This is a genomic window from Pseudomonas sp. MYb193 (genome assembly GCF_002966775.1).
GTDB classification, from domain to species: Bacteria; Pseudomonadota; Gammaproteobacteria; order Pseudomonadales; family Pseudomonadaceae; genus Aquipseudomonas; species Aquipseudomonas paracarnis.
This window is the reverse complement of sequence record NZ_CP023269.1, coordinates 1,778,746-1,893,335: the sequence shown is the minus strand read 5'-3', so window position 1 is coordinate 1,893,335 and position 114,590 is coordinate 1,778,746. Positions and strand designations below refer to the sequence as shown.

Annotated in this window: 102 protein-coding genes and 1 pseudogene (2 of these 103 only partly in view); 45 read left to right on the top strand and 58 right to left on the bottom strand. The window is 59.8% G+C overall.

Annotated features, from left to right (window positions below; all coding sequences use genetic code 11):
• From hisC to mtnA, 5 genes are all read right to left on the bottom strand, one after another.
• Positions 1–612: the 5' portion of a histidinol-phosphate transaminase gene (hisC, locus tag CLM72_RS08900; protein ID WP_105226207.1), read on the bottom strand. Its footprint begins 501 nt before the window's first position; the window shows 612 of its 1,113 coding nt (coding positions 1–612); the start codon lies at positions 610–612; its stop codon lies beyond the left edge, outside the window.
• 9 nt (positions 613–621) lie between these two features.
• Positions 622–1,716, bottom strand: a complete 1,095-nt coding sequence (pheA, locus tag CLM72_RS08895) for a prephenate dehydratase (RefSeq protein WP_032902668.1) — start codon at positions 1,714–1,716, stop codon at positions 622–624.
• Positions 1,716–2,801, bottom strand: a complete 1,086-nt coding sequence (gene serC / locus CLM72_RS08890; RefSeq protein ID WP_105226206.1) for a 3-phosphoserine/phosphohydroxythreonine transaminase — start codon at positions 2,799–2,801, stop codon at positions 1,716–1,718. Before serC ends, pheA begins: the two co-directional genes overlap by 1 nt.
• Positions 2,802–3,043: 242 nt before the next feature.
• Complete coding sequence (gene gyrA / locus CLM72_RS08885; protein ID WP_010211963.1) at positions 3,044–5,698, bottom strand: DNA gyrase subunit A; 2,655 nt, start codon at positions 5,696–5,698, stop codon at positions 3,044–3,046.
• A gap of 423 nt (positions 5,699–6,121) precedes the next feature.
• A complete protein-coding gene (gene mtnA, locus CLM72_RS08880; RefSeq protein ID WP_105226205.1) occupies positions 6,122–7,192 on the bottom strand; it encodes an S-methyl-5-thioribose-1-phosphate isomerase in 1,071 nt (356 codons plus the stop codon).
• Between the two features lie 109 nt (positions 7,193–7,301).
• Here mtnA and CLM72_RS08875 point away from each other — a divergent pair, with 109 nt between their 5' ends.
• From CLM72_RS08875 to CLM72_RS08860, 4 genes are all read left to right on the top strand, one after another.
• The gene (locus tag CLM72_RS08875) at positions 7,302–8,633 is read left to right on the top strand and encodes a TRZ/ATZ family hydrolase (RefSeq protein WP_105226204.1); all 1,332 of its coding nucleotides are present in this window, start codon (positions 7,302–7,304) and stop codon (positions 8,631–8,633) included.
• A 64-nt stretch (positions 8,634–8,697) separates the two neighbouring features.
• Positions 8,698–9,396: a bifunctional 2-polyprenyl-6-hydroxyphenol methylase/3-demethylubiquinol 3-O-methyltransferase UbiG gene (gene ubiG, locus CLM72_RS08870; RefSeq protein ID WP_003189760.1), complete on the top strand. Its 699-nt coding sequence runs from the start codon at positions 8,698–8,700 to the stop codon at positions 9,394–9,396.
• 4 nt (positions 9,397–9,400) lie between these two features.
• A complete protein-coding gene (gene mupP, locus CLM72_RS08865; protein ID WP_105226203.1) occupies positions 9,401–10,072 on the top strand; it encodes an N-acetylmuramic acid 6-phosphate phosphatase MupP in 672 nt (223 codons plus the stop codon).
• 177 nt (positions 10,073–10,249) lie between these two features.
• Positions 10,250–10,990, top strand: coding sequence for a YciK family oxidoreductase (locus CLM72_RS08860; RefSeq protein ID WP_014717613.1), 741 nt, complete (start codon positions 10,250–10,252; stop codon positions 10,988–10,990).
• Positions 10,991–11,124: 134 nt separating this feature from the next.
• On the opposite strand, the gene CLM72_RS08855 is transcribed toward CLM72_RS08860, so the two are convergent.
• Genes CLM72_RS08855 through CLM72_RS08830 form a run of 6 tightly spaced genes read right to left on the bottom strand, consistent with a single transcriptional unit; the run spans position 11,125 to position 17,285 of the window.
• Positions 11,125–12,639: an ABC transporter substrate-binding protein gene (locus CLM72_RS08855; protein ID WP_014717612.1), complete on the bottom strand. Its 1,515-nt coding sequence runs from the start codon at positions 12,637–12,639 to the stop codon at positions 11,125–11,127.
• A 32-nt stretch (positions 12,640–12,671) separates the two neighbouring features.
• Positions 12,672–13,643, bottom strand: coding sequence for an ABC transporter ATP-binding protein (locus tag CLM72_RS08850; RefSeq protein WP_105226202.1), 972 nt, complete (start codon positions 13,641–13,643; stop codon positions 12,672–12,674).
• Complete coding sequence (locus CLM72_RS08845) at positions 13,640–14,596, bottom strand: ABC transporter ATP-binding protein (RefSeq protein WP_105226201.1); 957 nt, start codon at positions 14,594–14,596, stop codon at positions 13,640–13,642. Before CLM72_RS08845 ends, CLM72_RS08850 begins: the two co-directional genes overlap by 4 nt.
• Complete coding sequence (locus tag CLM72_RS08840) at positions 14,593–15,450, bottom strand: ABC transporter permease (RefSeq protein WP_032902665.1); 858 nt, start codon at positions 15,448–15,450, stop codon at positions 14,593–14,595. The genes CLM72_RS08845 and CLM72_RS08840 overlap by 4 nt, the downstream gene beginning before the upstream one ends.
• On the bottom strand, positions 15,447–16,394 hold the full coding sequence (locus CLM72_RS08835) for an ABC transporter permease (RefSeq protein WP_105226200.1): 948 nt from the start codon (positions 16,392–16,394) through the stop codon (positions 15,447–15,449). Before CLM72_RS08835 ends, CLM72_RS08840 begins: the two co-directional genes overlap by 4 nt.
• Before the next feature lie 3 nt (positions 16,395–16,397).
• Entirely contained in the window at positions 16,398–17,285 is an 888-nt protein-coding gene (locus tag CLM72_RS08830; protein ID WP_073523353.1) for a proline iminopeptidase-family hydrolase, read from the bottom strand.
• A 183-nt stretch (positions 17,286–17,468) separates the two neighbouring features.
• On the opposite strand from CLM72_RS08830, the gene CLM72_RS08825 reads away from it, so the two are divergent.
• Positions 17,469–18,233 carry a LuxR family transcriptional regulator gene (locus CLM72_RS08825; protein WP_105226199.1) on the top strand — a complete coding sequence of 255 codons (765 nt, stop codon included), beginning with the start codon at positions 17,469–17,471 and terminating at the stop codon, positions 18,231–18,233.
• A 94-nt stretch (positions 18,234–18,327) separates the two neighbouring features.
• Complete coding sequence (locus CLM72_RS08820) at positions 18,328–19,260, top strand: proline iminopeptidase-family hydrolase (protein ID WP_105226198.1); 933 nt, start codon at positions 18,328–18,330, stop codon at positions 19,258–19,260.
• Between the two features lie 96 nt (positions 19,261–19,356).
• On the opposite strand, the gene CLM72_RS08815 is transcribed toward CLM72_RS08820, so the two are convergent.
• On the bottom strand, positions 19,357–20,859 hold the full coding sequence (locus CLM72_RS08815) for a nucleobase:cation symporter-2 family protein (protein WP_105226197.1): 1,503 nt from the start codon (positions 20,857–20,859) through the stop codon (positions 19,357–19,359).
• 157 nt (positions 20,860–21,016) lie between these two features.
• Between CLM72_RS08815 and CLM72_RS08810 the strand changes: the two genes are divergently transcribed.
• A complete protein-coding gene (locus CLM72_RS08810) occupies positions 21,017–21,850 on the top strand; it encodes a hypothetical protein (RefSeq protein WP_034126675.1) in 834 nt (277 codons plus the stop codon).
• 128 nt (positions 21,851–21,978) lie between these two features.
• Here the strand turns inward: CLM72_RS08810 and punC are convergent, their stop codons facing one another.
• Positions 21,979–23,163 carry a purine nucleoside transporter PunC gene (gene punC, locus CLM72_RS08805; protein WP_105226196.1) on the bottom strand — a complete coding sequence of 395 codons (1,185 nt, stop codon included), beginning with the start codon at positions 23,161–23,163 and terminating at the stop codon, positions 21,979–21,981.
• Positions 23,164–23,285: 122 nt separating this feature from the next.
• Here punC and punR point away from each other — a divergent pair, with 122 nt between their 5' ends.
• The gene (punR, locus tag CLM72_RS08800; protein WP_073523344.1) at positions 23,286–24,200 is read left to right on the top strand and encodes a DNA-binding transcriptional activator PunR; all 915 of its coding nucleotides are present in this window, start codon (positions 23,286–23,288) and stop codon (positions 24,198–24,200) included.
• Between the two features lie 34 nt (positions 24,201–24,234).
• Here the strand turns inward: punR and CLM72_RS08795 are convergent, their stop codons facing one another.
• On the bottom strand, positions 24,235–25,404 hold the full coding sequence (locus CLM72_RS08795) for an aspartate aminotransferase family protein (protein WP_105226195.1): 1,170 nt from the start codon (positions 25,402–25,404) through the stop codon (positions 24,235–24,237).
• A 102-nt stretch (positions 25,405–25,506) separates the two neighbouring features.
• Here CLM72_RS08795 and CLM72_RS08790 point away from each other — a divergent pair, with 102 nt between their 5' ends.
• Entirely contained in the window at positions 25,507–26,412 is a 906-nt protein-coding gene (locus CLM72_RS08790; RefSeq protein WP_105226194.1) for a LysR family transcriptional regulator, read from the top strand.
• Here the strand turns inward: CLM72_RS08790 and CLM72_RS08785 are convergent.
• Both CLM72_RS08785 and fabV read right to left on the bottom strand, forming a co-directional pair.
• Positions 26,409–27,032 (bottom strand): HAD family phosphatase, encoded by a 624-nt coding sequence (locus CLM72_RS08785; RefSeq protein ID WP_105226193.1) that lies wholly within the window; start codon positions 27,030–27,032, stop codon positions 26,409–26,411. The two genes, CLM72_RS08790 and CLM72_RS08785, sit on opposite strands and share 4 nt — an antisense overlap.
• A 305-nt stretch (positions 27,033–27,337) precedes the next feature.
• A complete protein-coding gene (gene fabV, locus CLM72_RS08780; RefSeq protein WP_032902674.1) occupies positions 27,338–28,531 on the bottom strand; it encodes an enoyl-ACP reductase FabV in 1,194 nt (397 codons plus the stop codon).
• Between the two features lie 276 nt (positions 28,532–28,807).
• Between fabV and CLM72_RS08775 the strand changes: the two genes are divergently transcribed.
• From CLM72_RS08775 to CLM72_RS08760, 4 genes are all read left to right on the top strand, one after another.
• Positions 28,808–29,632, top strand: coding sequence for an aspartyl/asparaginyl beta-hydroxylase domain-containing protein (locus CLM72_RS08775; protein ID WP_105226192.1), 825 nt, complete (start codon positions 28,808–28,810; stop codon positions 29,630–29,632).
• A 148-nt stretch (positions 29,633–29,780) separates the two neighbouring features.
• On the top strand, positions 29,781–31,154 hold the full coding sequence (gene ppnN, locus CLM72_RS08770) for a nucleotide 5'-monophosphate nucleosidase PpnN (RefSeq protein ID WP_032892811.1): 1,374 nt from the start codon (positions 29,781–29,783) through the stop codon (positions 31,152–31,154).
• Between the two features lie 173 nt (positions 31,155–31,327).
• Positions 31,328–31,585: an AbrB/MazE/SpoVT family DNA-binding domain-containing protein gene (locus tag CLM72_RS08765; RefSeq protein WP_014717595.1), complete on the top strand. Its 258-nt coding sequence runs from the start codon at positions 31,328–31,330 to the stop codon at positions 31,583–31,585.
• Complete coding sequence (locus CLM72_RS08760; protein ID WP_060764553.1) at positions 31,582–31,977, top strand: PIN domain-containing protein; 396 nt, start codon at positions 31,582–31,584, stop codon at positions 31,975–31,977. Before CLM72_RS08765 ends, CLM72_RS08760 begins: the two co-directional genes overlap by 4 nt.
• 54 nt (positions 31,978–32,031) lie before the next feature.
• Here the strand turns inward: CLM72_RS08760 and CLM72_RS08755 are convergent, their stop codons facing one another.
• Both CLM72_RS08755 and mqo read right to left on the bottom strand, forming a co-directional pair.
• Positions 32,032–32,361 carry a YXWGXW repeat-containing protein gene (locus CLM72_RS08755; RefSeq protein WP_069557155.1) on the bottom strand — a complete coding sequence of 110 codons (330 nt, stop codon included), beginning with the start codon at positions 32,359–32,361 and terminating at the stop codon, positions 32,032–32,034.
• Positions 32,362–32,550: 189 nt separating this feature from the next.
• Positions 32,551–34,197: a malate dehydrogenase (quinone) gene (mqo, locus tag CLM72_RS08750; protein WP_034135222.1), complete on the bottom strand. Its 1,647-nt coding sequence runs from the start codon at positions 34,195–34,197 to the stop codon at positions 32,551–32,553.
• 482 nt (positions 34,198–34,679) lie between these two features.
• On the opposite strand from mqo, the gene CLM72_RS08745 reads away from it, so the two are divergent.
• Positions 34,680–35,867 carry an MFS transporter gene (locus tag CLM72_RS08745; protein WP_105226191.1) on the top strand — a complete coding sequence of 396 codons (1,188 nt, stop codon included), beginning with the start codon at positions 34,680–34,682 and terminating at the stop codon, positions 35,865–35,867.
• 537 nt (positions 35,868–36,404) lie between these two features.
• Here the strand turns inward: CLM72_RS08745 and CLM72_RS29215 are convergent.
• Both CLM72_RS29215 and CLM72_RS08735 read right to left on the bottom strand, forming a co-directional pair.
• Positions 36,405–36,623 (bottom strand): hypothetical protein, encoded by a 219-nt coding sequence (locus CLM72_RS29215; protein WP_105226190.1) that lies wholly within the window; start codon positions 36,621–36,623, stop codon positions 36,405–36,407.
• Between the two features lie 146 nt (positions 36,624–36,769).
• Positions 36,770–37,135 (bottom strand): DUF6124 family protein, encoded by a 366-nt coding sequence (locus CLM72_RS08735; RefSeq protein ID WP_105226189.1) that lies wholly within the window; start codon positions 37,133–37,135, stop codon positions 36,770–36,772.
• 603 nt (positions 37,136–37,738) lie between these two features.
• Here CLM72_RS08735 and CLM72_RS08730 point away from each other — a divergent pair.
• The 5 genes and pseudogenes from CLM72_RS08730 to CLM72_RS08710 all read left to right on the top strand — a co-directional run bounded on the left by CLM72_RS08730 (position 37,739) and on the right by CLM72_RS08710 (position 41,694).
• Positions 37,739–38,275 carry an N-acetyltransferase gene (locus CLM72_RS08730; protein ID WP_105226188.1) on the top strand — a complete coding sequence of 179 codons (537 nt, stop codon included), beginning with the start codon at positions 37,739–37,741 and terminating at the stop codon, positions 38,273–38,275.
• Position 38,276: 1 nt separating this feature from the next.
• Positions 38,277–38,474 (top strand): hypothetical protein, encoded by a 198-nt coding sequence (locus CLM72_RS08725; RefSeq protein ID WP_083263049.1) that lies wholly within the window; start codon positions 38,277–38,279, stop codon positions 38,472–38,474.
• A gap of 108 nt (positions 38,475–38,582) precedes the next feature.
• Positions 38,583–39,425 (top strand): hypothetical protein, encoded by an 843-nt coding sequence (locus CLM72_RS08720; protein WP_105226187.1) that lies wholly within the window; start codon positions 38,583–38,585, stop codon positions 39,423–39,425.
• 611 nt (positions 39,426–40,036) lie between these two features.
• Positions 40,037–40,590: pseudogene (locus CLM72_RS08715) on the top strand (transposase); the annotation flags it as partial.
• Between the two features lie 126 nt (positions 40,591–40,716).
• On the top strand, positions 40,717–41,694 hold the full coding sequence (locus CLM72_RS08710) for a hypothetical protein (protein WP_105226186.1): 978 nt from the start codon (positions 40,717–40,719) through the stop codon (positions 41,692–41,694).
• 531 nt (positions 41,695–42,225) lie between these two features.
• Here the strand turns inward: CLM72_RS08710 and CLM72_RS08705 are convergent.
• Together CLM72_RS08705 and CLM72_RS08700 are read right to left on the bottom strand one after the other, a co-directional pair.
• Entirely contained in the window at positions 42,226–42,534 is a 309-nt protein-coding gene (locus tag CLM72_RS08705) for a BrnA antitoxin family protein (protein ID WP_105226185.1), read from the bottom strand.
• The gene (locus CLM72_RS08700; protein ID WP_105226184.1) at positions 42,512–42,787 is read right to left on the bottom strand and encodes a BrnT family toxin; all 276 of its coding nucleotides are present in this window, start codon (positions 42,785–42,787) and stop codon (positions 42,512–42,514) included. The genes CLM72_RS08705 and CLM72_RS08700 overlap by 23 nt, the downstream gene beginning before the upstream one ends.
• Before the next feature lie 174 nt (positions 42,788–42,961).
• On the opposite strand from CLM72_RS08700, the gene dusA reads away from it, so the two are divergent.
• A complete protein-coding gene (gene dusA / locus CLM72_RS08695) occupies positions 42,962–43,948 on the top strand; it encodes a tRNA dihydrouridine(20/20a) synthase DusA (protein WP_105226183.1) in 987 nt (328 codons plus the stop codon).
• A gap of 561 nt (positions 43,949–44,509) precedes the next feature.
• Here the strand turns inward: dusA and CLM72_RS08690 are convergent.
• Complete coding sequence (locus CLM72_RS08690; protein ID WP_105226182.1) at positions 44,510–45,256, bottom strand: hypothetical protein; 747 nt, start codon at positions 45,254–45,256, stop codon at positions 44,510–44,512.
• Between the two features lie 414 nt (positions 45,257–45,670).
• On the opposite strand from CLM72_RS08690, the gene tal reads away from it, so the two are divergent.
• Complete coding sequence (gene tal, locus CLM72_RS08685; RefSeq protein ID WP_003189693.1) at positions 45,671–46,597, top strand: transaldolase; 927 nt, start codon at positions 45,671–45,673, stop codon at positions 46,595–46,597.
• Positions 46,598–46,796: 199 nt separating this feature from the next.
• Here tal and rssC read toward each other — a convergent pair whose 3' ends face one another.
• Both rssC and rssB read right to left on the bottom strand, forming a co-directional pair.
• A complete protein-coding gene (gene rssC, locus CLM72_RS08680) occupies positions 46,797–47,279 on the bottom strand; it encodes an anti-sigma factor antagonist RssC (RefSeq protein ID WP_003172602.1) in 483 nt (160 codons plus the stop codon).
• Positions 47,279–48,460: a two-component system response regulator RssB gene (gene rssB / locus CLM72_RS08675; RefSeq protein ID WP_054899086.1), complete on the bottom strand. Its 1,182-nt coding sequence runs from the start codon at positions 48,458–48,460 to the stop codon at positions 47,279–47,281. The genes rssC and rssB overlap by 1 nt, the downstream gene beginning before the upstream one ends.
• 276 nt (positions 48,461–48,736) lie before the next feature.
• Here rssB and CLM72_RS08665 point away from each other — a divergent pair, with 276 nt between their 5' ends.
• On the top strand, positions 48,737–49,033 hold the full coding sequence (locus CLM72_RS08665) for a PilZ domain-containing protein (RefSeq protein ID WP_105226181.1): 297 nt from the start codon (positions 48,737–48,739) through the stop codon (positions 49,031–49,033).
• A gap of 62 nt (positions 49,034–49,095) precedes the next feature.
• Here CLM72_RS08665 and CLM72_RS08660 read toward each other — a convergent pair whose 3' ends face one another.
• Positions 49,096–49,785, bottom strand: coding sequence for a VacJ family lipoprotein (locus CLM72_RS08660; RefSeq protein WP_003189688.1), 690 nt, complete (start codon positions 49,783–49,785; stop codon positions 49,096–49,098).
• 195 nt (positions 49,786–49,980) lie between these two features.
• Between CLM72_RS08660 and CLM72_RS08655 the strand changes: the two genes are divergently transcribed.
• Both CLM72_RS08655 and CLM72_RS08650 read left to right on the top strand, forming a co-directional pair.
• Complete coding sequence (locus CLM72_RS08655; protein WP_105226180.1) at positions 49,981–50,589, top strand: phosphatase; 609 nt, start codon at positions 49,981–49,983, stop codon at positions 50,587–50,589.
• Between the two features lie 111 nt (positions 50,590–50,700).
• Positions 50,701–50,967 carry a DUF4404 family protein gene (locus CLM72_RS08650; RefSeq protein ID WP_057975699.1) on the top strand — a complete coding sequence of 89 codons (267 nt, stop codon included), beginning with the start codon at positions 50,701–50,703 and terminating at the stop codon, positions 50,965–50,967.
• Between the two features lie 135 nt (positions 50,968–51,102).
• On the opposite strand, the gene queF is transcribed toward CLM72_RS08650, so the two are convergent.
• Positions 51,103–51,933: an NADPH-dependent 7-cyano-7-deazaguanine reductase QueF gene (gene queF / locus CLM72_RS08645; RefSeq protein WP_105226179.1), complete on the bottom strand. Its 831-nt coding sequence runs from the start codon at positions 51,931–51,933 to the stop codon at positions 51,103–51,105.
• A gap of 66 nt (positions 51,934–51,999) precedes the next feature.
• Entirely contained in the window at positions 52,000–52,521 is a 522-nt protein-coding gene (locus CLM72_RS08640; protein WP_105226178.1) for a plastocyanin/azurin family copper-binding protein, read from the bottom strand.
• Between the two features lie 156 nt (positions 52,522–52,677).
• Here CLM72_RS08640 and CLM72_RS08635 point away from each other — a divergent pair, with 156 nt between their 5' ends.
• Positions 52,678–53,358 carry a heavy metal response regulator transcription factor gene (locus CLM72_RS08635; RefSeq protein ID WP_020302902.1) on the top strand — a complete coding sequence of 227 codons (681 nt, stop codon included), beginning with the start codon at positions 52,678–52,680 and terminating at the stop codon, positions 53,356–53,358.
• Positions 53,355–54,701: a heavy metal sensor histidine kinase gene (locus CLM72_RS08630; protein WP_105226177.1), complete on the top strand. Its 1,347-nt coding sequence runs from the start codon at positions 53,355–53,357 to the stop codon at positions 54,699–54,701. Before CLM72_RS08635 ends, CLM72_RS08630 begins: the two co-directional genes overlap by 4 nt.
• A gap of 106 nt (positions 54,702–54,807) precedes the next feature.
• On the opposite strand, the gene CLM72_RS08625 is transcribed toward CLM72_RS08630, so the two are convergent.
• Genes CLM72_RS08625 through CLM72_RS08615 form a run of 3 tightly spaced genes read right to left on the bottom strand, consistent with a single transcriptional unit; the run spans position 54,808 to position 58,054 of the window.
• Positions 54,808–56,052 carry a lipoprotein-releasing ABC transporter permease subunit gene (locus CLM72_RS08625; protein WP_014717521.1) on the bottom strand — a complete coding sequence of 415 codons (1,245 nt, stop codon included), beginning with the start codon at positions 56,050–56,052 and terminating at the stop codon, positions 54,808–54,810.
• 60 nt (positions 56,053–56,112) lie between these two features.
• Positions 56,113–56,796, bottom strand: coding sequence for a lipoprotein-releasing ABC transporter ATP-binding protein LolD (gene lolD / locus CLM72_RS08620; protein WP_019818240.1), 684 nt, complete (start codon positions 56,794–56,796; stop codon positions 56,113–56,115).
• Between the two features lie 7 nt (positions 56,797–56,803).
• Positions 56,804–58,054, bottom strand: coding sequence for a lipoprotein-releasing ABC transporter permease subunit (locus CLM72_RS08615; RefSeq protein ID WP_034126653.1), 1,251 nt, complete (start codon positions 58,052–58,054; stop codon positions 56,804–56,806).
• A 94-nt stretch (positions 58,055–58,148) separates the two neighbouring features.
• On the opposite strand from CLM72_RS08615, the gene CLM72_RS08610 reads away from it, so the two are divergent.
• Positions 58,149–58,727, top strand: coding sequence for a PilZ domain-containing protein (locus tag CLM72_RS08610; protein ID WP_054899069.1), 579 nt, complete (start codon positions 58,149–58,151; stop codon positions 58,725–58,727).
• 44 nt (positions 58,728–58,771) lie between these two features.
• Positions 58,772–59,494: a glycerophosphodiester phosphodiesterase family protein gene (locus CLM72_RS08605; RefSeq protein WP_003189671.1), complete on the top strand. Its 723-nt coding sequence runs from the start codon at positions 58,772–58,774 to the stop codon at positions 59,492–59,494.
• 42 nt (positions 59,495–59,536) lie between these two features.
• On the opposite strand, the gene sthA is transcribed toward CLM72_RS08605, so the two are convergent.
• Positions 59,537–60,931, bottom strand: a complete 1,395-nt coding sequence (gene sthA, locus CLM72_RS08600) for a Si-specific NAD(P)(+) transhydrogenase (protein ID WP_003189670.1) — start codon at positions 60,929–60,931, stop codon at positions 59,537–59,539.
• 214 nt (positions 60,932–61,145) lie between these two features.
• Here sthA and CLM72_RS08595 point away from each other — a divergent pair, with 214 nt between their 5' ends.
• On the top strand, positions 61,146–61,679 hold the full coding sequence (locus tag CLM72_RS08595; RefSeq protein ID WP_105226176.1) for a chalcone isomerase family protein: 534 nt from the start codon (positions 61,146–61,148) through the stop codon (positions 61,677–61,679).
• A 171-nt stretch (positions 61,680–61,850) separates the two neighbouring features.
• On the opposite strand, the gene CLM72_RS08590 is transcribed toward CLM72_RS08595, so the two are convergent.
• Positions 61,851–63,314, bottom strand: a complete 1,464-nt coding sequence (locus CLM72_RS08590) for a glyceraldehyde-3-phosphate dehydrogenase (protein ID WP_032873405.1) — start codon at positions 63,312–63,314, stop codon at positions 61,851–61,853.
• A gap of 340 nt (positions 63,315–63,654) precedes the next feature.
• Between CLM72_RS08590 and mfd the strand changes: the two genes are divergently transcribed.
• The 3 genes from mfd to CLM72_RS08575 are packed head-to-tail and all read left to right on the top strand — an operon-like array spanning position 63,655 to position 70,381.
• Entirely contained in the window at positions 63,655–67,104 is a 3,450-nt protein-coding gene (mfd, locus tag CLM72_RS08585) for a transcription-repair coupling factor (protein ID WP_105226175.1), read from the top strand.
• A 10-nt stretch (positions 67,105–67,114) separates the two neighbouring features.
• Positions 67,115–67,681, top strand: a complete 567-nt coding sequence (locus CLM72_RS08580) for a CsiV family protein (protein ID WP_034126649.1) — start codon at positions 67,115–67,117, stop codon at positions 67,679–67,681.
• A 9-nt stretch (positions 67,682–67,690) separates the two neighbouring features.
• Positions 67,691–70,381: a DEAD/DEAH box helicase gene (locus CLM72_RS08575; protein ID WP_105226174.1), complete on the top strand. Its 2,691-nt coding sequence runs from the start codon at positions 67,691–67,693 to the stop codon at positions 70,379–70,381.
• 94 nt (positions 70,382–70,475) lie between these two features.
• Here the strand turns inward: CLM72_RS08575 and CLM72_RS08570 are convergent, their stop codons facing one another.
• From CLM72_RS08570 to CLM72_RS08560, 3 genes are all read right to left on the bottom strand, one after another.
• Positions 70,476–73,781 carry a DEAD/DEAH box helicase gene (locus CLM72_RS08570; protein WP_105226173.1) on the bottom strand — a complete coding sequence of 1,102 codons (3,306 nt, stop codon included), beginning with the start codon at positions 73,779–73,781 and terminating at the stop codon, positions 70,476–70,478.
• A 127-nt stretch (positions 73,782–73,908) separates the two neighbouring features.
• A complete protein-coding gene (gene nagZ, locus CLM72_RS08565; protein ID WP_105226172.1) occupies positions 73,909–74,919 on the bottom strand; it encodes a beta-N-acetylhexosaminidase in 1,011 nt (336 codons plus the stop codon).
• Between the two features lie 135 nt (positions 74,920–75,054).
• Positions 75,055–75,762, bottom strand: a complete 708-nt coding sequence (locus CLM72_RS08560; protein ID WP_034126647.1) for a TetR/AcrR family transcriptional regulator — start codon at positions 75,760–75,762, stop codon at positions 75,055–75,057.
• 263 nt (positions 75,763–76,025) lie between these two features.
• On the opposite strand from CLM72_RS08560, the gene lexA reads away from it, so the two are divergent.
• Positions 76,026–76,634 (top strand): transcriptional repressor LexA, encoded by a 609-nt coding sequence (gene lexA / locus CLM72_RS08555; protein ID WP_003172575.1) that lies wholly within the window; start codon positions 76,026–76,028, stop codon positions 76,632–76,634.
• A 10-nt stretch (positions 76,635–76,644) separates the two neighbouring features.
• A complete protein-coding gene (gene sulA / locus CLM72_RS08550; protein WP_005786162.1) occupies positions 76,645–77,118 on the top strand; it encodes an SOS-induced cell division inhibitor SulA in 474 nt (157 codons plus the stop codon).
• Positions 77,119–77,155: 37 nt separating this feature from the next.
• Here sulA and CLM72_RS08545 read toward each other — a convergent pair whose 3' ends face one another.
• The gene (locus tag CLM72_RS08545) at positions 77,156–77,389 is read right to left on the bottom strand and encodes a hypothetical protein (RefSeq protein WP_003189656.1); all 234 of its coding nucleotides are present in this window, start codon (positions 77,387–77,389) and stop codon (positions 77,156–77,158) included.
• 717 nt (positions 77,390–78,106) lie between these two features.
• On the opposite strand from CLM72_RS08545, the gene CLM72_RS08530 reads away from it, so the two are divergent.
• A protein-coding gene (locus CLM72_RS08530) for an IS3 family transposase (RefSeq protein WP_233475429.1) occupies positions 78,107–79,479 on the top strand; the annotation gives its coding sequence in 2 pieces (ribosomal slippage) (positions 78,107–78,607 and positions 78,610–79,479; 1,371 coding nt in all).
• Positions 79,480–79,727: 248 nt separating this feature from the next.
• Here CLM72_RS08530 and CLM72_RS08525 read toward each other — a convergent pair.
• From CLM72_RS08525 to CLM72_RS08500, 7 genes are all read right to left on the bottom strand, one after another.
• Positions 79,728–80,249, bottom strand: a complete 522-nt coding sequence (locus CLM72_RS08525) for a DUF6586 family protein (protein ID WP_054898792.1) — start codon at positions 80,247–80,249, stop codon at positions 79,728–79,730.
• Positions 80,250–80,468: 219 nt separating this feature from the next.
• Positions 80,469–83,090 (bottom strand): type I DNA topoisomerase, encoded by a 2,622-nt coding sequence (topA, locus tag CLM72_RS08520; RefSeq protein ID WP_003189652.1) that lies wholly within the window; start codon positions 83,088–83,090, stop codon positions 80,469–80,471.
• 114 nt (positions 83,091–83,204) lie between these two features.
• Complete coding sequence (locus CLM72_RS08515; RefSeq protein WP_003189651.1) at positions 83,205–83,441, bottom strand: DUF1653 domain-containing protein; 237 nt, start codon at positions 83,439–83,441, stop codon at positions 83,205–83,207.
• Between the two features lie 98 nt (positions 83,442–83,539).
• Positions 83,540–84,715, bottom strand: a complete 1,176-nt coding sequence (gene fadA / locus CLM72_RS08510) for an acetyl-CoA C-acyltransferase FadA (protein WP_003189650.1) — start codon at positions 84,713–84,715, stop codon at positions 83,540–83,542.
• Between the two features lie 29 nt (positions 84,716–84,744).
• Positions 84,745–86,892, bottom strand: a complete 2,148-nt coding sequence (fadB, locus tag CLM72_RS08505; protein WP_105226171.1) for a fatty acid oxidation complex subunit alpha FadB — start codon at positions 86,890–86,892, stop codon at positions 84,745–84,747.
• A 365-nt stretch (positions 86,893–87,257) separates the two neighbouring features.
• Entirely contained in the window at positions 87,258–87,428 is a 171-nt protein-coding gene (locus tag CLM72_RS29210) for a hypothetical protein (protein WP_256595330.1), read from the bottom strand.
• Positions 87,429–87,449: 21 nt separating this feature from the next.
• A complete protein-coding gene (locus CLM72_RS08500; protein WP_072446782.1) occupies positions 87,450–87,887 on the bottom strand; it encodes a hypothetical protein in 438 nt (145 codons plus the stop codon).
• A gap of 105 nt (positions 87,888–87,992) precedes the next feature.
• Here CLM72_RS08500 and CLM72_RS08495 point away from each other — a divergent pair, with 105 nt between their 5' ends.
• The gene (locus CLM72_RS08495; RefSeq protein WP_034126643.1) at positions 87,993–88,433 is read left to right on the top strand and encodes a universal stress protein; all 441 of its coding nucleotides are present in this window, start codon (positions 87,993–87,995) and stop codon (positions 88,431–88,433) included.
• A gap of 119 nt (positions 88,434–88,552) precedes the next feature.
• Here the strand turns inward: CLM72_RS08495 and CLM72_RS08490 are convergent, their stop codons facing one another.
• Entirely contained in the window at positions 88,553–90,475 is a 1,923-nt protein-coding gene (locus CLM72_RS08490) for an ATP-binding cassette domain-containing protein (protein WP_034126642.1), read from the bottom strand.
• Between the two features lie 213 nt (positions 90,476–90,688).
• Here CLM72_RS08490 and CLM72_RS08485 point away from each other — a divergent pair, with 213 nt between their 5' ends.
• The gene (locus CLM72_RS08485) at positions 90,689–92,617 is read left to right on the top strand and encodes a transglycosylase SLT domain-containing protein (protein WP_105226170.1); all 1,929 of its coding nucleotides are present in this window, start codon (positions 90,689–90,691) and stop codon (positions 92,615–92,617) included.
• A 68-nt stretch (positions 92,618–92,685) separates the two neighbouring features.
• Here the strand turns inward: CLM72_RS08485 and CLM72_RS08480 are convergent, their stop codons facing one another.
• Positions 92,686–94,512 (bottom strand): ABC transporter ATP-binding protein/permease, encoded by a 1,827-nt coding sequence (locus tag CLM72_RS08480; protein ID WP_168220190.1) that lies wholly within the window; start codon positions 94,510–94,512, stop codon positions 92,686–92,688.
• 214 nt (positions 94,513–94,726) lie between these two features.
• Between CLM72_RS08480 and CLM72_RS28920 the strand changes: the two genes are divergently transcribed.
• Positions 94,727–94,900 carry a PA1571 family protein gene (locus CLM72_RS28920; RefSeq protein ID WP_168220169.1) on the top strand — a complete coding sequence of 58 codons (174 nt, stop codon included), beginning with the start codon at positions 94,727–94,729 and terminating at the stop codon, positions 94,898–94,900.
• Between the two features lie 101 nt (positions 94,901–95,001).
• Here CLM72_RS28920 and pdxB read toward each other — a convergent pair whose 3' ends face one another.
• Positions 95,002–96,144, bottom strand: a complete 1,143-nt coding sequence (gene pdxB / locus CLM72_RS08475; protein ID WP_105226168.1) for a 4-phosphoerythronate dehydrogenase PdxB — start codon at positions 96,142–96,144, stop codon at positions 95,002–95,004.
• A gap of 250 nt (positions 96,145–96,394) precedes the next feature.
• On the opposite strand from pdxB, the gene CLM72_RS08470 reads away from it, so the two are divergent.
• On the top strand, positions 96,395–97,789 hold the full coding sequence (locus tag CLM72_RS08470; RefSeq protein ID WP_105226167.1) for an MATE family efflux transporter: 1,395 nt from the start codon (positions 96,395–96,397) through the stop codon (positions 97,787–97,789).
• On the opposite strand, the gene tusA is transcribed toward CLM72_RS08470, so the two are convergent.
• Together tusA and rlmM are read right to left on the bottom strand one after the other, a co-directional pair.
• Positions 97,786–98,031: a sulfurtransferase TusA gene (tusA, locus tag CLM72_RS08465; protein WP_054919964.1), complete on the bottom strand. Its 246-nt coding sequence runs from the start codon at positions 98,029–98,031 to the stop codon at positions 97,786–97,788. The genes CLM72_RS08470 and tusA overlap by 4 nt on opposite strands.
• A gap of 131 nt (positions 98,032–98,162) precedes the next feature.
• Entirely contained in the window at positions 98,163–99,239 is a 1,077-nt protein-coding gene (rlmM, locus tag CLM72_RS08460; RefSeq protein WP_105226166.1) for a 23S rRNA (cytidine(2498)-2'-O)-methyltransferase RlmM, read from the bottom strand.
• A 196-nt stretch (positions 99,240–99,435) separates the two neighbouring features.
• Here rlmM and acnA point away from each other — a divergent pair, with 196 nt between their 5' ends.
• Positions 99,436–102,177, top strand: coding sequence for an aconitate hydratase AcnA (acnA, locus tag CLM72_RS08455; protein ID WP_105226165.1), 2,742 nt, complete (start codon positions 99,436–99,438; stop codon positions 102,175–102,177).
• 178 nt (positions 102,178–102,355) lie between these two features.
• Here acnA and CLM72_RS08450 read toward each other — a convergent pair whose 3' ends face one another.
• Positions 102,356–103,294, bottom strand: a complete 939-nt coding sequence (locus tag CLM72_RS08450; protein ID WP_005786126.1) for an aspartyl/asparaginyl beta-hydroxylase domain-containing protein — start codon at positions 103,292–103,294, stop codon at positions 102,356–102,358.
• A 243-nt stretch (positions 103,295–103,537) separates the two neighbouring features.
• On the bottom strand, positions 103,538–104,512 hold the full coding sequence (gene cysK, locus CLM72_RS08445) for a cysteine synthase A (RefSeq protein ID WP_105226164.1): 975 nt from the start codon (positions 104,510–104,512) through the stop codon (positions 103,538–103,540).
• A 127-nt stretch (positions 104,513–104,639) separates the two neighbouring features.
• Here cysK and CLM72_RS08440 point away from each other — a divergent pair, with 127 nt between their 5' ends.
• The 3 genes from CLM72_RS08440 (at position 104,640) to CLM72_RS08430 (ending at position 107,883) form a co-directional block, all read left to right on the top strand.
• Positions 104,640–105,716, top strand: a complete 1,077-nt coding sequence (locus tag CLM72_RS08440; protein ID WP_105226163.1) for a DUF748 domain-containing protein — start codon at positions 104,640–104,642, stop codon at positions 105,714–105,716.
• A 143-nt stretch (positions 105,717–105,859) separates the two neighbouring features.
• Positions 105,860–106,705, top strand: coding sequence for a MoxR family ATPase (locus CLM72_RS08435; protein WP_003189627.1), 846 nt, complete (start codon positions 105,860–105,862; stop codon positions 106,703–106,705).
• Positions 106,705–107,883, top strand: a complete 1,179-nt coding sequence (locus CLM72_RS08430) for a VWA domain-containing protein (protein ID WP_003189625.1) — start codon at positions 106,705–106,707, stop codon at positions 107,881–107,883. Before CLM72_RS08435 ends, CLM72_RS08430 begins: the two co-directional genes overlap by 1 nt.
• 42 nt (positions 107,884–107,925) lie before the next feature.
• On the opposite strand, the gene CLM72_RS08425 is transcribed toward CLM72_RS08430, so the two are convergent.
• From CLM72_RS08425 to CLM72_RS08410, 4 genes are all read right to left on the bottom strand, one after another.
• On the bottom strand, positions 107,926–108,468 hold the full coding sequence (locus tag CLM72_RS08425; RefSeq protein WP_054898993.1) for a hypothetical protein: 543 nt from the start codon (positions 108,466–108,468) through the stop codon (positions 107,926–107,928).
• A gap of 105 nt (positions 108,469–108,573) precedes the next feature.
• Positions 108,574–109,485 (bottom strand): biotin-dependent carboxyltransferase family protein, encoded by a 912-nt coding sequence (locus CLM72_RS08420; RefSeq protein ID WP_105226162.1) that lies wholly within the window; start codon positions 109,483–109,485, stop codon positions 108,574–108,576.
• Entirely contained in the window at positions 109,482–110,186 is a 705-nt protein-coding gene (locus CLM72_RS08415; protein ID WP_105226161.1) for an allophanate hydrolase subunit 1, read from the bottom strand. The genes CLM72_RS08420 and CLM72_RS08415 overlap by 4 nt, the downstream gene beginning before the upstream one ends.
• Positions 110,183–110,923 (bottom strand): 5-oxoprolinase subunit PxpA, encoded by a 741-nt coding sequence (locus tag CLM72_RS08410; protein ID WP_057975686.1) that lies wholly within the window; start codon positions 110,921–110,923, stop codon positions 110,183–110,185. Before CLM72_RS08410 ends, CLM72_RS08415 begins: the two co-directional genes overlap by 4 nt.
• A 175-nt stretch (positions 110,924–111,098) precedes the next feature.
• Between CLM72_RS08410 and CLM72_RS08405 the strand changes: the two genes are divergently transcribed.
• On the top strand, positions 111,099–112,019 hold the full coding sequence (locus tag CLM72_RS08405; protein WP_034126629.1) for a LysR family transcriptional regulator: 921 nt from the start codon (positions 111,099–111,101) through the stop codon (positions 112,017–112,019).
• Between the two features lie 123 nt (positions 112,020–112,142).
• Here the strand turns inward: CLM72_RS08405 and CLM72_RS08400 are convergent, their stop codons facing one another.
• Genes CLM72_RS08400 through CLM72_RS08390 form a run of 3 tightly spaced genes read right to left on the bottom strand, consistent with a single transcriptional unit; the run spans position 112,143 to position 114,030 of the window.
• A complete protein-coding gene (locus CLM72_RS08400) occupies positions 112,143–112,685 on the bottom strand; it encodes a DUF2937 family protein (RefSeq protein WP_034134972.1) in 543 nt (180 codons plus the stop codon).
• Between the two features lie 10 nt (positions 112,686–112,695).
• On the bottom strand, positions 112,696–113,472 hold the full coding sequence (locus tag CLM72_RS08395; RefSeq protein WP_003189615.1) for a class II glutamine amidotransferase: 777 nt from the start codon (positions 113,470–113,472) through the stop codon (positions 112,696–112,698).
• Positions 113,473–113,502: 30 nt separating this feature from the next.
• Complete coding sequence (locus CLM72_RS08390; protein ID WP_034126627.1) at positions 113,503–114,030, bottom strand: hypothetical protein; 528 nt, start codon at positions 114,028–114,030, stop codon at positions 113,503–113,505.
• 24 nt (positions 114,031–114,054) lie between these two features.
• Here CLM72_RS08390 and CLM72_RS08385 point away from each other — a divergent pair, with 24 nt between their 5' ends.
• A protein-coding gene (locus tag CLM72_RS08385) for a S9 family peptidase (protein ID WP_105226160.1) crosses the window boundary here: on the top strand, positions 114,055–114,590 show its 5' end (the start). 1,507 nt of this gene lie beyond the right edge of the window; the window shows 536 of its 2,043 coding nt (coding positions 1–536); it begins with the start codon at positions 114,055–114,057; the stop codon falls past the right edge of the window.

Sequence of the window (114,590 nt, the reverse complement as noted above, 5' to 3'; positions counted from 1 at the left end):
GGCGTACTCGATGTAGGCTTCGTCCAGCACGACCAGCACATGCCCCGGCACGTCCTGCAGGAATTCGTTCAGTGCCTGCTCGTCAAACCAGGTGCCGGTCGGGTTGTTCGGGTTGGCGATAAACACCACGCGAGTCTGGGCATCGATGGCTGCCAGCATCGCCGGCAGGTCATGGCCCCAGTCCTTGGCAGGAATCACGCGAGCATCCGCCCCCACCGCCTGGGTCACGATCGGGTAGACCGCAAACGCGTGCTCGCTGAACACCGCATTCAAGCCTGGCGCCAGGTAAGCACGGCCGACCAGTTCAAGGATGTCGTTGGAGCCATTGCCCAGGGTCACCTGGTTCAGCTCGACCCGGCACTTGTCCGCCAGCAAAGACTTGAGCGCAAAACCGTTGCCATCGGGATAACGGGTCAGTTCGGCCAGCTCTTCACGGATCGCCGCCAACACTTTGGGGCTCGGGCCCAGCGGGTTTTCGTTACTCGCCAGCTTGACGATTTTAGACGGGTCCAGATTCAACTCGCGGGCCAGTTCGTCCACAGGCTTGCCTGGAACGTAAGGCGAGAGTTGTTGCACGCCCGGCTGCGCCAGGGCGAGGAAGTTGCCACTCATGTCAAAGCCTCACAAAACCGCTTTCGGGTAAGAGCCCAGCACCTTGAGTGCCACGGCTTCCTGACTGATTTTCTCCAGCACGCCCTTGACCAGAGGGTCGCGGTGATGGCCCATGAAGTCGATAAAGAATACGTAGGTCCACTTACCGCTGCGCGAAGGACGAGTCTCGATGCGCGTCAGGTCAATCCCGTTGTCGTGGAATGGCACCAGCAGCTCATGCAGCGCGCCGGGCTTGTTGCTCATGGAGACGATGATCGAGGTCTTGTCGTCGCCGGTGGGCGGCACTTCCTGGCTGCCGATCATCAAAAAGCGCGTGGAGTTATCCGGGCGATCTTCGATCTTCTCGGCCAGGCGCGTCAGGCCGTACAGGCCCGCGGCCATATCGCCAGCAATCGCCGCCGAGTTCCACTCACCCTTGACCCGCTTTGCCGCCTCGGCGTTGCTGGACACCGCCACGCGCTCGACATTCGGGTAATGGGCGTCCAGCCACTTGCGGCACTGGGCCAGGGACTGGGCGTGGGAATAGATACGGCTGATGCTGTCGGTCTTGGTGTTTTCACCCACCAGCAGGTGGTGATGGATACGCAACTCCACCTCACCACAGATCACCATGTCGTGTTCGAGGAAGCTGTCCAGCGTGTGGTTGACCGCGCCTTCGGTGGAGTTTTCCACCGGCACCACGCCAAAATTCACCGCACCGGCCGCGACTTCACGGAAGACTTCGTCGATAGCCGCCATCGGCTTGCTGATCACCGCATGGCCGAAGTGCTTCATGGCTGCCGCCTGGGTGAAGGTGCCTTCAGGGCCGAGGTAAGCCACTTTCAGCGGCTGCTCCAGCGCCAGGCACGAAGACATGATTTCACGGAACAACCGCGCCATCTCTTCGTTGCCCAACGGGCCCTTGTTGCGTTCCATCACACGCTTGAGCACCTGGGCTTCACGCTCGGGCCGGTAGAACACCGGCACTTCGCCTTCCGCCAGGGACGCCATTTTCACCCGGGCCACTTCCTGGGCACAGCGCGCACGCTCACTGATCAGTTCCAGGACCTTCTCGTCCAGGCTGTCAATGCGTACGCGCAGGGCCTTGAGTTCTTGCTCAGACATTAGCCGTGTTCCTTCTCGAACTCTGCCATGTAGGCAACCAGCGCATTGATGGCGTGGATGTCGACGGCGTTATAAATGGAGGCGCGCATGCCACCCACCGAGCGGTGGCCCTTGAGGTTCAGCAGGCCGCGCGCGTCGGCGCCGGCCAGGAACGGCTTGTCCAGACGATCATCAGCCAGGCGGAACGGCACGTTCATCCACGAGCGGTCGCTGAGGTTGATCGGGTTGCTGTACAGGCCGCTGGCGTCGATGAAGTCGTACAGGACGCGCTTCTTCTCTTCGTTGAGCTTGCCCATCGCAGCCACACCGCCCTGCTCCTTGAGCCACTCGAAGACCAGGCCGGAGAGGTACCAGGCAAACGCCGGCGGGGTGTTGTACATCGAGCCGTTATCGGCCGCGACCTTGTAGTTGAGCATGGTCGGGCACAGCGAGCGGGCGCGACCCAGCAGGTCTTCGCGGATGATATTGACCAGGATGCCGCTCGGGCCGATGTTCTTCTGCGCGCCGGCGTAGATCATGCCGTAGCGGGACACGTCGATCGGGCGCGAGAGGATGTCCGAGGACATGTCGCACACCAGTGGCACGTCACCTACTTGTGGCACCCAATCAAATTCCAGGCCACCGATGGTTTCGTTGGCGACGTAGTGAACGTAGGCCGCGTCCTTGGTCAGCTTCCACTCGTTCTGACCGGGAATGGCGAAGTAGTCGTAGGGCTTGGCGGTGCCCGCCACGTTGACATGGCCGTAGCGCGAGGCCTCTTCAATGGCCTTCTGCCCCCAGATACCGGTGTCGATATAGTCGGCAGTGCCGCCTTCGGGCAGCAGGTTCAGCGGTAACTGGGCGAACTGCTGGCTCGCACCACCTTGCAGGAACAGCACCTTGTAATTGGATGGGATGTCCAGCAAGTCGCGCAGGTCCTGCTCGGCCTTGTTGGCGATGGACACGAACTCATCGCTGCGATGGCTCATTTCCATCACGGAGAGGCCTTTTCCATGCCAGTCGAGGAGTTCACCCTGCGCACGCTGCAGGACTGCTTCAGGAAGCGCCGCGGGACCGGCACAGAAGTTATAGGCTCTCTTGCTCACATCCAATCTCACTCTGATCTGGTGGGGCTGCAATCATGTCAGCAACGCCCTCGTTCTGGAGCGGACATCTGTGGGAGCTGGCTTGCCTGCGATAGCAGCGCCGCGGTATCACTGAATGACCGAGGCGCCTGTATCGCAGGCAAGCCAGCTCCCACATGGACCGCGTCCAGGCAAAGGGCGCTGTATTTCATACGGGACAAACAACAAGGGGGCGAATCTTCATCCGCCCCCTGTGTGTCCGCTTATTCCTGCGGTTCTTCTTCGTCTGCGGCAGCGTCGAGGGTTGGCTCGTCAACGTTGTCATCGCCAGCTGCGATCACCTCGCCTTCAAATTCCTCACCTTCGAGCTCTTCACCTTCGACTTCCGAAGGCTCCTGCACACGCTCCAGGCCGACCAGTTTTTCGTCCTTGGCCAGCTTGATCAGGGTCACGCCCTGGGTGTTACGGCCCAGGCTCGACACTTCCGCCACACGGGTACGCACCAGGGTGCCCTGGTCGGAAATCAGCATGATCTCCTCGCCATCGAGCACCTGCACCGCGCCGACCAGACGGCCGTTGCGGTCGTTGCTGACCATGGCGATCACGCCCTGGCCGCCACGCTTGTACTCCGGGAACTCACTGATGGCGGTACGCTTGCCATAACCACGCTCGGACGCGGTGAGGATCTGGCTGCCTTCTTCCGGGATCAGCATCGAAATCAGCTTCTGCCCTTCTGGCAGGCGCATGCCGCGCACACCGCGGGCAGTACGGCCCATGGCACGCACGTCGGATTCCTTGAAGCGTGTGACCTTGCCGCCATCGGAGAACAGCATGACTTCGCGCTCGCCATCAGTGATGGCTGCGGAAATCAGCACGTCGCCTTCATCCAGCTCCAGGGCGATCAGGCCCACGCTGCGTTGACGGCTGAAGGATTCCAGCGGGGTCTTCTTCACGGTGCCTTTGGCGGTAGCCATGAAGATGAAGTGGCCTTCGGTGTATTCCTCGACCGGCAGCATGGTGGTGATGTATTCATCACTGTCCAGCGGCAGCAGGTTGACCAACGGACGGCCACGGGCAGCGCGGGAGGCTTCCGGGATTTCGTAAGTCTTGAGCCAGTACACCTTGCCCTTGCTGGAGAACAGCAGCAGCGTGGTGTGGCTGTTGGCGACCAGCAGGTGAGCGATGTAGTCCTCATCCTTCACGCCGGTAGCCGATTTACCCTTACCACCACGACGCTGGGCCTGGTAGGCCGCCAGCGGCTGGGTCTTGGCATAGCCGCCGTGGGAGATGGTCACCACGCGCTCTTCTTCCGGGATCATGTCACCCAGGGTCAGGTCCAGGCGCGCATCAAGGATTTCGGTGCGGCGCACGTCGCCGTATTCGGCGCGGATCACTTCCAGTTCTTCGCGGATCACTTCCATCAGGCGCACGGCGCTGCTGAGGATGCGGATCAACTCGCCGATCTGGTTGAGGATCTCCTGGTACTCGGCCAGCAGCTTCTCGTGCTCAAGGCCAGTCAGGCGGTGCAGGCGCAGTTCCAGGATGGCCTGGGCCTGCTCTGGCGACAGGAAGTACTTGCCTTCACGCAGACCGTATTGCGGGTCCAGGGTCTCGGGGCGGCACGAGTCGGCGCCAGCGCGCTCAACCATTGCGACCACGGCGCTGGATTCCCAAGGCGTGCTGATCAGCGCTTCCTTGGCTTCCGACGGGGTTGGCGAGGCCTTGATGAGGGCGATCACCGGGTCGATGTTCGACAACGCAACCGCCTGGCCTTCCAGGATATGGCCGCGCTCGCGGGCCTTGCGCAGTTCGAACACGGTACGGCGGGTGACCACTTCGCGACGGTGACGCACGAAGGCTTCCAGCAGGTCCTTGAGGTTCAGGATGCGCGGGCGGCCGTCAATCAGGGCAACCACGTTGATACCAAACACGCTTTGCAGCTGGGTCTGGGCGTAGAGGTTGTTGAGGATCACCTCGGGCACTTCGCCGCGGCGCAGCTCGATGACCACGCGCATACCGTCCTTGTCGGACTCGTCGCGCAGCTCGGTGATGCCTTCCAGCTTCTTCTCTTTAACCAGCTCGGCGATCTTCTCGATCAGGCGTGCCTTGTTCAGTTGGTAAGGGAGTTCGGTGATGACGATCTGCTGGCGGCCACCGACCTTGTCGATGTCTTCGATGATCGAGCGGGCACGCATGTAAATGCGCCCGCGGCCAGTGCGGTAGGCTTCGATGATGCCGGCGCGACCGTTGATGATCGCGGCGGTCGGGAAGTCCGGGCCCGGGATGTATTGCATCAGCTCATCGACGGTCAGCTCAGGGTTGTCGATAAGGGCCAGGCAACCGTCGATGACTTCACCGAGGTTGTGCGGCGGGATGTTGGTGGCCATGCCCACGGCGATACCGCTGGAACCGTTGACCAGCAGGTTGGGAATCTTGGTGGGCATGACAGCCGGGATCATTTCGGTGCCGTCGTAGTTCGGCACCCAGTCCACGGTTTCTTTATGCAGGTCGGCCAGCAGCTCGTGCGCCAGCTTGGTCATGCGCACTTCGGTGTATCGCATGGCCGCGGCGTTGTCGCCGTCCACCGAACCGAAGTTGCCCTGGCCGTCTACCAGCAGGTAGCGCAGGGAAAACGGCTGCGCCATCCGAACGATGGTGTCGTACACCGCAGTGTCGCCGTGAGGGTGATACTTACCGATCACGTCACCGACAACACGGGCAGATTTCTTGTACGGCTTGTTCCAGTCGTTACCCAGCTCGCTCATCGCGAACAGCACACGCCGGTGCACGGGCTTCAAGCCATCGCGCGCATCAGGCAGTGCCCGACCGACAATTACGCTCATCGCGTAGTCGAGGTAGGACTGTTTCAGCTCGTCTTCGATATTGACCGGGAGGATTTCTTTGGCCAGTTCGCCCATGAGAAGCCTGATTCCTTTTTCGGGTGAAACCTCGTCACATCCATTCGGGACGAACGAAGCTCGCCGCTGCCGGCACGGTGCCTGACAACGACTTACGACAAATCAACGAGTTATGACACGGATCTGCACGTTATAGGCAACCCCTCGGGGCAGCCCTGGAAACCGCCGGATGGTATCACAATCGCCGCCACGCACCTATCCCCCTGATGCGCATGGAGGCTAGTAATTTGACGGATGACAGGCTTGAAGGGGACGAGAGGGGCTCAGAGGCGCGGTGGTGGTATTTTTTGAGGATGGATCCAGCAGTTTTATTGACCTTAACGGCCAATCGCAGGCAAGCCAGCTCCCACCTTTGATTTGTGAATACAGTTAAAGGTGGGAGCTGGCTTGCCTGCGATGGCGCCCCCACAGGCACCCACACACTCAATGCAGCCGCTTACGACACATCAACTTGGCCAGTTTGGCAGTGTCTGGCCGCTCGACAATGCCTTTTTCGGTGACGATCACGTCAATCAGGTCCGCAGGCGTCACATCAAACACAGGGTTAAACGCCGCAATATCCAACCGCTGCCCATCAACCTCAAGCAACTCGCCACTATCGCGCTGCTCCAGCGCAACATCATCGCCAGTAGCCATCATCAAATCCAGGGTCGAACTCGACGCCACCACCATAAAACGCACGCCATGGTGCATGGCACAGACGGCCAGTTGATAAGTGCCGATCTTGCTGATCACATCGCCATTGGCGGCAATACAGTCAGCACCCACCACCACCCAGGTCACGCCTTTGGTCTTGAGGATATGCGCCCCGGCGGAGTCGGCATTCACCGCCACCGGGATGCCCTGGCCCGCCAACTCCCACGCCGTCAGACGCGAGCCTTGCAGCCATGGGCGGGTTTCATTGACATAGACCTGCTCGACCAACCCCTCCAGATACGCCGCGTGAATCACCCCGAGGGCTGTGCCAACGCCACCGCAAGCCAGCGCGCCGGCATTGCCATGGGTAAGGATCGCTTGGGCATTGCCCTGATGCTTGCGAATCCGCTCCATACCCAGCTGGGCCATGACCACATTGGCTTCCCGATCACTCTCATGGATCGCGACGGCTTCGGCCTCCAGCACCACCAGCGGGTCGGCGTGCTGCTTGAGGCGATCCAGACGGTCGCGCATGCGCTGCAAGGCCCAGAACAAAGTCGATGCGGTCGGTCGGGTATGGGCCAGCAAGGCGTAGTCTTCTTCCCACGCGGCCTGCCAGTCACCGCCCTCGGCGATGCGCTCGCGGGCGGCGAGCACCAAGCCATAGGCGGCGCAGATGCCGATGGCCGGTGCGCCCCGCACCACCATGGTGCGAATGGCGTCGGCCACCGCTTCAACGGTACCGCAGGCCACCCAGCGCTCCCGGGACGGCAAAACACGCTGGTCGAGCAGGTGCAGCGCGCCATCACGCCATTGGATGGCCTTCACTTTCTCTGCAGCCAACAGTCGGTCGCGCATCCCTTACCCCGCACTCATGAACAAAAGCCGCCGATTATAGCGATCCGCCAGCCGGGACGCTCGGGTATACTTCGCCCTTCTTTTATAGCTGCCTGGGAAGAAGCCTGCGATGACCTCCACTGCCGCCCCGCTTGACTTGTTGCTGCTGCCGACCTGGCTGGTACCCGTCGAGCCCGCTGGGGTGGTGCTCAAGGAGCACGGCCTGGGTATCCGCGATGGCTGCATTGCCTTTATCGGGCCACGGGACGCGGCGTTGAAGCTCGCGGCGCAAGAGGTGCGTGAACTGCCCGGCATGTTGCTCAGCCCCGGCCTGGTCAATGCCCACGGCCATGCAGCCATGACCCTGTTCCGCGGCCTGGCCGACGATTTGCCGCTGATGACCTGGCTGGAAAAGCACATCTGGCCCGCCGAAGCCAAGTGGGTCGATGAAGCGTTCGTGCGCGACGGTACCAACCTGGCCATTGCCGAGCAGATCAAGGGCGGCATCACCTGCTTCTCAGACATGTATTTCTACCCCAAGGTCGCCAGTGACTGCGTGCACAACAGCGGTATGCGTGCGCAGATCGCGCTGCCGATCCTCGACTTTCCGATTCCCGGCGCCAGCAGTGCCGACGAGGCGATTCGCCAGGGTATCGAGCTGTTCGGCGACCTCAAGCACCACCCGCGCATCAAAATCACCTTCGGCCCCCACGCGCCCTACACCGTGTGCGATGCCAACCTGGAAAAGATCCGGGTGATCGCCGAAGAGCTGGACGCCGCGATCCATATGCACGTTCACGAAACCGCCTTTGAAGTGCAGCAAGCCGTCGAGCAGACCGGCGAGCGGCCATTGGCGCGCCTGGCTCGCCTTGGCCTGCTGGGCCCGCGCTTTCAGGCCGTGCACATGACCCAAATCAGCGAAGACGACCTGGCTTTACTGGTAGAAAGCAACACCAGCGTCATTCACTGCCCGGAATCGAACCTGAAACTGGCCAGCGGCTTTTGCCCGGTGGAGCGCTTGTGGCAGGCTGGCGTCAACGTGGCCATCGGCACCGACGGCGCTGCCAGCAACAATGACCTGGATTTGCTCGGCGAAACCCGCACGGCGGCGATGCTGGCCAAGGCCGTGGCCGGCTCGGCTACTGCGCTGGATGCCCACCGCGCCTTGCGCATGGCCACACTCAACGGCGCCAGGGCGATGGGCCTGGACAGCCAGATTGGCTCCCTGGAAGTCGGCAAGGCGGCAGACATCGTCGCTTTTGATCTTTCCGGGCTGGCGCAACAACCGATCTACGATCCGGTCTCACAGCTTATATATGCCACCGGGCGTGATTGCGTGAAACACCTTTGGGTTGCCGGCAAGCCATTGCTCGACGACCGGCAATTGACCCGCATGGATGAACAACAGTTGACCGCCACGGCCATTGCCTGGGGCCAACGCATCAGCGGGCACAGCGAATAACGACGCGGCTGAAGCCTCGGGTTCAGCCACGACACACCGACTTATCAGATTCAGAGGATTCACCATGAGCAACGTCGATCACGCCGAAATCGCCAAGTTTGAAGCCCTGGCTCACCGCTGGTGGGACCGCGAGAGCGAATTCAAACCCCTGCACGATATCAACCCACTGCGGGTCAACTGGATTGACGAGCGCGTCAACCTGGCCGGCAAAAAGGTGCTGGACGTCGGTTGCGGCGGCGGCATCCTCAGCGAAGCCATGGCCCAGCGCGGCGCCACCGTCATGGGCATCGACATGGGTGAAGCGCCGCTGGCCGTAGCGCAGTTGCACCAGCTCGAATCCGGCGTGAGCGTGGAGTACCGCCAGATCACCGCCGAAGCCCTGGCCGAAGAAATGCCCGAGCAGTTCGACGTGGTCACCTGCCTGGAAATGCTCGAACACGTGCCAGACCCGTCCTCGGTGATCCGTGCGTGCTTCCGTATGGTCAAGCCTGGCGGCCAGGTGTTCTTCTCCACTATCAACCGAAACCCCAAGGCTTACCTGTTCGCGATCATCGGCGCCGAATACATCATGAAGCTGCTGCCGCGCGGCACCCATGATTTCAAGAAATTCATCCGCCCTTCCGAGCTGGGTGCATGGAGCCGCCAGGCCGGGCTGACCGTCAAGGACATCATCGGCCTGACCTACAACCCGCTGACCAAGCACTACAAGCTGGCCAACGACGTTGACGTCAACTACATGATCCAGACCCTGCGCGAGGAGTAAGCCTGTGAAGTTGCGAGCGGTTCTCTTCGACATGGACGGTACCCTGCTGGACACCGCGCCGGACTTTATCGCCATCTGCCAGGCCATGCGCGCCGACCGTGGCCTGGCGCCGATCAACCCGCAGCACATCCGTGATGAAATCTCCGGCGGTGCGCGGGCGATGGTTGCGGTGACCTTCTCGATGGATCCTGAATCCCCAGGCTTTGAAGAGCTGCGCCAGGAATTCCTGGAGCGCTACCTCAAGGACTGCGCGGTGCACAGCAAACTGTTCGACGGCATGGCCGAACTGCTGGAAGACATCGAGAAAGCCAAGCTGATCTGGGGCGTGGTCACCAACAAGCCGGTGCGCTTTGCCGAACCGATCATGCAGCGCCTGGGCCTGGCCGAACGCTCGGCCGTGCTGATCTGCCCGGACCATGTGAAAAACAGCAAGCCGGACCCGGAGCCGATGATACTGGCGTGTAAGGTGCTCGACCTGGACCCGGCCAGCGTGCTGTTCGTGGGCGATGACCTGCGCGACATCGAATCCGGCCGCGACGCCGGTACGCGCACGGCGGCGGTAACTTATGGCTATATCCACCCGGATGACAACCCACGCCACTGGGGCGCGGATGTGGTGGTGGATCACCCGCTGGAATTGCGCAAGGTGCTGGATAACGCGCTGTGCAGTTGCTGATTGTTCGAAGATCTCAACAACACTGAGATCAATGTGGGAGCTGGCTTGCCTGCGATGGCGGTCTGCCAGCCAGCACATCTGCCGACAGGTACACCGCCATCGCAGGCAAGCCACCTCCCACAGGAAATGGATTCCACTTCAAGTGGTGTATCACCTTGAATTTTGTCGAGGCTATTTATGTTTGATTACTCTGCACCGCCAGAACTGCTCAAAGGCCGAATCATCCTGGTAACCGGCGCCGGTCGCGGGATTGGAGCGGCAGCGGCGAAGACCTATGCCGCCCATGGCGCCACCGTGCTGTTGCTGGGCAAGACCGAAGCCAACCTGGCCCAGGTGTATGACGAGATCGAAGCCGCCGGCCACCCACAGCCGGTGGTAATCCCGTTCAACCTGGAGACCGCCCTGCCCCATCAATACGATGAGCTGGCAGCGATGATCGAAAAGGCATTCGGCCACCTCGACGGCCTGTTGCACAACGCCTCGATCATCGGCCCACGCACGCCCATCGAGCAGTTGTCCGGCGAGAATTTCATGCGGGTGATGCACGTGAACGTCAACGCGATGTTCATGCTGACCAGCACTTTGCTGCCGCTGCTCAAGCTGTCCCAGGATGCGTCGGTGGTGTTCACCTCCAGCAGCGTCGGGCGCAAGGGCCGTGCTTATTGGGGTGCCTATGGCGTGTCCAAGTTCGCCACCGAGGGGCTGATGCAAACCCTGGCCGATGAGCTGGAAGATGTGGCCGCAGTGCGCGCCAACAGCATCAACCCGGGCGGCACCCGCACCAGCATGCGCGCCCAGGCGTACCCAGGGGAAAACCCGATGGAAAGGCCGGCGCCGGAAGAGATCATGCCGGTGTACCTGTACCTGATGGGGCCCGACAGTGCCGGCATCAATGGCCAGGCCTTCGATGCGCAGTAAACCCTGACACACCGCAAAACAAAGGTGGGAGCTGGCTTGCCTGCGATGCAGACACCTCGGTGATTCAGTTACACCGCAGTGATGCTATCGCAGGCAAGCCAGCTCCCACATTGCTTTGTGGTGTACTCAAATACTCAGTTTTTGACCACTTCCTCCAAGGTGAAACGTCCCAACGGGTTCTGCAGGAAGTTGCTTACGTTCTTGCGTGAGATGTTGATGTACGGGCTGTAGTACAGGTCAATCCAGTTCACATCCTGTTTGGCCAGCTTCTGCAACTCCACATACATTTGCTCACGCTTGGCCGGGTCTGCCTCGATCCGCGCGGCCGCCACCAATGCCTTGACCTGGTCGTTCTTGTAGCGGGTCATGTAGTTCTGGTTGGTGTCGTGGCCCAGCACGAAGGTGGTTTTCTGGTCGGGGTCGAGGATGTCGTTGGTCCAGTACATCACCGAAATATCGTATTCACCGTCCACCAGCATCTGCCAGCTTTGGGTGGGGTCGACTTTCTGCAGGTTGGCGGTCACGCCGACCTTGGCTAGCTGGTCCTTGATGATCACCGCGATCTGCTCGTCGGCCTCGTTGCCGGCGTTGACCACGTAGTTGAGCTTCAAGTCCTGGGCACCCGCAGCGGCCAGCAGCTTCTTGGCTTCGGCCGGGTCGTACGGGCGTTGCAGGTTGTTGGCGTAGTGGTACAGCGAGCCCTTTGGAATGTAGGAATAAGCCACGGTGCCTTGACCGTAAGTGACGGCTTTGACCAACGATTGCTTGTCGATGGCCATGTCCAGGGCCTGGCGCACTTGCGGCTTGGCCAACAGGCCGTGCTCGTGGTTGATCAACAGGTGATCTTCACGGGTGGACGGGTCGGCGTGGATCACCACGTTCTGGTCTTTTTTCAGCTCTTCCACGCGGGAGAACGGCACAAATATCGCCGTGTCGAGTTCGTTGTTCTGCACCATGCGCATGCGCGTGTTGTCATCGGTCACCGACACCCATTCCACGCCGTCCAGGCTCACGCTGCCGGCCTGCCAGAAATTCGGGTTTTTCTTCAGGATCACGCGGTCGCCCTTGCGCCACTCGTCCACGGTAAACGCGCCGGACGTCACCGGGTTTTCCGAGTAGGCGTCTTCGCCCATCTTGGTCATGGCTTTTTCCGACAGGATCGACACCGTTGGTGACGCCAGTTGCGAGAGGAAGGCCACCGCCGGGGTTTTCAAGGTGACCACCAGGGTCTTGGCATCGCTGGCCGTGGCGGTGTTGATCAGGCTGAACGGGTCGCTCCACAACGAGGCCTTGTTGTCGCGGATTCGCAGCAGGCTGAACGCGGCGTCGGCGGCAGTGATCGGCGAGCCGTCAGAGAACTTCGCCTCGCGCAGCTTGAAGGTATAGGTCAGGCCATCCTTGGAAATGTCCCAGCTTTCGGCCAGGCCCGGTTCCATCTTGGTGCCCAGGTTATCCACGCGCACCAGGGTGTCGTAGACGTTGGCAAATACCCAGGTGTCGCGGTTTTGCGCGCTTTTGATCGGGTCGAAAGTGGTGCTGTCTTCACGGCAGCCGATGGTGAGCACACCGGCGGCCTGGGCCAGGCCGGCGGTCAGCGACCAGGCCGTGAGGGTAGCGGCGGCGAGCAATTTCAAGTGGCGCGAGTGCATATCACAACTCCTTGTTAATGAATGGCAGAGGGTCAAAGCAAAGGGTCTTCAAGCACGCAACTGTACCGATGCTCGTGCAGGAAATGGGTGGGAGGCAATACCGAGGAACACTTGGCTTGCGCATACCGGCAACGCGGGTGAAAGGCACAACCAGTCGGCAGATTCAGCGGGCTCGGCGGCTCGCCGGGCAATGGCTGCGCAGGCAATGGCCGGTGCGGATCGATCTCCGGGATGGCCTGGATCAGCGCCGCCGTATACGGGTGACGCGGCGTGGTAAACACCGCTTCCACCGGGCCTTCCTCGACGATCTTGCCCAGGTACATCACCGCCACGCGGTCGCACAGGCGCCTTACGATGGCTAGGTCATGGGCGATAAACAGGATCGCCAGGTTCATACGCTGTTGCAGTTCCAGCAGCAGGTTGATGATCTGGCCCTGGATCGACACATCCAGCGCCGCCACGCATTCATCGGCAATGATCAGGCGCGGCTCCACTGCCAGCGCCCGGGCGATACCCACGCGCTGGCACTGGCCGCCACTGAGCGAGCCGGGCTTGCGTGAAGCCAGCTCAGGACGCAAGCCGACCAGTTCGAGCAACTCATTCACACGATCAGGAATCTGCTGCGCCGCCACCTTACGCTGCACACGCAGTACCTCGGCGAGGGTTTCGCCGATGCTGTGCCGTGGATTGAGCGCGGCGTAGGGGTCCTGGAAAATCATCGCGGTTTCATGCCGCAGTCGGGCAATGTCGATGGCGCTGCCATGGGCCATGTCGATACCGTCGAATAGCACCTGCCCTGCGCTGATCGGGTTGAGGTGCAGAATGGCCCGGCCCAGGGTGCTCTTGCCACTGCCGGACTCGCCCACCAAACCCAGGGTTTCACCGGCGGCGAGGTTCAGCGACACCCCGTTCACCGCCCTCACCCACTGGCGGTTGAGGCCAAACAGGCCGCTGCCGGACGCCGTAAAGCGCACTTCCAGATCCTTGACCTGTAACAGGCTCATGGGCGCGCTCCCAACGGGTAGTGACAGGCCACCCGTGCGCCCTGGGGCAGCAACTCGGTGCACAAGGCGCCCGCCTTCGGGCAGCGCGGGTGGAAGCGGCAGCCGTCGGGCAGTGCGTCGAGTAACGGCGGCTGGCCAGCAATGGTGCGCAACAACGCATGCCCACTGCTGTGGGCTGGCTGGCAGTCGATCAGGCCTGCGGTATACGGATGTTGCGGTTGGGCCAGCAGTTCGTATTTGCTGCCGTGCTCGCACAGGCGCCCGGCATACATCACGGCGATGGCATCGCAGGTTTGCGCCACCACGCCCAGGTCATGGGTGATCATGATGATCGACAGGCCACGCTGGTCGCGCAGGTCGAGCAACAGCCGCAGGATTTGCGCCTGCACCGTCACATCCAGGGCGGTGGTCGGTTCGTCGGCGATCAACACCTTCGGGTTGCAGCCCAGGGCCACAGCGATCATTGCGCGCTGGCGCATGCCACCGGAAAACTCATGGGGGTAATTGTCGACCCGCGTCTGCGGGTCGGGAATCCCGACCTGACGCAATACCTCGATCGCCTGCAAGCGCGCGTCTTTTTTCGACGCGCCTTGGTGCAGGCGGATGCCCTCGGCGATCTGCTCACCGATGCGCATCAACGGGTCCAGGTGGCTGCTAGGGTTCTGGAAGACCATGCCCAACTGCCCGCCGCGCACGGCGCGCATACCGGCATCATCCAGTGCCAACAGGTCCTGGCCGGCCAACTGCACAGCGCCGCCCTGTACGCGCAGATTGGGCGATGGCAACAGACGCATCAGGCCGCGACAGGCCATGGTCTTGCCGGAACCGCTCTCGCCCACCAGGCCAAGGATTTCACCTTCGGCCAGGTCGAAGGACACCCGATCCACCAAGGTAACCTCACGCCCGGCGTTGTTGGCGATCACACTGAGGTCGCGCACCTTCAGCAGGCTCATGAGCGCTCCCCCAATACCTGCGCAACACCATCGGCCAACAGGCTGAAGCCCATGGCCAAGGTCACGATGGCCAGGCCCGGAAAGGTGCAGATCCACCAGGCGGTGGTGATAAAGGCTTGCCCCTCGGCCACCATCGTCCCCCATTCGGCGGTCGGTGGTTGCACCCCCAGGCCCAGGTAACTGACGGCGGCGCCGTTGAGCAGCACCAGCACCGCGTCAGACATGGAAAACACAATGGAGCCAAACAGCGCATTAGGCAGCAAATGCCGGAACAGAATGCGCCCATGGCCAAAGCCCAGGCTCTTGGCGGCCAGGGCGAACTCGCTTTCCTTGAGCACCAGGATCTGCGAGCGAATCAGGCGCGCGTACGACACCCAGCCCACCAGCGCCATGGCGATGTAAAAACTCTGCAAGCCCGGCCCGAGGATGGCCATGATCGCCAACATCAGCACCAGGAACGGAAACGCCAGCACCACGTCGATCACACGCATGCAGACACTGTCGAAACGCCCGCCGATATAACCCGAGACCGCACCGATAAAGGTGCCAATGATGAACGGGAAGATCACCCCGATAACCGCCAACTGCAGGTCGATGCGCGCCCCCCAGATCACCCTCGACAGGATGTCCCTGCCGTAATTGTCCGTACCCAACGGATGGGCAAGGCTGGGGGCCAGCAAACTCATGCCGGTGTCCTGCGCGATGGGGTCGTAGGGCGCGACCCACGGCGCAAACAGCGCCAGGGCCAACCACGCGAACAGGATCAACAACCCCCATGCGGCGGTCAGCCGGCCATTGCGAAAACCAAAGCGCAGGCGCAAGCGCCACGGGGCAATCAATGGGCGGCTGCTCATTGCATCTTTACCCGTGGGTCGAGGGCCACTGTCACCAGGTCGGCCAGGAAGTTGACCACCACCGTGGCACAGGCCAGCACCATCGCCACGCCCTGCACCACCATGTAGTCACGGGTGAAAATACCGCGCACCAGCAACTGGCCGATGCCTGGAATCGCGAACAGGCTTTCGATGACCACCGTGCCGCTGATCAGCCAACCGATGTTGACCGCCAGCAGGTTGACCGCCGGCACCAGAGCGTTGGGCAGTACATGCCGGCGAAACACCGCGCCTTCCGACAGCCCGCGTGCACGTGCGGCGGTGACGTGGTCCGCCTGCAACTCCATCAACATGCTCGCCCGCAGGTTGCGCACCAGCACCGCCGACAGCGCCAGGGCGATGGTCAGGCATGGCAAAAGCATGTGGTGCGCCTTATCCAGCCAGGTGCGCCCGTAACCGGATACCGGGAACAGGCCCCATTTCACGCTGAGCAGCAGGATCAGCATCAACCCCAGCCAGAACGCCGGCATGCCCAGGCCGACCGTGGTGAACACGCGGATCAGCTTGTCTGCCCAACGGCCTTGCTGGCGCGCCGCAATCGTTGCCAGTGGCACCGCTATCAACAAAGCAAGCACCACGCTGCCCAGCACCAGCACCAGCGTCGGCTCGATCCGGGTGACGATCAGTTTCAGGGCGTCGACCTTGTACAGCAGCGATTGGCCGAGGTCGCCCTTGAGCAGGTTTTTCAGGAAGTAAAAGTATTGCAGCCACAAGGGCTGGTCGAGGCCGAACTGGGCGCGGATCTTCAGCAGCGCATCCGGCGTGCTGCGCGAACCCAGCAAGGCACGCGCCGGGTCGCCAGGAATCGAGCGCACCAACACGAAGGTGATCAGGCTGATGCCCAGCAGCACCGGCAACAATTGCAAGGGCCGGGACAACACAAAACGGTAGCGCGCCAGGTTCATGCGTCAGCCTCGGTGGCGAGCGAGAAAGTCCAGCAGCACCGGGAAGTACGCCTGCGGCTCCTCGTAAAAAGGCATATGACTGCTGTTGGGGAACACATGCAATTCGGCGTGGGGGGCCGCAAGTTTCATGCGCATCGCACAGGCGGGGGTGAGTTCATCATGCTGGCCGGTGGTGATCAGGATCGGCATCTTGAACTCGGCCATTTCCTTGAGGCGGTTCCAGTCCTTGAGGTTACCGATATAGAGGAACTCGTTGGGGCCTTGCATGGTTTCGTAAGGCCCCATGTTCCAGTCGCCCAGGGACCGCTTGACCGGCTCTGGCCATTCGTCGAGCCGGCACACGTGGCGGTAGTTGAGCAAGGTGATGGCGGCCTGGTACTGCGGGTGGTCGAGGGTGCCCATGGCTTCGTGGCGTTGCATCATTGCCACGGTTTCGCTGCCTAGGGCGCCGCGCAGACGCTCCAGTTCCTGGGACAGGTGGGGAATGTCGCCGACGGTGTTTTCCAGGATCAGGCTTTTGAGCGCACCGGGATAATGCACGGCATATTCGATCCCTAGCCAACCGCCCCAGGAATGCCCGAGCAGATGCACGCGGCCCAGGCCCAGCGCCTGGCGCACGGTCTCGACTTCTTCGACATAACGGCGGATTTCCCACAGTGAGGCATCGGTTGGTCTGGCTGATGCGCCCGTGCCAAGCTGGTCGAATGCAACCACTCGCAGGTTATGTGCTTTGAGCCAGCCATGGGCGTCGCGCAGATAGTCACACGGCAGGCCCGGCCCGCCGTTGAGACACAGCAGCACCTCATCGCCTTCGCCAAAGCTGTAGACCACGAGGTTATGGCCGTCGACTTGCACGTTGTACTGCTGGTCGGGGGCAATTTCACGCCACATGCATACATTCCTTGTGTTGTATCGGCCTGGCGGGTAGCGGCCGTTTATCAGGTCAACACTACCGAGGATGCCGTGCGTCCATAACCTAGTATTTCTTATAGGTTTGGCCTGGCAGTCCTTCGCCGGGGCGTGGCATTCTACTTGCAGCAAGTCGAGATTCAAATGAATTCGGGAGCAGAACGGATGCTGGCCAAGCTGACCGCCTTCAATAATCGCCTCATACCGGGCAGGAGCCTGGATGAACAGATGGACAATACGTTTATCCTTGCCCAACAACTGGGCTTCGATGCCCTGGTGTATGACTACACCCCGGTGCCCATCGACCTCAACGGCGCACTGATCACGCCCTCGCTGTTGCAACTGCGCAACACACCGGCCGATTGGCACGCCTTATGGTGCAGCGAAGGGTTTTACCAGATCGACCCGGTACAACACCTGGCGTTGAGCACAGTGTCGCCGTTTGTCTGGTCCTATGAGGCCAAGACTGAGACGGCCCTGCAAAAGATCATCGACCCCTGCCACGCCCCCGTTTCTTCTTATCTGCATGAGCGTCAGCTGACCTGCGGTGTCAGCGTGCCGATTCATCTGCCCCGGGGCGGCTTCGCCTCGCTGACCGGGTTGCGCACCGGCAAGGCGCGCACGGTATTAAAGGACGCCCAACATACGCTGGCCGATTTCAGCCTGATTACCCATGCCCTCCAGGAAGCGGCGTACCCGCTGTTCAGCAAGGAGGTGCGGGCTTATCCGCACATACGCCTGACCAAGCGCGAGCGCGAATGCCTGAAATGGGCGGCTGAAGGCCTGACCGCCGCCGAAATCGCCACGCAATTGAGCCGCTCCCTGGCGGTGGTCACCCTGCACCTGGCCTCGGCCATGCACAAACTGGGCGCCAAAAACCGTGTTCAGGCAGTGGTTCGCGCCACCCATTACCGCTTGCTGGAAGGTTGAGCTTTCGGCAAAAACCTATCTGTTTTGCTAGTTACCTAAACTTTTTGTTCAGACTATCGTAACCCTGATCCTTTTTTTCAGAGCAGGGTACGAAATGGAATTCATCGAAAAAGTTCGCGAAGGCTACGCGCCCTTTGGCGCCTATCAGACCTGGTATCGCGTCACGGGCGACCTGACCACAGGCCGCACGCCCTTGGTGATCATCCATGGCGGCCCGGGCTGCACCCACGATTACGTCGACGCCTTCAAGGACGTCGCCGCCAGCGGCCACGCGGTCATCCACTACGACCAATTGGGCAACGGCCGCTCCACGCACTTGCCGGAGAAAGCCCCGTCGTTCTGGACCATCGGCCTGTTCCTCGACGAGTTGAACAACCTGCTGGACCACCTGCAAATCAGTGAGAACTACGCGATCCTCGGTCAGTCCTGGGGCGGCATGCTGGGCAGCGAACACGCGATCTTGCAACCCAAGGGCCTGCGCGCATTTATCCCTGCCAACTCCCCCACCTGCATGCGCACCTGGGTCAGCGAAGCCAACCGCCTGCGCAAGCTGTTGCCTGAAGGCGTGCATGAAACCCTGCTCAAGCACGAGCAGGCCGGCACCTACCAAGACCCACAATACCTGGCGGCCTCACGGATTTTCTATGACCAGCATGTGTGCCGGGTCAACCCGTGGCCCGAAGAAGTGGCACGCACCTTCGCCCAGGTGGATGCCGACCCGACGGTGTACCACGCCATGAGCGGCCCGACCGAATTTCACGTGATTGGCAGCTTGAAGGACTGGAATGTGATCGGCCGCCTGTCAGCCATCAAGGTGCCCACCCTGGTGATTTCCGGTCGACATGACGAAGCCACACCGTTGGTGGTCAAGCCGTTCCTGGATGAGATAGCGGATGTGCGCTGGGCACTGTTTGAAGACTCCAGCCACATGCCCCATGTGGAAGAACGCCAGGCGTGCATGGGGACGGTGGTGAAGTTTCTGGATGAGGCGTGTTCGTTGCCGCACAAAGCCCTCAAGGCCGGCTGAATCCCTGTGGGAGCTGGCTTGCCTGCGATAGCGCCGGTGAAATCACCATCGCTATCGCAGGCAAGCCAGCTCCCACAGGGTACACGGGGTCGCTCGTTAAACCTCGCTGGTCTCAGGCTTGGATGTTTTCCTCAGGGCATCGGCCACCAACGGAATCTCCTTACCTTCGGCATCAAACAACTTCCCACCCCGGTAGTAATCCCCATCGCGCAACGCGGCCACGTCGCGAAAGCACAAGCTGCGCTCAGTCCCCGCCACAAACACTGACTGCTGGTCCGAGTTGCCGGCGGTGAAGTGGTTGAACGCCAGGTTCAGCAATATTGCCATGATTGCCGACGAGCTGATGCCCGAGTGGAAGATGGTCGCGAACCAGCTTGGAAACTGATCGTAGAAGCTCGGCGCGGCGATGGGGATCATGCCGAAGCCGATAGACGTGGCAACGATGATCAGGTTCATGTTGTTGCGGTAATCCACCTTGGACAGCGTGCGAATCCCACTGGCCGCCACTGTGCCGAACAACACAATCCCGGCGCCGCCCAACACGGAGGTGGGCACGGCCGCGATCACCCGCCCCATGAATGGCAGCAGGCCGAGCACCACCAGGAACACCCCGCCAGTGGCCACCACAAACCGACTCTTGACCCCTGTCACCGCCACCAGGCCGACGTTCTGGGCGAACGCGCTCTGGGTAAACGAACCGAAGATCGGCGCGAACATGCTCGACAACATGTCGGCACGCAAGCCGTTGCCCAGGCGCTTGGAGTCCACCTTGGTGTCGATGATCTCGCCCACCGCCAGGATATCCGCCGACGTTTCCACCAGCGTCACCATTACCACGATGCACATGGAAATGATCGCCGCCACATGGAAGGTGGGCATGCCGAAGTGAAAGGGTGTGGGGAAACCGAACATCGGCCCCTGCATCACACCGGAGAAGTCCGCCATGCCGAGCAGCACCGCGATCACCGTGCCGATCACCATGGCCAGCAGGATCGACAAGCGAGAGATGGTTGCGCTGCCGATCTTGCTCAGCAGCAGCACCAGCACCAGGGTCAGCGCGGCCAGGCCGATGTTGGACATGCTGCCAAAATCTGCCGCCCGGCTGTTGCCACCCATGGCCCAGCGCGCCGCTACGGGCATCAGGGTCAGGCCGATGGTGGTAATCACAATGCCCGTCACCAGCGGTGGAAAAAACTTGGTGATCCTTGAGAACACCGGGGTAATCAATAAACCGATAAAGGACGCGGCCATCACCGCGCCGAGAATCGCTGGCACACCACCAGCACCGTCGCTGCCGACAATCGCCACCATGGTCGCCACACCCGCGAACGACACGCCCTGCACCAGCGGCAACTGACAGCCGAAGAACGGCAGGCCCAGGGTTTGCAACAGCGTGGCCAGGCCACCGGCAAACAGCGACGCAGCAATCAGCAAGCCGATATCCGCCGGCGACAACCCGGCGGCCTGGCCGACGATCAACGGCACGGCGACGATGCCGCCATACATGGTGAGCACATGCTGCAGGCCGTAAGCCATGTTGGCGGCGACGCCCAGATTTTCATCTTCGGGCCGCTGCGGTGACGCCTTCGGGATAGTCATGGTGAGGGGTTCTCTGTTTTTGTTGTGCGCTCACTGTATGCAATGTCCAGACTGTATGTCCATAGAGTTGTATACAATCAATCGAACAAGATACCCTCCAACGGCGTTACAAAAACAATCCGGCCGTCACGAGCCAGAACGCCAAAGGACAAAAATAATGAAAAAGGCACTACAGGGCGCCACCGTCGCATTGACCCTTCTCGGCGGCGGGGAGGCTGTTGCGGTGGAGTGGATGAACAACAGCGTCGGGTTTCGCTACGGACAGCACTTCACCAACCCGAACAACCCCGACGACTTCAGCAAGCGCATCTACAGTTTTACCCACGCCAGCGGCTATCGTTACGGCAGCAATTTCCTCAACCTCGACGTATTCCTGTCCGACAGCAGCGACCCGCGCAAGGGCACCGACCACGGTGGCAGCGAGGTGTACGCCGTGTACCGGCATCAGCTATATGCCTCACGCGTGTTCGACTTGCCGCCGGGCACGGGGCTGATCAAGGATTACGCGCTGACCCTGGGCTTCGACGCCAACCGTAACAACAACTTCGCCTCCGCCAAGAAGCGCGCCCTGGTGATTGGCCCCACGTTGAAGTTCAACACTGTCGGCGTGCTGGACCTGAGCCTGATGTACTACAAGGAAAAGAACCACACCGGCATTCCCGGCGCGCAAGAGTCGAACCACACCTTCGACGCTACCTACATGCTCAACCTGACCTGGATGCGACCGTTCGAGGTGGGCAACCATGCGGCGAAATTCCAGGGGTTTATCAATTACGTCGGGGAGAAAGGCGAGGACTACCATGGCCGCGATACGGCAGCGGAGGCCTTGATGCGTACAGCGCTGATGGTGGCGGTGCGACCGGGTAAAAGCGTGAAGCCGAACCTGTACCTGGGGGTGGGGTATGAGTACTGGCATAACAAGTTTGGGGTGGACGGCGGCCGTGGTAGCCGCACATCAACGCCTACGCTGAACATGGAAGTAACGTTCTGACTGAAGAACCTCACTTCAAATGTGGGAGCTGGCTTGCCTGCGATAGCGGCCTGTCTGTTGGCCCATCTGGCGCTGATACACCGCTATCGCAGGCAAGCCAGCTCCTACATTTTGATCGTATTGTCAGCTCAGGCGTTGGCCAGTTCGGAAGAGTTGCCCTTCGGCCGTGCCAGCCAATACCCCAACACCGCCAGCGGCGCCGTCGCCAGCATCACAATCACCGTGATCAACAGCGGCTGCTCGATCATCGACGACACCAACAGGCTGGCCAGGAAGCACAAGCCCAATTGCAGGGTATTTTGCAGGGCCGCCGCTTTGCCGGAATTTTCCGCAAAGGGCATCAGCGCATTCGCCACCACAATCGGGTAGCTGGCGCCGTTGCACAGCGCCATCAGGCAGAACGGGATCAACAAGGTGGTCAGGGTCGGCACACTCAAGGTAGCCACCAAGTACAACGCCACCATGCTCAAGCAATAGGCGACCAGCAACCACGGCAGCAGGGTTTTACCCGGCAGGCGCTGCAAGGCACTGCGGCAACTGTAGCCGCCAACGAGAAACGCCAGGGTCGGCAGTACGTAGCTGAGGCCAATGTCATTCGGGCTGTAGCCCATGCCACCGAGGATGAACGGCGAGGCGGTCAGCCAAGCGAAGAAGCTGGCCGAACAGGCGGCGAAGATCATCACATTGCCGGTGAACACCCGCGAGGTGAGTAATTGCCCATACCCCAGACGCACCGGGCTGCCCTTGTGCTCCGAACGCTTGGGCACATTGCGCAGGAACAGGGTCGGCAACAACAGCAACAACGACACCACCAGCAACACGCCGAAGATCGCTTGCCAGCCAAAGTGATTCAGCACCATGGCGCCCAACAGCGGAGCCAGGGCCGGCGATAGCGACATCAACGGCATGATGCTGGCGAAGACGCGGTGGGCCTTGTCGGCCGGGTAGCGGTCAATCACCAAGGCCTGCCAACTGACGGCGGCGGCACACACCCCAATCGCCTGCATAAAGCGCAGGGCCAGCAGTTGCGGCGCTGTCTCGACCCAGAACATGCCCAGGCAACCGAGCACAAACAGGCTCAGGCCGGCGAGCAGGATGGGCTTGCGCCCCAGGCGGTCCGAGAGCGGCCCCCACAGCAACTGCCCCACCGCAAACCCGGCAAGGAAAATACTCAAGCTGGCGCCCACCGCGCCAGCACCAATGTTCAACTGCTCGCCCATGGCGCCAAACGCCGGCAAGTACATGTCCATGGCGAGATAACCGAGCATGCTCAGCCCCGCCAGATACCAGGTAAAACCAAAAGAATTTTTCATCGAAGCCTTGTAGATACTGCCATCAAACTATTTGCTGACTGGCGCCCATTATGAAGCTGACAATATCTGTGTGAAGCGATAATAATTGGACATTCTCATCAATAATTTTGAAGGCAGCACCTATGTGGTCGGAATATTCCCTGGATGTGGTCGACGCCGTCGCCCGTCACGGCAGCTTCAGCGCCGCCGCCCAGGAACTGCACCGTGTACCGTCGGCCATCAGCTACACCGTGCGTCAGCTCGAAGAATGGTTGGCCGTGCCGCTGTTTGTGCGTCGGCATCGCGACGTGGAACTGACCCCTGCCGGCCGCCTGTTTATCGACGAAGCCCGCGGCGTGATGAAAAAAATGCTCGGCACACGGCGCCTGTGCCAACAGGTGGCCAATGGTTGGAGCGGCCAGTTGAAGGTGGCCGTGGACTCCATCGTCAAACCCCAGCGCTGCCGGCAGTTGGTGCTCGACTTCTATCGGCAGTTTCCCGAAGTGGAATTGCTGCTCGAATACGAGGTGTACAACGGCGTGTGGGATGCGTTGGCCGATGAACGCACCGACATCGTGATCGGCGCCACCAGCGCGGTGCCGGTGGCCAGCCACTTCAGCTTCCGCGACATGGGCCTGTTGAACTGGCTGTGCGTGGTCAGCGCCCGGCACCCACTGGCGGCGGTGGAAGGTTTGCTCAGTGATGACCAACTGCGCCCCTTTGCCTCGCTGTGCATGACCGACACCTCCCGCAACCTGCCCAAGCGCGACACCTGGACCCTGGATAACCAGCGCCGCCTGGTGGTGCCCAACTGGGCGTCGGCCCTGGATTGCCTGCGCGATGGCCTGTGTGTAGGGATGGCGCCGGCCCATCAGGTGTTGCCATGGATCGAGCGCGGGGAGTTGGTGGCGCTGCAATTGAGCCGGCCATTTCCGGCCAGCCCGTCGTGTGTGGCGTGGGCGCAGAACAAACTGTCGCCGGCCATGGCGTGGTTGTTGGAGTACTTGGGCGATACGGAGACCATGAACCAGGAATGGCTGAATGGTGGTGATCTCTAAAGGCATACAGGCTCCCAAATTTTCTGATCGTATTTCAATCCAGTAGGCGGGTGATGGCCCGTACGATCATCTCCACTTCCTTGCGCTCCAGCGTCAGCGGCGGCAACAGGCGAATGATCTTGCCACGCGTGACGTTGATCAACAGCCCGTGCTCCTGAGCCGCCCGTTGGGCCAGGTCTCGGTAAGGGCTGGCCAGTTCAATGCCGATCATCAAGCCCTTCCCACGAATCGCCCGCACCTGCGGGTGTTCCTCCAACTCCATGCGTAAACGCGCCAGCAAGTGTTCGCCCTGGCGTGCGGCGTTTTCCAGCAAGCCTTGCTCCTGGATAATCTCCAGCACCGTACACCCGACGCGACACGCCAGCGGGTTGCCGCCAAAGGTGCTGCCATGGCTGCCTGGGGTGAACAGTTCGGCGACAGCGGCGCGGGCCAGACAAGCGCCGATGGGCACGCCATTACCCAGGCCTTTGGCCAGGGTCATCACGTCCGGCACGATGCCTTCGTGCTGGAAGGCAAACCAGGTGCCGGTGCGCCCGATGCCGGTCTGGATTTCGTCGAGCATCATCAGCCAGCCGTGGCGCGTGCAGTGATCGCGCATGGCTTTCAGGTAGCCTGGTGGCGCCACCAACACACCACTTTCACCTTGGATTGGTTCAAGCAGTACCGCCGCGATGCGTGTACCGAACTGCGCGGTGACCGCCTCCAGAGCCGCCATGTCGCCAAACCCAATCTTGATGAAATCGCCGGGCAGTCGCTGGAACCCCAGGCGCACCGACGGCCCGTCGCTGGCGGCCATGGTGCCTAGCGTGCGGCCGTGGAAGGCGTTCTCCATCACGACCACCAACGGCTGTTCGATGTCTTTTTTCCAGCCATGCAAACGCGCCAGCTTCAGCGCCGTCTCGTTGGCCTCGGCGCCGGAATTGTTGAAGAACGCGCGGTCCAGCCCGGACAGTTGGGCCAGGCGCCGGGCCAATTGTTGTTGCCAGTCGATGCTGTAGAGGTTGGAGGTGTGCAGCAGCAAGCCGGCCTGTTCGCTGATGGCGGCCACTAACCTGGGGTGGGAATGGCCAACATTGGTCACCGCCACGCCGGCCACGGCGTCCAGGTATTCGCGGCCCTGTTGGTCCCACAGGCGCGTGCCCAGCCCGCGGGTGAAGCTCAGGGCCAGGGGTTGATAAGTGCTCATCAGGCAGGCGGCGGTCATGGTGGCGGCTCCAGTGCATCGTTGGGGTGGATCAAGTATGGTTAACCACCCTTGCTGGATAAACGCAGAATTGATGCAATAACTTTAAACCAGGGCTTGATAATGGATCTGTTCCAGGCAATGTCGGTGTACGTGAAAGTCGTCGAGACCGGCAGCATGACCGCCGCCGCGCAGGAATGCGGGATTTCGACCACCATGGTGGGCAACCATCTGCGAGCGCTGGAACAACGGCTTGGCGTCAGCTTGCTCAAACGCACCACGCGCAAACAAAACCTCACCGAATTTGGCGGGCAGTATTATCAGCGCTGCCTGGAAGTGCTGGGGCTGGTGGCCGACTCCGAACTGCTGGCCGAGCAGGTCCACAGCGAAACCCCCAAAGGCAGCCTGCGCATCACCGCGCCCCCGGTGTTCGGCACCGAACGCCTGGTGCCGGCCTTGAGTGAGTTTTCCCAGCGCTACCCACTTATCGACCTGTACGTGGTGATGAGCAATGAGCGCATGGACCTGGTCGACAGCGGTTTTGACGTGGCGATCCGTCTCGGCGAACTGGAAAGCTCCAGCCTGATCGCCCGGCCTCTGCAGGCCTATACCCTCACCCTTTGCGCCTCCCCTGCCTACCTGGCGAGACGCGGCACACCGCAAACCCCGGATGACCTGCAGCAGCATGACTGCCTGGCATTCGCCTACCCCGCGAACGACAACTGGCGCGATACCGATAAACTCTGGCGCATGACCGGCAATGAAGGTGAAGTGGAGGTGCCGGTGTCTGGCTCATTGACCATCAACAGCTCCCAAGGCTTGCGCCAGGCCGCCATCAACGGCATGGGCATCAGCATGTTGGCCGATGCCCTGGTGCAACCGGACCTGGAGAGCGGCAAGCTGGTGGCCTTGCTGACCACCTATAAACTGCCCAGCCGCCCCATGCACCTGATGTATCGCCAGGACCGCTATCGCCTGCCCAAGCTGCGGGCGTTCGTCGACTTTGTGATGGAGAAATGGACGCGCTAGAACGCCACGCCCAACTCACGCAAACGCGCGGCGGTGCGCTCGGCCGATACGTGGTGAATGCCCTGCCAGCCCAACGCGATGGCGGCCTCGATATTGCCGGCGACGTCGTCGATAAACACCACTTCACTGGCCTGTATGTCTGGCAAGTGTTCACGCACCTGACTGAGGCTGGCGTGGTAGATCGCCGGGTCAGGCTTGATCAACTTCACCTCGCCAGACACCAGAATATTGCGAAAACGCTTCAGAAATGGGTAGTTGGCCCGGGCGTAAGGGAAGGTTTCAGATGACCAGTTGGTGAGCCCGAACAGCGGCATCTCAACCTGATGCAACGCTTCGAGAATCGCCACGCCCTCGGGTAATTCAGCCCGCAGCATTTCGGGCCAGCGCTCGTAATAAGCCTGGATCAGGGTCTTGTGTTCGGGGTATTGGGCAACCAGGGTGCGGGTGGCTTCAGCCAGGGAGCGACCGGCATCTTGCTCGGTGTTCCAGTCCTGGGTACAGATGGTGTCGAGGAACCACTGGCGCTCGACGTCGTCGGCAATCAGCTTGCGGTACAGGTGTTGCGGGCTCCAGTCGAACAGGACACCGCCGAAATCAAAAACTACTGCACGAATCGTCATCAGATCCTCCGTTAGCGTGGCTTGATAGCTGCTGGAGTCTGACAGATCTGAAAGAGGGAGGCGCCCGCCGAGGTGTAAGAAGTGTCTGAAAAGACAGGTGGGAGGAGGCATGGCCTCATTGAGCGAACGCAATGCTCTAAACAACGAAGATCAAATGTGGGAGCTGGCTTGCCTGCGAAAGCGGTCGTACAGCCTCAGATGCTGCGACTGACACACCGCCTTCGCGGGCAAGCCCGCTCCCACAGGGGATTTGCGTTAACTGACTGGCATCAGGGCAAGCCAGTTCCCACCTTATTGACCGCGTTTTAAGCTTGAATCAGGCCGTTGATTTTGACGGTCGGGTTCACATCCGCGTCGTAATCCACGCCGTCGACCTCAAAGCCAAACAAGCGCAGGAACTCGGCCTTGTAACCGGCAAAATCGCTGATCTCGTTGACGTTGTCGTCGGTCACCTGGTTCCACAGCGCGGCCACGGCGTCCTGGACCTTCGGCTCCAGCTCGGCCAGGTCGGCACGCAGGCGGCCATCGGCGTCGAGTTTCGGCTCGCTGCCGTACAGGCTGTCCTTGAACAGGCCGTAGACCTGCTCGATGCAGCCTTCATGGGTGCCCTGCTCTTTCATCACCTTGAACAGCAGCGACAGGTACAGCGGCATGATCGGGATCGCCGAGCTGGCCTGGGTGACCACGGCCTTGAGCACCGACACACGGGCGTCGCCCTTGAGCGCAGCGAGGTTTTCGCGCAGGGTCAAAACTTTCTTGTCCAGGTCTTTCTTGGCTTCGCCGATGGAGCCGTTCCAGTAGATGTCCTGGGTCAGCTTCTCACCGAGGTAGGTGAACGCGGTGGTCTTGGCGCCTTCGGCCAATACATCGGCGTCACGCAGGGCGTCGATCCACAGCTGCCAGTCTTCGCCGCCCATGACCTTCACGGTACCGTCGATTTCTTCCTGGGTCGCAGGCTCAAGCGTGGTATCGACCACCACGCCCTTGTCGGTGTTGATCCCGCGCAGGGTCACGGCCTTGCCGATTGGCTTGAGAGTGGAGTTGTGCACCACGCCTTGCGGGTCGGTACGGCGTGGGGCGGCCAGGCTGTAGACCACCAGATCGATCTTGCCCAGGTCTTTCTTGATGGTCTCGATGGTCAGGCGCTTGATCTCGTCGGAGAACGCGTCGCCGTTGATGCTCTTGGCGTACAGGCCTTTTTCCACGGCAAACTTCTCGAACGCCGCGCTGTTGTACCAGCCGGCGGAGCTCAGTTTGCCTTCTTCGCCTTCTTTCTCAAAAAACACGCCCAAGGTGTCGGCGCCGCAGCCAAACGCAGCACTGATGCGCGCGGCCAGGCCGTAGCCGGTGGAGGCACCGAGGACCAGGACCTTTTTAGGGCCGCCCTCGATGACGCCGTTTTTGGTTACGTAGTCGATCTGCTCTTTGACGTTCGCTTCACAGCCAACAGGGTGAGCGGTCACACAGATAAAGCCACGAACCCGCGGTTTGATGATCATAAAAATGTCTGCCTCTTCCAAGGTGCCGAAGGCCAATAGTGGCCATTCAACTTCAATCGTACCGGTCTATGACGCCTGAAAAACCGAAGCGTCACGATAGTCGCAAATCTTCTGTTCTCAAAATTCAATCCACAAAACGTCGGAGCCTGCACGGCAACGGTTACAAATTGTGCAGCAGCTTCACAATTTCACCCTATTTAAAAACGCCTGCCGGCGGCAGAAACCCCTATGATGACGATATTGTTTCAATATGTTTCGGCTTTGGAGCCTCGTTTCATGAGCAAAAATGCTGTCGGCAAGAAGCTGGTGTCCCTGGCGTGGGTACTCGGCGTTCTGCTGTTGATCTATTGTTTCCCGCGCAGTTGCCTGGTGTTTCTGCTGTTGGTGGTGTGCTGCGGCGTTTATGACTTCCTGCGTAACGGCCTGTACGACCACGACACCATCAAGAAGTATTTTATCGGCAACGGTCGTAATACCTGGGTGCTGGCACCGTTCAACACCCTGCTCGACCTGCTCAGCAGCCGCAACCGGCATGTCTACACCATGGACGACCTGCCACCGGCCTGGCGCGAAGACCTGCAACAGGTGATCGACGACGCCATGGCCCGCAAGGATGAAATCATCAGCTACCTGGACGAGCGCATGGCCGAGAAGAAACGCGGCATGTTGTTCTTCCAGTGGTACGGTCGCCCGATCGAAACCACGCTGGATATCCCGCAGCTGCGCAAAAAACTGCCATTTGTGAAGACCATCGGTGTCTCGGTGTTCAACGAAAACCGCTCGACGTCTTTCCACTTCGGCCCCCTGCGCATGATGTTCCGTGTGCTCTACAACATGGCGCCGGCACCGCACCATGAAGGTGTGTACATCCAGGTGGGCAAGCACAAGCACTACTGGCACGACGACCCGCTGTTTATCTTCGATGACACGCTGATGCATGCGTCCTTCAACAAAAACGACGCCAAGCGCTACTGCCTGTTCATCGACATCGTGCGCCCGACCTTGCTGCCCTCGGTGCTCAACGCCGTGATCGCAGGGTTTGCCGGCCTGGTCTTTACCCTGCGTCGGGTTTTCTACAAAAACTGGAAGCTGATTCAGTAAGTTCTGCGGCATGATGGTGTTGGACGGCATTTGCGCTGGGCCTTGCGCCTGAGGTAAATAACCGTCTCGTGCGACCTTAATTGGCGCTCACCATTCTCAAGCCATCGCCCCCAAACGGGCGCGGTGGCTGTGCTTTCAAGGAATCAGAATGCCCCAACGTCAAGTCATCAACGCCTCCGTCAGCCCCAAGGGCAGCCTCGAAACCCTGTCCCAGCGTGAAGTGCAGCAACTGAGCGAAGCCGGTACCGGCAGCATCTACACCCTGTTCCGCCAATGTGCCCTGGCGATTCTCAACACCGGCGCGCATATCGACAACGCCAAGACCATCCTCGACGCCTACAAAGACTTTGAAGTGCGGATTCACCAGCAGGACCGCGGCGTACGCCTGGAACTGCTCAACGCCCCGGCCGATGCCTTCGTCGATGGCGAAATGATTGCCAGCACCCGCGAAATGCTGTTCAGCGCCCTTCGCGACATCGTCTACACCGAGAACGAGCTGGATAGCCAGCGTATCGACCTGAGCAACTCCCAAGGCATCACCGATTACGTGTTCCACCTGCTGCGTAACGCCCGTACGCTGCGCCCGGGTGTGGAGCCGAAGATCGTGGTGTGCTGGGGCGGCCATTCGATCAACACCGAAGAATACAAATACACCAAGAAAGTCGGGCACGAACTGGGCCTGCGCAGCCTCGACGTGTGCACCGGTTGCGGCCCCGGCGTGATGAAAGGCCCGATGAAGGGCGCAACCATTTCCCACGCCAAGCAGCGCATCACCAATGGCCGTTACCTGGGCTTGACCGAACCAGGCATCATCGCTGCCGAAGCGCCGAACCCCATCGTCAACGAGCTGGTGATTTTGCCGGACATCGAAAAGCGCCTGGAAGCCTTCGTGCGTGTGGGCCACGGCATCATCATCTTCCCCGGCGGCGCCGGCACGGCAGAGGAATTCCTGTACCTGCTCGGCATTCTCATGCACCCGGACAACCGCGACCTGCCGTTCCCGGTGGTGCTCACCGGGCCGAAACATGCCGCGCCTTACCTGGAACAATTGCACGCGTTCGTCGGCGCCACCCTGGGCGAAGCGGCGCAGAAGCATTACCAGATCATCATCGACGACCCGGCTGAAGTGGCCCGCCAGATGACCACCGGCCTCAAGGCGGTGAAGCAATTCCGCCGCGAGCGTAACGACGCGTTCCACTTCAACTGGCTGCTGAAGATCGACGAAGGCTTCCAGCGCCCGTTCGACCCCACCCACGAAAACATGGCCAGCCTGCAACTCAACCACGCGCTGCCGGCCCATGAACTGGCGGCCAACCTGCGCCGGGCGTTCTCGGGGATCGTGGCGGGTAACGTCAAAGACAAGGGTATTCGCCTGATCGAAGAAAACGGCCCGTATGAGATTCACGGCGACCCGGCCATCATGAAACCGCTGGATGAGCTGCTGAAGGCCTTCGTGGCCCAGCACCGCATGAAGTTGCCAGGCGGCGCGGCCTATGTGCCGTGCTATCGCGTGGTGCAATAAGGCCGCGGCGGTCAGTCATAGTTTGTATCCGTTTGGGGCATGGCCCGGCGTGTGAGGCTCGAGAGTTCGGACTAGGGTTTTACTATTCCCAACTCACCTACCTCAACGAGCGACCTATGGACCAACGGATATTGTCCTCTGTCATTCCTTACCCTATGGTAAGGAATATCACGATGGAGATCTTCACTATGGCCACCGCCACACTCACTTCAAAAGGGCAAATCACCATCCCTGTCCAGGTCAGGACGGCCCTGGGCCTGGAAACAGGCGACCGGGTGGAATTCGTCGAAATGGAAGACGGCAAGTTTTCCATGATTGCCGCCAGCAAAACCGTCAAGGACCTCAAGGGTTTGATCCGCAAGCCTGCCCATGCCGTGTCTATCGAAGACATGAACCGCGCCATCGCGGCCCAGGGAGCAAGCGCTGGATGATCGGCCTGGATACCAACGTATTGGTGCGTTATGTAACCCAGGATGACCCGGTCCAATCCGCAAAGGCGTCCCAACTCATCGAATCACTTACCGCCGCCTCGCCAGGCTTTGTCAGCCTGGTGACGCTTACGGAGCTGGTGTGGGTGCTGCAGTCCTGCTACCAGTCGGCCAAAAGCGAGGTGGTGATGGTGTTGGAAACCTTGTTGCACACGCGGGAACTGACCGTCGAGCACGCCGATATCATCTGGCAGGCATTGCGCAAGTTCACCGCAGGCAAAGCCGACTTTGCCGACTGCCTGGTTGAACGCTGCGGCCATGCGGCGGGCTGCGAGTACACCGCCACCTTTGATCTGAACGCGGCCAAGGCAGCGGGGATGAAACGGCTCGGCTAGCCCGTATTTTTTGTAGGAGCAAGCTTGCTCCTACAGAAGAGAGAGGAGGTTTGGTCAGCGTATCCAGCCACCGACCTGCCAATGGTAGCCATCACTACGCTGCACCCAGTGCGGATGCACGTAGCGATAGCCCTGGCGCACCGGCTCCCAATGGCCATGCACTGCCACATAACGCCCGCCTTCCCAACGCCAGTAACCGCGTGACCAGATATAACCTTCGCGCACCGCAGGCTCTACTTCGATCACCTGCACCGGCGGCGGTTGCGGCGCCACCACATCAACGTACTCGTGTTGTACCGGCCTGCGCTCATGCACAACACGCTCTTGCACACACCCGGAAGCGGCGACCACCATGGCGGCCAATGCTGCATAACGTAGCAACATACAAAACCCTCGGGCGCGAACGCCCCCCACCTGCATCAGAAAGAAATCCTTCCTTTGTTGCAGCCGGGCCCTGCTTGGGCCTGGGTTATTTCTAACAGGATATGTCTGTCAAATTGCTGAACTGTTCTCGTAGCCACAAAAAAGCCCGCTGACCGTCACCGGTTCAGCGGGCTTTTTCGTGGGTGTGGCTTACAGCGCCAGGTCAGAAACCGGCTTGCTTGGCTCAGCCGCAGGCTTGGCAGCCTCGGTGGCCTGTGGAGCAGCCAGCTGCGGGATCGCAGGTGGCGGGGTCAGTTGCAGGATACCGGCGGTGTAGGCCCATTCCTTGGCAACCGCTTCAGGGCTGTCGTTCAGCTTGGTGCCGTAGCTTGGCACGATCTGGTGCAGCTTTTCCTGCCAGGCCGGGCTGGCTACTTTGTCCTTGAACACCTTTTGCAGCACGGTCAGCATGATCGGAGCCGCGGTGGACGCGCCTGGCGATGCACCCAACAGGCCGGCAATGGTGTTGTCGGCAGAGCTGACCACTTCGGTACCGAGCTTCAGCACACCGCCTTGCTCTTCGTCACGCTTGATGATCTGCACGCGCTGGCCGGCTTGCCACAGGCGCCAGTCCGATTGCTTGGCGTTCGGGAAGTACTCTTGCAGCGCCTTGAAGCGGTCGTCATCGGACAGCATCAGTTGGCCGGCGAGGTACTCGACCAGTGGGTATTCACGAATACCGACTTTGGTCATGGGCCAGATGTTGTGGGTGGTGGTGCTGGTCAGCAGGTCCAGGTACGAGCCTTCCTTCAGGAACTTGGTCGAGAAGGTTGCGAATGGGCCAAACAGAATCACGCGCTTGCCATCCAGCACGCGGGTGTCCAGGTGCGGAACCGACATCGGAGGCGAACCTACCGAAGCCTTACCGTAGGCCTTGGCCAGGTGCTGCTCGGCGATGGTCGGGTTCTCAGTCACCAGGAACGAACCACCAACTGGGAAGCCTGCGTATTCCTTGCCCTCAGGAATGCCCGACTTCTGCAGCAAGTGCAGGGCACCGCCGCCCGCGCCAATGAACACGAACTTGGCGTCGGTTTCAGTCTTGGTGCCGTCTTTGAGGTTTTTGTAGCTCACGCGCCACGAACCGTCGGCGTTCTTGGTGATGTCCTGCACTTCGCTCGACAGCTTCAAGTCAAACTTCGGCGTAGTTTGCAGGTGAGCGACGAACTGGCGGGTGATCTCGCCGAAGTTTACGTCGGTACCGATCGGGCTCCAGGTGGCCGCGATTTTCTGGTTGGGGTCACGCCCTTCCATCATCAACGGAACCCACTTGGCGATTTGCGCCGGGTCTTCGGAGTACTGCATGCCAGCGAACAGAGGGCTGGCTTTCAGGGCTTCGTAGCGCTTTTTCAGGAACTTGATGTTGTCATCGCCCCACACAAAGCTCATGTGCGGAGTGGAGTTGATGAACGAACGCGGGTTCTTCAACACGCCCTGCTGAACCTGCCAGGACCAGAACTGACGGGAGATCTGGAACGCTTCGTTGATCTCGACCGCTTTCGGGATCTCAACGTTGCCGTTCTTGTCTTCCGGGGTGTAGTTCAGCTCAGCCAGGGCCGAGTGACCGGTACCGGCGTTGTTCCAGCCGTTGGAGCTTTCTTCGGCCACGCCATCGAGGCGCTCGACCATCTCCATCGACCAATCCGGTTCCAGCTCATTGAGCCAGACACCCAGGGTTGCACTCATGATGCCGCCGCCGATCAGCAGCACATCGACTTTCTTCGCCTCTTCCGCGTGAACGGACGTGATCCCCATCGACAAAGCCAGCCCCAGCAGGGCAGTGTTTACTTTTTTAAACATCAGTAGCACCTATGATAAAACGCCATCCGCCCTACCGCCCCTGATCATGAGTAACCCTCGTTCACGCTACGTCAGGCAACGTACCGCGGGGTCTGCACAGTCACATAAAGGCTGCAGGGTGGGCACACAAGGCCGATGGATCGACCTCACTGTTATGTCCCTTCTGCGCTGACTTCTTATCATTATTGGCTTCAGCTACCTGGGCGACAGCCAACCGCTGGGACGTATACGGGTGTACGCACCAGGGAAAGACTAGCCCAAGACGGCGCGCAGAATATCACGCTAAACAGCGTTTATGCGCCGTTTGGCCAATTGACAGGCCTAAATCGCGGCTTTTAATGCGCCCCTGTCAAGCCTGGCAGCCGCGACCTGCGGTCACAGGCGTGGAACTCTGCCGAAAATGGCGGTTCTAGACACCTTCGTCGCGGCTTGCGTAGCATCGGCGACAGTCCTTCGTGCACACCCTCCACACAGAGTTACCCATGACAATCCAGCAAACACCCGGGCAGGTACTGCCCGCGCGCAGCGCCGCCAAAATGGAAGCGGCCATGGCCGTGGGCGCCTTCGCGATCGGCACCGGCGAATTCGCCATCATGGGCCTGATGCCCGACATCGCCCAGAACCTGGGCCTGAGCGAACCGCAAGTCGGCCACGCCATCAGCGCCTACGCCCTCGGCGTAATGGTCGGCGCCCCACTGCTGGCCATCCTCGGCGCCAAGCTGCTGCGCAAACACATGCTGCTGTTGCTGATGGGCCTGTACGCCCTGGGCAACTTCGCCACCGCCTTCACCCCCACCTTCGGCTCGTTGGTGGCCTTCCGCTTTATCAGCGGCCTGCCCCACGGCGCCTACTTCGGCATCGCCGCCGTGGTCGCCTCCAGCATGGTGCCCACCGACAAACGCGCCGGCGCCGTGGCCCGCGTGATGATGGGCCTGACCCTGGCCATGCTGCTCGGCAACCCCATCGCCACCTTCCTCGGCCAACACCTGGGCTGGCGCTCGGCGTTCGCCCTGGTCAGCGTGATTGCCCTGCTCACCATCGCCCTGGTCTGGCAATTCGTGCCCCACCGCCACGACGAACAACGCAGCGACCCACGCAAAGAACTGCGCGCCTTCACCAAACCCCAGGTGTGGATGGCCCTGTCCATCGGCGCGATTGGCTTTGCCGGGATGTTCTGCGTATTCAGCTATCTGGCGCCGACCATGCTCGAAGTGACCAAGGTCTCGCCGCAGTGGATCCCCTTCGGCCTCGCGGCCTTTGGCGTGGGCGGCATCATCGGCAACATTGCCGGTGGCAAGCTGTTTGATCGCCTGCAGTTTCGGGCGGTGGGCTTGATATTGGTGTGGTCGATGGGCGTGTTGCTGTTCTTCCCCTTCGCCGCCTCGTCGCTGTGGGGCGTGCTGCTGAGCATGGGGTTGGTGGGCACCATGGTCGCATTGGCGGCGCCGTTGCAGATTCGCTTGATGGACATCGCCCACGAAGCGCCGAGCCTGGCGGCAGCGTCCAACCATGCGGCGTTTAACCTGGCGAATGCGCTGGGACCGTGGTTTGGGGGGATGGCGATTACGGCAGGGTTGGGTTGGACCAGTACCGGCTACATCGGTGCAGCTACAGCGCTGGTGGGCCTGGGCCTTTACCTGATTGCGCGCCGGATGAAAGGCGGTCAATAACGGCTCACCTAATAGCGATCAGCTAAGCGAACACACTACTCAAAACAACGAATATCCAATGTGTGGAGCTTGCCTACGAAAGCAGTGGGTCAGTTATAGATTCAGTGACTGACATGCCGCCTTCGCGAGCAAGCCCGCTCCCACAGGGATCTGGGCCGGGCGCTGATTTTGTGGGCGATACATGACTAATGTGGGAGCTGGCTTGCCTGCGATAGCGGTGTATCAGTGACAGATGAGTTAACTGACCCACCGCCATCGCAGCATAAATATCTACACAACTTCGGCGCGACGCTGCACCTGTGGCGAGGGAGCTTGCTCCCGTGAAGCCCTGACAGCCGACGCGTATATCCCTGACTCCCACGCTCCAACTGTGGGAGCGGGCTTGCTCGCGAAGACGGCCCGACAGCCGACGAAAATGTGGGATCAGACCGCGTACCTACCCGTCATTCAAGCAACGGCAACTTAGGACTCCGCCCCAACGGCTGATCACTTTGCAAAGCGGCAAAGCAAGCAAAACGCTCTTGCCCCACCACCCCATCAATCATCATGCAACAACCCCGAACCATACTCCCCATAACTACTCCCCAACCCACTGCCACCAAAATTCATCTTGGCGGCTTTGCTGGGGCTGTGGTCCCCAAATGCCTGGCATCCACCTGAAAAGCACGGGTCACTGTTCACGCTCGGTGAAGACGAACAAGCACTCACCAGCACAGCGCCGGCGATCATCACAACTTTGACGAGGTTTGAGATCATGGTTTCAGTTCCCTGTGGGCTGGAGGCGCTGGGGTCCTCTCTGAGTAGGGGATCGTAGACCTCAATGGCCCAAGGAATTATGAAACTTTGCTGGGTGACAGCATGAGTTCAGGTTGCCGCCTTGGGTAAGGCGGCAGGGTTGGTTATCAGGCTTTGACTGGGGCAGCTACAAGCGCAACCTGCTCCTGGGCTCGGTCAACGAGCAGCGAGCTCAACTCGATTAACTGCTGAATGCCCAAGGCGATGGCACGCTGGGAATCGTCGAGGTCGAACGCCAAGGTGGCGGCCATTTCGTTGGCGGATGCCAGGTTTTCGGCGGCGTTAGCCAGCAGGGTTTCAGGGTCGATGGTTGGGTTGACGAGGAATAGGTTGTTGCTTGGGAGTTCAACGGGCGCAGCGTCGTCGGATGGGGGCAAGTGATGATTGATTGCGCGCTGGGCTGCGGCTTGAAGCTTGGAATCAGAAGATGCAGCGTTTGAAGCATAAGGCGGATTAGGTGTGACCTTGTACATGGCGAAGCTCCTTAACTATTCAGGAACTACCAGTCTCACTTCCACATGAGAGGTGGCAGCTGTACGCAGGTGTGGAAGACCAGGGCTAAGGACCCGGCGCACCGAAGTGCCCCGCGCACAGCCGCCGAAACACATGATACAGACGTAAAAAAACGCCGGTAGGTGTTTGTGACGATTGCGTCTTAGCTTGGTACGGACTTCCACATCCGACCGCTGGATTGGCAGCGGCTTGAGGAGGTTAGCTAGGGGTGGTCTTAGGGGCAAGCCGAGAAAAGCGTGGGAAATTTCCTAGACGATTTAACCTGTTCCCGAAATCACTCCACACTCGGTAAATCGTCCCGATGATGGATTGGACAAACTAACTATAGAGGCCTTGTAATACTTGCCTTGTAGCTAACCCTAAAACTCCCCATACCACTTTTGTACCACCTCCCCTCCTCAAACAACATGGCGCAATTGGAAAGGCTTTTTACATTAATCACAGCTTACGGCGAGTAGCCATTAAGGGTTGCGGTGATGTGGTGGTTTTCGTAGCCACTGTTATAGTGAGGCCGTCCCCCGTAATAGTGAGGGTGCAACAGCTAAGAAATCTAAGGACTATTGATGGCGCCACGTAACAACCACCTGAAATACCAGGTTTATCGGGGAGAGGCTTACAGGCAAGCCCTCGAGCTGTTAGCCGAGGAGCAGGCCTCGCAGGACCCGCCTGATCTCGATGTTTCCCGTGTCCGACTGGAGCCCATAAACCAAGCGGCAGTTGCGGCAAGCTACAATTGGGGCGAGGAAGGAGCTTTGCTTTCTTGGGAGGACGTATCCTATTGGAAGCAGAAGTGGCCCAAGGGGATCGACTTGGCGCTGTGGTATGACGTAGAGCTCTGCGGCATGGCATATGCGAACCCACGGAACAGTAAGCTGACTATCAAGCTCATTCTCCTGGAGGGAAAGCCGGACTCCAGTCATCCCCTGAAGGGATACGTGCTCCCCATCGCTCTAACCGCGATCGACGCGTTCGCACGAATGTCGAAGTTGAAGTGGATTGAGGTTCAGGACCCAGCGTCAGGCGCGATCCCTTGGTACTGCGAGAACGGCTTCGAGTTCGACGATGAGCGGCGCCTTGTCATTTCTGTAGAGGACGAATAACATGGGCCCAATGAACCATCACCCTTCAGGGATGCATGCGATGAAAAAGCAGACAGCAAAACCAATGTTGGTTGCTGAGTACGCTGCAGAAGCCCAGCGCCTAGGCGGTTCGGTTTCTGCGAATCAGCGTCGTTTTATGGCAGCCGCCAAGCGTGGTAGACAAATTGAGCCTATTGGTGTGATGGCAGGTCGCCTATAGCCTGTAGGGTTCACCAAAAAACCGCCTTCATTGGCGGTTTTTTGTGCCCAATGATAACTAGTACATCACAAACAAATTACCTATCCAAGAATAAAGCATGGAGGCTAGATGCTAAATCTCACTCACATAATCCACAAAAAAGGAGAAGAGCTTGAAGAGCTAGAGCTATTCGCCGGCGTATGCAGAAATGCTTTAAACCAAGCAACTCGATCTGTAGAAACAATTGATTTACGGCGCAGAATTGCGGAAGTACTCAACGAAAAACCCGATTACGAATCTGAGTCTCAGCTAGATGCTGCAAAGGAGCACGCTGCAAAAATATCAGAGTTTGCAGAAAGTCAACGCAAAGATGGGTTGCCGTACCTATATAGTCTTTGCGCCGTCCGACTCTGGGCGCTGACCGAAGCCATGGTAGATGAGTTAGTTGTTCACTCATTGCTAACCCCCTCCGAATTTTTCGATCACTCAATTTTGGCTAAACTTAAAGGCCCTTTAATAGAGTTTCGCGCAGCCTCCCCCGACGAGCAAGCTGAGTTTCTTGCAGAAACACTGAAGCAGTTAGTGGATGCACCTTTGAAGTTGGGAGCTGGAAAGTTTGAAGCGCTTCTGGCTCCGGTGGGCTTAGGGGGCGAAATTCAAGAGGATGTTAGAAAAACACTTTATGAGCTAAGCCAGATCCATAATATTATTGTACATAAAAGCGGAAAAGCAGACCGAAGGATATTAGAAGCTTGTCCTTGGCTTGACTTTAAGAAGGGCGAAACCATCAATGTTACATTTGAAATGTTTGAGCGCTATCGTGTCGCAATATACTGGTATATCGTTGCTGTTCGCGGCCGAATAGACGCCCGAGACGGAATAAAAAACCCAGTAGACTTAACTCAAATATTAAAAATGATTGAGGAAAAACTGCAGACCTCACCAAACAAGCAAAAAACTCAGAACAACTAATCCACACTCGACAATTTTCTATATTTAATATTGCAGAATGCAAATTTATTAGACTGCGCAGTGTCACCAGCCCGCTTCGGACTAATTCGAAGTTCTGCTATTGACCTAAAAGTTACGGTCACTGGGTCAAACATCGCTTGAGTAAAATAAGGCTTCCAAACTTGATCGGATGCGAAGGCCTTTTTGCTCGCCTTCGGAAACCAAGCGTCCCTCACCAGCCTCCCTGATGGTGACCTCGCGCAACGCCTAGCGTTTCCCCGTACAAGAGCCAACACCGGCTGCGAAGCTCCATCTGAAGCTATATGCCTGAGATTGCGTGCGCGTGAACGTAAAGGTCGTGAGTACTGCGAAATGCGGAACGCAGCTTCAAAAGTACCCCGCCCTAGGCATGTCTCGCGTTTTCATATCGGCCCACGGGAGGTTAAGAGGGTTAGTTTTTTGCTGACAGCCTTGAAAGCCTTTCCAACTGTGGGTTGGAGCGTGGTCGGTAAGGTTAGCTTTTCGGCTAGGGCTGGTTATTTCCTAATCTTTATTGATGTTAACTATTCAATATAATAAATCCTTAAAAAAAAGAATATTACAAGAGACAAGGGGACGAATTTATTTAAGACTCAAGCTTTGGCTTTATGACCCACGCTCGGCGCAAGTTCTACGACCTGCACATCACGGACAAAAACGTGCTTGCAGAGCAAGCACTGCGATACATCGCGGTCCTATATGAAATCGAACGCGAAGTCCGCGATGTGGAACCGGACGTCCGACTACGAGTACGTCAGAAAAACGCGACGCCTCTGATGGACTCGCTTCATGCCTAGATGATCGCCCAACGAGCTTGTGCATGAAGGTTTGGGGATTACCAAAGCCCTGGATTACAGCGTAAAACGTTGGGCCGCGTTGAGTCGTTATCTGAATGACGACACGGTGCCGATAGACAACAGTCATATCGAGCAGCAAATTCGGCCTTGGGCTCTTAGAAGAAAAAACTGGTTGCTCGTTGATTCGTTACGCAGTGGCAAACGGGCTGCGGCGCTGATGAGTTTGATACAGTCGGCCAAGCTCAACGGGCATGATGTGTATACTTATCTGAAGGACGTTCTGACTCGCCTGCCGATGCAGCGGGCGAGTGAAATTTGAGGTGTTGCCGCATCGGTGGCAACCGGCTTAGCTGCGCAAGAAGGGATGCCCGGACGCTTAACTTTCTATATTATAAGCGCGAGATTAACCTGAGTGCCTCCTTATAAAATTTATGCTTCTATATTCACCAGATTACCTGAGCCTCAAAGGGGAATGAATGCCGAGTACGAATGAGGTCTTTCAGAAAAACATTGACGACATTGCATTAATGTTGATTCAAAAATTTGGTCTCAGGTTTAAGCGAGAAGAGGAGAAACTTAACTGCCCGCTAGATAGATGGCTGGACTTCATATGTCGTTACATTGCTCCTTTACCGCGCAAGATTGCATTGTCCAATGCATTCCCAAAGGCCAATCTTCCGCCGAGCGCGCAACGCGGGTTATCAAGTTTGCTAAGAAAATTCACTACTGGAGAGAATGTCAATCCCTATCAAGGTCGAGGACTAATTATCCGCAACGACACCAGCGGGTCAAAAAAACACACTCGGACTGACTTGCTGTATGCAGACTGGAACATCCTGCACTTCCACCTAAGCGACGAAATTATCCCGTCAGGACAGTTCTTCTCCAAGCCAGCAGACTACCTTGCCTTTTGCATGATAGGGAGAGACGTAGTGGCCGTGGTAGACGTGCTCCCTCACCCAGATCGAGCGGGATTCGCTAATACCGACCTCTTTGCAACGCTGGCTAACTCATGGCCTCAATACATCGCGCAATATGAACTTAATGGAATACTTGCGGGAAATACCTTTTCTTCCTCAGATATCAGTCAATTGCGCGAGGCGGGAGTCACTACATTTGTTGAACATGACGGCAAGGTGTATATGGGCCCGGGCGGTGGGATAACTTCAGCTGGAACCTCTCTGCGGGTTGGGCGCAGTTCTGATTACCTCAGGGATACCGCAAATATGCTCGCTAATATGGTGGATGATCCTCATGGTCAGTTTCAGGTGCATCCAGTAATCAAGGAGATTTCGGAGCCTGATTTCATGCTTGCCTTGGACTGTCGCGGGCTTTGTGTAAGAGAAAACACAAGTCAAACCCACTTCCTAATTAAACGGCCCGTGGCTAATCAAGAGCCTACCCGTTTTGAGGCAATGAGCAATATGTTAGTCCCCGAGTGGGCTGTTAGTTAATTTTTAATCTTGCTCAGTCCGTTACGCAAGCCCCATCACTGGAAGGCGACCACACGTTTTCCAAGAGGTGACTCATGCAAAAGCAATCCGACGACTGCACCAAGATCAAGGCCGAGGGAGGGCCTTTTGACGCCTTGATTCGATTACCAAAGAGTTGTATTACAGCCTCAACCGTTGGGCAGCGTTGAGTCGTTATCTGGACAACGGCGCGGTGCCGACACAGCGGGCAAGTGAAATTTGGGAGTTGTTGCCACATCGCTGACAACCGGCTTAGTCACGCAATATGGGGTGCCTGACCACTTACCTTGCTCCCGTTGGACTGCGTAGCAGCCTCATTTTTGGGGCCGCTTCGCGCCCCAGCAGGAGCAAGCTCCCTCGCCACAGTCTCCAATTCTGTCTTCATTGACTGGCAATTAGAGTAGAAAAGGGATAGTAGAAAAACCAAAAACGGGGACAGATTTGTTTATACACTCGCTGAGAAAAAGCTAATCACAAGACAGCAAAAAGCCGCGTCATCCGCGGCTTTTTGCCTTAGGCCTTCAGCTCTTCTGGCGTGTGCGTCTTAAGCCAATCAGCCAAGGCGGCATTCATTCGCGTTTGCCAGCCCGGCCCGGAAGCCCTGAATCGCTCCAGCACGTCAGCATCAAAACGAACATTAACGTGCTCTTTAGTGGCTATCGACTTTGGCCGCCCGCGCTTGGGTTTGAGCATTTCCTTCGCTTGAGCTTTGCCAAACAATCCCACAAGCACCTCGCTGGCTGGCTTGGCCTTAGCAAAGTCTTCAGCCGACCACTCAGGGTTCGCTGTATCGACCTTCTCAGGGCTGGGTTTCTTGGTCATAATTTTTGACCTCCCGTTTGTTGGCTTTACGAAAGCTGATGACGTGGACCGCGTCCCCCCGTGGGGTGAACACTACGACATGCAGCCGATCCCCTATGTATCCCATCGCTCGATAACGACACTCACCGTAGTCGAATCGATCATCTTCCACGATCAAGGCCGTAGACCATTCAAAGTCCCGCACTAACGCAAACGGGAGTCCACGTTCTTCAACGTTACGAGCGTCTTTGGCTGGGTCATAGGTAATCTGCATGTGATAATCGTAGCCACAATAAATCATCAACACAAGGTGCGCGTCGAAAGCCTAACCGAGCGTGTACTCTGGTTATCACCGAAGGTTGAATGGCTAGGCCTGAGAACGCGCCAAGTACCTGACAAGCATCCCTGATAAACTACGCCCCATTCGCCTCGCTAACTCAGATCCCCCATGCCCCTACAAACCGCCCCACTCTCCCGCCGCTTCTCCGTCGCCCCCATGATGGACTGGACCGACCGCCACTGCCGGTTCTTCCTACGCCTGCTCTCCAAACACGCCCTGCTCTACACCGAGATGGTCACCACCGGCGCTATCCTCCACGGCGACCACGAGCGCTTCCTACGCCACAACGAAGCCGAGCACCCGCTGGCCCTCCAGTTGGGCGGGAGTGTTCCAGCCGATCTGGCCGCCTGTGCCCGTATGGCCGAGGCCGCCGGTTATGACGAAGTGAACCTGAACGTCGGCTGCCCGAGCGACCGCGTACAAAACAACATGATCGGCGCGATCCTGATGGCGCACCCTGCCCTGGTGGCGGACTGTGTAAAGGCGATGCGCGATGCGGTGTCGATCCCTGTGACGGTGAAGCACCGTATCGGCATCAATGGCCGGGACAGTTTTGCCCAGTTGTGTGATTTCGTCGGCACGGTAAGGGACGCCGGTTGCACCAGTTTTACCGTGCATGCGCGGATTGCGATTCTGGAGGGGTTGTCGCCCAAGGAGAACCGGGACATTCCGCCGTTGCGTTATGACGTGGCGGCGCAGTTGAAGCGGGATTTTCCGGAGTTGGAGATTAATCTCAATGGTGGGATCAAGACGCTGGAGCAGTGCCTGGAGCATTTGCAGACGTTTGATGGGGTGATGCTGGGGCGGGAGGCTTATCACAATCCGTATCTGTTGGCGGAGGTGGACCAGCGGTTGTTTGGCAGTGAGGCGCCGGTGATTAGCCGGGCGGAGGCGTTGGCGCAGTTGCGGCCTTATATTGCTGAGCATTTGGCCAGTGGTGGGACGATGCATCACATTACTCGGCATGTGTTGGGGTTGGGCACGGGGTTTCCAGGGGCGCGCAAGTTCAGGCAGTTGTTGTCGGTGGATATTCATAAGGCGGCGGATCCGTTGGCGTTGCTGGATCAGGCGGGGACGTTGTTGGAGGGGCGGTGATTGGTCGAGTGTCAGGTAGATGCTCATTGGGCGTACCGGCGCTATCGCAGGCAAGCTCCCACATTTTTTGCCTGGTGAGGGTCAGGTAAGTGCTCATTGGGTGTACCGGCGCTATCGCAGGCAAGCCAGCTCCCACATTTTTGCCTGGTGAGTGTCAGGTAAGTACTCATTGGGTGTACCGGCGCTATCGCAGGCAAGCCAGCTCCCACATTTTTGCCTGGTGAGTGTCAGGTAAGTACTCATTGGGCGTACCGGCGCTATCGCAGGCAAGCCAGCTCCCACATTTTTTGCCTGGTGAGGGTCAGGTAAGTGCTCATTGGGTGTACCGGCGCTATCGCAGGCAAGCCAGCTCCCACATTTTTGCCTGGTGAGTGTCAGGTAAGTACTCATTGGGTGTACCGGCGCTATCGCAGGCAAGCCAGCTCCCACATTTTTGCCTGGTGAGGGTCAGTTAAGTGCTCATTGGGTGTACCGGCGCTATCGCAGGCAAGCCAGCTCCCACATATTTAGCGGTGATTGCAAGGGCGCGGCAGGTGCTGCCGGCCCTTGCTGCACTGTTGCTTAGTTTTCCGGCACTGTTCCTTTGGGCACAGTTACCCATTGGTCGGTGTCGCGGTTATACCTTTTCCAATCTTTATCGGTCCTGACTTTTCGGTAAAGCGTGTTGAATGTGGTGCCGCCGAGTATTTGAAATTGAACTTCACCGCCTGGCGTTTTGCAGTTAACCAACCCCAGAATGGGTGAGTTCGGGTTTACTTGCAGTGCATACACGGCGTCTCCAAAGGTTCCGGTGGTGGCGTAGTCCAGTGCAAAACTCACGAACTGACTTTTCGGGGTGTCGCTGGACTGTAAGGCGAGCAGTCGCATTGTCGTGTAGGTGGCACCGTTGAAACCCAGCGCGTGTAGGTCAGGCCCATCGATGGCCCAGTACTCTTGGGGTGTGCCGCCTCCTTTGACGTATTTGTCCAGATCGTTCTGCGCCTTGGAGTAGATCACCCCGGCCTTGAGTTTCTGGACGTGCCAATTGTTGGTGTCCGCGCTCTCATACGCGCGGTACACCCAGGTGGCAGGCGCAGTCACTCTGGTGTCGGTGATCTTGCCGCCGTAGGATGAGGTCAGTTCGTTTTCCTTTTCCAGGGTGCGACTCCCCATGGGTTTACCTGCCTTGGCAGTGTCAATGATGCCACGCATTTCCTGGGTATCGTAACAACCGGCGCTGAGGGCCTGCTGTACCGTCACATCGGCAAATACCGTTGTTGAACAAATAAAACCCAGGGCGACAAATAGCGTTGATATATTCCGTTTCATTACATCTCTCCTTTGCTTTCAAACTAACGAACAAGCAGATTTTAATAAACAGGCACACACGCACTTCACCGCAGACAGTTATGTCATCAGAGTTTTTATCGGCCCAAGTTAGCGCTTGCCAGTCAGGTATAGCACAAGTAAAAACAGCAACAACTAAAGAGCTGGAAAATAAACTTTTCACAACTTCAAAACACTGATATCACCTTTATCAACTGGCTTGAAACCGGTGGCGCAGGACGGGTGGAATCCGGTTGAACCTAGCTGCGATTTTGCCCTCCAATCGAGCACCACGGCCGGTGATTCAAACGGCCGTTTCCAGGTTATTGCCCTCGCAAACGACCTAACGCATTTGCGCCCTTGAGCGCCTGCCAGCGCTCGGGTAATGTCACTAGACCCACAGGACAGAGCACGCCCATGACTTCCAAGCTGGAACAACTCAAGCAATTCACCACCGTCGTAGCCGATACCGGCGATTTTTCCACCCTCGCCAAGCTAAAGCCGCAAGACGCCACCACCAACCCTTCCCTGCTGCTCAAGGCTGCGTCGATTCCTGGCTATGCCAAGCTGCTGGATGAGTGTGTGCAGGACTGCAACGGCGATGTGGGCCTGGCCAGTGACCGCTTTGCGGTGGCGGTGGGTCAAGAGATTCTCAAAGTAGTGCCGGGCCGTATTTCCACTGAGGTGGATGCGCGCCTGTCGTTCGACGAGGCCGCTATTCTCAAGCGTGCGCACCGTCTGATCGACCTGTACGACAAAGCCGGCGTCAGCCGCGACCGCGTGCTGATCAAGATCGCCTCCACCTGGGAAGGCATCCGCGCCGCCGAAAAGCTGGAAAAAGAAGGCATCCAGACCAACCTGACGCTGCTTTTCTCGTTTGCCCAGGCCGTGGCTTGTGCCGAAGCGGGTGTGTTCCTGATTTCGCCGTTCGTGGGCCGTATCTACGACTGGTACAAGAAGGCCAACGGCAACGACTACACCGGTTCCGATGACCCGGGCGTGCAGTCGGTGACGCGCATCTATAACTACTACAAGGCTAACGGCTACAAAACAGTAGTGATGGGTGCGAGCTTCCGTAACCTCAGCCAGATCGAGGAACTGGCCGGTTGTGACCGCCTGACCATCAGCCCGGACCTGTTGGAGAAGCTGGCAGCCGATGAAGGCAAGCTGGAGCGCAAATTGGCGCCAGGCCATGCCGGTGAAGCCCGTGTGCATATGACTGAAGCGCAGTTCCGTTGGGAGTCCAACGAGGACGCGATGGCGACTGAGAAGCTGGCGGAGGGGATTCGTCAGTTTGCTCGGGACCAGGAGAAACTGGAGGCGTTGTTGTCGGCCAAGCTGTAAAGGCAGATAGCGGCAAAAAGGGCGGCACCTGTGAGGGTGCCGCCCTTTTTTTGCCTCGGTGTCACCGCCGTCCAGTGTGGGAGCTGGCTTGCCTGCGATAGCGGTGGGCCAGCCAACACTTCATCGACTGACACTGCGTAATCGCAGGCAAGCCAGCTCCCACATTGGACTGTGTGTGTATGTTTGGGCAGGGAGGCCGTCAGTGCCGCTCGAGGGCGTTGACGAGGTCGTGGAAGGCTTCGCGGTTGGACTCATTCAAGCCCATCAGGATCTTGTGCGCTTCCAGCACCTTGACCCGCACCACTTCCTCGGACTGGTCCTGAGACGGCAGGTCGGTGAGGCATTCCGGGCACGGGATGGGGCGGTCAACGATGTTGAACACCTGGTCAAAGCCCATGGATTGCAACAGACGGGTGATGTCTTCGTGGGTGGTGACCACGGTCGGCAATAGGCCGACCTTCTGCCGCGACAGAATGGACAATTTGGCCAACAGGCCCAGGGTGGTGCTATCGATGCTGCGCGTTTCGGTCAAGTCGATCACGATCGCCGAGAAGTTCAGCGCAGTGAAGATCCGCTCGATCGTCGCATCCAGGGCCGAACACAAGGTCAGGCGCACTTCACCGACAAACTTCAGGACGAAGGTCCCGTCTTGCTCGGCGAATTGGATTCTTCCGGTACTCATCAAAGATTCCTGCTCAACACCAATAGGGCGATATCATCCGGCATCTCCCCTAGCGTGGCCAATCCAAAAACCTGCCGCAGGCCATCCAGGCTGCCGCCCGCCGACTTGACCTTTTGGGGCAAGGCGGCTTCTTTCTCTTTGAGTGTAGGCTCTGGAAGAAGGTCCAGAATACCGTCGGACATCAGCGTCAGGCTGAAGGTCGGCGGCAGTTCCAGGATGTGGTCTTCGTAGGTGGCTTCGTTAAACAAGCCTACGGGCAGGCCACGCCCTTCCAGGTAGCGCACACTGTCGGGAGTGTATAAAACAGGCATCGGCAGGTGGCCGCCAATGCTGTAGGTCAAAAGACCGGTTTCTTCGTCGATCACGCCGCCGACCATCGTCACGTGCTTGCCCAGCTTGCAGCTGATCAGGCCCCGGTTGATGTGGCCCAGCACCTCGGAGGGGGTGAACTCCGGCAAGGTCCCGTTGCGCTTGGACTCGAACAACAGCCGTGTGGTCATGAACTTCAACAACACGGTAACAAAGGCAGAAGACGCGCCGTGGCCGGAAACGTCGGCCAGGTAGAACGCCACGCGGCGCTCATCGACACGGAAATAGTCGACAAAATCACCCGACAGGTACAACGACGGGATGATCTGGTGGGCAAACGTGAATTCGTCAATCGTCCAGGGGCTCACCGGCAGCATATTCATCTGCACCTGGCGACCGGCGTTCTGGTCTTCCTGCAGCAGGTTCAGGCTGGCTTCGAGTTCGCGGTTGGCGGTCTCGAGCTTTTCGCGGTAGCGCTGGTTTTCCAGGAGCAGGCGTGCACGGTCCAGGGCGCGGCGCACCGAGTGCTCCAGCACGGCCAGGTCTTCCAGGGGCTTGATCAGGTAATCGGCGGCGCCCAGGCGCAAGGCTTCAACGGCATCGTTCATGACACCGGCACCGGACACGACAATCACCGGCGTTTGCGGGGCAAGGTCGGTCACCTGGCGAATCAGCTCCAGGCCGCCCATCTGGGGCATGCGCAGGTCGCAGATCACAAGGTCGGGCTTGTCGCGCTCGAATACCTGGAGACCCTGTTGGCCATTACTGGCCTGCAGGACGCTGAAGCCACTGTCTTCCAAGTAGGCCGCGAGGCTCGCGCGCACTACTTCGTCGTCATCGATAATCAGCAGCGTGGCACTGGTTTTTTGCATGTGGGCAAACGGCGCCAGAATTAGGTTGGCGTAGGCGGCTCGGCAATGGCCGGGCTCACGTACTGGATTCGCTTTCTAGCCTCTCTGTCCTACAAAGCATTGGGATTTGGCCCATGCACAACGGTAAAGCAGAGGTGCCCTTCTAAGGCGCAGACGGTACTCCCATCCGTGAGGGGTTTCAAGCTCATGCCGATGGTCGCCGGGCGTCTTTACACCGCAAATCACCGGGAGTTATAAGAACCCTCACAACCACAACGCAAAGTAAGGATGGATGCTGTGAGCGAGCACGAGCGCGACTACGCCGAAAAACGCGATTTCATCCGCATGCGAATAGATGCCGATGTGTCTTTGATCCATGCCGGGCAGGAGATTGCCGGTACCTGCGTGGACCTCTCCAGTTCCGGCATGCAGGTGCAGGCACCTCGCCAGTTCACTGTGGGCGACCTGCTGACCGTGCGCATTGATTCAGAGCACGCGGCCCTCAAAGGCCTTGAGGCCGATACAGAGGTGGTGTGGACCAAGGCGGCCGGAGACGAGCAGCAACTAGGCTTGAAGATTTTGAAAATGCGCTGAAAAGCGCGCACAAAAAAGGCGACCTTACAAAGGTCGCCTTTTTCATTTCAAAACGTCACAGCTTAAAAGTCGTCAACGACCTTGCCGTCCTTGACCTTGAACTCGCGGTTCTGCAGGTAAGCGTTACGAATGAAGGTGTACTTGTCGCCGCTGATCAGCTTTTCGCTGTCGAGCAGGCTGGCGCGCACGTCAACGACGTTGAGGCCGAAGGTGCTGTTACGCCAGCCGATGTCGTTCATGTAGCGGTACGGTTGGGTGTAGCTGTCGACGTATTTGGACGGCGCATCACGCAAGGTGCTTGGGCCCAGCAACGGGATCATCACGTACGGGCCACTGCCCACGCCCCAGTAGCCGAGGGTCTGGCCGAAGTCTTCGTCGCTGCGCTGCAGCCCCATTTTGGTGCCGACGTCGATAAAGCCCAGTACGCCAAATGTGGTGTTAACCAACAGGCGGGCGGTGTCGACGCCTGCATTGTGCGGCTTGAGCTGCAGCACGTTGTTGGCCAGGTTGCCGACATCACCGATGTTGCGGAAGAAGTTGTGAACGCCGTCCTGCACAAATTGTGGGGTAACGAACTGATAGCCTTGGGCAATTGGCTTGAGGGCATAAGTGTCAACGGTATCGTTGAAGGTGAAGATGGGGCGGTTGACACTTTCCCACGGGTCATCTTCCGAGGCCGCTTGGGCAGCGAAAGGTGCCAACAGGATGGTGGCACACACCGATAGCTGAGCGAAGTACTGGCTCCAGCGCATAGCTTTTGCTCCTTGAATGGTCTGTCATGGGCGCTATGCCCTGAATAAGGCTGTCAGTATATGACGGAAGTGTCGATTTAGGCAGCTACCTAGAATCGTCTTAGGGAAAATGCACAAAATTCCTACAAATATCGACAGTGTCATCCCCTTGTCATGCCGCCCCGATAGCGTGGCAGCTATTTCAGGGACGTTCAGATGCCACACGCCGAGATTGCCGTCGCCGCCGCCCCCTCATTGACCGCCGTGTTATTTGGCCTGAGTGGCTGCCTGGTGGATTTTGGTTCCCTGGCCCGCACCGACTCACCTTGCGCCGACGCCGAGGCCACGCCAGGCGCGTTGAAAATCCTGCGCAGTCTCAAAGAACAAGGCGTGCCCTGCGCCTGGCTGGACGAACTGCCTCCCGCCGTGACCACGCCACTCTGCGCCGACCTGCCTGGCTGGCTAAAGGCCGCCTCACCCTCCTCCATTCGCTGGCCTGCGCCCCACGCCTGCTGGCAAGCGCTGATGGAGTTGAACATCGAACGTCTGGAAGGCTGCGTACTGGTCAGCGGCGAGCCGCGTCTGCTGCAATCGGGCCTGAATGCCGGTTTGTGGACCATCGGTCTGGCCTCCTGCGGTTCGCTCTGCGGCCTGTCGCCCCGGCAATGGCAGGCGCTGACCGAGCAGCAACGCGAACACAAGCGCGGCAAGGCCACGGTGGCGCTCTATGGCCTGGGCGTGCACTCGGTGATCGACCATCTCGGCGAACTCGACACCTGCCTGGCCGACATCCGCCTGCGCCAGCTCAAGGGCGAGAAGCCCTGATCGAGATCATGCACAGTTGGCCGCAGTGGATTAATCTACAGGTCAGCCCGTAGACCTTTCGCGGTGCGCCGCGGTCTATGCCAGTGCCTATCGATAAAAGGAAAGAACGTCATGCCTGATCGCGAGAAGTTACAACAGCAGGCCGATATTGTGCGTGAGCAACTGGAGAATCATCCCGAGTTGCCCGCCGAGAAACGTCAAGCATTGGAAGAGTTGATCGCCAAATTCGAAGTCCAGCTGAAAATGGAACCGGCCACCCAGACGCCCAGCATCGCTGACGATGTGAACCGGGCAGTGGAAGGTTTTGAACTGGACCATCCAGGCATTGCCGGGACGTTGCGCAATATCGTGCTGACCCTTGGCAATATCGGCATCTAACCCGAGCCCAAGCCAAACACAAAACCAAATGTGGGAGCTGGCTTGCCTGCGATAGCGGTGTATCAGTCACTTGATGAATGACTGAAAGATCGCAATCGCAGGCAAGCCAGCTCCCACAGTTTTTTGTATGAAGGCTTACTGACGCGCCAGGCGCACGTTCAGGAACTGGGTGTTCTCAGTGCTGCGATACGGATTGATATCCAACCCACCCCGACGCACATACCGTGCATACACCGTCAACTTCTCTGGCTTGAGCAAGCGCTGCAAGTCCAGGAAGATCCGCTCCACACACTGCTCATGAAAGTCCGAGTGCTGGCGAAAGCTGACGATATATTCCAGCAGGCTGGCGTGATCCAACGCCGCACCGCGGTATTCCACCACCACGCTGCCCCAGTCAGGCTGGCTGGTCACCGGGCAATTGGATTTGAGCAGGTGGCTGTGCACGCTCTCCTCCACCACGCGCGAATCATCGCAACGCAGCAGTTCCGGGCGCGGGTGTTCGTAGCTGCTGACGTTGATATCCAGGCCGTCAATGCACACACCCGGCAACGCCATCACGCCTTCTGCCTCGATGTCGGCCAGGCTGCGAATACGCACGCTCACTGGCTTGCCGGCCGCAGAGCTGAGGTCTGTGCGCAAGGTGGCTTCAAGGCTTTGCGTATCGGCAAACGCGCTCTGGTTCAGCGAGTTGAGGTACAGCTTGAACGACTTGGACTCGATGATGTTCGGCGAGTCGGCCGGAATGCTGAACTCACCGATGGCCACCACCGGCTTGCCCGAGGGCAACAACCAGGACAGTTCGAAGCAGTTCCAGAAGTCCACGCCCTTGTACGGCAGGGTCTCGGCGCTCAGGCCCAGCTCGGCCCACTTGGCGGCGCGTGGAATCGGAAACAGCAACGAAGGCGTGTAGGTGCTGATGTATTCACTGGACTTGCCCAGCGGCGAATGTTCGGCTGCGGGATGCATGGCGGAAACCTGGCTAAATAAACCGCGCCAGTCTACCAGCCTTTGCTCGCCCCCTTAACAAACGCCTCACTCAACGGTCAGTTTGCCGACCATGCCTGCCTGGTAATGCCCTGGCAGGTTGCAGGCGAACTCAAGGCCTGTGGCCTGCTTGAACGTCCAGGTCAGCTCGGCCGTCTTGCCCGGCTCCACCAACACGCTGTTGGGATCGTCGTGCTTCATGCCGCCCATGTCGCCGTGGCCCATGGCGCTGTGATCCATCTTGCCCATGCCGGTGGCGGTGAGCATGCCACTGGCTTGCATCTGCAACATCTCTTTCTGGTGGGCGGCATGCATGGCCGCGTCACCCAGGTTGAACTCATGCAGCAACTGGCCTTTGTTGACCAGCACGAAGCGCACGGTTTCACCGGCCTTGACGTCCAGGGACTTGGGCTCAAAGGCAATGTCCCGCAGGGTGACTTCAACGGTACGCGTGGCTTTATGCGCCGGGGCCGGCTGGCCGAACGCGTAGGTGTGAGTCGCATCCGCCAGGGCATTGAAACTCAACGCCAACAGGCAGCCCGCCAATAACTGGGGTGTACGCAACGCCATCTTTCACTCTCCAAAATAGGTATCCAGCTTGGGCAACACTTTAAGATGGCCTCGCTGCCAGCCAGCTGACTGCTAGATTACAACTTTGTCAGCTTGCGCCCATACCCCGGAGCCCAGGGTATAAAGGCCGGCGTCCACCTTGACCAAGAGCCCTACATGAAACTGCTGATCGTCGAAGACCAACCCAAAACCGGTCATTACCTGCGCCAGGGCCTGGCAGAAGCGGGCTTTACCACCGAACTGGTGGCCGACGGCACCAGTGGCCAACACTTGGCACTGACGGGCGACTATGACTTGTTGATCCTCGATGTGATGCTGCCTGGCCGCGATGGCTGGCAAATCCTGCAGGCGGTGCGCAGTGCCGGCCTGGACATCCCGGTGCTGTTCCTCACCGCTCGCGATGCCGTAGAAGACCGAGTACATGGCCTGGAGCTGGGCGCCGACGATTACCTGGTCAAACCCTTCGCGTTTTCCGAACTGCTGGCGCGGGTGCGCACCTTGTTGCGCCGTGGCAGCAGCACGCCGCAGGAGACCACGCTGCAACTGGCCGACCTGAGCCTGGACTTGATCCGCCGCCGCGTCGAGCGCAGCGGCCAGCGCATCGACCTCACCGCCAAGGAGTTCGCCTTGCTGGAGCTGCTGCTACGCCGCCAGGGCGAAGTGCTGCCCAAGACGCTGATTGCCTCCCAGGTGTGGGACATGAATTTCGACAGCGACACCAACATCATCGAAGTCGCCATTCGCCGCCTGCGCCTGAAAGTCGACGACAATTTCCCCAACAAACTGATCCACACCGTACGCGGCATGGGTTACGTGCTGGAGGAACGGTTCACGTGATCAAGCGCCTGTCCCTGACCAGCCGCCTGGCGCTGCTGTTTGCCGCCTGCACGGCGGTGGTCTCGTTGATCGCCGGGGTGTTGTTCAACCGGGCCAGCGAGGCGCATTTCATGGAGCTGGACCAGCAACAGCTCGAAAGCAAACTGGTGGCCCTGCGCAGCACCTTGCAGGGTGTCGCCTCACCGGAAGACCTCGCCCAACGAACCCCTCAACTGCGCGCCGAACTCGATCACCAGCCCGACCTCACCTTGCGCATCACCGAAGCTGGGCAACGTTGGCTGGACGGCGCGCCACACCTTCCCTTGCCCCAAGCGCCCGGGCTGCACAGCCTGCAATACGCAGGCACCGACTACCGCGTATTCATTGCACCCTTGACGCCCAGCCAACTGGATTCGCCACAGCTGACACTGATCCTCGACATCACCCACCACCAGCACTTTCTGCAACGCATGCAGCGCTTGATCTGGCTGACCGTCGGCCTCTCGGCCCTGGCCACTGCCCTGCTCGGCGCCTGGGCTGCACGCAGTGGCTTGCGACCACTGCGGCGCATGGGCGAAGTGGCGGCCAGCGTCTCCGCCCACTCCCTGACGCAACGCTTACCCCAAGCGCAAATGCCGGTGGAGCTGGCGGAGCTCGCCAAGGCCGTCAACGCCATGCTGGCACGCCTCGATGATGCGTTCCAGCGCCTGTCCGCCTTCAGCGCAGATATTGCCCACGAACTGCGCACGCCGCTGTCCAACCTGCTGACCCAGACCCAGGTCATCCTCACCCAGCCGCGCCCGCTGGAGGATTACCGCGAGGCGCTGCACAGCAACCTGGAAGAACTGCAATGGATGGCGCAACTGGTCAACGACATGCTTTACCTGGCCAAAGCTGACCACGGCTTGCTGATGCCCACCCGTGAATCCCTGGACTTGGGCGATGAGGTCGACGCACTGTTGGAGTTCTTTACCCTGCTGGCCGAGGACGCACAGGTGAAGCTGATGCGCGAAGGCAGCGCCCATAGCATGGGCGACCGCGGCATGTTGCGCCGGGCCCTGTCGAACTTGCTGGATAACGCGCTGCGCTTTACGCCACCAGGCGGTGAAGTGCGGGTGCGGATCGAGAGCGGCGTGACACTGACGGTTGAGAACAGCGGGGAAGGCATTCCTGCGCCGTTACTGCCGAGGCTGTTTGACCGTTTCTACCGAGCCGACCCGTCGAGGCGCGCAGGCAGCAGTGAACATGCGGGGCTGGGGTTGGCGATTACCCAGTCGATTGTGCGGGCGCATGGCGGGAGGATTTATTGTGAGTCGCAGGCGGGCTGGACAAGGTTTGTGATTGAGTTGCCCAAGGGAGATTGATGCAAGCTGGGCCGGCCCTATCGCAGGCAAGCCAGCTCCCACAATTTGAGCTGTGAATACAGTCACAATGTGGGAGCTGGCTTGCCTGCGATAGCGGTCCTAAAGGTTACGAATACCTGAGCGCATGCGCCGGCTCAATCTTCGCCGCCCGATACGCTGGGTAAATCGTCGCCAAGAAGCTCAACACAAACCCCGCCGAGCAAATCAGCAACACATCCCCACCTTGCAGCTCCGAAGGCAGGTTGCTGACAAAATACACATCCGAACTGAAGATATGCTGCCCGCTCACCCGCTCCAGCCAGCCCACCAGCTCACTCACGTTCAGCGCCGCAATCACCCCCAGCACGCCGCCGATCAAGGTGCCGACCACGCCAATCACGGTGCCCTGCACCATGAAGATCGCCATGATCTGCCGAGGTGTAGCGCCGATGGTACGCAGGATGGCGATGTCCGCGCCCTTGTCGTTCACCACCATGATCAAGGTGGCGATGATGTTGAACGCCGCCACGGCGACGATCATCAGCAACAGCAGGCCGATCATGGTCTTTTCCATTTTCATCGCGCTGAACAGGCTGCCCTGGGTGTGGGTCCAGTCATCCGGCTTGTAAGCCGCGCCCAGGCTGGCGGCGATATCTGCCGAGACTTTGGGCGCTGCATACAGGTCCTTCACCGCCAGGCGCACGCTTTGCACCTGGTTGGGCTGCCAATGCTGGATTTCAGCGGCGTCGGCCATGTGGATCAGGGCCATGGAGCCATCCAGTTCGGCGCCGACCTTGAAGATGCCCACCACATTCAGGCGCTGCATGCGCGGGGTGATACCGCCCGGGGCGCTGCTGAGTTCCGGCACGATCAGGGTCAGTTTGTCGCCCACGTTCAGGCGAAAACGCCGTGCAGTGATATCACCGACCACCACCCCGAATTCGCCGGGTTTGAGGTCATCGAGTTTGCCGCGCACGATATGCTGGGCCACGATCGACACCTTGCCTTCCTGGGCCGGGTCGACGCCGCTGATCTCGATGGGCTGCATCGCGCCCTTATAAGAAAACATGCCATCCATCTGGGTGAAGGGCACAGCAGCGGTGACTTGCGGATTCTTCATCGCGGCGGCGGCCACCGGCTGCCAATCATCAATCGGCTTTACGCCGACGATGGTGGCGTGGGGCACCATGCCGAGGATGCGCGAGCTCATTTCACGCTGAAAGCCGTTCATTACCGAAAGCACCACGATCATCGCCAATACGCCCAGAGCGAGGCCGATCATCGAGGTCATCGAGATAAACGAGACAAAACGGTTGCGGCGCTTGGCGCGGGTATAGCGCGTGCCGATAAAAATCGATAACGGTCTGAACATTCGCGGGCACCGTTGGAAAAATGAAAAAGCCCGACCTCAAAAAACCGGGCTTGCAACAGGTCAGATAGCGACCAGATGACCTTCCTGCAAATGCAGTACGCGGTCCATCTGCCGGGCCATGCTCATGTCATGGGTCACCACCAGGAACGCGGTGCGCATCTGGGTGCTCAGCTCCAGCATCAAGTCCTTGATGCCCTGGGCGGTGTGGGAGTCGAGGTTGCCGGTCGGCTCGTCGAGCATCACCAGGCCCGGGTTGTTCACCAGGGCACGGGCAATCGCCACGCGCTGGCGCTCACCACCGGACAACTCCGCTGGCTTGTGCTCCAGGCGATGGCCGAGGCCGACGCGCTCGAGCAAGGCCGTGGCACGCTGACGCGCTTCAGGAATCGCGGTCTTGCCGATCAACAGCGGCATGCACACGTTTTCCAGGGCGGTGAATTCCGGCAGCAAGTGGTGGAACTGGTACACAAAGCCCAACGAGCGGTTGCGCAGTTGGCCGCGGGCCTTTTCATTCAAGGCCGAGAGTTCTTCACCGGCCAGCCATACGCTGCCCTGGGACGGCGTATCGAGGCCGCCCAGCAGGTTGAGCAAGGTACTCTTGCCGGAACCGGAACTGCCGACGATCGCCACACGCTCGCCAGGGTGCAGTTCAAGCTGCAGGTTGGACAGCACCACCACCGACTCCGGGCCTTCCTCGTAGGATTTGCCCAGGTTGCGGCAGCTCAGGATTGCTTTTTCACTCATGCCCGATTCACTCATAACGTAATGCCTGTGCTGGCTGGGTACGTGCCGCGCGCCAGGCTGGATACAGGGTGGCAAGGAAGCTCAGGACCAACGCAGCGCCGCCCACCATCAGCACGTCCTGGGTTTGCACCTGGGACGGCAAGTAATCGATGAAGTAGACGTCGGCGTTGAGAAACTTGTGGCCGATCACCTTTTCAAGCAGGGCGATGGCGGCGCTGACGTTCAGCGCGGCCAGAATGCCCACCGCCGTGCCTATCAAGGTGCCAACCACGCCGATCACGGTGCCCTGCACCATGAAGATCGCCATGATCTGCCCCGGCGTGGCGCCCAACGTACGCAGGATGGCGATGTCGCCCTTCTTGTCGTTCACCACCATCACCAGCGTGGAGATGATGTTAAAGGCCGCCACGGCGACGATCAGCAACAACAACAGGCCGATCATGGCTTTCTCCATGCGGATGGCCTGGTACAGGTTGCCGTGGGTGCGGGTCCAGTCGCGAGCGTAGTACTCGGTCTCACCCAGGTGCTGGGCAATTTCCCAGGCGCCGCGCGGCGCATCGAACAGGTCGTTGAATTTCAGGCGCAGACCCTGCACCTGGTCGGGCTGCCAGCGATGCAGGCGGGCCAGGTCGGTGAGGTTGGTCAGGCCGATGTAACCGTCGATCTCGCCAGCGCCGACGTGGAAGGTGCCCACCACGGTAAAGCGCTTCATGCGCGGGAACATGCCGGCCGGGGTCACGGTGACTTCCGGGGCGACGAAGGTCAGCTTGTCGCCAACCCCTACGCCCAGCTTGGCCGCGGCCTTGTCACCGATGACGATGCCAAAGCTGCCCGGCGACAGCTCGTCGAGCTTACCTTGCAGCATGAACTTGTCGATGATCGAGACGTTGCGCTCCTGGGCCGGGTCGATGCCGTTGAGCAGGATCTTCTGCACTTTGCCGTCATTGGTCAGCAACCCCTGCATCTGGGTAAACGGCGCTACCGCCACCACCTTGGGGTTCTGCTGGACCTTGGCGGCCAGGCTTTGCCAGTCGTTGATGGGCGCATCGCCCTCGATGGTCGCGTGGGGCACCATGCCCAGCACGCGGGTGCGCATCTCATGATCGAAGCCATTCATCACCGACAGCACCACGATCATCACGACCACGCCCAGGGCGAGACCGATCATCGAGGTCAAGGAAATGAACGACACAAAATGATTGCGACGCTTTGCACGGGTATAACGCGTGCCGATAAATACGAAGAGAGGTCTGAACATGTCGGGGCTTGTTCGGAGGAAAAGAAGACGTCCCGGTGGCGGGGTCTGGTCAGCAGCTTTACACTCAGACCATTACCGTTACCTGGGGTTCGCCATGTCGACATTAGATGAAGAAGAGCGCCGCGAATACTACCGTATCGACGACATGATCGCACTTCAAATCAAACCCCTGTCGGGCCCCGACGCGGCGAGCAAGGAAGTGTTGCTGGATGATTCACCGCTGTTCAATCTGCTCAGCGAGCTGCACTTGAGCGAATTCGAAGCCCAGCACCTGCTGCGCCAGATCAGCGAGAAAGACCGCAGCCTGGCGGCCTTCCTCAAAGTGCAGAACAAACGCCTGGATCTGCTCAGCCAGGTCATGGCTCGCGGTTTGCTGAACGAGGTGGGTGCGCCGCAACCGGTGATCCTCTCCGAGGGCGGCATCGACTTCCAGCACCCGACACCGCTGGCCGCCGACACTCACCTGGCGGTCAAGCTGGTGCTGATGCCCCAGGCGCTCGGCCTGTTGCTGCGCGCGCGGGTGACCCATTGCGACCCCAAGGGCGACGGCTTTGATGTGGGCACGGAGTTCGAGTCCATGACCGACGCCCAACGCCAACTGCTGGCGCGCTATATCCTGCAGAAACAGGCCCAGGAACGCCGCCTGGCGCGAGAACAAAGCGAAGACCTCTGAATGCGTATTCACGACGCCAGCCATCCTGGCGCAAAGGAGCAACTGTGACCCTGATTTACGGCCACCGCGGTGCCAAAGGCGAAGCACCGGAAAATACCCTGACCAGTTTTCAGGAATGTCTCAAACACGGCGTACGTCGCTGCGAGCTGGACTTGCACCTGTCCATGGACGGCGAGTTGATGGTCATCCACGACCCGACCCTCAAGCGCACCACCGACCGGCGCGGCAAGGTGGTCGAGTACTCGGCGGCCGACCTAGTGAAGATGGACGCGCGCAAAGGCGGCCCAGGCTGGGTAAGCCCCTGCCCTATTCCACGCCTGGAGGCGTTGTTCGAACAGTGCGACTTCGATCACTGGCAACTGGAAGTCAAAAGCGCCTCGCGCACCCGTGCCGCCACCACTGTGCTGGCGATTCGCGAAATGGCTGTGCGCTTTGGCTTGATGGACAAGGTCACGGTCACGTCAAGCTCGCGGGAAGTGCTCAAGGCCGCCGTGGAACTCACCCCGGACCTGTCACGCGGCCTGGTCGCCGAATACGCCTGGCTCGACCCGCTGAAGGTCGCGCAGAACTACGGCTGTGAGTATTTGGCATTGAACTGGACGCTGTGCACCCCCGAGCGGCTGGAAAAAGCCCAGCGCCAGGGCTTGCATGTGTCCGTGTGGACAGTCAACGAACCTGCGCTGATGCGCAGGCTCGCCGACTTCGGCGTAGATAGCCTGATTACAGACTTTCCCGGTTTGGCCACTGCCACCCTCGAGAATTACTGAAATCGGTCTCCCCGGCCGGCTCAGGCCACCGGCCGGAGCCGCTCAAAAAAGCCGGTTGAGGCCGTCGTAGGCCGCTACCCGATAGGCTTCGGCCATGGTCGGGTAGTTGAAGGTGGTGTTGACGAAATACTTGAGAGTATTTTGCTCACCCGGCTGGTTCATGATCGCCTGGCCGATGTGCACGATCTCCGAGGCCTGGTAGCCGAAGCAATGCACGCCAAGTACTTCCAGGGTTTCGCGGTGGAACAGGATTTTCAGCATGCCTTGCGGCTCACCGGCAATCTGCGCACGCGCCATGCTCTTGAAGAACGCCTTGCCCACTTCGTAAGGCACCTTGGCCTTGGTCAGTTCGTGTTCGTTCTTGCCGATCGAGCTGATCTCGGGAATCGTGTAGATCCCGGTCGGCACGTCGTTCACGTAGCGCCAGCTGCCATTGTCGACAATGCTGCCAGCGGCCGAGCGGCCCTGGTCATGGGCGGCACTGGCCAGGCTTGGCCAGCCGATCACGTCACCGGCGCCGTAGATGTTCGGCACGCAGGTGCGGTAGTTCTCATCCACTTCGATCTGGCCACGGCTGTTGACCTTGACCCCGATGTTTTCCATGCCCAGCTTGTCGGTGTTGCCGGTACGGCCGTTGCACCACAGCAAGGCGTCGGCCTTGATCTTCTTGCCGGACTTGAGGTGCAGGATCACCCCGTTGTCCAGGCCTTCGACCCGCTCGTACTCTTCGTTATGGCGCACGGTGATGTTGTTGTTGCTGAAGTGGTAGCTCAACGCCTGGGAGATTTCCGAGTCGAGGAAGCTGAGCAACTGGTCGCGGTTGTCCACCAGCTCGACCAGTACACCCAGGCCACTGAAGATCGAGGCGTATTCACAGCCGATCACGCCGGCGCCGTAGATGATCAGCTTGCGCGGGGTATGGCCCAGGCTCAGGATGGTGTCGCTATCGTAGATGCGCGGGTGGTGGAAATCGATATCCGCCGGGCGATACGGGCGCGAACCGGTGGCGATGATAATGTGCTTGGCCACCAGCTTCTCGACCACGCCGTTGGCGCAGACCACTTCGACGGTTTGCTCGTCGGCAAAACTGCCGGTGCCGAAGAACAGGTCGACGCGGTTACGGGCGTAGTAGCCGGTACGCGAGGCGACTTGCTTGGAGATGACTTTTTCAGCGCTTTTCAGTACGTCCGGGAACGAGAACCAGCGCGGCTCACCAATGGCCCGGAACATCGGATTGGTATTGAACTGCATGATCTGCCGTACCGAGTGACGCAACGCCTTGGACGGGATGGTACCCAGGTGGGTGCAGTTTCCGCCGACCTGGCGACGGCTATCGACCATCGCCACCTTGCGCCCTGCTTTGGCAGCGTTCATCGCCGCACCTTCTCCAGCTGGGCCGGAACCCAGTACCACCACGTCGTAGTTGTAGACAGCCATGCGTACTCCTCAGAACAGGCCAGGCGTACGGTTGGACGCCGGGCTAAATCATGCCGCGGCCAGCGAGCATGAAGGACAATTTGGCTCAAGTGTGTGAACCGGGGCACAGTCTATAGAAGGCCGAGCGCCGCGAACATTAACCCTTGGTCGCGTCGTAGGCCAGTGTTGCCATACTACAGGACGCACATCAGCGTCGAATTCAGGATGAGCCATTATGCGACAACTATTTTTCTGTTTGATGCTAATGGTGTCGCTCACGGCGCACGCCAACGATGCACAGCGGCTCAAGCAGGCAAGCTTCCCCGCACAGGTCGAGGGGCTGGCCCTGAAAAACCAGGCGGTGTTCAACTATCTCTGGGCGGATGTGTATGCCGCCGCGCTGTATGCACCCGCTGACCTGCCGGCAAAGCAGGCCTGGGACCAGCAGAAGGCTGTGCGCCTGGCGCTGTATTACTTTCGCGACATTGACCGCAATGATGTGATCAAGGCGGCCAGCGTCACCCTGGAACGCCAGCAGGCCAATGCCGGGTTGAACCCAGAGATAGCCAAGCTGCACGTGCGCTTTCGGGATATTCGCAGCGGTGATCGCTATGCCCTGGATTTTCGTCCGGGGCGCGGGTTGAATCTGGAAATTAATGGGCAGGTTGTGTTCAGCAGCCCAGATGCTGAGTTAGCGAAGGCCTACCTGGGTATCTGGCTCGGGCCCAAAGGGCTGTCGGACAGTTTGCGCAACACGCTATTCAAGTGATGGATGTTTTGACCTTTCCATCGTCATCGAGGGCAAGCCAGCTCCCACAGGTAAATGCAGTTCAACTGTGGGAGCGGGCTTGCCTGCGATAAGGCCCTCCCAGACACCACAAAACCCACAGGCATAAAAAAGCCCCGAACCAGTCGGGGCTTTTTCATTCAGCGCAAAGGCTTAGCGCGGAAACGCAGGCGGGTTGACCCCAGCCATGTCTTCCATCACGCGAACCACCTGGCAGCTGTAACCGAACTCGTTGTCGTACCACACGTACAGCACAACACGGTTGTCCTGGGTGATGGTCGCTTCGGCGTCCACCACACCAGCGTGGCGCGAGCCAACGAAGTCGGTGGAGACCACTTCCTGGGAATTGACGAAGTCGATCTGCTTATGCAGGTCGGAGTGCAGCGCCATGTAGCGCAGGTACTCGTTCATCTCTTCGCGGGTGGCGGCTTTCTCAAGGTTGAGGTTGAGAATGGCCATCGACACGTTCGGCGTCGGTACGCGGATCGCGTTACCGGTCAGCTTGCCGGCCAGCTCAGGCAGAGCCTTGGCAGCGGCAGTGGCAGCACCGGTCTCGGTGATCACCATGTTCAACGCGGCGCTACGGCCACGGCGATCGCCTTTGTGGAAGTTGTCGATCAGGTTCTGGTCGTTGGTGTACGAGTGAACGGTTTCAACGTGGCCGTTAACGATGCCGAACTTGTCATTCACAGCCTTGAGCACCGGCACGATGGCGTTGGTGGTGCAGGACGCGGCGGACACGATCTTGTCGTCAGCGGTGATTTCAGCGTGGTTGATGCCGTGCACGATGTTCTTGAGCTTGCCCTTGCCAGGCGCGGTCAGCACAACGCGGTCGACACCCGGGCAAGCCAGGTGCTGGCCCAGGCCCTCGGCATCACGCCATACGCCAGTGTTGTCCACCAGCAGGGCGTTCTGGATGCCGTACTGGGTGTAATCCACCTCAGTCGGGTTCTTCGCGTAGATCACCTGGATCAGGTTACCGTTGGCGGTGATGGTGTTGTTTTCTTCGTCAATGGTGATGGTGCCATTGAACGAGCCGTGTACCGAGTCGCGACGCAGCAGGCTGGCGCGCTTGGTCAGGTCGTTCTCGGCGCCTTTGCGCACCACGATGGCACGCAGGCGCAGGCCGTCGCCGCCACCGGTTTTCTCGATCAGGATGCGCGCCAGCAGGCGGCCGATACGGCCAAAGCCGTACAACACCACATCGGTGCCTTTGCGGGCGGCAGCGTTTTGCTGGCCAACCACATCGGCCATTTCTTCACGTACGAACTGCTCGGCAGTGCGGCCGGCGCCTTCTTTACGGAACTTGTAGGCCAACTTGCCCAGGTCTACCGAAGCCGCGCCGAGCTTGAGCTCGCTCATGGCTTTGAGCAGTGGGAATGTTTCGTGGACGGAGAGTTCGCTGTCGTCGGCGGAGCGATGGCGCGCAAAGCGGTGCGCTTTGAGAATCGCGATGACAGACTGGTTGATCAGGCTGCGGCCATAGATCGAGCTCACCACATTGTTATTGCGGTACAGCTGACCGATAAGCGGAATCATCGCTTCAGCGAGTGCTTCACGGTCGATCCATTCACCAAGACACTGGTCGGGCTTCTGAGTCACGGGAACCTTCCACATGTAGGGGCAGAAAAAAGGGGCTACATTATGTCGCCCGACTGAGCGTTGAGCAATGCGCGAAGGGCAACAAAAAGCCCTTGCAAAAAAATACCTCCGCGCTACAGCCCAGGAAACACGCGGGTTCCAGAAGGCCACTAGTTTGGCGAGCAGGCCGACTTGTCCGTAACCCTCCTAAACATTCGCGCATTTTGGCACTACATATTGAGTCAAAACCCGCCATTGTTTGTCTTAGCCACTACATTTCCTGCAAACCGTAATAGGCACAGTCAGCAACTGACAGGCGGCACCTGGGGCCGTTACAATTACCGACTTTGTCGCAACGCTTGGAGCTCAACCTTCCGTGCCCGTTCTGCGTCTACCGCTACTCCCTGCCGCGGCAGGTAAACAGCATTGGGGCAACCTGCCCGGTGCCGCCCTAAGCCTGGCCATTGCCGAGGCTGCCAGCGCAGCCAAGCGCTTTACCCTGCTGCTCACCGCCGACAGCCAAAGTGCCGAACGGTTGGAGCAGGAGCTGAGCTTCTTCGCCCCGGATTTGCCGGTGCTGCATTTTCCCGACTGGGAAACCCTGCCCTACGACCTGTTCTCGCCGCACCAGGACATCATCTCCCAGCGCATCGCCAGCCTGTACCGCTTGCCGGAACTGGCCCACGGCGTGCTGGTGGTGCCGATCACCACCGCCCTGCACCGGCTGGCACCGACCAAGTTCCTGCTCGGCAGCAGCCTGGTGCTGGACGTGGGCCAGAAGCTCGACGTCGAGCAGATGCGCACGCGCCTGGAAGCCAGCGGCTACCGCTGCGTCGACACGGTGTACGAGCACGGTGAGTTCGCGGTGCGCGGCGCCTTGATCGACCTGTTCCCGATGGGCAGCAAGTTGCCGTACCGCATCGACCTGTTCGATGACGAGATCGAGACGCTGCGCACCTTCGATCCGGAGAACCAGCGTTCCATCGACAAGGTCGACTCGATCAAGCTGCTGCCGGCGCGGGAGTTCCCGCTGCAAAAAGACGCGGTCACGCGCTTCAAGGCGCGCTTTCGCGAACGCTTCGACGTGGATTTCCGTCGCTGCCCGATCTTCCAGGACTTGAGCAGCGGGATTACACCTGCCGGTATCGAGTACTACCTGCCGTTGTTCTTCGACGAAACCTCCACCCTCTTCGACTACCTGCCCCAGGACACCCAGGTGTTCTCGCTGCCGGGTATCGAACAGGCGGCGGAAAACTTCTGGAACGACGTGCGCAACCGCTATGAAGAACGCCGCGTCGATCCATCCCGGCCTTTATTGCCGCCCGCTGAACTGTTCCTGCCAGTTGAAGACTGCTTCGCCCGCCTGAAAAACTGGCCGCGGGTAGTCGCCAGCCAGCAGGACGTGGATACCGGCAGTGGCCGCGAGCGTTTCCCGGCGAGCGCGTTGCCCGATCTGGCGATCCAGGCCAAAGCCACGCAACCGCTGGAGGCGCTGTCGAACTTCCTCGGTGACTTCCCGGGCCGCGTGCTGTTCACCGCCGAATCCGCCGGGCGTCGCGAAGTGCTGCTGGAGCTGTTGGAACGCCTCAAGCTGCGGCCAAAAACCGTCGACAGCTGGCCGGACTTTGTCGCCAGCAAAGAGCGCCTGGCAATCACCATCGCGCCGCTGGACGAAGGGCTGCAGCTGGATGACCCGGCGCTGGCCTTGATCGCCGAAAGCCCGCTGTTCGGCCAGCGCGTGATGCAGCGCAGGCGCCGGGAAAAACGCGCCGATGCCAACAACGACGCGGTGATCAAGAACCTCACCGAGCTGCGCGAAGGCGCGCCGGTGGTGCATATCGACCATGGCGTGGGCCGCTACCTGGGCCTGCAGACCCTGGAGATCGACAACCAGGCCGCCGAATTCCTCACCATGGAATACGCCGAGGGCGCCAAGCTCTACGTGCCGGTGGCCAACCTGCACCTGATCGCCCGCTACACCGGCAGCGACGACGCCTTGGCGCCGTTGCACCGACTGGGCTCGGAGACCTGGCAGAAAGCCAAGCGCAAGGCCGCCGAACAGGTGCGCGACGTGGCCGCCGAACTGCTCGACATCTATGCCCGCCGTGCTGCCCGCGAAGGTTATGCCTTCGCCGACCCGAAAGCCGACTACGCCACTTTCAGTGCCGGCTTCGCCTTCGAAGAAACCCCGGACCAGCAAACCACCATCGAAGCGGTGCGCGCCGACATGCTCGCGCCCAAGCCGATGGATCGCCTGGTGTGTGGCGACGTGGGCTTCGGCAAGACCGAAGTGGCCATGCGTGCAGCCTTTATTGCGGTGCACGGCGGTCGCCAGGTGGCGATCCTGGTGCCAACCACCCTGCTCGCCCAGCAGCACTACAACAGCTTCCGCGACCGCTTTGCCGACTGGCCGGTGACCGTGGAGGTGATGAGCCGCTTCAAGTCCGCCAAGGAAGTGAACGCCGCCGTTGCCGACTTGGCCGAGGGCAAGATCGACATCGTCATCGGTACTCACAAGCTGCTGTCGGACGATGTGAAGATCAAGAACCTGGGCCTGGTGATCATCGACGAAGAACACCGCTTTGGCGTGCGCCAGAAAGAACAGCTCAAGGCGCTGCGCAGTGAAGTCGACATTCTCACCCTCACCGCTACGCCGATTCCGCGCACGCTGAACATGGCGGTGTCGGGCATGCGCGACCTGTCGATCATCGCCACGCCACCGGCGCGTCGTTTGTCGGTGCGCACCTTCGTGATGGAGCAGAACAAGAGCACGGTCAAGGAAGCCCTGCTGCGCGAACTGCTGCGCGGCGGCCAGGTGTATTACCTGCACAACGATGTGAAAACCATCGAGAAATGCGCCGCCGACCTCGCCGAACTGGTACCTGAGGCCCGTATCGCCATTGGCCACGGCCAGATGCGCGAGCGCGAACTCGAACAGGTGATGAGCGACTTTTACCACAAGCGTTTCAACGTGCTGATCGCCTCGACCATCATCGAGACCGGCATCGACGTGCCGAGCGCCAACACCATCATCATCGAGCGCGCCGACAAGTTCGGCCTGGCGCAGCTGCACCAATTGCGCGGTCGCGTAGGGCGCAGTCACCACCAGGCCTATGCCTACCTGCTCACACCGCCGCGCCAGCAGATCACTTCCGATGCGGAAAAACGCCTGGAAGCGATCGCCAATACCCAGGACCTCGGCGCCGGCTTTGTATTGGCCACCAATGACCTGGAAATCCGGGGTGCCGGTGAATTGCTCGGCGATGGCCAGAGCGGGCAGATCCAGGCGGTGGGTTTCACGCTGTATATGGAGATGCTCGAACGCGCGGTAAAAGCCATCCGCAAAGGCGAACAACCGAACCTCGACCAACCCTTGGGCGGCGGCCCGGAGATCAACCTGCGCCTGCCGGCGTTGATTCCCGAAGACTACCTGCCGGATGTGCATGCACGGCTGATCCTGTACAAGCGCATTGCCTCGGCGGCCGACGAAGAAGGCCTCAAGGACTTGCAGGTAGAGATGATCGACCGTTTCGGCCTGCTGCCGGAACCGACCAAGAACCTGGTGCGCCTGACCCTGCTCAAGTTGCAGGCCGAGCAGTTGGGCATCAAGAAAGTCGACGCCGGGCCGCAAGGCGGGCGTATCGAATTCGAAGCCCAGACGCCGGTCGACCCGTTGGTGCTGATCAAGCTGATCCAGGGCCAGCCCAACCGCTACAAGTTCGAAGGGGCTACGCTGTTCAAGTTCATGGTGCCGATGGAACGTGCCGAAGAACGCTTCAACACCTTGGAGGCGCTGTTTGAACGCCTCATTCCGAAATCCGTTTAAGGACGCCCCCATGCGCGTGTTCCGCATTTTGAGCCTGTTGTTGGTGGTACTCGCACCTTCGGCCTTTGCCGACAGCCTGTATCAGGTGGAAATGATCCTGGTGCGCCAGAATGCGGAACCGGTGATCAGCAGCCGCGCCGCCCCGGAAAACTGGGATGCGGGAGCGCCGCGCCTGGGTGAGCGGATGAGCCCGCCGCGCCTGGGCAATATCGTCGACAAGCTGCGCGCCGACACCAACTACACGGTGCTCGCCCACAAGGCCTGGGAACAGAACCTGGGCGAGCAAGCGGTGAAGGTGGCGATCACCGACGGCCAGGAGCAATTCGGCCAGTTCCCTATCGAAGGGGTGTTGAGCCTGCAACTGGGGCGCTTTACCGATATCGACGCGGACTTCTGGATCAACCAGTTCGACGGCAACGGCAGCGTAATCGCCAGCGAACACTTGAGCCAGAAAGACGTGCGCACCAAGAACAACCAGCTCAACTACCTGGATGGCGGCCACCTGGCGCTGCTGATCAAGATCACCTCGCTGACCGCCAAGCCACCCAGCGCACCACCGCCCGACCTTCAGGACTGATTGCGCGCCATGCCCCTGACGTCGTCGTTGACCAAACCCCTGGCCCCTTCGTGGGCCAATCGCTTCAAAGAGCAAAGCCTCGAGCGCGGGCGGCGCTACGCCCTGGAGAACCGCGTGCGCATCGTCGAGTGCGGCGACAGCACCATCACCGCCAGTTGCGAAGGCTCGGGCGGTAATGTTTACCGCCAGACCATCTCACTGCGCGAATCGGCCAAGGGCCTGCTGATCCTGGTGGACAGCCGCTGCACGTGCCCGGTGCACACCAACTGCAAACACATCGCGGCGGTACTGCTCAAGGTCCAGGAAACGCTGGCCTACCCGGCAGCGGCCCAGGATGCGCAACTGCTGGAAAAACTCCAGGCGGTGCTCGATAACCGCGTGGTCCTGCCGCAGGTGGTGATGGACGACGTGCAACCGGTGCCGCGCCTGTGGCTGGCCAGCGTGGAATTCAGCGCGTTCGAGCCGCGCAACGGCAAGATGCAGCGCTATATCCAGCACCGTGCGGCGCTGTCGTTCAACTACCTGGGCAACTATGTCAGCGGGCAAAAAAATGCCGACATCATTGTGCGCCAGGAGACGCAGAGCCTGCGGATCAAGCGCCAACCCGAGCAAGAACAGGCCTATCGCGAACACCTGCGCCTGCTTGGCTTCAAGATCGCCACGCGCCAGAGCAAGGCCCTGCCGGAAAGTGCCGGCGAGCTGTTCGAGATGGTCAATGACAGTGCCTGGCTGAACTTCACCCTCAATGTGTCGCCGACTTTGCGTGCCGAGGGCTGGGAGCTGCAGATCGATGAAGACTTCGGCTTTGACCTCAGTCCCGTCGATGACTGGTATGCCACGGTCGATGAGGGGCCGGAACGCGATTGGTTCGACCTGGAGCTGGGCATTATCGTCAATGGCGAACGCTTGAGCCTGCTGCCGATCCTGCTGAACCTGATGCGCTCTCATACCGAGATCCTCAACCCGGAGAAACTGGCGCGGCGCCGCGATGAAGAGCTGATCCTGGTGAACATCCCCGGCCTGCCCAACGGCCACGGCCCGCTGCAAGTGGCGCTGCCCTACGGCCGCTTGAAGCCGGTACTGGCGACCCTCGGCGAGTTCTACCTGCAGGAAGCCGGCACCACCGCGCTTCGCTTGGCCAAGGCCGACGCGATTCGCCTCAATCCGCTGGAAGACCTGCCACTGCAATGGGAAGGCGGCGAGAAGATCCGCAACTTCGCCCAGCGCCTGCGCGATATCAAGGATTTCACCTGTGTGGCGCCCGAAGGCCTGAATGCGACCTTGCGCCCCTACCAGCTGGAAGGTCTGAGCTGGATGCAGTCGCTGCGCCAACTCGAGGTGGGCGGGATACTCGCGGATGACATGGGGCTGGGCAAAACCTTGCAGACCCTGGCGCACATCCTCACCGAAAAAAACGCAGGGCGCCTTGATCGGCCCTGCATGGTCGTGATGCCCACCAGCCTGATCCCGAACTGGCTGGATGAAGCCGCGCACTTCACCCCGCAACTGAGAGTGCAGGCACTTTATGGCGCAGGACGTAAGAAACACTTCGCCAACCTGCAGGACTACGACCTGCTGCTGACCACCTACGCCCTGCTGCCAAAGGACATTGAACAGCTCGCCGCCCTGCCCTTGCACGTCTTGATCCTGGATGAAGCGCAGTACATCAAGAACCCGTCCAGCAAGGCGGCCCAGGCCGCACGCGAGCTGAATGCCCGCCAACGCCTGTGCCTGAGCGGCACGCCTTTGGAAAACCACTTGGGCGAACTGTGGTCGCTGTTCCACTTCCTGTTGCCGGGTTGGCTGGGCGACGTGAAGAGCTTCAACCGTGATTACCGCGTGCCGATTGAAAAACGTGCCAGCGAGGTGCGATTGCAGCACCTCAACGGTCGGATCAAACCCTTCCTGCTACGCCGCACCAAGGAACAAGTGGCAACCGAACTGCCACCCAAGACCGAAATCATCCACTGGGTCGACCTCAACGAGGCCCAGCGCGACGTGTACGAAACCATGCGCCTGGCCATGGATAAAAAGGTCCGCGACGAGATCACCCGCAAGGGCGTGGCCCGCAGCCAGATCATCATCCTCGAAGCCCTGCTCAAACTGCGCCAGGTGTGCTGCGACTTGCGCCTGGTCAACGACGCCACCCTGCCCGCCCGTGGTAGTAGCTCGGGCAAGCTCGACAGCCTGATGGACATGCTCGACGAGCTGTTTGCCGAAGGCCGCCGGATCCTGCTGTTCTCGCAGTTCACCTCGATGCTGAGCCTGATTGAGGCCGAACTGAAAAAGCGCGGCATCGCCTACGCCCTGCTGACTGGCCAGACCCGGGATCGACGTACACCGGTGAAAGACTTCCAGAGCGGTAAGTTGCAGATCTTTTTGATCAGCCTGAAGGCCGGCGGCGTGGGCTTGAACCTGACCGAAGCCGACACGGTTATCCACTATGACCCCTGGTGGAACCCGGCCACAGAAAACCAGGCCACCGACCGTGCGTACCGCATCGGGCAGGAAAAGCCGGTGTTCGTGTACAAGATGATTGCCCGGGGCACGGTGGAGGAGAAAATTCAGCACTTGCAGAAGGAGAAGTCCGATCTGGCTGCGGGCGTGCTGGATGGGCGAACCACGGGGGATTGGCAGTTGGGCAATGACGAGATTGAAGCGTTGTTTGCGCCGTTGCCCAACAAGCAAGAGAAGCGCTGACTATTCGAGTGATATCGCAGGCAAGCCAGCTCCCACAGGGGAATGCATTTCAAATGTGGGAGCTGGCTTGCCTGCGATGGCCGCGCCGCGGTTTTCAGCCAGGCAAAGGTGCAAAGAGCGCTTCGATATCCCGCTGCTCCAGCTTCCAACCCGCACTGGCACCACCTTCCAGCACCCCATCGGCCAAAGCGGCCTTCTCCAACTGCAACGCCTGAATTTTTTCCTCCACTGTGCCCCGGGCAATCAGCTTGTACACGAACACCGGTTTGTCCTGCCCGATGCGGTACGCACGGTCGGTGGCCTGCTTTTCCACCGCCGGGTTCCACCACGGGTCGTAATGAATCACCGTGTCAGCCGCCGTCAGGTTCAAGCCCGTACCGCCCGCTTTCAGGCTGACCAGGAATAAAGGTGTCTTGCCGTCCTGGAAATTCTTGACTGGGGTACGTCGGTCAAGGGTGTCTCCCGTCAGGATCGAATACTCAACCCCACGTTGCTTGAGCTCTTCTTCAATCAGCGCCAGCATTGAGGTGAACTGCGAGAACAACAAAATCCGCCGCCCTTCGCTGAGTAACTCTTCCAGCATTTCCATCAAGCTGCCCAGCTTGCCGGTGCCAACCTTGGCAGCTTTAGTCAGCGGCGCAGATTTGACCAGGCGCAAGTCACAACACACCTGGCGCAGTTTGAGCAGCGCTTCAAGAATGATGATCTGGCTGCGGGCCACGCCATGCCGACTAATTTCGTCGCGCACCTTTTTGTCCATCGCCACACGTACCGTTTCGTAAACATCCCGCTGTGCGTCGCTCAGCTCGACCCAGTGCACAATTTCGGACTTGGGCGGCAATTCCGTCGCGACCTGCTCCTTTTTCCTTCGCAACAAGAACGGTTTGATACGCGCCGTAAGATGTTGCATCCGTTGGGCATTACCGTGTTTCTCGATGGGCGTGCGGTAATCGCGATTAAAGGTCTTGCTATCCCCCAACCAGCCCGGCAACAAGAAATGAAACAGCGACCACAGCTCGCCCAGATGGTTTTCCAAAGGCGTACCGCTCAAGCATAAACGCTGGCCGGCCTCCAACTGACGAGCCGCCTGGGCCGCCTTGCTATTAGGGTTCTTGATATTTTGCGCTTCGTCGAGGATCAGCACGCTCCAGCGCTGAGGCTGCAGGACTTCAAGGTCTCGCGGCAACAGTGCGTAGGTGGTGAGTATCAGGTCGTAATCGGCAAGACGCGTGAAATCAGCCTGACGCTGCGCGCCGTGCAGCGCCAGGACTTTTAGCTGTGGCGTAAAGCGTGCAGCTTCGTCCATCCAGTTCGGGATCAGGCTGGTGGGCATCACCGCCAGTGCAGGTGTCTGCAAGCGGCCAGACTGCTTTTCGCAAAGCAGATGGGCGAGCGCCTGCAGGGTTTTGCCAAGCCCCATGTCATCACCCAGAATCCCGCCGACTTCCAGCTCGCGCAGGGTTTGCATCCAGTTCAGCCCTTCGAGCTGATAGCCGCGCAGTTCCGCGTTCAGGCCCTGAGGAGCCGGCACATGAACGTGCATGGAGTCTTTAAGGCGCTTGGCGAAATCACGCAGTCGCTCGCCGCCCTGCCAGACCAAGGGTAGTGCATCCAGGTTACTGAGCCGTGCCGCATCCGGCGCGCTTAGGCGCAGCGCATCGCCTTCAGGTGCGCGCAAGTAGAGCTCGCCGAGGGTCGCCATCAGAGGTTTGATACGACCGTAGGGCAGCGCAACTTTGGTATGAGTACGGGCACCCAAGCTGACCAACACGCGCTCATCATCATCACGCTCGGCCATATAGGCGGCGTCAAGCAGCTTGGGTTGACGACGCATCAAGTCAAGTACGATTGGCAGCAGGCTATAACGCTCGCCGCTGACCTCGATGCCCAACTCGAGGTCGAACCACTCATGACCGGGCGACTCTTCGATGTCCGCGTACCAGCCGTCTACAGCCTCCACATCGTAATAAAACCCCGGATGGATGACGACGTCCCACCCTGCTTCACGCAGAACCGGCAGCGCCCTTTCAACAAAAGCCAGCCAGGCTTCATCATTGGGTAGATCGAACATCTCTCCAGCATCGGCAGGCAGGGCACGGGTTTTGCGATTGACCGTTTTAAAGCCGATCCTTGTGAGCGTCTTGCGCAGGGCTTTTTCAGCCACAGGCTTGCGTTGGATGCGTTGGGTTTCGGTGCCGTTGAGAAACAGGATGTCCTCAGTGCCCTTGCCGCTGACCAGGCTTGTGTCGTAGCGGAAAGCCAAGGCAGCGCGGTGTTCCAAAGTGAGCATTTGCCGACGGTGCGCCTGGCTGTAGACGTAGGACTCGTCGCTTCCCAGAATGAGACATCCTTGAGGCTCTAACGTATCCACCACACACTCAGTCAACTCGCGCGGCGGAGGAATCACCTTGGACGCCGCACTGATGCGATGACTGAATAACGCGACTTGATCAGCTGGAATCATCGGCAATGTGCACAGATGCACGGCCAGATTTTCATCCAACCCATGCTCGATCACCCCAACCGCCATGTTATCGAGGTCAAGATAATGAATCGGTTTGAGGGGCAGCACATCGTCCAGCTCTCGCCCGTCGCTGATCCAGCTGGGAATGTAATTGCCATCGGGCAACACGGCCCAATCGAAACGCGCAGTGCGGGCCGGGCCGGGGTTAAGCGCCAGTCTTGGGCCCAGTTCAAGAAACAGGCGTTGGGTTTTCAGCGCCAATTGGAGAATTTCGGCCCCCATCTCACCCGCCAGCTCAAAGCTGCTGCCATAGCTCCCATAAGAGCGGCCCAACATCAGCAGTCGACCAATGCGTGTATCCAACTCATGCATATAACCAGGGGCACGGCGCAATGTTTCATCCATCGAGTACAGCGGCCTGATATCGCTGTAATCACCTTTTTTCGTCACACGCGCCCGATATACCTCTAAGGACCACCTCATCGAATAGGGATCGGGGGAGATTTGGTACAGCAAACAGGTACCAGTGTTCTTAGGCTGAACCTCATCCACCTGGGTAGGCTTGGGGATACTTTCAAGCCAATTTTCGAGCTGCGGACTCAGACGGTCAGCCACCTGCTTTTTTGGTTCGTTCAGCTCGTCATACAGCGCGGTCAACGTAAACAAGGCCGCAGCTGCGTGCTTGCAATTGATCGCCACCGGACAAGAACAGACGCACCTGATGCCCGTCCAGCGGGATGCTGCATCCTCCAGGCTGATCACCAGGGAATAGACGTTACGGCCAGACCCTTTGCACTGTGCAATCAGCCTGTCGTGCCCGAATTCTTTTATCTCAAGGCGATTCTCGCCAGCATACTCAAACCCACGCTCCAGCGAACGAGGGTCAAAGTATTCCTGCCAATCCAACTCGACGATACGTGCAATCAGGTCATTCATGGAACAGGACTCTACATCGGTCAGCAACGAGATTTAAAGCAAGGCGACTCCTACAAGGCGGTACGAGATCGCTACAGCCACATTAAGACGCTTCCTACACCCAGCTTGTTTAAGAGCACAGCAACGTTTATTCAATCAGTTGCGCGTCTCGCAACGCAGTAAGCGCTGTCAGCCAACGCGGATCCTGTTTGTAATCAGTCGACGCAACCGCCTGCCCACGCATACGCGCAATCCGCGCCGATGGCGTGACCTTCATCCGCTGTGCTGCACTGAGCGCCAGCTCGGCCGCCGCACGGTCATTGCACACCAAGCCCATGTCACAACCGGCGGTCAGCGCCGCTTCGATACGACTGGCCGCATCGCCGACCACATGGGCGCCAGCCATGGACAGGTCATCGCTGAAGATCACCCCGTCGAACTGCAATTCACCGCGCAGGATGTCCTGCAACCAGCGACGCGAAAAACCAGCAGGCTGGGCATCGACCTGCGGGTAGATGACGTGCGCCGGCATCACGGCGGCCAATTGCTTGCTCAGGCGTGCGAAAGGCACCAGGTCGTTGGCGCGAATCTGTTCCAGGCTGCGCTCGTCATTGGGAATGGCGACGTGGGAATCAGCCTCGGCCCAACCATGGCCAGGGAAGTGCTTGCCGGTGGCGGCCATGCCGGCGCTGTTCATGCCACGGATAAATGCACCCGCGAGCACGGCAGCACGCTCGGGGTCGCCTTCGAAAGCACGGGTACCGACCACGGCGCTGCGTTGGTAGTCGAGGTCCAGCACGGGGGCAAAACTCAGGTCCAGGCCCACCGACAGCACCTCGGTGGCCATGATCCAGCCGCACTGCTCAGCCAGGTATTCAGCGTTGGGGTTATCCGCCAGCGCACGCATGGCCGGCAGGCGCACGAAGCCTTGGCGCAGACGCTGTACGCGGCCGCCTTCCTGGTCTACAGCCAGCAGCAGGTCCGGGCGCACTGCGCGAATGGCTGCACTCAATTCGCGAACCTGGCGTGGGTGCTCGATATTGCGCGCAAAAATGATCAGGCCGCCCACTTCCGGCTGGCGCAACAAATGACGATCCTCGGCCGTGAGCCAGGTACCGGCGACGTCGACCATCAAAGAACCTTGCAGGGCAGCGGTCATAAACCTTCCTTAAATAACGCACACAACCCGTGGTCCCTGCCAGGCACGGCAAGGACGACGGGTTGCGAATAGATAGCTGAAATCGGCATGGCGGCTAGCTTAGCGGATGCAAGCGGCCGCGCCCACCCGCAACGATCAAACCTTGGCGGCGACCGGTACGGTTTTGCTGCGTGGGCGCAACTGAGCGGTGGCCATGGCCGGGTCGGTGACGCCGGTTTCGGCGCGCATGCCAGCGGCGAGGAACGGCACCATCAGGCGCATGACTTGCTCGATGGACGTGTTCACACCGAAATCGGTCTCGGCAATTGCCCGCAGCGCCTTGATACCCGACATGCTGAAAGCTGCGGCACCGAGCATGAAATGCACACGCCAGAACAGTTCGATAGGCGGAATACGCGGGGCCGCTTCGTTGACCAGCAGCATATAGCGGCGGAACACCTTGCCGTACATGTCTTCCAGGTAACGGCGCAGGTGGCCCTGGCTCTGGCTGAACGCCAGGCCAAGCAGGCGCATGAAGATCGATAAGTCGTTGCCGCTGCGGGGCTGCACGACCAACGCTTGTTCCACGAGGATTTCCAGCAGCTCTTCCAGGCTGGGCTTGTGATCGGCCTTGGCCTGGCGGCGTTCCAGCTCACGGTCGAGGCTTGCGCAGAACGGGCCCAGAAAGCGTGAGAACACCGCCTGGATCAGGGCCTTTTTCGAGCCGAAGTGGTAATTCACGGCGGCCAGGTTGACCCCAGCCTTGCTGGTGATCAGACGCAATGAAGTTTCAGCAAATCCTTTTTCCGCGAACAATTGCTCGGCAGCATCGAGAATGCGTTCAACGGTTTCCGACTGGGCCATGGCTACTCCGCCTGACAAACACTTGTTTGAAACATACGTTTCAGAGTGTGTCTTGTCAAGCCTGCGGGTCCGCTTTGCGGCTGGTCGGTCATCTGTTTCACCGCTATTTAATCATATCCTCGCAGCTCTGTAGGCAGCGCCGCTTCTGCTCTGTAGGACGGCTGACGGATGACCGTCCAGCGGAGCCGCCAAAAAGGATGATTGCCAAGCGCAGTTCACTGTATATAATCCCAGTCACTGTATAAAAAGACAGAGCGATCAACATGCTAAAACTGACGCCACGCCAAGCTGAGATTCTGGCTTTTATCAAGCGCTGCCTTGATGACAATGGTTATCCGCCTACCCGTGCGGAGATTGCCCTGGAATTGGGGTTCAAGTCCCCAAACGCCGCCGAGGAACACCTCAAGGCTCTCGCTCGCAAAGGTGCGATCGAGATGACCCCGGGTGCTTCGCGGGGTATTCGCATCCCTGGCTTCGAAGCCAAGGCAGACGAGTCGACACTGCCGATCATCGGTCGCGTCGCCGCAGGAGCGCCGATCCTGGCGCAGCAGCACGTCGAGGAATCCTGCAACATCAACCCGACCTTCTTCCATCCGCGTGCCGACTACCTGTTGCGTGTGCACGGCATGAGCATGAAGGACGTGGGCATCTTCGACGGCGACCTGCTGGCCGTGCATACCACCCGCGAAGCCCGCAATGGCCAGATCGTCGTTGCCCGTATCGGCGACGAGGTCACGGTCAAACGCTTCAAGCGCGAAGGCAGCAAGGTCTGGCTCCTGGCCGAAAACCCTGAGTTTGCCCCGATCGAAGTCAACCTGAAAGACCAGGACCTGGTGATCGAAGGCTTGAGTGTCGGCGTCATTCGCCGTTAAAGGAGGCATCATGCAGCTCGTGCACACCCCACAACACACACAACTGTCGCTGTTCGAGGCCTTCATGGCCCAGCCCCTCGCGCCAATCCTCAAGGAAACGGTCGAAGCCCCCTGGGGCGGCGAACCTGAGGCGTTCAGTGAATTGTCGTTGCGCGGTGCGGCTGAGAGCTGCCTGAACCTGCTGGCACCTATCCTGCGCGAATTGAGTGAAGATCAGGACGCCCGCTGGCTGACATTGATCGCCCCGCCCGCCAGCCTCACCCAGGCCTGGCTGCGGGACGCCGGGCTCAACCGCGAGCGTATCCTGTTGCTGCAACCACGCGGCGCACAAAGCGCCCAGCAACTAACCTGCGAAGCCTTGCGCCTGGGCCGTAGCCATACGGTGGTGAGCTGGTTGAACCCGCTGAATGCCAGCGCCAAGCAGCAACTGATCAGCGCTGCGCGTACGGGTGATGCACAGAGTTTGAATATTCGATTGGGGTAATGATGGGCGCGCCACAGAAGCAGCCTTCACGAAGGACTCAGTGAAGAACGCGCGGCCCTTCTTCTTTCTCCGGCTCGCCTTCGGCAAGGCGACCTGCCATCTGCACGCCCACGCTCAACATGGCTTTAGCCACTTCGACGTGCTGGCCTTGCAGGAAGACCTTGGCGTCTTCGGAGAAATCCAGAATAACCAGAGAACCCTCGTCCTCCGCCCGGCGCAGTTCGATTCGGCCGTCAGGCAGTTCAACAATTTCCAGAAAGGACGTTGGCATAAAAGTCTGTTCTCCACTAAAGGCCTGGGATTATATCAGTCATCCACCCAGCCTCGCAGGGGATATGGACAGGTTTGTTGACGGCTTGATGAATGGTGCCCTGGCAAAACGCTAATCAATGTGGGAGCTGGCTTGCCTGCGATGGCGGTGGGTCAGTTATCTCAGGGCTTTTCTGACTCGCCTCTATCACAGTATGGGCATTCGCAAGCTGTAGCAGCCAACGGTAACCACGATGCGAAGCGAGCCGCTCTTGATCTTGATCTACTTGTGATCTTGATCTGGCTTTTGATCTCAGGCGCCCCGTTAAACCACGCTGGCCGAACGCAGGCTTGAATTCGTGGGCAACCCGGCAGGACGCCGGGTTAGCCGCCCCGCGCCATGGATGGCGCGTGGCGGCGGCCCACGGATTCAAGGCTGTGTTCGGGCACACCGAGCCTAGGCGAGGTGCCGAGTGGTGGGGCAAGAGCGCTTTGGTTACTTTTGTCTGGGCCGGCATTCCGGCTTTTCGAAAGTGACCCGCCGTCAGGCGGAACCCTAAGTGACCGTTACCGCAGGAATGGATATGTACTCGGTATAACAGGGTCGCCTGTCAGGCCGCCATCGCAGGCAAGCCAGCTCCCACAGTTTGATCGCAGGGAATCAGGTAGATAGGTGTCGGCTGGCAGGCTGAAGTGCGCCCCAGAAGTTGGACACCCATCCAACTCCTGGGGCTTTTTCATGAGCAAATACACGACGCAATTCAAGCTTTCCGCCATCAGCGCCTTTCTTGAGCGAGGCCGTGGTTTTCGACGTATCGCCGCTCAATTTCACATGGACCCCACTTTGCTGCGCCGCTGGGTGGAGGCTTACCGACTGCATGGTGAAGCCGGTCTGAGCAGTACTGGCGAGCGTTACAGTGCTTTGTTCAAGTTCTCCGTTCTGCAACGCATGTGGCGTGACAGCCTTTCCTTGCGCCGCGCAGCGGCGCTCTTCAATCTGGGTAACTCCAGCCAGGTGGGCAGATGGCAACAGCAGTATTACAGTGGCGGCATTGAAGCCCTGGCCTCAGGGAAAAAAGGACTGAATACCGTTATGCCCAAGCCTCCTGCTAAACCTCAAAAAACCACTGCACCATTCACCGCCGAACAGCTTGCGCATAAAGCCTTGCTTGATGAGCTTCAGTATTTGCGCATGGAGAACGCCTACCTAAAAAAGCTTGGGGAGTTAGGCGAGGCGGTGATGAGGCGGGAGAAAGAAGCGAAGAAAAAGCCCAAATAATCAGTGAGCTGAGGCAAGACTTTCCCTTGAATGATCTACTCAAACTGCTGGGACTTGCGCGAAGTACTTACTACTACCAACTCAAAGCGATGGGCGTTGAAGACCGATTCATCTCGGTCAAAGCCTCTATCCAGGCTATCCAGGGCGAGCATAAAGGTCGCTTTGGTTACCGTCGGATGACTTTGGAGCTACGTAAAAACAGCCCCATTAACGGTAAAACGGTGCGACGCCTGATGGGAGAGTTGAGCCTCAAATGTATGTTGCGTCCGAAGAAGTACAGGTCTTATCGAGGGGTAGTGGGCGAGACATCACCCAATACCCTGGCCCGTCAGTTTGAGGCCGAGCAACCGAATCAGAAATGGGTGACGGATGTCACTGAGTTCAAAGTGGCCGGCCAAAAGCTGTATTTGTCGCCAGTTTTAGACTTATACAACGGGGAGATCGTGGCCTATCAGACCGCCACACGCCCTCAATATGCCTTGGTGGGAGACATGCTGGAACAAGCTCTTGAGCGCTTGCCAGAGGGCGCTAAACCCATGTTGCACTCGGATCAGGGCTGGCACTATCGATACCCAAAATACCGGGAGCGCCTGGAGAAAGCGGGCCTTGAGCAGAGCATGTCACGCAGAGGAAACTGCTATGACAACGCCACGATGGAGAGCTTCTTCGGCACGCTGAAGTCAGAGTTTTACTACCGGGAAAGCTTCGACAGTGTGGCTCAACTGCAGGCTGGGTTGGATGAGTACATCCATTACTACAACCATAAGCGAATCAAAACGAAGCTTGGCGGACTGAGCCCTGTAGCGTACAGAACTCGGTCCGCTGTAACCTAACCAACAGCTGTCCAACTTTTGGGGCGCACTTCAGGCCGCCTTCGCGAGCAAGCCCGCTCCCACAGATTGAACGCGGGGCATCAGCTCGATAGGTGTCGGCTGGCAGGCCGTCATCGCAGGCAAGCCAGCTCCCACGTTTGGATCCTAGGGCGTCAGGTAGATAAGCGTCGGCCGTCCAGCCGTCGCGGAGCAAGCTCCCTCGACACAGGTTCAGCGTCGCTGCGCAGCCAGCCCCCTCATTTACTCCTTCAGCACTCGTTGAGCCCTTCACGAAAGCGCAGCGCCATCTTCTTCAACTCCTGGCGCCAGCCTTCCAACTCTTCGCGGCTCAAAGGCTTGGGCTCATCCTGTTCCAAGGCCACGGCGACGATCAGCGGCTGGGTGACATCCCCCTTGGGCACATGGGGAATACGCGGCGGCTGAAACATATCCGCATGGGCTTTGAGCAGCCGCGCCACCCAACTGTCGGGGCTCTGGGCCATTTCCACCAGTTCGGCCAACTCGGGGATGGCCATGGCGTCCAGCACTTCACGATTCATGATCATTTCTGCACGCGGCGCACCGGCCTGGGGTAGGCGGTAGAACCCGGCGATTTCATGGCAGAGCCCCAGCAAGGCACCGTACAGGTGGAACAACGCCGCTTCGCGCCCCGCCTGTACCAGAGCGATGGCGTTCATCTCTTTCCCTTCCTCGGCACGTCCAAGGGCCTCCAGGGATAAACCCGCGAAGTAAATTTTCTGGTTGGTACGGGTATAGAGTTCGTTGGCCATGACGGCAATCTCCACAACGAATAGGCATGATGCTGACTGCGTAGGAGCGAGCTTGCTGTGGCGAGGGAGCTTGCTCCCGCTCGACTGCGTAGCAGTCGCCAGCTATTGGGGGCGCTTCGCACCCCAGCGCAAGCAAGCTTGCTCGCCACAACAAGCTCAATCCTACAGTAAGCAAAAGCCGTCTATACAGACGGCTTTTGGCGTTAACAGACTAGCGGATCAAGCGCCCTGGCGCTTGTCCTCGACCTTCCACTTGCCGCCGTCGTAGAACGCTTTCCAGCCAGTAGGCTTGCCGTCCACTTCGGTCTGCACGTACTGCTCCTTGGTCTTGCGGCTGTAGCGGATCACGGCTGGGCGACCATCCGGGTCCTTCTTCGGCGCTTCACACAGGAAGTGGTACTTCGGATCGATCTCGTCCTTGTGCGGCACGATCTCCATCACCAGTGGCGCACGGGTCTCGCGGTTTTTCGGGAACTGGCTCGCAGCCAGGAACAGCCCCGAAGCGCCGTCACGCAGGATGTAGGTGTCGTTGACCTTCTCGCACTTGAGCTCGGGCATCTTCACCGGGTCCATCTTCGGCGGCGCCGCATCACCGCTTTTCAGCAGTTTGCGGGTGTTCTTGCAGGTTGGGTTGGTGCACCCGAAGAACTTGCCGAAACGTCCAGTCTTGAGCTGCATCTCGCTGCCGCACTTGTCGCATTCCAGGCTCGGGCCTTCATAGCCCTTGATGCGATAGGTGCCCTCTTCGATCTCGTAGCCGTTGCAATCCGGGTTGTTACCACAGATGTGCAGCTTGTGCTTCTCGTCCAGCAGGTAGGCATCCATCGCCGTGCTGCAGATCGGGCAGCGATGCTTGCCACGCAGCACCAGCGACTCGGACTCACCCTCGTCGTCAGCCGCGATTTCATCGCCCGGCACCAGGTTGACGGTCGCCTTGCAGCGCTCTTTGGGCGGCAGGCTGTAGCCCGAGCAACCGAGGAACACGCCGGTGGAGGCGGTACGAATCTGCATCGGTCGACCGCAGGTAGTGCACGGAATATCCGTCATCACCGGCTGGTTGGCGCGCATCCCGTTCTCGGGGTTCTCAGCCACTTCGAGCTTTTTCTTGAAGTCGCCGTAGAACTCGTCCAGCACGTTTTTCCAGTCGCGTTCGCCCTGGGCCACGTCATCGAGGTTCTCTTCCATGCCGGCAGTGAAGCCGTAGTCCATGAGGTTGGAGAAACTCTCCGACAGACGCTCGGTGACGATGTCACCCATCTTTTCCGAATAGAAACGACGGTTGTGCAACGCAACGTAGCCACGGTCCTGGATGGTGGAGATGATCGCCGCGTAGGTCGACGGACGACCGATACCGCGCTTCTCCATCTCTTTCACCAGGCTGGCTTCGGAATAACGCGCCGGCGGCTTGGTGAAGTGCTGGGACGGGTCGAGCTTGATCAGCTTGAGCGTGTCGCCCTGGGCCATGTCCGGCAGCACATCATCATCGCCAGGCTTGGCGATCTGCGGCATCACACGAGTGTAGCCGTCGAACTTGAGGATACGGCCCTTGGCACGCAACTCGAAATCGCCCGCGCCCACGCTGACGGTAGTAGACAGGTATTGCGCCGGCAGCATCTGGCAAGCCAGGAACTGGCGCCAGATCAGCTCGTAGAGGCGCTCAGCGTCGCGCTCCATGCCGCTCAGCTTGGCAGGCGTGGTGTTGGCGTCGGAAGGACGAATCGCTTCGTGAGCCTCTTGTGCGCCTTCCTTGCTGCTGTAGACGTTCGGTTTCTCCGGCAGGTAGGTCTTGCCGAATTCGCTTTCAATATAGGTACGCGCCATCGCCACCGCGTCTTGCGACAGGTTGGTGGAGTCCGTACGCATATAGGTGATGTAGCCAGCCTCATACAGACGTTGGGCCATCATCATGGTCTTCTTCACCCCGAAGCCCAGGCGGTTGCTCGCGGCCTGTTGCAGGGTGGAGGTGATAAACGGCGCCGACGGCTTGCTGCTGGTCGGTTTGTCTTCACGCTTGACGATGCTGTAGCTGGAAGCCTTGAGCTTCTCCAGCGCGGCCATGGCCTGGGCTTCGTTCAGCGGTTTGAAGGCCTCGCCTTTCTCACGGGCCACTTCAAAGCGTACATTGGCGCCCTTGGCAGTGCCGAGGTCGGCGTGGACTTCCCAGTATTCTTCAGGGATGAACGCACGGATCTCGCGCTCACGTTCCACCACCAGCTTGACTGCCACCGATTGCACACGGCCGGCGGACAGGCCACGAGCGATCTTCGCCCACAGCAGTGGCGAGACCATGTAGCCGACGACGCGGTCGAGGAAGCGACGGGCCTGCTGGGCGTTGACACGGTCGATGTCCAGCTCGCCCGGCTTGGAGAAGGCTTCCTGAATGGCTTTCTTGGTGATTTCGTTGAACACCACGCGCTTGTAGCGGCTGTCATCACCGCCGATGGCTTCGCGCAGGTGCCAGGCAATGGCTTCCCCTTCGCGGTCCAAGTCCGTCGCGAGATAGATGGTGTCAGCATCTTTGGCGAGCCGGCGCAGCTCTTCGATGACCTTTTCCTTGCCCGGAAGGATTTCGTATTTGGCCTTCCAGCCATGGTCCGGGTCCACACCCATGCGCGAAACCAGTTGCTTGCGCGCTTTTTCTTTAGGCGTGAGTACCGGACCTTCGCCCGCGGCGGCCTTGCCGCGCTTGGCGGCAGGCTCCTTGCTGGCGCTAGCCGAACCGCTGGTGGGCAGGTCTCGGATATGGCCGATACTCGACTTCACCACGTACTCGTTGCCCAAGTACTTGTTGATGGTCTTGGCCTTAGCCGGGGATTCCACAATGACCAGCGATTTGCCCATGGATCGGAAAATTCCTGAATTCGAGAAGTGAAAGGCAGTTGGCGCCTGACGCGGCAACGCTATATATAGTGGCAACCGGATGAGGTCAAGCGCAGCATTCTGCGCGACCTGCCGTTATTGCCCTGTAAAAAGACTGGGTTCGGCCGTGACCAAAGCAAAGCGCGGGACCTGCTCGCCGTCAACTTCGACGGTCTCCAGGAACATGCTCAAAGGGCGCACCCAAAAGCCGTATTCGCCATACAGCGCTTGGTAAAACACCACTTCTTCTTCGGTTTCAGAGTGGCGCGCCACGCTGAAAACACGGTACTGCGGCCCCTTGTAATGCTGGTAGAGCCCTGGTTCGACTTTCATGCTCTGGCCCTCATGCAAAATTTGTTGAAAAAAAATATTTAAAAGTTCCAAAAAACAAAAACCGGGGCACTGGGCCCCGGCTTCCGTCAACCGAACGTTTAGACGCGTTCGAAGACGGTAGAGATGCCTTGGCCGAGACCAATGCACATGGTTGCAACCCCAAGGTTGCCGCCATTTTGCTTCATCACGTTAAGCAAAGTGCCAGAGATACGCGCACCGGAGCAACCGAATGGGTGGCCCAGGGCAATCGCACCGCCGTGCAGGTTAACCTTCTCGTTCATCTTGTCGAGTACTTTCAAATCTTTCAGCACTGGCAGGGCCTGTGCGGCGAAAGCTTCGTTGAGCTCGAAGAAGTCGATATCGGAGATGGAAAGGCCTGCGCGCTTCAAGGCTTTTTGTGTGGCCGGTACTGGACCATAGCCCATGATCGCCGGATCCACACCCGCCACTGCCATCGAACGAATCACGGCCAGCGGCTGGATACCCAGGTCCTGGGCACGCTGCGCCGACATCACGATCATGCACGAAGCACCATCGGTGATTTGCGAGGAAGTACCGGCTGTCACGGTGCCGCCCTTTGGATTGAAGGCTGGCTTGAGGGCCGCCAGGCTTTCCAGGGTAGTGTCCGGACGAATGGTTTCGTCGTAGTCGAACAGTTTCAGGAAACCATTCTCGTCGTAGCCGTTCATCGGGATGATTTCATCCTTGAACTTGCCTTCCACAGTCGCCTTGTGGGCGAGCTGGTGGGAGCGCAGGCCGAAGGCGTCCTGGGCTTCACGGGTGATGCCGTGCATTTTGCCGAGCATTTCCGCGGTAAGGCCCATCATGCCCGAGGCTTTCGCCGCGTAGAGGGACATGTGCGGGTTAGGATCGACGCCGTGCATCATGCTGACGTGGCCCATGTGCTCCACGCCGCCGACCACGAACACATCGCCGTTGCCGGTCATGATCGCTTGCGCAGCGGTGTGCAGCGCGCTCATCGACGAACCACACAGACGGCTGACGGTCTGGCCGGCCGCGGTGTGCGGGATCTGGGTCATCAACGACGCCATGCGCGCTATGTTCCAGCCCTGCTCCAGGGTCTGGTTGACGCAGCCCCAGATCACGTCCTCGACTTCGTTCGGGTCGACCTTGGTGTTGCGCTCCAGCACTTTGCTGATCAGGTGCGCCGACATGTCTTCGGCGCGGGTGTTGCGGTGCATGCCGCCCTTGGAGCGGCCCATCGGCGTACGACCGAAGTCGACAATCACGACGTCTCTTGGATTCAAGCTCATAAATATTCTCGCTCTAGTCGTCTGGGCACTTAACCGAAGAAGCTCTGGCCATTCTTGGCCATTTCACGCAGCTTCGCGGTCGGGTGGTACAGCGGGCCCAGATCAGCGTACTGATCAGCCAGGGCAACGAACTGGGCCACACCGATGGAGTCGATGTAACGCAGCGCACCACCACGGAATGGAGGGAAACCAATACCGTACACCAGGCCCATATCGGCTTCGGCGGCGGTTTCGACGATGCCGTCTTCCAGGCAACGCACGGTTTCCAGGCACAGGGCGATCATCATCCAGTTGATGATGTCTTCGTCAGACACCTCACGCTGTTCGTAGATGACCGGAGCGAGTACTTCGTGCACCGACGGGTCGGCCACTTTCTTCTGCTTGCCCTTCTTGTCGGCCTCGTAGGCGTAGAAGCCCTTGCCGTTCTTCTGGCCCAGGCGCTTGGCCTCGTACAGCGCGTCGATCGCCGAACGGCGGTCGTCTTTCATGCGGTCCGGGAAGCCTTCAGCCATGACGTCGCGACCGTGGTGGCCGGTGTCGATGCCGACCACGTCCATCAGGTACGCCGGGCCCATTGGCCAGCCGAATTTTTCCATGACCTTGTCGATGCGCACAAAATCCACACCGGCGCTGACCAACTTGGCGAAACCGCCGAAGTACGGGAACAGCACGCGGTTGACCAAAAAGCCCGGGCAGTCATTGACCACGATCGGGTTCTTGCCCATTTTCTTGGCGTAGGCAACGGTGGTGGCCACGGCCAGCTCGCTGGACTTCTCGCCACGGATCACTTCCACCAGCGGCATCATGTGCACCGGGTTGAAGAAGTGCATGCCGACGAAGTTTTCCGGACGCTTGAGGGCCTTGGCCAGCAGCGAGATGGAAATGGTCGAGGTGTTGGAGGCCAGGATGGTGTCATCTTTGACCTGGGCTTCCACTTCAGCCAGTACGGCTTGCTTGACCTTCGGGTTTTCGACAACCGCTTCGACCACCAGGTCGACGTGGCCGAAATCGCCGTAGGACAGCGTAGGACGAATGCCGTTGAGCACTTCAGCCATTTTTGCAGCGGTCATGCGACCTTTATCAACGCGGCCCACCAGCAGCTTGGCGGCTTCGGCCAGGCCCTGTTCGATACCGTGCTCGTTGATGTCTTTCATCAGGATCGGCGTGCCTTTGGACGCCGACTGATAGGCGATACCGCCGCCCATGATACCGGCGCCGAGTACGGCAGCCTGTTTCACATCCTTGGCAATTTCGTCATAGGCCTTGGCCTTTTTCTTCAGTTCCTGATCGTTCAGGAACAGGCCGATCAGGCTCTGGGCCGCCGAGGTTTTCGCCAGTTTGACGAAGCCTGCCGCTTCCACTTCCAGGGCTTTGTCGCGACCGAAGTTCGCGGCCTTCTGGATGGTCTTGATCGCTTCAACCGGCGCCGGGTAGTTCGGGCCGGCCTGGCCGGCCACGAAACCTTTGGCGGTTTCGAACGACATCATCTGTTCGATGGCGTTGAGCTTGAGTTTTTCCAGCTTCGGCTGACGCTTGGCCTTGTAGTCAAATTCGCCGCTGATGGCGCCCTTGATCAGGTTCAGCGCGGCTTCGGCCAGTTTGTCCGGAGCCACTACAGCGTCGACAGCACCGACTTTCAGTGCGTCTTCAGCCTTGTTTTCCTTGCCGGCGGCGATCCATTCGATCGCGTTGTCGGCACCGATCAGGCGCGGCAGGCGCACGGTACCGCCAAAGCCTGGGTAGATGCCCAGCTTGACTTCCGGCAGGCCGATCTTGGCCGTCGCGGACATGACACGGAAGTCTGCCGCCAGGCACATTTCCAGGCCGCCGCCCAACGCGATGCCATTGATGGCAGCAACGGTCGGCACGTTGAGGTCTTCGAAATCGCTGAAGATCTTGTTGGCTTCGAGGTTGCCAGCCACCAGCTCGGCATCGGGCAGCTTGAAGTTGTCGACGAATTCGGTGATGTCAGCGCCGACGATAAACACGTCCTTGCCGCTGGAGACGATCACGCCCTTGACCGAAGCATCTGCTTTGATGGTGTCTACGGCCTGACGCAGTTCGTTCAGGGTTAGACGGTTGAACTTGTTGACGGACTCACCCTTGAGGTCGAATTTGAGTTCGACGATGCCACTTTCAAGAGCCTTAACCGTGATGGCTTTACCTTCGTAAATCATCAACTGATCTCCACGATATGGAAGCTGAACAGTACACACTGGACGCTGGTCTCTGGTTTGACATTGACAGTTGAATCAATGCTCACGCCAATCCGCCAGGCACACCCGCCAGTGCGATAGTCGGGTTTTGTATGAGTCGTCTGACAGGCAAACGCTCAATTCATACGCCCGTTTGATTTGGGTACGCCACCTTCATCCAATTCCGAGCAATTGTCAATCGCTCCAAAGGCTAGGAAAAACGCGACTTTCCAGTCATTTCAGAACCCGGCCCACAGGCTAGCCACCCGTCAATATTCAAATATTCACAGGATCAATAATAGAAAAGGTGTGGGAAAAAGCTGTACAGAAAGCAATACACGGCTAGGCTAGCGGCAACCTACAGATTTACCGGCCTGCCTGGCCACCTCCAGCCCGATGATGATGTCGGGCTTTTTATTGCCCGGCTTTCCTGTAGGAGCGAGCTTGCTCGCGAAAACCTGGAGAGCGCCGCGTATAGCCTGATTATCCGCGTTATCGTTGGCGATTTTCGCGAGCAAGCTCGCTCCTACAGGTGTGGGTCAGGCCAGGGCCTTGAGCAGCGTATCAATATCTTTCAGGACGCTCGCGTCGCCCTTTTCGCCCCAATACAGGGCAATCATTTGTTTGTCGGCCTCGACCTTGTAGACGTTTGCCGGCAGCGTTGCAAAATGCGGCAACAACTTCTCATCCACACAGGGTTCACGCCACTGATTGACCCACAGCCCCGGCTCCAGCTGCCAGTAGCTCCAGGTTGCGGGCGCGTTGCCGCGTCGTGGCCGGCAATACTGCGCGCACGGGCTCGGCGGCTCCTGTTTGAGCCAGTGCGGCCACTCCTGGGGCGCCAACTGCATGGCCAACCCGATGCGGCGTGCCTCCATGCGCAGGGCCATGCGCCCACTCTGCTGGCGCGAAGGGCGCAGCCATACCAGGGGGCTTAAAACCACCGCAAGGATTGACACCACTATCCAGACCGTCATATGTGTACTCCCGAATTTCTAGATGAGCGGATTTGATCTGCGGCAACCCCATCCGCTTGAAAGCAGCCATACTGAACTTATTGCAGCCCCCTGGAGGAACGCCTCATGCCCTACGAACATATTCTGGTCGCTGTCGACCTGACCGAAGAGTGCGATCCAGTGATCAAGCGCGCACAGGAATCCGCAATTGCCAATGGCGCCAAACTGTCGTTGGTGCACATCGTCGAGCCCATGGCCATGGCCTTTGGTGGTGACGTGCCGATGGACCTTTCCCAACTGCAGCAGCAACAATTCGACCAGGCCAAGGAGCGCCTTGACCGCTTGATTCTCAAGTATCCCAAAGTCAGCAAGGAAAATTCCCACCTTACCTACGGTCAACCGCGCCAGGAAATCCACCACTTGGCCAAAGAACAGGGTTGTGACCTGATCGTAGTAGGTAGCCATGGGCGCCACGGCCTGGCCTTGCTGCTGGGCTCGACCGCCAATGATGTATTGCACGGCGCACCGTGCGATGTACTGGCCGTCAAACTGGTAAAGAGTTCGTAAGACCAATGGAGGTCTAATGTGGGAGCTGGCTTGCCAGCTCCCACAGTTGAATCGCATTTCATATTAAAAAGCCCGGCGCTCATGAAGAGTGCCGGGCTTTTTTATTGCGGATCGATCAGTCAGGCATCCAGCTCGGCCCAACGCTCAACCAACGCTTCCAGCTCCTGGTTCAGCGTCTCCAGAGAGGCGATGACCTTGGCGGTTTCTGCCGCAGGGCGCAGGTAGAAACCGGCGTCAGCCATTTCCGCTTCCACCGCAGCGATCTGCTGTTCCTTGGCATCGATATCGCCTGGCAAGGCTTCCAGTTCACGCTGCAACTTGTAGCTGAGCTTTTTCTTGGCAGGCGCAGCTTCAGCAGCCGGCGCTGGCGTTTCGGCAGCGACCGGAGCCACCACCGCCGTATTCAGGTCGGCCTTGCCCGACTTGCTCTCGGTCACGCCCAGCAAGCGCGGAGAACCGCCCTGGCGCAGCCAGTCCTGATAACCGCCCACGTATTCACGCACCTTGCCTTCACCTTCGAAGACCAGGGTGCTGGTGACCACGTTGTCGAGGAATTCCCGGTCGTGGCTGACCATCAGCACGGTGCCGTTGAAGGTCAGCAAGACCTCTTCCAGCAGTTCCAGGGTTTCCACGTCGAGGTCGTTGGTCGGTTCGTCGAGGACCAGCAGGTTGGCCGGCTTGCTGAACAGCTTGGCCAGCAGCAAACGCGCACGCTCACCACCAGACAAGGCCTTGACCGGCGTGCGCGCACGTTGCGGGCTGAACAGGAAGTCGCCCAGGTAGCTGAGTACGTGGCGGCTCTGGCCGTCGATGTCGATAAAGTCGCGACCTTCGGCGACGTTGTCGATCACGGTCTTTTCCAGGTCCAACTGGTGGCGCAACTGGTCAAAGTAGGCCACATCGATGCGAGTGCCCTCTTCGACCTTGCCGCTGGTCGGTTGCAGACCGCTGAGCATCAGCTTGAGCAAGGTGGTCTTGCCGGTACCGTTGGCGCCCAGCAGGCCGATACGATCGCCACGCTGCAGGACCATGGAGAAGTCCTTGATCAGGAACGGGCCGTCCGGGTGATGGAAGCTGACGTTCTCCAGCACCATGACTTGCTTGCCCGACTTGTCGGCAGTATCCAGCTGAATGTTGGCCTTGCCGGTACGCTCGCGGCGCTCACTGCGCTCGACGCGCAAGGCTTTCAAGGCACGCACGCGGCCTTCGTTACGGGTGCGGCGGGCCTTGATGCCCTGGCGGATCCAGACTTCTTCCTGGGCCAGCTTCTTGTCGAACAGTGCGTTGGCGGTTTCTTCAGCCGCCAGAGCGGCTTCCTTGTGTACCAGGAAGCTGGCGTAGTCACCGTTCCAGTCGATCAGGCCGCCACGGTCCAGCTCGAGGATGCGCGTGGCCAGGCTCTGCAGGAATGCACGGTCGTGCGTGATAAACAGCACGGCGCCCTGGAAGTCCTTGATGGCCTCTTCAAGCCAGGCGATGGCGCCGATGTCCAGGTGGTTGGTCGGTTCGTCGAGCAGCAGCAGGTCCGGCTCGGACACCAGCGCCTGGGCCAGCAGCACGCGACGACGCCAGCCACCGGACAATTCGGCGAGGGTCTTGTCGGCCGGCAGTTGCAGGCGGCTCAGGGTGCTGTCCACCAGTTGCTGCAAGCGCCAGCCATCACGGGCTTCGAGGTCTTGCTGGACGTGCATCAGCTTGTCCAGGTCTTCCTCGGTGACGCAGTTCTGCGCCAGGTGATGGTATTGCGCGAGCAACTCGCCAACGCCATCCAGGCCTTCGGCTACCACGTCGAACACTGTCCGTCCGTCGGCCACCGGCAATTCTTGCGGCAATTCGCCGATCTTGAGGCCCGGGGCACGCCAGACAGAGCCGTCATCGGGCTTCTGGTCGCCTTTTACCAGCTTCATCATGCTGGATTTGCCGGTGCCGTTGCGGCCGATGATGCACACCCGCTCACCACGGGCGATCTGCCAGGACACCTTGTCCAACAACGGCATGGCGCCGAAAGCAAGGGACACATCGCTGAATTTGAGCAGGGTCATACGCTTCTCCAAAAACTGGGCGCGCATTCTACCTGACTTGAGGGTGGGATGCGGTCGGCATTTTCTCTATTGACACGTTCTGTAGGACATTTCCGGCGAACTTGAACGAACCAGCCAGCAAAGCTTTCGCGCGCCGATGGCAAAAGGCTAAGCTAGGGGCAATCAGTGTCGGCAGTGCCGGTGCTAGTCGTGATTTCTCTGCACGGACGTCTCATGCGCAGTCGCCTTTTCAATTTTTTATCTTGTCTGCTTCTTTCCGCCACTGCCGTTCAATCCGCCCAGGCGGTGGACCTCACCACTCAACGCCAGTATTACGATCAAGCCAAACGCGCCCTGGCCAAGGGCGACACCGGCCCTTACATGCAATACAGCCAGGCCCTGGCCGACTACCCGCTCACGCCCTATCTGGCCTATGACGAGTTGACCGCGCGCCTGAAAACCGCAAGTAACGAGGAAATCGAACAATTCCTCGCCAAACACGGCGACTTGCCCCAGGCCAACTGGATGAAACTGCGTTGGCTGCGCTGGCTGGCCGAACGCGGCGATTGGCAGACTTTTGAAAAGTACTACGACACCAAGCTCAATTTCGTCGAGCTGGACTGCCTGCATGGCCAGTACCAGCTCAGCCACAATCTGAAAGCCGAAGGCTACAAGACCGCCGAAAAACTGTGGATGACCGGCAAATCCCAGCCAGCCGCCTGTGACGCCACCTTTGGCCAATGGGCCGCTGCCGGCCAACTCACCGAGCAGAAGATCTGGGACCGCGCCAAGCTCGCCGCCGAAGCGCGTAACTACGCGCTGGCCAACAGCCTGGTGAAAACCCTGCCGACCCTTGGCGCCCAGGGCCGCCTGATGGTGGATGTGGCGCAAAAGCCGGACATGCTCAGCGACCCATCGCGCTTCCAGCCGGCCACCGAGGCCATGGCTGACGCCGTGGGCCTGGGCCTGCGTCGCCTGGCGCGCCAGGATCCGGACAAAGCCATGTCGCTGCTCGATGGCTACGCCAGCAGCATGCACTTCTCCCGTGACGAAAAAGTGTCGATTGCCCGCGAGATCGGCTTGACCCTGGCCAAGCGCTTCGACCCGCGCGCGCTGGAGGTCATGACCAAGTACGACCCCGAGTTACGCGACAATACGGTTTCCGAGTGGCGTCTGCGCCTGCTGTTGCGCCTGGCGCGCTGGGAAGACGCCTACCAGTTGACCCGCAAACTCCCACAGGACCTGGCCAGCACCAACCGTTGGCGCTACTGGCAGGCACGCAGCCTGGAGCTGGCCGAGCCGAAGAACCCGCAAGTCTTGGTCCTGTACAAAAACGTGGCCAAGGAGCGGGACTTCTACGGTTTCCTCGCTGCTGACCGCTCCAAATCCCCTTACCAGTTGAACAACAAGCCGCTGGTGATGAGCCAGGCGCTGGTCAACAAGGTGCGCAATACCCCTGGGGTGCGGCGTGCCCTGGAATTCTACGCCCGTGGCCAGATCGTCGACGGTCGCCGCGAGTGGTACCACGTCAGCCGTCATTTCAACCGTGACGAGATGGTCGCCCAGGCCAAGTTGGCCTACGACATGAAGTGGTACTTCCCGGCCATCCGCACCATCAGCCAGGCGCAGTACTGGGACGATCTGGACATCCGCTTCCCGATGGCCCACCGCGACACCCTGGTGCGCGAAGCCAAGGTACGCGGCCTGCACTCCAGCTGGATCTTTGCCATCACCCGCCAGGAAAGCGCGTTCATGGACGATGCCCGCTCCGGCGTCGGCGCCAGCGGCCTGATGCAACTGATGCCCGGCACCGCCAAGGAAACCGCACGCAAGTTCAGCATCCCCCTGGCCTCCGCGGCCCAGGTGCTGGACCCGGATAAAAACATCCAGCTCGGCGCTGCTTACCTGAGCCAGGTGCACAGCCAGTTCAACGGCAACCGCGTGCTCGCCTCCGCTGCCTACAACGCCGGCCCAGGCCGCGTGCGCCAATGGCTGCGCGGCGCAGACCACCTGAGTTTCGACGTATGGGTGGAAAGCATCCCCTTCGACGAAACCCGCCAGTATGTGCAGAACGTGCTGTCTTATTCGGTGATCTACGGGCAGAAGCTCAATTCACCGCAGCCTTTGGTGGATTGGCATGAGCGGTACTTCGACGACCAATAAGGCTCTGAACCTGCTTCTAATGTGGGAGGGGGCTTTTGCCCCCCGATTGCAGGCTGTCAGTCACACGCCTATTGCTGATCCGCCGCTATCGGGGGCAAGCCCCCTCCCACAGGGTCTGCACTGAACTGCAACGCCGCCAACCGCGCATACAGCGGGTTGCTCGCAATCAACTGCTGATGCGTGCCCACCGCCACCAGCTTGCCCTGGTCCATCACCGCAATGCGGTCGGCATTCTTCACCGTGGCCAAACGGTGGGCGATCACCAGCGTGGTGCGCCCCTGCATCAGTTGCGGCAGCGCTTGCTGGATAAGGTGTTCACTCTGGGCGTCGAGGGCGCTGGTGGCTTCGTCCAGCAGCAGGATCGGCGCGTCGACCAGCAAGGCGCGAGCGATGGCCAGGCGTTGGCGCTGGCCGCCGGAAAGGCCCTGGCCACTTTCACCTAAGTGGGTCTGGTAGCCGTCAGGCATTTTCAGGATAAAGTCGTGGGCGTGGGCGATTCGGGCGGCGGCTTCAACCTGGGCGATGGTGGCAGAGGGGTTGCCGTAGCGGATGTTGTCCTCGACGCTGCCGAAGAACAACGCCGGGCTCTGGGACACCAGAGCGAAATGGCGCCGCAGGTCTAACGGGTCAAGCTCGGTCAGCGGCTGGCCTTCGAGCAGGACGCGGCCTTGCTGGGGGTCGTAGAAGCGCAGCAGCAGATCGAAAATCGTCGATTTGCCCGCACCGGACGGCCCTACCAAGGCCAGGGTTTCGCCCGGGTTGATGGTCAGGTTCAAGCCGTCGATGGCATAGCTGTCCGGTCGCGAAGGATAGGAAAAGCGCAGGTCTTGCAGTTCCATGCGGCCACTGACCCGTTCCGGCAAACGTACGCCGCCAGTGGCCGGCGCCTGGATCTCGTTGCCTGACTGCAACAGCTCACCGATACGCTCGGCCGCCCCGGCGGCACGCTGCAACTCGCCAAGCACTTCGCTCAGAGTGCCAACGGCGCTGCCGACAATCAGGCTATAGAACACGAACGCCGCCAGCTCACCGCCGGAAATGCGTCCGCTGATCACGTCCATGCCGCCCACCCACAGCATCACGCCTACCGCGCCGAGCACCAGCATGATCACGAGGGTGATCAGCCAGGAACGCTGCAAGATGCGTTTACGTGCCGTGACAAAGGCGTCCTCGACGGTAACGGCGAAGCGCTGTTCGTCCTGCACCTGATGGTTATAGGCCTGCACGGTCTTGATCTGGCCCAGCGTCTCGGCGACATAGCTGCCGACGTCCGCGATACGGTCCTGGCTCAAACGCGACAGACTGCGCACCCTGCGCCCGAAGATCAGAATCGGCGCCAGCACCAGCGGCAACGCCACCACCACGATGCTGGTGAGCTTGGGGTTAGTGATAAACAGCAACACGATGCCGCCGATCACCATCAGGGCATTGCGCAGAAACAGCGACAGTGATGAGCCGATCACCGATTGCAGCAAGGTGGTGTCGGTGGTCAGCCGCGACTGGATTTCCGAGCTGCGGTTGTTCTCATAGAAGCCGGGGTGCAGGTAGATCAGGTGGTTGAACACCTGCCGGCGAATATCGGCCACCACCCGCTCGCCAATCCACGACACCAGGTAAAACCGCGTGAAGGTGCCCACGGCCAGGCCGAGCACCAGCAGCATGAACAGGCCTATAGACTGGTTGAGCAGATGCGGCGACTGGGTCATGAAGCCCTGGTCCACCAACAGGCGTATGCCCTGCCCCATGGACAAGGTGATGCCAGCGGTGACGATCAGCGCCAACAGTGCGCCAAGCGCCTGCCAGCGGTAGGGCGCGATAAAGCGGCTGGCCAGGCGAATCGCACGGCGTTGACGGATTGAGAACATGGAAGGATCACCAATGGAGAGTCTATACATCAACATTGGGGGAACTTGCACAAATAACAATGAGTCAGGTTAATTATGCCCACCGATGCAGGCCGCTAGAGGCTATCGGTCTAAGACTCATCTGGAAATATGTACCGGTTTCTGGTGGACTGGGTGTTCGAACCGATGAGCGTGTAAGGAGTTGTAACAGCGCGTTCATGCGGAGGAATTAAAGTAGGTACACAACCTGATGAGGAGACAGGCCATGACCTTGCAAAACAGCAGCGACGCCAAGATTGAAGTGATCCGCCAGCCGCAGCGATTGCCTTGCTCGTATATCGATGCCAAAGGCCGGGAAGTGCAGATTACCGAAGAAATGATCCAGCAAGCCTGCAGCGAGCTGGAACAGCGATTGGTCAAGCCCGCCCAGCAAGGCTGAAGCGCCCACGCTCTTTCAGACCCGGCCCAAGTGGCCGGGTTTTTTGTGTCCCTATAGGAGCGAGCTTGCTCGCGAATGCCTCAAGAGCACCGCGATAACCGTTACAGCTGTTCGGCACCCAGAGCAGTCACGATCTGTGACAGCACCGCCGACTCCCCGTTGATCCGCACCTTCAAGCCATCGATCTCGCGACGCTCCGGATAGTGCTTGCGCAGCAGGTCGAAAGCTTGGCGCTGCTCCTGCACAGTGCCCACCAGGCTGCGACGGAAATCCGCGTCGTCACGGCGTGGGTCGTACACACTGCGGCACAACGTCGCCAGCGCCCAGGCCGGGTCCGTCTCAGGGTTCAGGTGCATCTCGGCCAGCCAGGGGGCCGGTAGCAAATCACTCAGTCGAATACTTGGTTCCTGGCCCAGGTACGCGCACAGCGCCTGGTAAATCTGCGCGGTGCCACGCTGCTTGCCATCAAGGCTGTAACCGGCGATATGGGGCGTGGCCAGCACGCACAGGTCGGCCAGGTCGACGTCCACCTCGGGCTCGCCTTCCCACACGTCCAGCACCGCTTGCAGGTCTTCGCGCGCCAGCAACACCTCGCGCAGGGCCGCGTTGTCCACCACCGCGCCCCGGCTGGCGTTGATCAGCCAGGTGCCCGGCTTGAGCTGTTCCAGGCGCTGGCGATCAAGCAGGTGCCAGGTGGAACCGTTGCCGGACTTGATCAGCGGCGTATGCAAGCTGATTACGTCGCACTGTTCGATGATCTGCTGCAGGCTGACGTAGTCGCCGTCTTCGGTAATCTGGCGCGGCGGATCGCACACCAACACATTCCAGCCCAGGCCCTTGAGCACCTTGACCAAGCGCCCGCCGACTTCGCCGGCACCGACGATGCCGTAGGTGCGCTGCTTGAGGTCAGCGCCTTCGATTTCAGCCAGGGTCTGCAAGCTGCCAAGCACGTAGTCCACTACCCCGCGCGCATTGCAGCCGGGCGCGCTGGACCACTGGATACCCGCTTGCTTGAAGTAGTCGAGGTCCAGGTGGTCGGTGCCGATGGTGCAGGTGCCGACAAAGCGCACGTTACTGCCCTCAAGCAGGGAACGGTTGACGTTGGTCACCGAGCGCACCAGCAGTACATCGGCCTGCTCGACGGTGGCGCGGTCGATGGAACGGCCGGGCACGCGGCGAATCTCGCCAAACCCTTCGAAGAATGCATCGAGCAGCGGGATATTTTCGTCGGCAACAATCAGCATGGCAGGCTCCTTTGGCGGATTGGCAGTGTACAGAAGATCCTGTGTAGGAGCTGGCTTGCCTGCGACTGCATCGACCCGGTTTGCCTGATGTACCGAGGTGTCCGCATCGCAGGCAAGCCAGCTCCCACAGGGGTCAGCGCTGGCCTGGGCGCATCGCTTACAAATCCCTAACACAGGTTTTTTCCTGACCGCTGCGTCAACGCGTAGAATCCGCCGTCCTTGCGACTGCCTTTTTATTGGACACCTGTACGTGAACACTGCCACCGCTCCCCTCTCCCGCCCCGCCCGCATCAGCCGGGAAGTGCGCGGCCTGCTGACGCTGGCCTTGCCGATCATGATTGGCCAACTGGCCACAACCGCCATGAGCTTCGTCGATGCGGTGATGGCCGGGCGCGTGAGCCCGCAGGACCTGGCGGCGGTCGGCCTGGGTAACTCGATCTGGATCCCGGTGTACCTGCTGATGACCGGCACCTTGCTGGCCACCACGCCGAAAGTGGCCGAGCGTTATGGCGCGGGAAAACTGACCGAGATCGGCCCGTTGGTGCGCCAATCGTTGTGGTTGGCCGTGGTGGTCGGCCTCTGCGGTGCGCTGCTGTTGCTGTGTGCCGAGCCGATCCTGCATGCGATGAAGGTCGAGCCCGACCTGATCGAGCCATCCATGGGTTACCTGCATGGCATCGCTGCGGGGATGCCGGCGATTGCGCTGTATTATGTGCTGCGCTGCTTCAGTGATGGCCTGGGCCGTACTCGGCCGAGCATGGTCATGGGCCTATGTGGCCTGGCGCTGAATATCCCGTTGAACTACATCTTCATCTACGGCCATTTCGGCGTGCCGGCCATGGGCGGCGTGGGTTGCGGCTGGGCCACGGCCATTGCGATGTGGGTGATGATGCTGGGCCTGGCCGGCTGGACGCGCTGGGGCCCGGTGTACCAGAGCAGCGAACTGTTCAAGCGCTTCGACTGGCCGCAATGGACGGTGATCAAGCGCATCCTGGGCATCGGCCTGCCGATTGGCGTGGCGATCTTCGCCGAGTCGAGCATTTTCGCAGTGATTGCCCTGTTGCTCGGCAGCCTGGGCGCTACCGTGGTTTCCGGCCATCAGATCGCGCTGAACGTCAGCTCCCTGGTGTTCATGATCCCCTATTCCCTGAGCATGGCCGTCACCGTGCGCGTCGGCCAGGCGTTGGGGCGCGACGAACCTCGGGAAGCACGCTTCGCCGCCGGCGTCGGCATGGGCACCGCACTGGCGTATGCCTGTTTTTCCTGCAGCTTGATGCTGTTGTTTCGCGAGCAGATTGCAGCGATCTACACCCCCGACCCGGTGGTGATCCACCTGGCATCGATGCTGATCGTGTTCTCGGCGCTGTTCCAGTTCTCTGACTCGATCCAGGTCACCGCCGCCGGCGCATTGCGCGGCTATCAGGACACCCGGGTGACCATGGTGCTGACCTTGTTCGCCTATTGGGGCGTGGGCCTGCCGGTGGGTTACGCCCTGGGCCTGACCAACTGGCTCGGTGAGCCCAGCGGCCCAAGCGGTTTATGGCAAGGCCTGATCGTGGGCTTGAGCTGTGCGGCGGGGATGTTGGTGGTGCGTCTGGCGCGCAGCGCACGCCGACGCATACGGGCCGAAAAGGCGCAGGCTTAATCGGCTTTTTTGCGGATCCAGTACAGGTAGGTGCCAGCATCTTCCTGCTGACGCACCAGTTCGTGGTCGAGAAACACGCAGAACTTGGGGATATCGCGACGGGTCGACGGGTCGGTCGCGATGACCTTGAGCAGGCCGCCCGCCGGCAGGTCGCGGATGTGCTGGTGCAGCATCATCACGGGTTCCGGGCAGTTGAGGCCGGTGGCGTCGAGGGTGCCATCAACCGGCTGTTCAAGACTCATACTTCACTCCTAAAACTGGCACCGCTCAACAATGTGGGAGCGGGCTTGCCCGCGATGACGGGGGCACATTCAACATAAATTTTGACTGTTATACCGCTTTCGCGAGCAAGCCCGCTCCCACATTTTTGATCTCAGCGGCTTTTGGATTTCTTTACATCTACCAGGCGGCGCAGGTGACATGTCACCTCTTCGCGGTCGTGGTAGAGCTGCTTGCAGCCGATCTCCACACGAATGCCACGCGCCTTGAAGCCCTCTTCGATGCGCTCCAGCAGGCGCTTCACCTCGGCGTAACGCTGCTTCATCGGCAACTTCAGGTTCACCACCGCCTCGCGGCAATGCCCTTCGCCAATCCAGGTTTCCAAGAGTGCCGCGTTGCGCGCAGGTTTCTCGACGATATCGCAGACCATCCAGTCCACCGGCTGCTTGGGCACGAAGGTGAAGCCGTCGGCCATCAGGTGTTGCACCAGGCCTGTGTCCATCAGGCTTTCGGCCATGGGGCCGTTGTCGATGGCGGTCACCAGCATGCCACGGTTGACCAGTTGCCAGGTCCAGCCGCCCGGTGCTGCGCCGAGGTCGACGCCGGTCATGTCGCCGTGCAGGCGTTCGTCCCACTGGTCACGGGGGATGAAGTGGTGCCAGGCCTCTTCCAGCTTGAGGGTCGAGCGGCTGGGCGCATCACGCGGGAACTTGAGGCGCGGGATGCCCATGGGCCACATCGCCGAGTTGTTCGACTCGGCCAGGCCCATGAACACTTCGCGGCCGCTCTTGAAGGTCAGCAGCAGGCGCGGCTTGCTCGGGTCGTCCACCAGCTTGCCGGCGTTAAGCAGGGCTTTGCGCAGGTGCACTTCGAATTTCTTGCAGAAGTTCGACAGTTCCTTGCCGTCATTGGTGTCGACCATCTCCAGCCACAGGCTGCCGCACAACGGAAATTCGCGCAGGTGGGCGAGGATCACGCTGATGCGGTCGGTTTCCGGCAGGTCGATAAACACCCCGCGCGCCCACTGCCTGGGGAAGATCAGCTCGGCAAAGCGCTGGCCGTGCATCAGGCGCTGGGCGCCGTCTTCTTCGGTGCAGACAAATTCGGCGCAGGCGCTGCCGGTCTTGGCCTTGGCGTAGCCGGAAACGTTCAGGCGCGCGGCGTGCTCCGCGATCTCGGAACAGACTTCGCCTTCAAAACCCGGGCGGCAGTGCATAAAAAGGGTGTTCATTGAATCTCCTGGTGAATCAACCGGCGTTGCGCTATCGCAATACCTGTCATGAAAACGCGCGCATGATAGCCGAGTTCGGAACCTTGGACTCAGCGATAGAGTCCAGTTACTAGCCTGCTAATGAAAACAGCGCTAACGTGATAGCTCTGTTCGTCCCGTCAGGTCCGTAGCCGTGCGGACCATAAGGAGTCATGTAATGTCATCCCTTGATAGCCTGAGAACCCTTAAGACACTGCAAATAGACAGTAAAACCTACCACTACTTCAGCCTGCCCGAAGCCGCCAAGAGCCTGGGTGACCTGGACAAGCTGCCGATGTCCCTCAAGGTGCTGCTGGAAAACCTGCTGCGCTGGGAAGACGCCAAGACCGTCACCGGCACCGACCTCAAGGCCATCGCCGCCTGGCTCAAAGAACGCCAGTCCGACCGCGAGATCCAGTACCGCCCCGCTCGCGTGCTGATGCAAGACTTTACCGGGGTACCCGCCGTGGTCGACCTGGCCGCCATGCGCGCTGCCGTGGCCAAGGCCGGGGGTGACCCACAGCGCATCAACCCGCTGTCACCGGTGGACCTGGTGATTGACCACTCGGTGATGGTCGACAAGTTCGGCAGCGACAGCGCCTTTGAACAGAACGTCGATATCGAGATGCAGCGCAACGGCGAACGCTACGCCTTCCTACGCTGGGGCCAAAGCGCTTTCGACAACTTCAGCGTGGTACCACCGGGTACCGGCATCTGCCACCAGGTCAACCTCGAATATCTGGGCCGCACCGTGTGGACCAAAGAGGAAGACGGCCACACCTACGCCTTCCCCGACACCCTGGTCGGCACCGATTCCCACACCACCATGATCAACGGCCTCGGCGTATTGGGCTGGGGCGTGGGCGGGATCGAAGCCGAGGCGGCGATGCTCGGCCAGCCGGTGTCGATGCTGATCCCGGAAGTGATCGGCTTCAAGCTCACAGGCAAGCTCAAGGAAGGCATCACCGCCACCGACCTGGTGCTGACCGTGACGCAAATGCTGCGCAAGAAAGGCGTAGTGGGCAAGTTCGTCGAGTTCTACGGCGACGGCCTGGCCGATTTGCCCCTGGCCGACCGCGCTACCATCGCCAACATGGCACCGGAATATGGCGCGACCTGTGGCTTTTTCCCGGTGGATGAGGTGACCCTGGACTACCTGCGCCTGTCCGGCCGCCCGGCTGAGACGGTCAAGCTGGTGGAAGCCTATACCAAGGCCCAGGGCCTGTGGCGCAACGCCGGCCAGGAGCCGGTCTTCACCGATACCTTGGCCTTGGACATGGGCACTGTCGAGGCCAGCCTTGCCGGGCCCAAACGCCCCCAGGACCGCGTCGCCCTGCCGAATGTAGGCCAAGCGTTCAGCGATTTTCTCGACCTGCAATTCAAACCCACCAGCAAAGAAGAAGGCCGCCTGGAAAGCGAAGGCGGAGGCGGCGTTGCCGTGGGCAATGCCGACCTGGTCGGCGAGGCGGATTATGAATACGAAGGCAACACCTATCGCCTGAAAAACGGCGCCGTGGTGATCGCCGCGATTACCTCCTGCACCAACACCTCCAACCCCAGCGTGATGATGGCGGCCGGGCTGGTGGCGAAAAAAGCCGTGGAAAAAGGCCTGACCCGCAAGCCCTGGGTGAAAAGCTCCCTGGCGCCGGGCTCCAAAGTGGTCACCGACTACTACAAGACTGCGGGCCTCACCCAGTACCTGGACAAGCTTGGCTTCGACCTGGTGGGCTACGGCTGCACCACCTGTATCGGCAACTCCGGGCCCCTGCCCGAGCCGATCGAAAAAGCCATCCAGAAGGCCGACCTCACCGTGGCCTCGGTGCTGTCCGGCAACCGTAACTTCGAAGGCCGCGTGCATCCACTGGTGAAAACCAATTGGCTGGCCTCGCCACCCCTGGTCGTCGCCTACGCGCTGGCCGGCACCGTGCGCATCGACATCAGCAGCGAGCCGCTGGGCAACGACCAGCAGGGTAACCCGGTGTACCTCAAGGACATCTGGCCCAGCAGCCAGGAAATCGCCGAGGCGGTGGCCCAAGTCAGCACCAGCATGTTCCACAAGGAATACGCCGAGGTGTTTGCCGGTGACGAGCAATGGCAGGCGATTGAAGTGCCGCAGGCGGCGACCTACGTGTGGCAAAAGGACTCCACTTACATCCAGCACCCACCGTTCTTCGACGACATTGCCGGCCCGTTGCCGGTGATCGAGGACGTCAAGGGCGCCAACGTGCTGGCCCTGCTGGGGGATTCGGTGACCACCGACCACATCTCCCCTGCCGGCAATATCAAGGCCGACAGCCCGGCCGGGCGCTACCTGCGCGAACAGGGCGTGGAGCCGCGTGACTTCAACTCCTACGGCTCACGCCGGGGCAACCATGAAGTGATGATGCGCGGCACCTTCGCCAATATCCGTATCCGCAATGAAATGCTCGGCGGCGAAGAAGGCGGTAACACGCTGTACATCCCCACGGGCGAGAAAATGGCGATCTACGATGCCGCCATGCAGTACCAGGCCTCGGGCACACCGCTGGTGGTGATCGCCGGCCAGGAATACGGTACCGGCTCCAGCCGCGACTGGGCGGCCAAGGGCACTAACCTGCTAGGGATCAAGGCGGTAATCGCCGAGAGCTTCGAACGTATCCACCGCTCCAACCTGGTAGGCATGGGCGTGTTGCCGTTGCAGTTCAAGCTGGATCAGAACCGCAAGACACTCAAGCTCACCGGCAAAGAGAAGATCGATATCCTCGGGCTGACCGATGCCGAGATCGAGCCGCGGATGAGCCTGACGTTGGTGATCACGCGGGAGGATGGCAGCAGCGAGAAGGTTGAGGTGCTGTGCCGGATTGATACCTTGAATGAAGTGGAATACTTCAAGGCCGGTGGGATTCTGCACTACGTGCTGCGCCAGTTGATCGCCTCTTAAGAGCAACGCAGATCAAAGGTGGGAGCTGGCTTGTCTGCGAAAGCGGTGGGTCAGCCAACATTTTTATAGCTGATACTCCGCCATCGCAGGCAAGCCAGCTCCCACAGTTTTGATCACATTCCAGGCATAAAAAAGGCGCTGCATCTATCGATACAGCGCCTTTTTTAGGGTGTGCGGTTTAGCCGAACAGCCACTTCCACAGCAGTACCAGCACCACCACCGCCAGCACCGGCCGCGCAATGCGGTAGGCTTTGGGATGCTTGCGCTTCCACTGTTTGACCTGGCCGCTGAACTTGTCGCTGAAGGTCTTGCTCCAGGCGTACGCCTGGTTGATGCCGCCCACGCGCTCGTCATCGAGGTTCTGCGGCGCTGTGGCACGGCCAAGCTGCTTGCTGACCCAACGGTTGATGCGGGTCATCACGCGATTGCTCAATGGGCGCTCAATGTCGCAGAACAGGATCACCCGGGTCTGTTCGGTTTCGTTTTTCACCCAGTGCACGTAGGTTTCGTCGAACATCACGTCTTCACCGTCGCGCCAAGCGTAGACCTGGCCGTCGACGAAGATACGGCAGTCGTCGGAGTTCGGCGTGGACAGCCCCAGGTGATAACGCAGGGAACCGGCAAACGGGTCGCGGTGCGGGTTGAGGTGACTGCCGCCCGGCAACAGCGCAAACATCGCGCCCTTGACGTTAGGGATGCTGCTCACCAACGCCACGGTCTTGGGGCACAGCGCCTCGGCCGATGGCAGCGGCTTGTCGTACCACTTGAGGTAGAAACGCTTCCAGCCCTTCTTGAAGAACGAACCGAAACCGGCGTCGTTGTTCTTTTCGGCGGCGCGGATGTAGCCCTCGTCGAACAGGTGCATGGCCTCTTCGCGGATCACTTCCCAGTTGTCCTTGAGCACATCCAGTTCCGGGAACTTGCTGCGGTCCAGGTAGGGCTTGGACGGCACCGCGGAAAACAGGTACATCAGGGCGTTATATGGGGCGAACAGCGCCGAATGGTTGACGAACTGACGCAACATCGGCAAACGGGCCTTGCCACGCAGGTGCACATACAGCGTGCTGCCGATGAACAGCAGCAACACCGACAGTTTGGCGGCCAAAGAAAAGGTCATGCAGCAACTCCTGGAAATAAGCGCCTGGCCAGCAAATTTCCGTCAATGGGAAACCAGACGTAACAGCCGGCCATGATAAACACTTGAGCCATTATGCAGAAGGCCCAGACCGACCGGGTGACATACATCAACCTTGTGGCGAGGGAGCTTGCTCCCGCTGGAGTGCGAAGCGCTCCCAGAATAATGGGGCCGCTGCGCAGCCCAGCGGGAGCAAGCTCCCTCGCCACAGGGTTGCTCTTAAGATCAGGCCTGGTTTTCCTGCTCGGTAAACAAATCGCTGAACAACATGCTCGACAGGTAGCGCTCACCGGAGTCCGGCAAGATCACCACAATAGTCTTGCCCTGCATCTCTGGCTTCTCGGCCAGGCGCACGGCCACGGCCATGGCGGCGCCACAGGAGATCCCGCACAAGATGCCTTCTTCCAGCATCAAGCGTCGGGCCATGGCCTTGGACTCTTCGTCGGTCGCCAGCTCCACGCGGTCGACCATCGACAGGTCGAGGTTTTTTGGCACGAAACCGGCGCCGATGCCCTGGATCTTGTGCGGGCTGGGCTTGATCTCTTCACCCGCCAAGGCCTGAGTGATCACCGGGGAAACCATGGGTTCCACGGCCACCGACAGAATCGGCTTGCCCGCCGTGTTCTTGATATAGCGTGATACCCCGGTGATCGTGCCGCCGGTCCCCACGCCTGCCACCAGCACGTCCACGGCGCCATCGGTGTCGCTCCAGATTTCCGGGCCGGTGGTTTTCTCGTGGATCGCAGGGTTTGCCGGGTTATCGAACTGGGCCGGCATAAAGTAGGTGGCCGGGTCGCTGGCGACGATCTCGGCAGCCTTGTCGATGGCGCCCTTCATGCCCTTGGCCGGCTCGGTCAGCACCAGTTCGGCGCCCAGAGCCTTGAGCACTTTACGGCGCTCAAGGCTCATGGACGACGGCATGGTCAGCAGCAATTTGTAGCCACGGGCGGCGGCGACAAACGCCAGGCCGATACCGGTGTTGCCCGAAGTCGGCTCGACAATGGTCATGCCCGGCTTGAGCTTGCCGCTGCTTTCCGCATCCCAGACCATGCTGGCGCCAATGCGACACTTGACCGAATAACTCGGGTTGCGCCCTTCTATCTTGGCCAGGATCGTCACGCCACGCGGTGCGATGCGGTTGATCTGAACCAGAGGCGTATTACCGATGGAGTGCGCGTTGTCTGCGAAGATGCGGCTCATGGCGATTCCTGTTGTCGAGACTTTGGGAAAGGCCCCAAGGGTATGCCTCGTGCTCCCAAGCGTCCAGAAGGAGGAACGTTGCGACTATCAGAACAGTCAATCCCCTACAAGCTAGGAGAACTGCCCAATGAAACGTCGCTACAGTTGGCCGTTAGGGACAATCGCCGCTCTGGTGCTGGTCCTGATTGCCGTGCACATCGCGCTGCCCTACCTGGTACGCAACTACCTGAACGACAAACTCGCCAACATGGGTGATTACCACGGCGAGATTGCCGATGTGGACCTGGCGCTATGGCGCGGCGCATACCGGATCAACGGCCTGCAAATCGTCAAGGTGGACGGCAAGGTCCCGGTACCGTTCGTCAAGGCGCCGCTGATCGAGTTCGCAGTCAGTTGGCATTCGCTGTGGTACGACCATGCCGTCGTGGCCGAAGGACATTTTGTGCGCCCGCAGATCAACTTCGTCGATGGCGGGGCCAACAAGCAGGCGTCCCAGACCGGTAAGGGCACCGATTGGCAGGAACAACTGCGCAAGCTGCTGCCGATTACCCTCAATGAAGTGCGCATCGAAGACGGCGAGATCGCCTTCCATAACTTCAGCTCCAAGCCCCAGGTGAATATCAACGCCACCGGGGTCAACGCCAGCTTCTACAACCTGACCAATGTGGTGGATGTCAAAGGCAAGCGTGATGCACGCTTTGAAGGCAAGGCACTGCTGCAAGGCCAGGCGCCCCTGGAAGCCAACGCCACCTTTGACCCGCTGAGCGATTTCGAAGAGTTCGAGTTCCGCTTCCGCGCCCGCGACCTGCAACTAAAACGCATGAATGACTTCGCCTCTGCCTATGGCAAGTTCGACTTCAAGGCTGGCACAGGCGATGTGGTGATCGAAGCCCAGGCTGAAAATGGCCGGCTCACCGGCTACATCAAGCCGCTGCTGCGCGATGTGGAGGTGTTCGACTGGCAACAAGACGTTGAAAACCAGGACAAGAATATCTTCCGTTCGATCTGGGAAGCCGTGGTGGGCGCCAGCGAAACCGTGCTGAAAAACCAGCGTAAAAACCAGTTCGCCACCCGTGTAGAGCTGAGCGGTAGCGTGCATCAGCAAAATGTCAGCGCGTTTTCTGCGGTGATCGCGATTCTGCGCAATGGGTTCATCCAGGCGTTCAATGCTCGTTACGAACAGCCCAAGCCCAGCGCTGATTAACCCTGTGGGAGCTGGCTCCACACTCCCTGCATGGGCCAGGGCTGATGTGACCCGCCATTCAGAGACTGAATAGCCCGTCTGCGTTCACAGTCGCCGGGGCTGCGCGGTATAGTCAGGCCATTGATGAATTTGAGGAATGACCGATGAAGTTCGAAGGCACCCAGGCCTATGTGGCTACCGATGACCTGAAACTGGCCGTCAACGCCGCCATCACCCTGGAGCGGCCGCTGCTGGTCAAGGGCGAACCGGGCACCGGCAAGACCATGCTTGCCGAGCAACTGGCCGAATCCTTCGGTGCCAGGTTGATCACCTGGCACATCAAGTCCACCACCAAGGCGCACCAGGGCCTGTACGAGTACGACGCGGTCAGCCGCCTGCGCGACTCGCAACTGGGCGTGGACAAGGTGCACGACGTACGCAACTACCTGAAGAAGGGCAAGCTGTGGGAAGCCTTTGAATCAGAAGAGCGGGTGATCCTGCTGATCGATGAAATCGACAAGGCCGACATCGAGTTCCCCAACGACCTGCTGCAAGAACTCGACAAGATGGAGTTCTACGTCTACGAAATCGACGAGACCATCAAAGCCAAGAAGCGCCCGATCATCATCATTACCTCCAACAACGAAAAAGAGCTGCCGGACGCGTTCCTGCGCCGCTGCTTCTTCCACTACATCGCCTTCCCCGACCGCACCACCCTGCAAAAGATCGTGGACGTGCACTACCCGGACATCAAGAAAGACCTGGTCAGCGAAGCGCTGGACGTGTTCTTCGATGTGCGCAAGGTGCCGGGCCTGAAGAAAAAACCGTCCACCTCCGAGCTGGTCGACTGGCTCAAGCTGCTGATGGCCGACAATATTGGCGAAGCAGTGCTGCGCGAGCGCGACCCGACCAAGGCCATCCCTCCCCTGGCTGGCGCCCTGGTGAAGAACGAGCAAGACGTGCAGTTGCTGGAGCGTCTGGCGTTCATGAGCCGTCGCGGTAATCGCTGATGCTGCTCAACCTGTTCAACGAAATGCGTGCCGCCAAGGTGCCGGTGTCGGTGCGCGAGCTGCTCGACCTGATCAACGCGCTCAAACAGCGCGTGACCTTCGCCGACATGGACGAGTTCTACTACTTGGCCCGGGCGATCCTGGTCAAGGACGAGCGGCATTTCGACAAGTTCGACCGGGCCTTCGGCGCCTATTTCAACGGCCTGGAAAAGCTCGACGACCACCTGCAGGCGCTGATCCCCGAAGAATGGCTACGCAAGGAATTCGAACGTTCCTTGAGCGATGAGGAACGCGCGCAGATCCAGTCCCTGGGTGGCCTCGACAAGCTGATCGAGGAGTTCAAGAAACGCCTGGAAGAACAGAAAGAACGCCACGCCGGTGGCAACAAGTGGATCGGCACCGGCGGCACCAGCCCCTTTGGTTCTGGCGGCTACAACCCTGAAGGCATTCGCGTCGGTGACGCCGGCAAGCGTCAGGGCAAGGCGGTGAAAGTCTGGGACCAGCGCGAGTACAAGAACCTCGACGACCAGGTGGAACTGGGCACGCGCAACATCAAGATCGCCCTGCGCCGCCTGCGCAAGTTTGCCCGCCAGGGCGCAGCCGAAGAGCTGGATATCGACGGCACCATTGACCACACCGCCCGCGATGCCGGCTTGCTGAATATCCAGATGCGCCCCGAACGGCGTAACACCATCAAGCTGTTGCTGCTGTTCGACATCGGCGGCTCGATGGATGCCCACGTGAAGATCTGCGAAGAGCTGTTCTCGGCGTGCAAGACCGAGTTCAAGCACCTGGAGTATTTTTACTTCCACAACTTCGTGTACGAATCGGTGTGGAAGAACAACCAGCGCCGTACTTCCGAACGCACCTCCACCCAGGACCTGCTGCACAAATACGGCGCCGACTACAAAGTGATTTTTATCGGCGATGCGGCCATGGCGCCCTATGAAATCACCCAGGCCGGTGGCAGCGTCGAGCATTGGAACGAGGAGCCGGGGTATGTGTGGATGCAGCGCTTCATGGCCAAGTACAAGAAGCTGATCTGGATTAACCCCTACCCGAAAGATACCTGGGGCTATACGGCGTCGACGGGGATCGTGCGGGAGTTGGTGGAGGATCAAATGTATCCGCTGACGCTGCGCGGGCTTGAAGAGGGCATGCGTTTTCTATCCAAGTGAACCCTGGCCTGTAGCCGATGCTATCGGCTACAGGCACGGCACTCAGCAGTGCTCGTTGTCGATCCAGGAAAACCTGAGAAAGAGCGCAGCGAACTGTTTGATCAGTTCAGAATCCTGGCGGTCTACTTTCCCGTCGTTGTTCACATCCTGATTGATCGAAACACTGGCCCCTTGACCATTTCCGTCGCTGTATACCGCCGCCGAATAGACGATGGTTTCATCTCGAGGGTCTCCCTCGCCCTGATGGAAGTGCAGCCGCACCGTATCAGGAATCCCGTTGTCATCGAAGTCGCCGGCAAACACCTTCAGGTATTTGTCAAAGGGCTCATCGAGACTGAACCACTGGAACGCCAGAAACAGCTGGGAAAACTCCAGTGCCATCTCCCGGTCAACCTTGTCGACAATGCCGTCTTGATTGAGATCATCCGCAATAATCCAGTCAAACTGGCCATCGTCAGTAATATCAAATGCCGTTGCCCGATGCACAAGCGCGGGGGTTTGGGCGGTGTCATAAAACTCCAGATAGACCACATCCGGAATATCGTTATCGAGTACATCCTGGGCATATATCTTCAAATAGCGCATAGCAAAGCCTGATAGTGAATAAGCCACTCAAGGCTTGCATGGCTGTGCGCTGGGGCAAAGACGACAAAATTCTGCAATGTCGTAGGACTCATCTTTAAAACCCACTTACGCTGAAAACCTGCGTAAATACTCTATGTGCTGCCGATGCGCTGTTTCCTGCACCACCGGGGCCAACCGGACTTTCTCCCCCGGCAAACACTGCGCCAGCCGCGCCAAGGATAAAGGCGTCAACGCGCCCAACCGCGGATAACCACCGATCGTCTGCCGGTCATTGAGCAACACAATCGGCTGCCCATCCGGGGGCACCTGGATCGCGCCCAACGGTATCCCTTCGGAAATCAACGACGGCCCCTGATACTGCAACGGCGTGCCGAGCAAACGCACGCCCATACGGTCGGCACGGCTGTCCAGAGACCATTCGGCGTTGAAGGCATCAAACAGACTCTGCCCGCTGAACTGGCCTATCTGCGCGCCGATGATCACGTCCAGTGATGCACCGGATTGCAAATCCGGGCTAGCCAGCACCTTCATCGCGCCGCCCGTACCGGAATACGCCAACCGCCCGCCTTCGGCCAAGGCCTTGCCGAAACCGTCCACGCCGCCCAACGCTTCGCGCACGACCGTGGCACAACTGCCCAGTACCGCCTGCGCATCAAAGCCACCGGGCGCGGCCAGATAAGCGCGTGCCCCATTGAACGGCTGAGTGAAGCGCAGTCGCTGGCCCTTTTGCAGGATAAAACTGCGACCGGGGCTTATCGCTCGCTCATCGACATAGGCGCCCAGGTCCGCACCGGCCAAGGCCAGCAGGCAATAATCCTCGGCCTGTACGGTAAAGCCCCCAAGGGTGATCTCCACCACCGGCGCATCCAGGGCATTGTCCAACAGCCAGTTGGCCCAGGACATCGACACCCAATCCAGCGCGCCGCCCTGGGTCACGCCCAGGTGGCGTACACCAAAACGACCGGCGTCCTGCAACAGGCACAGTGGCGTGCTGGCCTCGATGATCAAGCGGCTCATGCTTGCGCCTCCAACGGCGTGTCATCGCCACCCAAGTTGATGAATTCGGCGTGGCTGACCGAGGCGAAGCGCACCGTGTCGCCGGGCTGCATCAGGCTGTAGCCGTCGCGCTCACGGTCGAACAGTTTGGCCGGGGTGCGGCCGATCAGGTTCCAGCCGCCTGGGGACACCACCGGGTAAGCGGCGGTCTGCCGCTCGGCGATACCGACACTGCCAGCGGCCACGCGTTTGCGCGGCGTGTTGAGGCGTGGGGTGGCGAGCACTTCGTCCACCAGCCCCATAAAGGCAAACCCAGGGGCAAAGCCCAGGGCGAATACCTGGTACTCGTGGGCGCTGTGGCGGCGGATCACCTCCTCCACGGCCAGCCCGCTGCGCTGGGACAGCAAGGTCAGTTCCGGGCCGACACTCAGGTCGTACCACACTGGCAACACATGGCATTGGCCGCTGCCCTGGGCCTGGGGTTGCAGGTCGGTAAGGGCCTGGTCAATCAGCGCCCGGGCCTGGGCCGGGGTTAGCGCAGTGAGATCGTAATGCACCATCAAGGTGGTGTAGGACGGCACCAGGTCCACCAATGCCAAGCCAAAGCCATTGCGCAGGCGCTCGGTAGCCGCCAGCATCCACGGCATGTTGGCTTCGGCGATCACATCAAACAGGCGCACCATCAGGCAGTCGATCGCCACCACTTCGATGCGTGGGTTCATGCTGTTTTCAACGCTTCGCGGATACGCTGCACGGCAGCCACCGAGCTGGCGTTGTCGCCATGCACACACAGGGTATTGGCCTGGAGTACCAATGAGCTGCCGTCGCTGGCAATCAGCGATTCGCCACGGGAAAGGGTCAGGGCCTGCTGCACAATGGTTTCGCTGTCGTGGTGCACCGCGCCGGGCAACTGGCGGGAAACCAGATGGCCGTTGCTGTCATAGGCACGGTCGGCAAAGGCTTCGAACCACAGCGTCACCCCGTATTCATCACCCAACGCTTGGGCCGCGCGGTTATCCCGGGTGGCCAGCAGCATCAGCGGCAGGTCGCCGTAGGCGGCCACGGCCTGGATCACCGCACGCAACTGCGCGGGGTTGGCCATCATGTCGTTGTACATCGCACCATGGGGTTTCACATAGCTGACGCGCCCGCCCTGGGCCCGGCAGATGCCATCCAGCGCGCCGATCTGGTAGTGCAACAGGTCCTGGATTTCCTGCGGCGTGTAGTTCATGGAGCGCCGGCCGAAGCCTTGCAGGTCCTGGTAGGCCGGATGGGCGCCCACCTGCACGCCGTGCTTGAATGCCAGGCTGACGGTCTTGCGCATGATGCTCGGGTCGCCGGCATGGAAGCCGCAGGCCACGTTGGCGCAATCGATGAACGGCATGACTTCGGCGTCCAGACCCATGGTCCAGTTACCAAAGCTTTCGCCGATGTCGCAGTTCAGTAGCAGGCGGCTCACGGTGGTCGCTCCTGTAGGCTTTGTTTTCTTGTAGTGTGGGATTTTTTACGCAGAACTCGCAACTTGTCCTGACACCCCGACGACGCTTATCGTGGAATAGCTCGATTTTTGGCGCTTGCCCGGTGCGACGTCCAACTAATAAAAACCGATCCATGCATAAGAAAAAGTTGATCCCATGAATTTGAAGTTCCTCGAAACCTTCGTCTGGGTGGCCAGGCTCAAGAGCTTCCGGCTCACGGCCGAGAAGCTGTTCACCACCCAGGCCTCGATTTCCAGCCGCATTGCCGTGCTTGAAAGCGAGCTGGGCGTGAAGCTGTTCCTGCGTGACTCGCGAGGCGTGAGCCTGACCCCGGAAGGCTTGAAAGTGCTCGACTATGCCGAGCAAATGATGGTGACCATGCAGGGTTTGAAGCAGTCTCTGGAGACCACCAGCAGCAAGGTCGGGCGCATTCGGATCGGCGCGATGGACACGGTGATCCACACCTGGCTCAGCCCGCTGGTCGCTGAACTGATGAAGCTGTTCCCGCTGGTGGAGATCGAGCTGATCGCCGATACCGCGCTTAACCTCAGCGATCAGCTACAAAAAGGCTTTCTTGACCTGATCCTGCAAACCGACCTGCTGCGTCTGGAAACCGTGCGCAGCCTGGAACTGGCCAGCCACCCCATGGCCTGGATAGTGGCCAGCCAGTCGATCTACAACCGCGACTACGCCTCCCTCGCCGAACTGGCCCAGGAGCGCATCATCACCTACTCGAAAAACTCTCACCCGCATCAGGACGTGTTGAGTTTGATGCAGGCCAATGGCGTGGCCGCACCGCGCATGAACTGCGTGAACTCGGTGTCGGCGATTACCCGGTTGCTGCGCGATGGCTTCGGCATCGGCGCACTGCCGCCGGTGCTGGTGAGCGAAGAGCTGGAGCGAGGGGAATTGGTGATGCTGCCCATGGCCCAGCGCCTGCCGAACTTGCAAGTAGTGGTGTCGTGGCGCGTGGGGGTGGAGTTGGTGGAGGAAATTGTGGGGTTGTGCCAGAAAGTCGTCGCCCGCTATGCCGAGCAAGTCGGTGCAGAACGCATGCAACTGCATAAACCCGACTGATCGTTCCCAAAACTGTGGGAGCTGGCTTGCCTGCGATAGCGGTGGGTCAGCCTGCACATCGGTAACTGACCCACCGCTATCGCAGGCAAGCCAGCTCCCACATTGGACCGAGTCGGTCCTTGATCAGAGGCCCTTGAGGTCCCGCTCTTCGATGGGCCGGCTCTGGCGCAGGCGCCGGCCGCCCAACACCACCCAGTCGATCAAGCGGTACAGGCATTCAATGCCGAACGACAACAGCATCGCCCCGCCCAGGCCCCAGCCCATGGCTTCAGGCGTCAGCAGAATCTGGTAGCTGTAGCCATTCCAGGTCTCCAGACGGATATCCGGGTCGGCAGCCACCGCCACTTGCAGGGCACGGATGTACCACGGGCCTTGCATGGCCTGGTATTGCTTGTCCAACTCGAGCTGGCGATCGAGCATAGCGCCCAGGCTGCTGGCGTCGCTCTGGAATACCGGGTCATCGCTGGCGCGGTAATGCGCCACCAAGGCTTGCATATCACCGTTGAAGAACTGCTGCGCCGTGGACTCGAAACCGCGCAAGCCGGTCTGGGCCTCGATCAGGTGGGCTTCGACGCGCTTGGCGTAGTCATTGATAAACCCCGGCACCTGCACGCCGACCAACAAGCCAACGGCAAACAGCACTAACCGCAGATAGCTAAGCAACATGCTCGATTCCTTACTCGGTAACGCCCTGGCTGACACATTCACCGCGTCGCCACAGGCTCCATTGGCCCGGTTCGTAGCGGGTCCAGTTTTCGTTGTCGGTCAACGGCTCGGTGGCGATCACCGTTACCACATCATTGGGGGTGGTTTCGGCCTGAAAATCGACGATCACGTCGACATCTTTCAACCGCGCCGGGCCAAAAGGCGCACGCCGGGTGATCTGTGCCAGCTTGGTCGAGCAATAGCAGAACAGCCAGTCGCCGTCGCTGAGCAGGCAGTTGAATACGCCCTTGCTGCGGTATTCCGCGCAGGCGGCGATCAGGTCGGGCAGCACCTGTTCGATGTCCACCGGCTCGGGGAAGGCTTCGCGCACACGGTTGAGCAAGTCGCAGAACGCCGCTTCGCTGTCGGTATCGCCCACCGGGCGGTAGAAGGTGGCGCGGGGATTGAAGTCCGCCAGTTGGCCGTTGTGGGCAAAACACCAGTTACGCCCCCACAGCTCGCGCACGAACGGATGGGTATTGGCCAGGCTGACCTTGCCCACATTGGCCTGGCGGATATGGCCGATCACCACTTCGCTCTTGATGGGGTAACGCTGAACCAGCAATGCGACTTCCGACTCGCTACTGGCAGCCGGGTCCTGGAACAGACGCAGGCCGCGGCCTTCATAGAAGGCAATGCCCCAGCCGTCGCGGTGCGGGCCAGTGCGCCCACCGCGCTGCATCAGCCCGGTAAAGCTGAACACGATATCGGTGGGGACGTTGGCACTCATGCCCAATAATTCACACATGCCAGGGCTCTCGCTGCAGGGCAAACAACGTTAAAGGCGCGGTTCGACCCGCATACCACCGGCAGGCGCCGGACGACGGAACGGTTCGTCGTCTTCCGGCTCGGCGGCCAAGGCCGCATCCGCAGCCGCCTTGCGCTCACGGCGAGCATTGGCGGCGCGCTCGATGGGCCAGCGAATCAGCACAAACACGATGTACAGGGCAAACGCGATCATCGTGTACATGAACAGATCGGAAATGGCGCGCCAAGCGTTGTTGCCGACCTTGAGCACCAGGTCCAGGGCGGTAATGGCCACGGCCGGCGCAAACTGGGTCTTGACCGGGTCGACAATGGTCGGGCTGAGCAGCAACACCGCCATCAGCAATTGCAGGGGCTCGCGCAGCCAGCGCCAGATCCAGCGGGTCATGCGCCACCACACCAACAGGCAGCCCAAAGCGGCGAAGGCGTAAAGGCCCCAAGCGGTTAGATAGTCGTTCTCGGTCATGGTGTCCATGGCAAGGTTGGCAAACAGGCGGCTATGATAACGGCTTTTGCGTGTCGCGGCTGCAATGCCTGCCACCGTCTGCCAGATAGGGAATTATCCATGCCTATTTCCACCGCACCGATTGCCCGCAAGGCCCCAGGCCCAGACCCGTATGCCTGGCTGCAAGAACGCGACAACCCTGAGGTGCTCGACTACCTCAAGGCCGAAAACGCCTGGCAGGAAGCCCAACTGGCCGATCAGCAAGCGTTGCGCGAGACCCTGTTCGACGAGATCAAGGGCCGCATTCTGGAAACTGACCTGTCGCTGCCCTCCCCTTGGGGCCCGTATCTGTATTACACCCGCACCACCGCCGGCGACGAATACGCCCGCCATTACCGCTGCCGCCGCCCGGCCGATGACAGCAACCAGGTGGACACCAGCAGCGAAGAGCTGTTGCTGGACCCGAACGTGCTGGCCAATGGCGGCTTTTTCTCCCTGGGCGCGTTCAGCATCAGCCCCGATCACCAACGCCTGGCCTACAGCCTCGATACCAGCGGCGAAGAGATTTACACCCTGTTCGTGAAGGAATTGGCGACCGACAAGGTCAGCGAACTGGCGTTCGACAACTGCGATGGCAGCATGACCTGGGCCAATGA

Coding starts and splice junctions, on each gene's coding strand:
- CLM72_RS08830 (WP_073523353.1), bottom strand. CDS start 17,285: ATGTGGCGTGAAATTGCCCCCGACCAGCAGTACAACGTGCAAGTCGAC.
- CLM72_RS08755 (WP_069557155.1), bottom strand. CDS start 32,361: ATGTTGCTACGTTATGCAGCATTGGCCGCCATGGTGGTCGCCGCTTCC.
- CLM72_RS08760 (WP_060764553.1), top strand. CDS start 31,582: ATGATCGGCCTGGATACCAACGTATTGGTGCGTTATGTAACCCAGGAT.
- CLM72_RS08795 (WP_105226195.1), bottom strand. CDS start 25,404: ATGACCGCCGCCTGCCTGATGAGCACTTATCAACCCCTGGCCCTGAGC.
- CLM72_RS08850 (WP_105226202.1), bottom strand. CDS start 13,643: ATGAGCCTGTTACAGGTCAAGGATCTGGAAGTGCGCTTTACGGCGTCC.
- fadB (WP_105226171.1), bottom strand. CDS start 86,892: ATGATTTACGAAGGTAAAGCCATCACGGTTAAGGCTCTTGAAAGTGGC.
- CLM72_RS08610 (WP_054899069.1), top strand. CDS start 58,149: ATGTCGACATTAGATGAAGAAGAGCGCCGCGAATACTACCGTATCGAC.
- CLM72_RS08720 (WP_105226187.1), top strand. CDS start 38,583: ATGCTAAATCTCACTCACATAATCCACAAAAAAGGAGAAGAGCTTGAA.
- rssB (WP_054899086.1), bottom strand. CDS start 48,460: ATGCAAAAAACCAGTGCCACGCTGCTGATTATCGATGACGACGAAGTA.
- cysK (WP_105226164.1), bottom strand. CDS start 104,512: ATGAGCCGCATCTTCGCAGACAACGCGCACTCCATCGGTAATACGCCT.
- nagZ (WP_105226172.1), bottom strand. CDS start 74,919: ATGACCGCTGCCCTGCAAGGTTCTTTGATGGTCGACGTCGCCGGTACC.
- acnA (WP_105226165.1), top strand. CDS start 99,436: ATGTCATCCCTTGATAGCCTGAGAACCCTTAAGACACTGCAAATAGAC.
- CLM72_RS08615 (WP_034126653.1), bottom strand. CDS start 58,054: ATGTTCAGACCTCTCTTCGTATTTATCGGCACGCGTTATACCCGTGCA.
- tal (WP_003189693.1), top strand. CDS start 45,671: ATGACTTCCAAGCTGGAACAACTCAAGCAATTCACCACCGTCGTAGCC.
- CLM72_RS08790 (WP_105226194.1), top strand. CDS start 25,507: ATGGATCTGTTCCAGGCAATGTCGGTGTACGTGAAAGTCGTCGAGACC.
- pheA (WP_032902668.1), bottom strand. CDS start 1,716: ATGTCTGAGCAAGAACTCAAGGCCCTGCGCGTACGCATTGACAGCCTG.
- queF (WP_105226179.1), bottom strand. CDS start 51,933: ATGCATCCCGCAGCCGAACATTCGCCGCTGGGCAAGTCCAGTGAATAC.
- CLM72_RS08405 (WP_034126629.1), top strand. CDS start 111,099: ATGAATTTGAAGTTCCTCGAAACCTTCGTCTGGGTGGCCAGGCTCAAG.
- CLM72_RS08625 (WP_014717521.1), bottom strand. CDS start 56,052: ATGTTCAGACCGTTATCGATTTTTATCGGCACGCGCTATACCCGCGCC.
- CLM72_RS08650 (WP_057975699.1), top strand. CDS start 50,701: ATGCCTGATCGCGAGAAGTTACAACAGCAGGCCGATATTGTGCGTGAG.
- CLM72_RS08495 (WP_034126643.1), top strand. CDS start 87,993: ATGCCCTACGAACATATTCTGGTCGCTGTCGACCTGACCGAAGAGTGC.
- CLM72_RS08450 (WP_005786126.1), bottom strand. CDS start 103,294: ATGACCTTTTCTTTGGCCGCCAAACTGTCGGTGTTGCTGCTGTTCATC.
- CLM72_RS08725 (WP_083263049.1), top strand. CDS start 38,277: ATGGGCCCAATGAACCATCACCCTTCAGGGATGCATGCGATGAAAAAG.
- CLM72_RS08845 (WP_105226201.1), bottom strand. CDS start 14,596: ATGAGCCTGCTGAAGGTGCGCGACCTCAGTGTGATCGCCAACAACGCC.
- CLM72_RS29215 (WP_105226190.1), bottom strand. CDS start 36,623: ATGATCTCAAACCTCGTCAAAGTTGTGATGATCGCCGGCGCTGTGCTG.
- lexA (WP_003172575.1), top strand. CDS start 76,026: ATGCTAAAACTGACGCCACGCCAAGCTGAGATTCTGGCTTTTATCAAG.
- CLM72_RS08710 (WP_105226186.1), top strand. CDS start 40,717: ATGCCGAGTACGAATGAGGTCTTTCAGAAAAACATTGACGACATTGCA.
- CLM72_RS08655 (WP_105226180.1), top strand. CDS start 49,981: ATGCCACACGCCGAGATTGCCGTCGCCGCCGCCCCCTCATTGACCGCC.
- CLM72_RS08590 (WP_032873405.1), bottom strand. CDS start 63,314: ATGTGGAAGGTTCCCGTGACTCAGAAGCCCGACCAGTGTCTTGGTGAA.
- fadA (WP_003189650.1), bottom strand. CDS start 84,715: ATGAGCTTGAATCCAAGAGACGTCGTGATTGTCGACTTCGGTCGTACG.
- CLM72_RS08745 (WP_105226191.1), top strand. CDS start 34,680: ATGACAATCCAGCAAACACCCGGGCAGGTACTGCCCGCGCGCAGCGCC.
- lolD (WP_019818240.1), bottom strand. CDS start 56,796: ATGAGTGAAAAAGCAATCCTGAGCTGCCGCAACCTGGGCAAATCCTAC.
- CLM72_RS08560 (WP_034126647.1), bottom strand. CDS start 75,762: ATGGCCCAGTCGGAAACCGTTGAACGCATTCTCGATGCTGCCGAGCAA.
- CLM72_RS08705 (WP_105226185.1), bottom strand. CDS start 42,534: ATGACCAAGAAACCCAGCCCTGAGAAGGTCGATACAGCGAACCCTGAG.
- CLM72_RS08420 (WP_105226162.1), bottom strand. CDS start 109,485: ATGAGCCGCTTGATCATCGAGGCCAGCACGCCACTGTGCCTGTTGCAG.
- ubiG (WP_003189760.1), top strand. CDS start 8,698: ATGAGCAACGTCGATCACGCCGAAATCGCCAAGTTTGAAGCCCTGGCT.
- CLM72_RS08500 (WP_072446782.1), bottom strand. CDS start 87,887: ATGACGGTCTGGATAGTGGTGTCAATCCTTGCGGTGGTTTTAAGCCCC.
- CLM72_RS08660 (WP_003189688.1), bottom strand. CDS start 49,785: ATGCGCTGGAGCCAGTACTTCGCTCAGCTATCGGTGTGTGCCACCATC.
- CLM72_RS08835 (WP_105226200.1), bottom strand. CDS start 16,394: ATGAACCTGGCGCGCTACCGTTTTGTGTTGTCCCGGCCCTTGCAATTG.
- CLM72_RS08570 (WP_105226173.1), bottom strand. CDS start 73,781: ATGAATGACCTGATTGCACGTATCGTCGAGTTGGATTGGCAGGAATAC.
- CLM72_RS08635 (WP_020302902.1), top strand. CDS start 52,678: ATGAAACTGCTGATCGTCGAAGACCAACCCAAAACCGGTCATTACCTG.
- rlmM (WP_105226166.1), bottom strand. CDS start 99,239: ATGAACACCCTTTTTATGCACTGCCGCCCGGGTTTTGAAGGCGAAGTC.
- CLM72_RS08775 (WP_105226192.1), top strand. CDS start 28,808: ATGAGCAAAAATGCTGTCGGCAAGAAGCTGGTGTCCCTGGCGTGGGTA.
- CLM72_RS08735 (WP_105226189.1), bottom strand. CDS start 37,135: ATGTACAAGGTCACACCTAATCCGCCTTATGCTTCAAACGCTGCATCT.
- CLM72_RS08395 (WP_003189615.1), bottom strand. CDS start 113,472: ATGTGTGAATTATTGGGCATGAGTGCCAACGTCCCCACCGATATCGTG.
- CLM72_RS28920 (WP_168220169.1), top strand. CDS start 94,727: ATGACCTTGCAAAACAGCAGCGACGCCAAGATTGAAGTGATCCGCCAG.
- sthA (WP_003189670.1), bottom strand. CDS start 60,931: ATGGCTGTCTACAACTACGACGTGGTGGTACTGGGTTCCGGCCCAGCT.
- ppnN (WP_032892811.1), top strand. CDS start 29,781: ATGCCCCAACGTCAAGTCATCAACGCCTCCGTCAGCCCCAAGGGCAGC.
- CLM72_RS08435 (WP_003189627.1), top strand. CDS start 105,860: ATGAAGTTCGAAGGCACCCAGGCCTATGTGGCTACCGATGACCTGAAA.
- CLM72_RS08490 (WP_034126642.1), bottom strand. CDS start 90,475: ATGACCCTGCTCAAATTCAGCGATGTGTCCCTTGCTTTCGGCGCCATG.
- CLM72_RS08815 (WP_105226197.1), bottom strand. CDS start 20,859: ATGACTATCCCGAAGGCGTCACCGCAGCGGCCCGAAGATGAAAATCTG.
- CLM72_RS08595 (WP_105226176.1), top strand. CDS start 61,146: ATGCGACAACTATTTTTCTGTTTGATGCTAATGGTGTCGCTCACGGCG.
- CLM72_RS08820 (WP_105226198.1), top strand. CDS start 18,328: ATGGAATTCATCGAAAAAGTTCGCGAAGGCTACGCGCCCTTTGGCGCC.
- CLM72_RS08545 (WP_003189656.1), bottom strand. CDS start 77,389: ATGCCAACGTCCTTTCTGGAAATTGTTGAACTGCCTGACGGCCGAATC.
- CLM72_RS08765 (WP_014717595.1), top strand. CDS start 31,328: ATGGAGATCTTCACTATGGCCACCGCCACACTCACTTCAAAAGGGCAA.
- CLM72_RS08840 (WP_032902665.1), bottom strand. CDS start 15,450: ATGAGCAGCCGCCCATTGATTGCCCCGTGGCGCTTGCGCCTGCGCTTT.
- CLM72_RS08690 (WP_105226182.1), bottom strand. CDS start 45,256: ATGAAACGGAATATATCAACGCTATTTGTCGCCCTGGGTTTTATTTGT.
- CLM72_RS08825 (WP_105226199.1), top strand. CDS start 17,469: ATGCTGGCCAAGCTGACCGCCTTCAATAATCGCCTCATACCGGGCAGG.
- pdxB (WP_105226168.1), bottom strand. CDS start 96,144: ATGCTGATTGTTGCCGACGAAAATATCCCGCTGCTCGATGCATTCTTC.
- CLM72_RS08640 (WP_105226178.1), bottom strand. CDS start 52,521: ATGGCGTTGCGTACACCCCAGTTATTGGCGGGCTGCCTGTTGGCGTTG.
- mqo (WP_034135222.1), bottom strand. CDS start 34,197: ATGTTTAAAAAAGTAAACACTGCCCTGCTGGGGCTGGCTTTGTCGATG.
- CLM72_RS08860 (WP_014717613.1), top strand. CDS start 10,250: ATGTTTGATTACTCTGCACCGCCAGAACTGCTCAAAGGCCGAATCATC.
- CLM72_RS08785 (WP_105226193.1), bottom strand. CDS start 27,032: ATGACGATTCGTGCAGTAGTTTTTGATTTCGGCGGTGTCCTGTTCGAC.
- CLM72_RS08430 (WP_003189625.1), top strand. CDS start 106,705: ATGCTGCTCAACCTGTTCAACGAAATGCGTGCCGCCAAGGTGCCGGTG.
- dusA (WP_105226183.1), top strand. CDS start 42,962: ATGCCCCTACAAACCGCCCCACTCTCCCGCCGCTTCTCCGTCGCCCCC.
- CLM72_RS08580 (WP_034126649.1), top strand. CDS start 67,115: ATGCGCGTGTTCCGCATTTTGAGCCTGTTGTTGGTGGTACTCGCACCT.
- CLM72_RS08440 (WP_105226163.1), top strand. CDS start 104,640: ATGAAACGTCGCTACAGTTGGCCGTTAGGGACAATCGCCGCTCTGGTG.
- mtnA (WP_105226205.1), bottom strand. CDS start 7,192: ATGCGCGACCGACTGTTGGCTGCAGAGAAAGTGAAGGCCATCCAATGG.
- CLM72_RS08525 (WP_054898792.1), bottom strand. CDS start 80,249: ATGGCCAACGAACTCTATACCCGTACCAACCAGAAAATTTACTTCGCG.
- CLM72_RS08730 (WP_105226188.1), top strand. CDS start 37,739: ATGGCGCCACGTAACAACCACCTGAAATACCAGGTTTATCGGGGAGAG.
- CLM72_RS08875 (WP_105226204.1), top strand. CDS start 7,302: ATGACCTCCACTGCCGCCCCGCTTGACTTGTTGCTGCTGCCGACCTGG.
- fabV (WP_032902674.1), bottom strand. CDS start 28,531: ATGATCATCAAACCGCGGGTTCGTGGCTTTATCTGTGTGACCGCTCAC.
- punR (WP_073523344.1), top strand. CDS start 23,286: ATGTGGTCGGAATATTCCCTGGATGTGGTCGACGCCGTCGCCCGTCAC.
- CLM72_RS08415 (WP_105226161.1), bottom strand. CDS start 110,186: ATGAACCCACGCATCGAAGTGGTGGCGATCGACTGCCTGATGGTGCGC.
- CLM72_RS08425 (WP_054898993.1), bottom strand. CDS start 108,468: ATGCGCTATTTGAAGATATATGCCCAGGATGTACTCGATAACGATATT.
- CLM72_RS08700 (WP_105226184.1), bottom strand. CDS start 42,787: ATGCAGATTACCTATGACCCAGCCAAAGACGCTCGTAACGTTGAAGAA.
- CLM72_RS08480 (WP_168220190.1), bottom strand. CDS start 94,512: ATGTATAGACTCTCCATTGGTGATCCTTCCATGTTCTCAATCCGTCAA.
- sulA (WP_005786162.1), top strand. CDS start 76,645: ATGCAGCTCGTGCACACCCCACAACACACACAACTGTCGCTGTTCGAG.
- punC (WP_105226196.1), bottom strand. CDS start 23,163: ATGAAAAATTCTTTTGGTTTTACCTGGTATCTGGCGGGGCTGAGCATG.
- CLM72_RS08400 (WP_034134972.1), bottom strand. CDS start 112,685: ATGTTGCTTAGCTATCTGCGGTTAGTGCTGTTTGCCGTTGGCTTGTTG.
- CLM72_RS08855 (WP_014717612.1), bottom strand. CDS start 12,639: ATGCACTCGCGCCACTTGAAATTGCTCGCCGCCGCTACCCTCACGGCC.
- CLM72_RS08810 (WP_034126675.1), top strand. CDS start 21,017: ATGAAAAAGGCACTACAGGGCGCCACCGTCGCATTGACCCTTCTCGGC.
- tusA (WP_054919964.1), bottom strand. CDS start 98,031: ATGAGTCTTGAACAGCCGGTTGATGGCACCCTCGACGCCACCGGCCTC.
- topA (WP_003189652.1), bottom strand. CDS start 83,090: ATGGGCAAATCGCTGGTCATTGTGGAATCCCCGGCTAAGGCCAAGACC.
- gyrA (WP_010211963.1), bottom strand. CDS start 5,698: ATGGGCGAACTGGCCAAAGAAATCCTCCCGGTCAATATCGAAGACGAG.
- CLM72_RS08485 (WP_105226170.1), top strand. CDS start 90,689: ATGCGCAGTCGCCTTTTCAATTTTTTATCTTGTCTGCTTCTTTCCGCC.
- CLM72_RS08515 (WP_003189651.1), bottom strand. CDS start 83,441: ATGAAAGTCGAACCAGGGCTCTACCAGCATTACAAGGGGCCGCAGTAC.
- rssC (WP_003172602.1), bottom strand. CDS start 47,279: ATGAGTACCGGAAGAATCCAATTCGCCGAGCAAGACGGGACCTTCGTC.
- CLM72_RS08575 (WP_105226174.1), top strand. CDS start 67,691: ATGCCCCTGACGTCGTCGTTGACCAAACCCCTGGCCCCTTCGTGGGCC.